This is a genomic window from Amycolatopsis sp. NPDC043887 (genome assembly GCF_056435665.1).
This window is the reverse complement of record NZ_JBWKEB010000001.1, coordinates 625,088-737,462: the sequence shown is the minus strand read 5'-3', so window position 1 is coordinate 737,462 and position 112,375 is coordinate 625,088. Positions and strand designations below refer to the sequence as shown.

The 112,375-nt window shown below is 69.0% G+C and carries 108 protein-coding genes and 1 tRNA gene (2 of these 109 cut by a window edge); 47 read left to right on the top strand and 62 right to left on the bottom strand.

Features of this window, described 5'->3' with window-relative positions:
- Together AC069H_RS03665 and AC069H_RS03660 are read right to left on the bottom strand one after the other, a co-directional pair.
- Positions 1-316, bottom strand: the 5' portion of a protein-coding gene (locus tag AC069H_RS03665; RefSeq protein WP_478231236.1) for a VOC family protein. 89 nt of this gene lie to the left of the window's left edge; only the first 316 of its 405 coding nucleotides appear in the window; the start codon lies at positions 314-316; its stop codon lies beyond the left edge, outside the window.
- Entirely contained in the window at positions 317-943 is a 627-nt protein-coding gene (locus tag AC069H_RS03660) for a GNAT family N-acetyltransferase (protein ID WP_478224429.1), read from the bottom strand.
- A gap of 74 nt (positions 944-1,017) precedes the next feature.
- On the opposite strand from AC069H_RS03660, the gene AC069H_RS03655 reads away from it, so the two are divergent.
- Both AC069H_RS03655 and AC069H_RS03650 read left to right on the top strand, forming a co-directional pair.
- Positions 1,018-1,710 (top strand): FadR/GntR family transcriptional regulator, encoded by a 693-nt coding sequence (locus AC069H_RS03655; protein WP_478223688.1) that lies wholly within the window; start codon positions 1,018-1,020, stop codon positions 1,708-1,710.
- A gap of 77 nt (positions 1,711-1,787) precedes the next feature.
- Positions 1,788-2,603, top strand: coding sequence for a class I SAM-dependent methyltransferase (locus AC069H_RS03650; protein WP_478231235.1), 816 nt, complete (start codon positions 1,788-1,790; stop codon positions 2,601-2,603).
- Between the two features lie 677 nt (positions 2,604-3,280).
- Here AC069H_RS03650 and AC069H_RS03645 read toward each other — a convergent pair.
- Positions 3,281-3,781: an FBP domain-containing protein gene (locus AC069H_RS03645; protein WP_478223690.1), complete on the bottom strand. Its 501-nt coding sequence runs from the start codon at positions 3,779-3,781 to the stop codon at positions 3,281-3,283.
- An 84-nt stretch (positions 3,782-3,865) separates the two neighbouring features.
- On the opposite strand from AC069H_RS03645, the gene AC069H_RS03640 reads away from it, so the two are divergent.
- Positions 3,866-5,350 carry an adenylate/guanylate cyclase domain-containing protein gene (locus tag AC069H_RS03640; RefSeq protein WP_478231415.1) on the top strand — a complete coding sequence of 495 codons (1,485 nt, stop codon included), beginning with the start codon at positions 3,866-3,868 and terminating at the stop codon, positions 5,348-5,350.
- Here AC069H_RS03640 and AC069H_RS03635 read toward each other — a convergent pair.
- Positions 5,337-6,335: a beta-ketoacyl-ACP synthase III gene (locus tag AC069H_RS03635; protein ID WP_478223691.1), complete on the bottom strand. Its 999-nt coding sequence runs from the start codon at positions 6,333-6,335 to the stop codon at positions 5,337-5,339. The two genes, AC069H_RS03640 and AC069H_RS03635, sit on opposite strands and share 14 nt — an antisense overlap.
- A gap of 224 nt (positions 6,336-6,559) precedes the next feature.
- Here AC069H_RS03635 and AC069H_RS03630 point away from each other — a divergent pair, with 224 nt between their 5' ends.
- Together AC069H_RS03630 and AC069H_RS03625 are read left to right on the top strand one after the other, a co-directional pair.
- Entirely contained in the window at positions 6,560-7,033 is a 474-nt protein-coding gene (locus AC069H_RS03630; RefSeq protein ID WP_478231234.1) for an Lrp/AsnC family transcriptional regulator, read from the top strand.
- A 314-nt stretch (positions 7,034-7,347) separates the two neighbouring features.
- Positions 7,348-7,752, top strand: a complete 405-nt coding sequence (locus tag AC069H_RS03625) for an SsgA family sporulation/cell division regulator (protein WP_478223692.1) — start codon at positions 7,348-7,350, stop codon at positions 7,750-7,752.
- 101 nt (positions 7,753-7,853) lie between these two features.
- Here AC069H_RS03625 and AC069H_RS03620 read toward each other — a convergent pair whose 3' ends face one another.
- Positions 7,854-8,948 (bottom strand): S1 family peptidase, encoded by a 1,095-nt coding sequence (locus AC069H_RS03620; RefSeq protein ID WP_478231233.1) that lies wholly within the window; start codon positions 8,946-8,948, stop codon positions 7,854-7,856.
- Positions 8,949-9,421: 473 nt separating this feature from the next.
- On the opposite strand from AC069H_RS03620, the gene AC069H_RS03615 reads away from it, so the two are divergent.
- The 7 genes from AC069H_RS03615 (at position 9,422) to AC069H_RS03585 (ending at position 22,064) form a co-directional block, all read left to right on the top strand.
- Positions 9,422-12,349 (top strand): helix-turn-helix transcriptional regulator, encoded by a 2,928-nt coding sequence (locus tag AC069H_RS03615; RefSeq protein WP_478231414.1) that lies wholly within the window; start codon positions 9,422-9,424, stop codon positions 12,347-12,349.
- 591 nt (positions 12,350-12,940) lie between these two features.
- A complete protein-coding gene (locus AC069H_RS03610; RefSeq protein WP_340686686.1) occupies positions 12,941-13,792 on the top strand; it encodes an ESX secretion-associated protein EspG in 852 nt (283 codons plus the stop codon).
- A gap of 31 nt (positions 13,793-13,823) precedes the next feature.
- On the top strand, positions 13,824-14,240 hold the full coding sequence (locus tag AC069H_RS03605) for a hypothetical protein (RefSeq protein WP_478231232.1): 417 nt from the start codon (positions 13,824-13,826) through the stop codon (positions 14,238-14,240).
- Positions 14,241-14,251: 11 nt separating this feature from the next.
- Positions 14,252-16,234: a WXG100 family type VII secretion target gene (locus AC069H_RS03600; protein WP_478231231.1), complete on the top strand. Its 1,983-nt coding sequence runs from the start codon at positions 14,252-14,254 to the stop codon at positions 16,232-16,234.
- Positions 16,231-16,560: a type VII secretion target gene (locus tag AC069H_RS03595; protein ID WP_478231230.1), complete on the top strand. Its 330-nt coding sequence runs from the start codon at positions 16,231-16,233 to the stop codon at positions 16,558-16,560. The genes AC069H_RS03600 and AC069H_RS03595 overlap by 4 nt, the downstream gene beginning before the upstream one ends.
- Positions 16,557-17,078 (top strand): YbaB/EbfC family nucleoid-associated protein, encoded by a 522-nt coding sequence (locus AC069H_RS03590; protein WP_478231229.1) that lies wholly within the window; start codon positions 16,557-16,559, stop codon positions 17,076-17,078. Before AC069H_RS03595 ends, AC069H_RS03590 begins: the two co-directional genes overlap by 4 nt.
- Positions 17,079-17,111: 33 nt before the next feature.
- Positions 17,112-22,064 carry an RHS repeat-associated core domain-containing protein gene (locus tag AC069H_RS03585; RefSeq protein ID WP_478231228.1) on the top strand — a complete coding sequence of 1,651 codons (4,953 nt, stop codon included), beginning with the start codon at positions 17,112-17,114 and terminating at the stop codon, positions 22,062-22,064.
- Positions 22,065-22,469: 405 nt separating this feature from the next.
- Here AC069H_RS03585 and AC069H_RS03580 read toward each other — a convergent pair whose 3' ends face one another.
- From AC069H_RS03580 to AC069H_RS03570, 3 genes are all read right to left on the bottom strand, one after another.
- The gene (locus AC069H_RS03580) at positions 22,470-23,645 is read right to left on the bottom strand and encodes a GGDEF domain-containing protein (protein ID WP_478231227.1); all 1,176 of its coding nucleotides are present in this window, start codon (positions 23,643-23,645) and stop codon (positions 22,470-22,472) included.
- Between the two features lie 254 nt (positions 23,646-23,899).
- Positions 23,900-25,162, bottom strand: a complete 1,263-nt coding sequence (locus AC069H_RS03575; RefSeq protein ID WP_478231226.1) for an MFS transporter — start codon at positions 25,160-25,162, stop codon at positions 23,900-23,902.
- Positions 25,163-25,234: 72 nt separating this feature from the next.
- Complete coding sequence (locus AC069H_RS03570) at positions 25,235-25,951, bottom strand: CTP synthase C-terminal region-related (seleno)protein (protein WP_478231225.1); 717 nt, start codon at positions 25,949-25,951, stop codon at positions 25,235-25,237.
- A gap of 76 nt (positions 25,952-26,027) precedes the next feature.
- Between AC069H_RS03570 and AC069H_RS03565 the strand changes: the two genes are divergently transcribed.
- Entirely contained in the window at positions 26,028-26,876 is an 849-nt protein-coding gene (locus AC069H_RS03565) for a LysR family transcriptional regulator (RefSeq protein WP_478231224.1), read from the top strand.
- On the opposite strand, the gene AC069H_RS03560 is transcribed toward AC069H_RS03565, so the two are convergent.
- Both AC069H_RS03560 and AC069H_RS03555 read right to left on the bottom strand, forming a co-directional pair.
- Positions 26,864-27,523, bottom strand: a complete 660-nt coding sequence (locus tag AC069H_RS03560) for a hypothetical protein (RefSeq protein WP_478231223.1) — start codon at positions 27,521-27,523, stop codon at positions 26,864-26,866. The two genes, AC069H_RS03565 and AC069H_RS03560, sit on opposite strands and share 13 nt — an antisense overlap.
- 96 nt (positions 27,524-27,619) lie before the next feature.
- Positions 27,620-28,444 carry an SDR family NAD(P)-dependent oxidoreductase gene (locus AC069H_RS03555; RefSeq protein WP_478231222.1) on the bottom strand — a complete coding sequence of 275 codons (825 nt, stop codon included), beginning with the start codon at positions 28,442-28,444 and terminating at the stop codon, positions 27,620-27,622.
- Between the two features lie 146 nt (positions 28,445-28,590).
- Between AC069H_RS03555 and AC069H_RS03550 the strand changes: the two genes are divergently transcribed.
- The gene (locus AC069H_RS03550) at positions 28,591-29,352 is read left to right on the top strand and encodes a trypsin-like serine peptidase (RefSeq protein ID WP_478231221.1); all 762 of its coding nucleotides are present in this window, start codon (positions 28,591-28,593) and stop codon (positions 29,350-29,352) included.
- 7 nt (positions 29,353-29,359) lie between these two features.
- Complete coding sequence (locus AC069H_RS03545) at positions 29,360-29,578, top strand: RNA-binding S4 domain-containing protein (protein WP_016330720.1); 219 nt, start codon at positions 29,360-29,362, stop codon at positions 29,576-29,578.
- 46 nt (positions 29,579-29,624) lie between these two features.
- On the opposite strand, the gene AC069H_RS03540 is transcribed toward AC069H_RS03545, so the two are convergent.
- Positions 29,625-30,569 (bottom strand): Ldh family oxidoreductase, encoded by a 945-nt coding sequence (locus tag AC069H_RS03540; RefSeq protein WP_478231220.1) that lies wholly within the window; start codon positions 30,567-30,569, stop codon positions 29,625-29,627.
- Positions 30,570-30,703: 134 nt separating this feature from the next.
- Here AC069H_RS03540 and AC069H_RS03535 point away from each other — a divergent pair, with 134 nt between their 5' ends.
- The 3 genes from AC069H_RS03535 to AC069H_RS03525 all read left to right on the top strand — a co-directional run bounded on the left by AC069H_RS03535 (position 30,704) and on the right by AC069H_RS03525 (position 31,537).
- Positions 30,704-30,991, top strand: coding sequence for a DUF2277 domain-containing protein (locus AC069H_RS03535; RefSeq protein WP_478223704.1), 288 nt, complete (start codon positions 30,704-30,706; stop codon positions 30,989-30,991).
- Between the two features lie 23 nt (positions 30,992-31,014).
- A complete protein-coding gene (locus AC069H_RS03530; protein ID WP_340686671.1) occupies positions 31,015-31,377 on the top strand; it encodes a DUF4190 domain-containing protein in 363 nt (120 codons plus the stop codon).
- Positions 31,378-31,448: 71 nt separating this feature from the next.
- Positions 31,449-31,537, top strand: a tRNA-Ser gene (locus tag AC069H_RS03525).
- Positions 31,538-31,586: 49 nt separating this feature from the next.
- On the opposite strand, the gene AC069H_RS03520 is transcribed toward AC069H_RS03525, so the two are convergent.
- Positions 31,587-33,362 carry an RICIN domain-containing protein gene (locus AC069H_RS03520; protein ID WP_478231219.1) on the bottom strand — a complete coding sequence of 592 codons (1,776 nt, stop codon included), beginning with the start codon at positions 33,360-33,362 and terminating at the stop codon, positions 31,587-31,589.
- A gap of 102 nt (positions 33,363-33,464) precedes the next feature.
- Here AC069H_RS03520 and AC069H_RS03515 point away from each other — a divergent pair, with 102 nt between their 5' ends.
- The gene (locus tag AC069H_RS03515; RefSeq protein WP_478231218.1) at positions 33,465-33,872 is read left to right on the top strand and encodes a YciI family protein; all 408 of its coding nucleotides are present in this window, start codon (positions 33,465-33,467) and stop codon (positions 33,870-33,872) included.
- An 8-nt stretch (positions 33,873-33,880) separates the two neighbouring features.
- Positions 33,881-35,023, top strand: coding sequence for an RNA polymerase sigma factor (locus AC069H_RS03510; RefSeq protein ID WP_478231413.1), 1,143 nt, complete (start codon positions 33,881-33,883; stop codon positions 35,021-35,023).
- Here the strand turns inward: AC069H_RS03510 and AC069H_RS03505 are convergent.
- Positions 35,013-35,516, bottom strand: a complete 504-nt coding sequence (locus AC069H_RS03505) for a MarR family winged helix-turn-helix transcriptional regulator (protein ID WP_478231217.1) — start codon at positions 35,514-35,516, stop codon at positions 35,013-35,015. The two genes, AC069H_RS03510 and AC069H_RS03505, sit on opposite strands and share 11 nt — an antisense overlap.
- A gap of 538 nt (positions 35,517-36,054) precedes the next feature.
- On the opposite strand from AC069H_RS03505, the gene ypfJ reads away from it, so the two are divergent.
- A complete protein-coding gene (gene ypfJ, locus AC069H_RS03500) occupies positions 36,055-36,972 on the top strand; it encodes a KPN_02809 family neutral zinc metallopeptidase (protein WP_478231216.1) in 918 nt (305 codons plus the stop codon).
- Positions 36,973-37,034: 62 nt separating this feature from the next.
- Here ypfJ and AC069H_RS03495 read toward each other — a convergent pair whose 3' ends face one another.
- Positions 37,035-38,576 (bottom strand): M28 family peptidase, encoded by a 1,542-nt coding sequence (locus AC069H_RS03495; protein WP_478231215.1) that lies wholly within the window; start codon positions 38,574-38,576, stop codon positions 37,035-37,037.
- Between the two features lie 80 nt (positions 38,577-38,656).
- Here AC069H_RS03495 and AC069H_RS03490 point away from each other — a divergent pair, with 80 nt between their 5' ends.
- Positions 38,657-39,634 (top strand): NAD(P)H-quinone oxidoreductase, encoded by a 978-nt coding sequence (locus AC069H_RS03490; protein WP_478231214.1) that lies wholly within the window; start codon positions 38,657-38,659, stop codon positions 39,632-39,634.
- Here AC069H_RS03490 and AC069H_RS03485 read toward each other — a convergent pair.
- Positions 39,631-40,830 (bottom strand): cysteine desulfurase-like protein, encoded by a 1,200-nt coding sequence (locus AC069H_RS03485; protein ID WP_340685860.1) that lies wholly within the window; start codon positions 40,828-40,830, stop codon positions 39,631-39,633. The genes AC069H_RS03490 and AC069H_RS03485 overlap by 4 nt on opposite strands.
- Positions 40,831-40,964: 134 nt before the next feature.
- Here AC069H_RS03485 and AC069H_RS03480 point away from each other — a divergent pair, with 134 nt between their 5' ends.
- Positions 40,965-41,567, top strand: a complete 603-nt coding sequence (locus AC069H_RS03480; RefSeq protein WP_478223710.1) for a bacterial proteasome activator family protein — start codon at positions 40,965-40,967, stop codon at positions 41,565-41,567.
- 67 nt (positions 41,568-41,634) lie between these two features.
- On the opposite strand, the gene AC069H_RS03475 is transcribed toward AC069H_RS03480, so the two are convergent.
- The 5 genes from AC069H_RS03475 to AC069H_RS03455 all read right to left on the bottom strand — a co-directional run bounded on the left by AC069H_RS03475 (position 41,635) and on the right by AC069H_RS03455 (position 46,393).
- Positions 41,635-42,795, bottom strand: coding sequence for an epoxide hydrolase family protein (locus AC069H_RS03475; protein WP_478231213.1), 1,161 nt, complete (start codon positions 42,793-42,795; stop codon positions 41,635-41,637).
- A 62-nt stretch (positions 42,796-42,857) separates the two neighbouring features.
- Positions 42,858-43,103 (bottom strand): hypothetical protein, encoded by a 246-nt coding sequence (locus tag AC069H_RS03470; RefSeq protein ID WP_478231212.1) that lies wholly within the window; start codon positions 43,101-43,103, stop codon positions 42,858-42,860.
- 4 nt (positions 43,104-43,107) lie between these two features.
- Positions 43,108-44,685, bottom strand: a complete 1,578-nt coding sequence (locus AC069H_RS03465) for a hypothetical protein (protein ID WP_478231211.1) — start codon at positions 44,683-44,685, stop codon at positions 43,108-43,110.
- Positions 44,682-45,650, bottom strand: coding sequence for a spore coat protein (locus tag AC069H_RS03460; RefSeq protein ID WP_478231210.1), 969 nt, complete (start codon positions 45,648-45,650; stop codon positions 44,682-44,684). Before AC069H_RS03460 ends, AC069H_RS03465 begins: the two co-directional genes overlap by 4 nt.
- Positions 45,647-46,393: a cytidylyltransferase domain-containing protein gene (locus tag AC069H_RS03455; protein WP_478231209.1), complete on the bottom strand. Its 747-nt coding sequence runs from the start codon at positions 46,391-46,393 to the stop codon at positions 45,647-45,649. Before AC069H_RS03455 ends, AC069H_RS03460 begins: the two co-directional genes overlap by 4 nt.
- A gap of 49 nt (positions 46,394-46,442) precedes the next feature.
- Here AC069H_RS03455 and pseB point away from each other — a divergent pair, with 49 nt between their 5' ends.
- Positions 46,443-47,426, top strand: coding sequence for a UDP-N-acetylglucosamine 4,6-dehydratase (inverting) (pseB, locus tag AC069H_RS03450; protein ID WP_478231208.1), 984 nt, complete (start codon positions 46,443-46,445; stop codon positions 47,424-47,426).
- Positions 47,419-48,591, top strand: coding sequence for a DegT/DnrJ/EryC1/StrS family aminotransferase (locus tag AC069H_RS03445; protein ID WP_478231207.1), 1,173 nt, complete (start codon positions 47,419-47,421; stop codon positions 48,589-48,591). The genes pseB and AC069H_RS03445 overlap by 8 nt, the downstream gene beginning before the upstream one ends.
- Here the strand turns inward: AC069H_RS03445 and pseI are convergent.
- Genes pseI through AC069H_RS03425 form a run of 4 tightly spaced genes read right to left on the bottom strand, consistent with a single transcriptional unit; the run spans position 48,588 to position 51,266 of the window.
- Positions 48,588-49,643: a pseudaminic acid synthase gene (pseI, locus tag AC069H_RS03440; protein ID WP_478231206.1), complete on the bottom strand. Its 1,056-nt coding sequence runs from the start codon at positions 49,641-49,643 to the stop codon at positions 48,588-48,590. The genes AC069H_RS03445 and pseI overlap by 4 nt on opposite strands.
- 10 nt (positions 49,644-49,653) lie before the next feature.
- Positions 49,654-50,172 carry a GNAT family N-acetyltransferase gene (locus AC069H_RS03435; RefSeq protein ID WP_478231205.1) on the bottom strand — a complete coding sequence of 173 codons (519 nt, stop codon included), beginning with the start codon at positions 50,170-50,172 and terminating at the stop codon, positions 49,654-49,656.
- On the bottom strand, positions 50,169-50,603 hold the full coding sequence (locus AC069H_RS03430; protein WP_478231204.1) for a hypothetical protein: 435 nt from the start codon (positions 50,601-50,603) through the stop codon (positions 50,169-50,171). The genes AC069H_RS03435 and AC069H_RS03430 overlap by 4 nt, the downstream gene beginning before the upstream one ends.
- Positions 50,604-50,636: 33 nt before the next feature.
- Positions 50,637-51,266 (bottom strand): hypothetical protein, encoded by a 630-nt coding sequence (locus AC069H_RS03425; RefSeq protein WP_478231412.1) that lies wholly within the window; start codon positions 51,264-51,266, stop codon positions 50,637-50,639.
- Between the two features lie 145 nt (positions 51,267-51,411).
- On the opposite strand from AC069H_RS03425, the gene wzm reads away from it, so the two are divergent.
- The 4 genes from wzm (at position 51,412) to AC069H_RS03405 (ending at position 55,156) form a co-directional block, all read left to right on the top strand.
- Positions 51,412-52,365 carry a galactan export ABC transporter permease subunit Wzm/RfbD gene (gene wzm, locus AC069H_RS03420; protein ID WP_478231203.1) on the top strand — a complete coding sequence of 318 codons (954 nt, stop codon included), beginning with the start codon at positions 51,412-51,414 and terminating at the stop codon, positions 52,363-52,365.
- A 3-nt stretch (positions 52,366-52,368) separates the two neighbouring features.
- Positions 52,369-53,193, top strand: coding sequence for a galactan export ABC transporter ATP-binding subunit Wzt/RfbE (gene wzt, locus AC069H_RS03415; protein WP_478231202.1), 825 nt, complete (start codon positions 52,369-52,371; stop codon positions 53,191-53,193).
- Positions 53,190-54,098: a galactofuranosyltransferase GlfT1 gene (gene glfT1, locus AC069H_RS03410; RefSeq protein ID WP_478231201.1), complete on the top strand. Its 909-nt coding sequence runs from the start codon at positions 53,190-53,192 to the stop codon at positions 54,096-54,098. Before wzt ends, glfT1 begins: the two co-directional genes overlap by 4 nt.
- A 497-nt stretch (positions 54,099-54,595) precedes the next feature.
- Complete coding sequence (locus AC069H_RS03405; RefSeq protein ID WP_478231200.1) at positions 54,596-55,156, top strand: arabinofuranosyltransferase AftB family protein; 561 nt, start codon at positions 54,596-54,598, stop codon at positions 55,154-55,156.
- A gap of 62 nt (positions 55,157-55,218) precedes the next feature.
- On the opposite strand, the gene AC069H_RS03400 is transcribed toward AC069H_RS03405, so the two are convergent.
- The 4 genes from AC069H_RS03400 to AC069H_RS03385 all read right to left on the bottom strand — a co-directional run bounded on the left by AC069H_RS03400 (position 55,219) and on the right by AC069H_RS03385 (position 58,638).
- Entirely contained in the window at positions 55,219-56,682 is a 1,464-nt protein-coding gene (locus AC069H_RS03400; protein WP_478223724.1) for a hypothetical protein, read from the bottom strand.
- Positions 56,683-56,694: 12 nt separating this feature from the next.
- Positions 56,695-57,246 carry a DUF3558 family protein gene (locus tag AC069H_RS03395; protein WP_478223725.1) on the bottom strand — a complete coding sequence of 184 codons (552 nt, stop codon included), beginning with the start codon at positions 57,244-57,246 and terminating at the stop codon, positions 56,695-56,697.
- 6 nt (positions 57,247-57,252) lie between these two features.
- Entirely contained in the window at positions 57,253-57,729 is a 477-nt protein-coding gene (locus AC069H_RS03390; RefSeq protein WP_340685876.1) for a hypothetical protein, read from the bottom strand.
- Between the two features lie 144 nt (positions 57,730-57,873).
- Positions 57,874-58,638, bottom strand: coding sequence for an ESX secretion-associated protein EspG (locus AC069H_RS03385; protein WP_340685877.1), 765 nt, complete (start codon positions 58,636-58,638; stop codon positions 57,874-57,876).
- Positions 58,639-58,752: 114 nt separating this feature from the next.
- On the opposite strand from AC069H_RS03385, the gene AC069H_RS03380 reads away from it, so the two are divergent.
- A complete protein-coding gene (locus AC069H_RS03380; RefSeq protein ID WP_478231199.1) occupies positions 58,753-58,995 on the top strand; it encodes a hypothetical protein in 243 nt (80 codons plus the stop codon).
- Between the two features lie 40 nt (positions 58,996-59,035).
- Here AC069H_RS03380 and AC069H_RS03375 read toward each other — a convergent pair whose 3' ends face one another.
- From AC069H_RS03375 to AC069H_RS03365, 3 genes are all read right to left on the bottom strand, one after another.
- On the bottom strand, positions 59,036-60,049 hold the full coding sequence (locus AC069H_RS03375; protein ID WP_478231198.1) for an acyl-CoA dehydrogenase family protein: 1,014 nt from the start codon (positions 60,047-60,049) through the stop codon (positions 59,036-59,038).
- Between the two features lie 180 nt (positions 60,050-60,229).
- Complete coding sequence (locus tag AC069H_RS03370; protein WP_478223728.1) at positions 60,230-62,155, bottom strand: glycosyltransferase; 1,926 nt, start codon at positions 62,153-62,155, stop codon at positions 60,230-60,232.
- A 6-nt stretch (positions 62,156-62,161) separates the two neighbouring features.
- Positions 62,162-62,644, bottom strand: coding sequence for a GtrA family protein (locus AC069H_RS03365; RefSeq protein ID WP_192747497.1), 483 nt, complete (start codon positions 62,642-62,644; stop codon positions 62,162-62,164).
- Between the two features lie 101 nt (positions 62,645-62,745).
- Here AC069H_RS03365 and AC069H_RS03360 point away from each other — a divergent pair, with 101 nt between their 5' ends.
- The 6 genes from AC069H_RS03360 (at position 62,746) to AC069H_RS03335 (ending at position 68,188) form a co-directional block, all read left to right on the top strand.
- The gene (locus tag AC069H_RS03360) at positions 62,746-64,116 is read left to right on the top strand and encodes an FAD-binding protein (protein WP_478231197.1); all 1,371 of its coding nucleotides are present in this window, start codon (positions 62,746-62,748) and stop codon (positions 64,114-64,116) included.
- Positions 64,113-64,868, top strand: coding sequence for a decaprenylphospho-beta-D-erythro-pentofuranosid-2-ulose 2-reductase (locus AC069H_RS03355; RefSeq protein WP_478231196.1), 756 nt, complete (start codon positions 64,113-64,115; stop codon positions 64,866-64,868). The genes AC069H_RS03360 and AC069H_RS03355 overlap by 4 nt, the downstream gene beginning before the upstream one ends.
- Positions 64,869-64,939: 71 nt before the next feature.
- Positions 64,940-65,425 (top strand): YbaB/EbfC family nucleoid-associated protein, encoded by a 486-nt coding sequence (locus AC069H_RS03350; RefSeq protein WP_478231195.1) that lies wholly within the window; start codon positions 64,940-64,942, stop codon positions 65,423-65,425.
- Positions 65,422-66,912, top strand: coding sequence for a WXG100 family type VII secretion target (locus tag AC069H_RS03345; protein ID WP_478231194.1), 1,491 nt, complete (start codon positions 65,422-65,424; stop codon positions 66,910-66,912). The genes AC069H_RS03350 and AC069H_RS03345 overlap by 4 nt, the downstream gene beginning before the upstream one ends.
- Positions 66,909-67,595 carry a hypothetical protein gene (locus AC069H_RS03340; protein WP_478231193.1) on the top strand — a complete coding sequence of 229 codons (687 nt, stop codon included), beginning with the start codon at positions 66,909-66,911 and terminating at the stop codon, positions 67,593-67,595. Before AC069H_RS03345 ends, AC069H_RS03340 begins: the two co-directional genes overlap by 4 nt.
- The gene (locus tag AC069H_RS03335) at positions 67,595-68,188 is read left to right on the top strand and encodes a hypothetical protein (protein WP_478231192.1); all 594 of its coding nucleotides are present in this window, start codon (positions 67,595-67,597) and stop codon (positions 68,186-68,188) included. The genes AC069H_RS03340 and AC069H_RS03335 overlap by 1 nt, the downstream gene beginning before the upstream one ends.
- A 76-nt stretch (positions 68,189-68,264) precedes the next feature.
- On the opposite strand, the gene AC069H_RS03330 is transcribed toward AC069H_RS03335, so the two are convergent.
- The 5 genes from AC069H_RS03330 to glf form a co-directional block, all read right to left on the bottom strand.
- Positions 68,265-69,770, bottom strand: coding sequence for a hypothetical protein (locus AC069H_RS03330; protein ID WP_478231191.1), 1,506 nt, complete (start codon positions 69,768-69,770; stop codon positions 68,265-68,267).
- A gap of 38 nt (positions 69,771-69,808) precedes the next feature.
- On the bottom strand, positions 69,809-70,180 hold the full coding sequence (locus AC069H_RS03325; RefSeq protein WP_478231190.1) for a hypothetical protein: 372 nt from the start codon (positions 70,178-70,180) through the stop codon (positions 69,809-69,811).
- Positions 70,181-70,279: 99 nt separating this feature from the next.
- Positions 70,280-71,245 (bottom strand): decaprenyl-phosphate phosphoribosyltransferase, encoded by a 966-nt coding sequence (locus AC069H_RS03320; RefSeq protein ID WP_478231189.1) that lies wholly within the window; start codon positions 71,243-71,245, stop codon positions 70,280-70,282.
- A complete protein-coding gene (locus AC069H_RS03315; protein ID WP_478223738.1) occupies positions 71,242-71,757 on the bottom strand; it encodes a phosphatase PAP2 family protein in 516 nt (171 codons plus the stop codon). The genes AC069H_RS03320 and AC069H_RS03315 overlap by 4 nt, the downstream gene beginning before the upstream one ends.
- Complete coding sequence (gene glf, locus AC069H_RS03310) at positions 71,750-72,976, bottom strand: UDP-galactopyranose mutase (protein ID WP_125686658.1); 1,227 nt, start codon at positions 72,974-72,976, stop codon at positions 71,750-71,752. The genes AC069H_RS03315 and glf overlap by 8 nt, the downstream gene beginning before the upstream one ends.
- Positions 72,977-73,057: 81 nt before the next feature.
- On the opposite strand from glf, the gene AC069H_RS03305 reads away from it, so the two are divergent.
- Positions 73,058-75,067 carry a DUF6541 family protein gene (locus tag AC069H_RS03305; protein WP_478231188.1) on the top strand — a complete coding sequence of 670 codons (2,010 nt, stop codon included), beginning with the start codon at positions 73,058-73,060 and terminating at the stop codon, positions 75,065-75,067.
- 242 nt (positions 75,068-75,309) lie between these two features.
- Here AC069H_RS03305 and AC069H_RS03300 read toward each other — a convergent pair whose 3' ends face one another.
- Positions 75,310-76,203 (bottom strand): LLM class flavin-dependent oxidoreductase, encoded by an 894-nt coding sequence (locus AC069H_RS03300; protein ID WP_478231187.1) that lies wholly within the window; start codon positions 76,201-76,203, stop codon positions 75,310-75,312.
- 127 nt (positions 76,204-76,330) lie between these two features.
- On the opposite strand from AC069H_RS03300, the gene AC069H_RS03295 reads away from it, so the two are divergent.
- The gene (locus AC069H_RS03295) at positions 76,331-77,140 is read left to right on the top strand and encodes an HAD family hydrolase (RefSeq protein WP_478231411.1); all 810 of its coding nucleotides are present in this window, start codon (positions 76,331-76,333) and stop codon (positions 77,138-77,140) included.
- Between the two features lie 80 nt (positions 77,141-77,220).
- Here AC069H_RS03295 and AC069H_RS03290 read toward each other — a convergent pair whose 3' ends face one another.
- Genes AC069H_RS03290 through AC069H_RS03280 form a run of 3 tightly spaced genes read right to left on the bottom strand, consistent with a single transcriptional unit; the run spans position 77,221 to position 81,061 of the window.
- Positions 77,221-77,955, bottom strand: coding sequence for a lysophospholipid acyltransferase family protein (locus AC069H_RS03290; RefSeq protein WP_478231186.1), 735 nt, complete (start codon positions 77,953-77,955; stop codon positions 77,221-77,223).
- 53 nt (positions 77,956-78,008) lie between these two features.
- On the bottom strand, positions 78,009-79,454 hold the full coding sequence (gene wsfD / locus AC069H_RS03285; RefSeq protein WP_478231185.1) for a glycan biosynthesis hexose transferase WsfD: 1,446 nt from the start codon (positions 79,452-79,454) through the stop codon (positions 78,009-78,011).
- Positions 79,451-81,061, bottom strand: coding sequence for a hypothetical protein (locus tag AC069H_RS03280; protein WP_478231184.1), 1,611 nt, complete (start codon positions 81,059-81,061; stop codon positions 79,451-79,453). Before AC069H_RS03280 ends, wsfD begins: the two co-directional genes overlap by 4 nt.
- A gap of 260 nt (positions 81,062-81,321) precedes the next feature.
- Between AC069H_RS03280 and AC069H_RS03275 the strand changes: the two genes are divergently transcribed.
- Entirely contained in the window at positions 81,322-83,259 is a 1,938-nt protein-coding gene (locus tag AC069H_RS03275) for a DUF6541 family protein (RefSeq protein WP_478231183.1), read from the top strand.
- A gap of 22 nt (positions 83,260-83,281) precedes the next feature.
- Here the strand turns inward: AC069H_RS03275 and AC069H_RS03270 are convergent, their stop codons facing one another.
- From AC069H_RS03270 to AC069H_RS03240, 7 genes are all read right to left on the bottom strand, one after another.
- Positions 83,282-84,256, bottom strand: coding sequence for a lysylphosphatidylglycerol synthase transmembrane domain-containing protein (locus AC069H_RS03270; RefSeq protein WP_478223745.1), 975 nt, complete (start codon positions 84,254-84,256; stop codon positions 83,282-83,284).
- A 37-nt stretch (positions 84,257-84,293) separates the two neighbouring features.
- Entirely contained in the window at positions 84,294-85,535 is a 1,242-nt protein-coding gene (locus AC069H_RS03265; protein WP_478231182.1) for an acyl-CoA reductase, read from the bottom strand.
- The gene (locus tag AC069H_RS03260; RefSeq protein ID WP_478231181.1) at positions 85,532-86,584 is read right to left on the bottom strand and encodes a LuxE/PaaK family acyltransferase; all 1,053 of its coding nucleotides are present in this window, start codon (positions 86,582-86,584) and stop codon (positions 85,532-85,534) included. Before AC069H_RS03260 ends, AC069H_RS03265 begins: the two co-directional genes overlap by 4 nt.
- A 73-nt stretch (positions 86,585-86,657) precedes the next feature.
- Positions 86,658-88,055, bottom strand: coding sequence for an AMP-binding protein (locus AC069H_RS03255; protein WP_478231180.1), 1,398 nt, complete (start codon positions 88,053-88,055; stop codon positions 86,658-86,660).
- Complete coding sequence (locus AC069H_RS03250; RefSeq protein ID WP_478231179.1) at positions 88,055-88,780, bottom strand: glucose 1-dehydrogenase; 726 nt, start codon at positions 88,778-88,780, stop codon at positions 88,055-88,057. Before AC069H_RS03250 ends, AC069H_RS03255 begins: the two co-directional genes overlap by 1 nt.
- Positions 88,780-89,019 (bottom strand): acyl carrier protein, encoded by a 240-nt coding sequence (locus tag AC069H_RS03245; protein ID WP_005149592.1) that lies wholly within the window; start codon positions 89,017-89,019, stop codon positions 88,780-88,782. Before AC069H_RS03245 ends, AC069H_RS03250 begins: the two co-directional genes overlap by 1 nt.
- A 10-nt stretch (positions 89,020-89,029) precedes the next feature.
- A complete protein-coding gene (locus tag AC069H_RS03240) occupies positions 89,030-89,761 on the bottom strand; it encodes a UDP-N-acetylglucosamine acyltransferase (RefSeq protein WP_478231178.1) in 732 nt (243 codons plus the stop codon).
- A gap of 158 nt (positions 89,762-89,919) precedes the next feature.
- Between AC069H_RS03240 and AC069H_RS03235 the strand changes: the two genes are divergently transcribed.
- Both AC069H_RS03235 and AC069H_RS03230 read left to right on the top strand, forming a co-directional pair.
- The gene (locus tag AC069H_RS03235; RefSeq protein ID WP_478231177.1) at positions 89,920-91,026 is read left to right on the top strand and encodes a DegT/DnrJ/EryC1/StrS family aminotransferase; all 1,107 of its coding nucleotides are present in this window, start codon (positions 89,920-89,922) and stop codon (positions 91,024-91,026) included.
- Positions 91,023-91,982 (top strand): Gfo/Idh/MocA family protein, encoded by a 960-nt coding sequence (locus AC069H_RS03230; RefSeq protein ID WP_478231176.1) that lies wholly within the window; start codon positions 91,023-91,025, stop codon positions 91,980-91,982. The genes AC069H_RS03235 and AC069H_RS03230 overlap by 4 nt, the downstream gene beginning before the upstream one ends.
- Before the next feature lie 69 nt (positions 91,983-92,051).
- On the opposite strand, the gene AC069H_RS03225 is transcribed toward AC069H_RS03230, so the two are convergent.
- The 5 genes from AC069H_RS03225 to AC069H_RS03205 all read right to left on the bottom strand — a co-directional run bounded on the left by AC069H_RS03225 (position 92,052) and on the right by AC069H_RS03205 (position 95,069).
- Complete coding sequence (locus AC069H_RS03225; protein ID WP_478231175.1) at positions 92,052-92,795, bottom strand: hypothetical protein; 744 nt, start codon at positions 92,793-92,795, stop codon at positions 92,052-92,054.
- Positions 92,792-93,301, bottom strand: coding sequence for a SigE family RNA polymerase sigma factor (locus AC069H_RS03220; RefSeq protein WP_125679130.1), 510 nt, complete (start codon positions 93,299-93,301; stop codon positions 92,792-92,794). Before AC069H_RS03220 ends, AC069H_RS03225 begins: the two co-directional genes overlap by 4 nt.
- A 54-nt stretch (positions 93,302-93,355) precedes the next feature.
- Positions 93,356-93,916, bottom strand: coding sequence for a copper resistance CopC family protein (locus AC069H_RS03215; protein ID WP_478231174.1), 561 nt, complete (start codon positions 93,914-93,916; stop codon positions 93,356-93,358).
- 124 nt (positions 93,917-94,040) lie between these two features.
- Positions 94,041-94,619 (bottom strand): Uma2 family endonuclease, encoded by a 579-nt coding sequence (locus AC069H_RS03210; RefSeq protein ID WP_478223754.1) that lies wholly within the window; start codon positions 94,617-94,619, stop codon positions 94,041-94,043.
- A gap of 258 nt (positions 94,620-94,877) precedes the next feature.
- On the bottom strand, positions 94,878-95,069 hold the full coding sequence (locus AC069H_RS03205; RefSeq protein ID WP_478223755.1) for a hypothetical protein: 192 nt from the start codon (positions 95,067-95,069) through the stop codon (positions 94,878-94,880).
- A 22-nt stretch (positions 95,070-95,091) separates the two neighbouring features.
- Between AC069H_RS03205 and AC069H_RS03200 the strand changes: the two genes are divergently transcribed.
- Positions 95,092-95,499: a hypothetical protein gene (locus AC069H_RS03200; protein WP_478223756.1), complete on the top strand. Its 408-nt coding sequence runs from the start codon at positions 95,092-95,094 to the stop codon at positions 95,497-95,499.
- Positions 95,500-95,510: 11 nt separating this feature from the next.
- Here the strand turns inward: AC069H_RS03200 and AC069H_RS03195 are convergent, their stop codons facing one another.
- The 4 genes from AC069H_RS03195 to AC069H_RS03180 are packed head-to-tail and all read right to left on the bottom strand — an operon-like array spanning position 95,511 to position 99,452.
- The gene (locus AC069H_RS03195; protein ID WP_478231173.1) at positions 95,511-96,137 is read right to left on the bottom strand and encodes an acyltransferase; all 627 of its coding nucleotides are present in this window, start codon (positions 96,135-96,137) and stop codon (positions 95,511-95,513) included.
- Positions 96,124-97,350, bottom strand: a complete 1,227-nt coding sequence (locus AC069H_RS03190; protein WP_478231172.1) for a glycosyltransferase family 4 protein — start codon at positions 97,348-97,350, stop codon at positions 96,124-96,126. The genes AC069H_RS03195 and AC069H_RS03190 overlap by 14 nt, the downstream gene beginning before the upstream one ends.
- A gap of 34 nt (positions 97,351-97,384) precedes the next feature.
- Entirely contained in the window at positions 97,385-98,314 is a 930-nt protein-coding gene (locus AC069H_RS03185) for an NAD-dependent epimerase/dehydratase family protein (protein WP_478231171.1), read from the bottom strand.
- A 7-nt stretch (positions 98,315-98,321) separates the two neighbouring features.
- Entirely contained in the window at positions 98,322-99,452 is a 1,131-nt protein-coding gene (locus AC069H_RS03180; RefSeq protein ID WP_257483685.1) for a DegT/DnrJ/EryC1/StrS family aminotransferase, read from the bottom strand.
- A 159-nt stretch (positions 99,453-99,611) separates the two neighbouring features.
- Between AC069H_RS03180 and AC069H_RS03175 the strand changes: the two genes are divergently transcribed.
- Positions 99,612-102,734: an AfsR/SARP family transcriptional regulator gene (locus AC069H_RS03175; RefSeq protein ID WP_478231170.1), complete on the top strand. Its 3,123-nt coding sequence runs from the start codon at positions 99,612-99,614 to the stop codon at positions 102,732-102,734.
- On the opposite strand, the gene AC069H_RS03170 is transcribed toward AC069H_RS03175, so the two are convergent.
- A complete protein-coding gene (locus AC069H_RS03170) occupies positions 102,731-103,399 on the bottom strand; it encodes a hypothetical protein (RefSeq protein ID WP_478223761.1) in 669 nt (222 codons plus the stop codon). The genes AC069H_RS03175 and AC069H_RS03170 overlap by 4 nt on opposite strands.
- The gene (locus tag AC069H_RS03165) at positions 103,396-103,620 is read right to left on the bottom strand and encodes a hypothetical protein (protein ID WP_478223762.1); all 225 of its coding nucleotides are present in this window, start codon (positions 103,618-103,620) and stop codon (positions 103,396-103,398) included. The genes AC069H_RS03170 and AC069H_RS03165 overlap by 4 nt, the downstream gene beginning before the upstream one ends.
- 120 nt (positions 103,621-103,740) lie before the next feature.
- Between AC069H_RS03165 and AC069H_RS03160 the strand changes: the two genes are divergently transcribed.
- Entirely contained in the window at positions 103,741-104,832 is a 1,092-nt protein-coding gene (locus AC069H_RS03160) for a C45 family autoproteolytic acyltransferase/hydolase (RefSeq protein WP_478231169.1), read from the top strand.
- On the top strand, positions 104,829-106,373 hold the full coding sequence (locus AC069H_RS03155; protein ID WP_478223764.1) for an MFS transporter: 1,545 nt from the start codon (positions 104,829-104,831) through the stop codon (positions 106,371-106,373). Before AC069H_RS03160 ends, AC069H_RS03155 begins: the two co-directional genes overlap by 4 nt.
- A gap of 104 nt (positions 106,374-106,477) precedes the next feature.
- On the opposite strand, the gene AC069H_RS03150 is transcribed toward AC069H_RS03155, so the two are convergent.
- Together AC069H_RS03150 and AC069H_RS03145 are read right to left on the bottom strand one after the other, a co-directional pair.
- Positions 106,478-106,993: a nuclear transport factor 2 family protein gene (locus tag AC069H_RS03150; protein ID WP_478231168.1), complete on the bottom strand. Its 516-nt coding sequence runs from the start codon at positions 106,991-106,993 to the stop codon at positions 106,478-106,480.
- The gene (locus AC069H_RS03145; protein ID WP_478231167.1) at positions 106,990-107,601 is read right to left on the bottom strand and encodes a TetR/AcrR family transcriptional regulator; all 612 of its coding nucleotides are present in this window, start codon (positions 107,599-107,601) and stop codon (positions 106,990-106,992) included. The genes AC069H_RS03150 and AC069H_RS03145 overlap by 4 nt, the downstream gene beginning before the upstream one ends.
- Between AC069H_RS03145 and lhgO the strand changes: the two genes are divergently transcribed.
- Entirely contained in the window at positions 107,595-108,848 is a 1,254-nt protein-coding gene (gene lhgO, locus AC069H_RS03140; protein ID WP_478224433.1) for an L-2-hydroxyglutarate oxidase, read from the top strand. The two genes, AC069H_RS03145 and lhgO, sit on opposite strands and share 7 nt — an antisense overlap.
- Here the strand turns inward: lhgO and AC069H_RS03135 are convergent.
- Positions 108,845-109,837 carry a DUF3558 family protein gene (locus AC069H_RS03135; protein WP_478231166.1) on the bottom strand — a complete coding sequence of 331 codons (993 nt, stop codon included), beginning with the start codon at positions 109,835-109,837 and terminating at the stop codon, positions 108,845-108,847. The two genes, lhgO and AC069H_RS03135, sit on opposite strands and share 4 nt — an antisense overlap.
- A 27-nt stretch (positions 109,838-109,864) precedes the next feature.
- Positions 109,865-111,133 carry a serine--tRNA ligase gene (gene serS / locus AC069H_RS03130; protein WP_478223768.1) on the bottom strand — a complete coding sequence of 423 codons (1,269 nt, stop codon included), beginning with the start codon at positions 111,131-111,133 and terminating at the stop codon, positions 109,865-109,867.
- A gap of 133 nt (positions 111,134-111,266) precedes the next feature.
- Here serS and AC069H_RS03125 point away from each other — a divergent pair, with 133 nt between their 5' ends.
- Positions 111,267-112,375 carry the 5' portion of an aspartate aminotransferase family protein gene (locus tag AC069H_RS03125; RefSeq protein WP_478231165.1) on the top strand. Its footprint extends 175 nt past the window's final position, so the window shows 1,109 of its 1,284 coding nt (coding positions 1-1,109); it begins with the start codon at positions 111,267-111,269; the stop codon falls past the right edge of the window.

The following is a 112,375-nucleotide window of genomic DNA, read 5'->3' as shown; positions in this document are numbered from 1 at the left end:
AACTCGTTGCCTCGGGGTCCTCGAGAACGTCCCACTCGACGTCTCCGCCCTTGGCGCGCACGAGCTTCGCCCCGGCGGCGACCAGCTCGGCCGCGGAGCCGAAGACGTCGATATGCATGCGGTTCTTCACGGTCTTCGCCTCGGGCACCGGGTTGATCCAGATCAGCGGGCCGCGACCGGCCGGATCCTCGATCGCCACCGGCCACTCCACCGGCCGCTGGTCGCGGCGGACGTACCCCATCGCGGCGCACCACCAGTCGGCGAGGAACTGGTGGTCGTTCGCGTCGAGGCAGATGTCCTCGAACACCGCCGTCATTCAGTTCTCCTCCGGTAGATGAGCCGCGGTGATCTCCGCGTCGACCGTCCAGCCGAGCGTCAGGTACAACGCGCGGCCCTCCTCCGTGGCGACCAGGACCGCTCGCTCCGCCCCGGCGGCGACCGCCACTTCGTCGAGCCTGCGCATGACGAACCTGCCCAGCCCTCGCCGCTGGTGCTCGGGCTCCGTCACGACCTGATCGATCACCGCCGTGCCGCCGGCTATCGCGACCCGGCCGGTTGCCGCGCATGAGCCGTCCGGCGCGCGCACCACCACGTCGGTGACCACGCCATCGCCGACCAGCTCCGCCCGGTACGGCTCGGGCGCGGCCATCACCGGCCGCAGCGCTATCGGGGCGCTCATCAGGTACTCCGGCGGGCCGACCTCCCATTCCGGCGGCACCGTCTTCGCCACCTCGTCACGCGAACCACTCACCTTCAGCCATGTTCCGGGCTCTGTCAGCGAACGCGCCCGGCGCGCGACCGATCCGGCGTCCGCCAGCACGTATCTCACGCGGTGCCCGGGACGCCCGACGTCGAGCCGGTAGCCGTCCGGTTCGGCAACCGGGACCCCGACGCCGCGCGAAAGCGCCCAGCCGTGCACCCATGCCTTGATCAGCCCTGCCACCCCAGTCATCTTCGGATGATGACACCCCGCACCGACAATTCCTGGCGTTCCGCCGAACCTGCGAGGATGGCACCGTGGCGGGCGACGAGCGCGAACAGGTGTGGAGTGCGACGGTCGACCATCTGCGCGCGATGATCGACTCGGGCAGGCTCCCCGCCGGATCGAGACTGCCCGCCGAGCGGGCGCTCTGCGAACAGCTCGGCATCAGCCGCGGTTCGCTGCGGCAGGCGTTGCGGGTGCTGGATTCCATCGGTTACGTGCAGGTGCGGCCGGGGTCGGGCACGTACGTTCGCGAGAAGCTCGACGAGCGACCCCTGCGCGGCTGGTTCTCCGAGCACGAGCACCTGGTCGAGAAGCTGTTCGACCTGCGGACCACCGTCGAGCCGACGCTGGCCGAGCGGCTCGCGCTCGACCACACGCCACGGGTGCTCGAGCGGCTGGAGGGCACCGTCGACGAGATGGACCGGGCCGCGGCCGACGGCGACATGCTGCGCGTGATCGCGGCCGACGCCGAATTCCACCGGGTGATCGCGGAGAACGCCGGCAACGACGACGTCACCGATCTGCTGCGTTCGGTGCTGTCGCTGGTCGGCGAGGAGCGGCGGGCGGCGTTGCGGCTTCCCGGGCAGATCCGGAAGGCCGTCGACGAGCATCGCGCGATCCTCGAGGCGATCCGCGGTTCGGACGCGGCGGCCGCGCGGGAGATCACCCTGCGGCATCTGCTCGACGCCAAGACCTACGTCCACGACTACACGACCCGGGATTGACGCTTCCTTGATGGCGTTCGCGGATCCGCGCGAGTAGAGTTTTCAGAAGATTGTGAAACTTCTGACGGGGGTGTGCGATGGAGAAGGTCCGGTTCAGCGAAGAGAAGGCGACGATGCTCGCCACGCTGTACGGCCGGGCACTCGACGCCCGCAGCGACCTGCCGATCCTCGGCGACAAAGCCGCCGACGAGGCCGTCAAGCAGATCGACTACGACTTCGCTTCGCTGGGCGTGAACGCCGACATGGGCTTGACCGTCGCGATGCGAGCCAAGCCGATGGACGACTGGGCGGCGGCGTTCCCGTGGGAGCACCCGGACGCGACCGTCGTCCAGCTCGGCTGCGGGATGGACAGCCGCGTGTACCGCGTCGACCCGCCGCCTTCGGTGCGGTGGTTCGACGTCGACTACCCGGAGGTCGTCGATCTACGCGCCCGGATCTACCCCGCGCGGGACGGCTACCGGACCATCGGCTCGTCCGTGACGGACTTCGGCCGGCTCGACGAGATCCCGTCGGACAAACCCGGTCTGGTGATCGCGGAGGGGCTGACGATGTACCTAAGGCCGTCCGAAGGCGAGGAACTGCTGCGGCGGCTGATCGCGCGTTTCCCGCAGGGCGGCGAAATGGTCTTCGACATCTTCAGCAGGCTGGGGATCAAGCTGCAGAAGCTGAATCCGGTGGTCCGCAAGGCCAAGGCGACGCTGTACTGGGGCATCGACGAGATCTCCGAACTGGAACGACTCGGCTTGACGCTGGTCTCGAAGCTCGACTCGACGGATTACGCGACGCCCGAAGTGAAGGCGCGGATTTCGCCGTCGATGCGGGCGCAGCTGTGGTTCGCGGGGCTGTTCCCGGCGTTCAAGAAGATGGGGCGGATCCTGCGGTTCCGGTTCTGAGGGCCTCCTTCCCCACTCTGAAGGTCAGGATCCCGGCGAAGTCGCATGAACGCCGGCCAGTGTCGCTCTTGGCGATTCGAACTGGACCTCCTGACAGACGATGTCCACAAAGGACACTTTTCGCTGACTCGATGTCCGAGTGATGCTCAGATGGGCGATGTCACGAGGGGGGTCGTGGGGGGGGGTGTTTGGGGGGGAAACCAAAAACCCCCCCCCACGACCCCCTCGCCGAACCGTGCAAATCACCCAAGTCGGACACTGTCACCGGGAAAAAGTCCGTAATGAACAGTTGGAAAGGCGCCTGGTCGGCGAGTCCCGCTCCCGCCGCCAACTCCGGAACACCACGTTTGCCTTACCCCTCTATAACCCTCTTTACCACTCACGACCCCTTCGCAAAACACCCGAATCGGGCACGGCCGCCCCGAAAGGGTCCCCTGTGGACGGTCGAGAAGATGCCAGGCCACCGTGACGAGCCCCTCCACCACCCATTTGACCAGCGGATAGACGACTTCGCCGGGACCCTGACTCTGAAGGTAGCGAAGGGGGGCCCTTCGCTACGCCGCCGACGGGGCTTTGGCGAGCCTCATGGTCTGGGCGTCTGTTGCGAAAGCATCTTTCGCAACGTTGAAGGTTGCTGTGGCTTTCGCAACGCCTGGCCGCTCGGTACCCCGGCGGCGTCAGCGTGACTCCAGCACCCGCTCGACGAATCGGCGCAGTTTGTCTTCCAGCCGGAAGACGCGTTCCTCCAGCGTCAGGGACTCGAACGGCTGCGGCACGTCCGACTGCAACTCGCCGCGGATGTACTGGCTGCACGCGAGGTTCGCGCACGCGTAGATGCCGAGCGTGTTCCCTTCCCTGCCGGATTTCCCGGCGCGGCGGCCGGAGAACAGCGCGATGTCCGACAGCGGATGTGTCGTTGTGCACAGGCCGCACATGTTGCTCAGCAGGACACGGCCCTTCGGCCGGGGAGCGGCCCGGAGGGACAGCCCGACGGTTTCCCCGCGGTACGGCAGCACGAGATACGCCCGGGAGGCGGCCTTCGGATCGCGCCAGCCGAGGAATTCCCTTTTCTCCCAGGGGATCTCTTCGGGCCGGGCGGGCAGCGTGACCCCCTTGGCCTCGCCTCGGGTGCAGTTCACGAAGGACGCTCTGATCTCGTCCTGGCCCAGCGGTTCCATACCCGCACGGTAACCAGCGCACCCGAGAACGGGCGAACCGTTTTCCGCCGGAGGTCATACGATCACCGGGTGCGCGGGAAGACGATGTCGAGCCGGTTCCGGCTGGTGCTCAGGACCAGTCTCGGTTTCGCCGCGCTCGGCGTCGGTTCCAGTGTGTGCGGTGCCGGTGTGGTCGCGTTGCTGCTGCTCCTGCAGGGCCTGCCGAGCGAGGTCGGCGATCGCGGCTGGATCCTCGGCGTCACCGCCGCCGGCATCGTCGCGCTGTCGCTGATCGTCGGTACCTTGTGGACGGCGTGGCTCCAGCGGCGCACGGCGGTCTGGTTCGTGTTCGGCCGCCCGCCGACGAAGGCCGAGGCCGAGCGGGCGCTCCGGCTCCCGGTCGACATGGGGATCGTCAGCGGGACACTCTGGCTGATCGGCACGATCGTGCTCGGCGCGCTCGCGCGGGTGCTCGGGTCCTGGATGGACGCGCTCGGGATGGCGCTGGTGATCGGGCTCGGCGGGCTGACCACGGTCGGCCTCACCTACCTCGCCGCCGAATGGGTCGCGCGGCCGGTGATGACGATCGCGCTCAAGGTGACCCCGCCGAAGGGGACGCTCAGGGTCACCGTGCGGACCAGGGTGGTCGTCACCTGGTCGCTGGCGAGCGGCGTGCCGTTCCTCGGGGTGCTGCTGGTGGCCGCCCCGCCGGACCTCGGCCAAGGCGACCACGTCGCGAGCCTGATCATGCTTTCGGCGATCGGCCTCGGTGTCGGCGCGATCGGGACGGGCCTGCTCGCGAAGGCCGTCGCGACACCACTGCACCGGCTGCGGGTGGCGCTCGACGAGATCGCGCGCGGCAACAAGGAGATCGTGGTCGAGGTCGACGACTCCAGCGAGATCGGCCTGCTCCAGACCTCGGTCAACGACTTGGCCGCCGGGCTCCGCGAGCAGGATCGGATGCGGGATCTCTTCGGCAGGCACGTCGGGGACGAGGTGGCGCGGCACGCGCTGGAGTACGGCGCCTCCCTTTCGGGTGACGTGCGCGAGGTGACGGCGCTGTTCGTCGACGTCGTCGATTCGACGGCCTTGGCGAGCCGCACCCCGCCAGAAGACCTCGTGAAGACGCTCAACCGGTTCTTCACCAGCGTGGTGCACGCGGTCGGGGCACGCGGCGGGCTGGTCAACAAGTTCCAGGGTGACGCCGCGCTCTGCGTCTTCGGCGCCCCGACCAGGCTGGCGGACGCGCCCACGGCGGCGCTTTCGGCCGCGCGGGCCATCCGGGACGCCGTCCAGGAGACCGGCGAGCTCGACCTCGGCATCGGCGTCGCGAGCGGGCGGGTCTTCGCCGGTCAGCTGGGGACCAGCAGCCGGTTCGAGTACACCGTCATCGGCGACGCGGTGAACGAGGCCGCGCGCCTGACCGAGGACGCGAAATCCGCCGACGGCCGGATCCTGGCGAGCGAAACGGTGCTCAAGGCCGCGTTGGAGAGCGAGCGCGCGCACTGGAAGCCGTACGCGGAACTCGAGCTGCGCGGGCGCCAGGAGCCGACGCACGCCTGGGAGGCGAGCGCGCTCAGCCCGGAATGACGTCCGGCCAGCGCAGCAGCGTCGAGCCCCAGGTCAGCCCGGCGCCGAAGGCCCCCATCACGACGCGGTGCCCCGGCTGGAGCGCGCCCTCCTTGGCCGCGTCGGCCAGCGCGATCGGGATCGACGCCGCGCTCGTGTTGCCCACCTTCTCGATGTTCGAGTACATCACGTCCTCCGCGAGCCCGAGCTGTTTCGCGCAGGTCTGCAGGATGCGGATGTTCGCCTGGTGCCCGATGAACCGGTCGATGTCGCCGACCGCCCAGCCGGCGGAGTCCAGCACCGCGCGCGCCGATTCGGCCATGCGGGCGCAGGCGTGCCGGAAGACGGTCTGGCCCTGCATCACCAGGTAATGGTCGCGCGGGTCGTCCGAGCGGCGGTTCTTCGCGCCGCCCGCCTCGACCCAGAGCAGTTCCGCGAGCGCGCCTTCGCTGTGCAGGTCGAACGGGCCGAGCGCGCCGAGCTCGTCCGGGTCGCCCGCGCGCAGCAGGACGGCGCCCGCGCCGTCACCGAAGATCGGCACCGTGCCGCGGTCTTCGGGGTCGACGAGCGAGGTGAAGACGTCGGCGCCGATCACCAGCACCCGCCGCGCGATCCCGGCGGCGATCAGCCCGGCGCCGGTGGCGAGCCCGTAGACGAACCCGCTGCACACGGCGTTGACGTCGAACGCGGCGACACCGTTCAGCCCGAGCTCGGTCGCGACCTGCGGCGCGCTGGCCGGGCACAGCTGGTCGGCCGTGGAGGTCGCGAGCACGACGGCGTCCGCCGCGGTCTCCCCCGCCGACGCCAGCGCCCGGCGTCCCGCCTCGACCGCGAGGTCCACAGTGGACGTTCCGGGATCGACGACCCGGCGTTCGGCGATGCCGGTCCGCGAGCGGATCCACTCATCGGAGGTGTCCAGCCGCTGGGCGATCTCCTCGTTGCCCACCACGCGCGGAGGCAGCCATGAGCCGAGACCGGCGAGAACGGCGGCCTGAGATGAGGGCACCAAGGAATCCTTTCGCGGGGAAATGAGAGGTCTGCCATTCACTTGTAAGCGCTACCATTCAGTAGACCCGCCAGTTGTGTTCCGGGTCACAATTCAAAGAATTCTCATCTTCTTCCCGGAGTGGCCAGGCGCACGGGCCGAACACCCGATCGGGTGACGCACACCGCGTCGAGGCGCGAGCAAAGAACAGGCGCCCTGGAGAGCCGTCCGGTTAGCCTGACCTGGTGCACACACCCGACCTCGACCGCATGGACGTCGCCATCCTCGCCTGCCTCCAGTCCGACGCCCGCACGATCGCCGAGCACATCGGCGCGAAGGTGGGCCTGTCGGCGGCCGCCGTGCAGCGGCGGATCAAGCGGCTGCGGGAGACCGGGGTGATCGAACGCGAGGTGGCGGTGCTGTCGCCGCGCGCGCTCGGGCTGTCGATGACGTTCGTGGTGATGGTCGAGATGGAACGCGAGAACCTCGCGGTCCTCGACGGGTTCCGGCATCAGGTGCTCGCGGACGACAACGTCCAGCAGTGTTACTACGTCACCGGCAACGCGGACTTCGTGCTCGTGGTGACCTGCCGGGACATGGCGGATTTCGAGACGTTCACGCGGCGGATGTTCTTCGACAACCCGAACGTGCGGCACTTCACGACGTCGGTGGCGATGGACCGGGTCAAGACCGGACTGACGCTGCCACTGGAGCCCTGAGGGCCGAAGGGGACGACGGCGTCAATTTCGACCGCTTCCAAAGAGGACAGTCCTCAGTGGACCCCGCGACGGGGAGGCCTCGCGAGAACAGCCCACTTCGCGAGTTGCGTCCTGCGCAACGCCGGCTCACGACCTCGTCACCACGGGTATCCACCCGAACGCAAGGGGTCTGTGCCCGGCGTTACACCACTATGGACATATGCAGCCGATAGCGTGAACGTCGTCGCAGTCGCGTCATCCGGCGCGTGTCCGGCCATCTCCTCCCCGAGACGAAAAGTTCGCGCCGCGCGAACCACGAGCACTTAGGAGTGGCCGTGCACACCGACGCAATTCACCAGAGCCAGTTCGTTCTGCTGAACAACAGCAGCACGCCCGTTCTTTCCCGCCTGTCCTTCCACACCGGCGAACCGTTCGCGGTCACCGTGTCGTTCCGGACGGAGCGCGGCCGGTGGGTCGAGTGGACCTTCGCGCGTGAGCTGCTCGTCACCGGCCTCACCGACCCCGCCGGGCTCGGCGACGTCCGCGTCCGCCCCGACCTCTCGGAGGACGAGGCGCTGCTGACGCTCGAAATCGAGTCACCCGACGGCTACGCGTCGTTCGAGCTCGAGCGTGAGGACGTCGAGTCGTTCCTCGAGTCCACCTACGAGCTCGTCCCGCTCGGCTCCGAGAGCGAGCACTTCGACGTCGAGGCGCTGATCGAGGAGATCAGCAACGTCTGAGACCTTCCCGCGGCACGAAGACGAAGGGCGGCCCGAGTGCGCTGGAGGCACTCGGTCCGCCCTTCGTCCTGTTCACGGTCCCCCGATGACCGGGGCTGAGGTCAGCCGAGGACCAGGGAGGTCCCGGTCGCGGACAACGCCGGCCGCACCGGGAAGAAGTACGTCACCGAGCTGTTGCCGCCGGACAACATGCCCTGTGCCTGGTTGCCCGCGATGAACGAGCCGCCGGAGTCGCCCGCCTGCGAGCGGACGTTGGTGGCGGTCATGCCGTAGACCGTGCCCTCGGCGTAGCGGACGGTCTGGTTCTTGGCGCCGACGGTGCCGCAGGTCCAGCCGGTGGTCGACCCCGACTTGCAGACCGACGCGCCGGTGGCCGCCTCGGTCGAACCGCTCACGCGGGTGCCGTTGTTGATGACCCCGCGCGGCACCCAGTTGCTGTTGACCCGGACGTGGCCGTAGTCGTTCCCGGGGAAGCTGGCGCGGGCGAACGAGCCCATCGCGACCCGGTTGTAACCGGTCACCGTGCCCGGACCGCAGTGCCCGGCGGTGAGGAAGCCGCCGTTGACCGAGAAGCCGATCGAACAGCGCGAAGAGCTGTTGATGTAGTACGCGTCGCCACCGCGGACGTCGTACTTCAGGGTCGGCACCGAAGTGGTCTCGACCACCGCGACGGCGGCCTTGTCCACCTTGGCCTTCTCCAGGTACGAGTCGACGACGCCGCTCTTGCCCGGCAGGACGTTCACCGTCACGCGGTTGGTCTTGGTGTCGACACCCCAGCCGGTGATCGCGCCGTCCGCCGTGCGCTCACTGGCGTTCAGTTTGTCCACAGTGGAATCCAGCTGGGCGGCCGAGAAGCGCACGAGTTCCGCTTCCGCGCCGCTGGCGAGGACCTGGCCCAGTTTCGCCGCGTCCGTGACGCCGACGCGGAGCTTGCCGGTGGCCTCGTTGTAGCTGGCGCCGCCGAAGCTGCCGGCGAGCGCCGAGGCGAGTGACTGTTCGAGAGCGCCGGCGGCCGTCTCGCTCTGGATCCGGGCGAGTGCCTGGCCGGCGGTCAGGCCGAGGTCCCGTTGCAGGGCGGGAACCATGTCTTGATTGAGCAGAGTGTCCGAGGACGCTGCCGCGGGGGTACCCGTGACGAGCGCGCCGGTGGCCAGTGCTGCCGTGGCGGCCACACCGAGGAGCTTCGTGATCTTCATGCTTCTCCCTCGTCATCACGCACGGCTCCGGTTCGCCATGCGATGGCCCTCCCCTGACGGGTGAGAATTCTGGACTCGGACGAAGGCCGCAATCCGGGTCGGCGCGGGATAGGTATACCCATTCTTCGGGAACCGAATCCCCTGCTCCACGAGCGGCCACCTAGTGCAGGCACCCGGACGGGCACGTCCGTAAGTAGGGTTTCGAAGCAAATACCTTGCGTAGTCATGGCCACCCCCTGAACGTGGGATGAATCGCCGAATCGGGTTTTTCGCCGACGTTTCGGGTGTCCGGTGATTTTCCAACCGACGATCCGTCAGCCAACCGGTGACGCTGCGTCCACGAACGGCCTCAGGGGGTGCCCGGGGTGTCCGTGTTGGGTGGTTTACGACCCGGTGGGCAGTGCTTAGGCTCCGCAGGACAACGCACGAGATCGTGTCGGGCTCAGCGGGAACTCCCCACCGAGGAGCGCATGATGTGGCTTGCCACCCCTCGCCCGACCTCGGTTTCGGTCCGCGCCGGATCGACGGCGCTCGTGGGCCGCGACGTCGAGGTCTCGGCGATCGTGAAGATCCTGCTGCGCCGTCCCGCCGCCGTGCTGATCGAAGGCGAACCCGGGATGGGCCGCAGCAGGCTGCTCGCAGAGCTGGCCGGACGCCGTGAGTTCGCGGCGGGCCGGGTGCTCTCGGGAGCCTGCCAGCCGATGCGCGAGCCGTTCCCGTTCGGACCGGTGCTCGAAGCGCTGCGTTCGGCGGGCGACCGGCCGCTCGGTCCACTCAGCCCGGTGGCCGGGGTGCTGAGACCCTTGTTGCCCGAACTGGCGGAAAGCCTTCCGCCCCAACCGGAACCACTCGCCGACCCGTGCGCCGAACGGCACCGCCAGTTCCGCGCCGTCCGCGAGGTCCTGATCGCCTGCGGGCCCGCGCTCGTCCTGATCGACGACCTCCAGTGGGCCGACGAAGGCACCCGTGACCTCATGCGGTTCCTCGCCGCGGCCATGCCCCCCGAACTGGCCGTCGTCGCGGCGTACCGGACCGGCTCGCCGTCGGGACACGGAAGCGCGGGGATCCCGTTCCGCACCCCGCCGAACGTCCAGACCGCCCGCGTGACGCTGGGCCCGCTCGACGTCGAAGCCGTCGGGAAGCTGGCCGAGGAACTGCTGGACCTGCCGCGGGTCTCCGCGCCGTTCACCGCGAAGCTCCACGAAAGCACCGCCGGGATCCCGTTCGTGGTCGAGGAGACCCTGCGGGCGCTGCGCGACGCGGCCGGCCGCCTGCCGATCGGGGAGGTGCTGAGCGACCGGCTGCTGGAAAGCCTCGAGGTCCCGGTCTCCCTGCGCGAGGCCATCACCGAACGGCTCGAAGCGCTGCCCGAGCCCGCCGTCCGGCTGGCCCGCGCGGCGGCGGTGCTCGCCGTCCCGTCCGAGCCCGCGGTGATCGGCGAACTCGCCTGCCTCGACGGCGACGCGCTCCGCGCGGCCCTTTTGTCCACTTTGGATGGCGGTGTCCTCGGCGAACTCGGCGGCGACCGCTACGGCTTCCGGCATCCGTTGTCCCGCAAGGCCGTTTACGACACGGTGAGCGGCCCGGAGCGCACCCTGCTGCATTCGCGCGCCATCCAGGTGCTCGCCGGTCAGCCGGTCCCGCCGCTCACCCTGCTGGCGAACCACTCGCGCGCGGCGGGGCGGGCCGAACAGTGGCGCCACTACGCCGAAGCCGCCGCCGACGAGGCCATCGCCCACGGCGACACGTCACGGGCCATCGACCTGCTCCAGTCCGTGCTCGCCGAGGCGGGGCTCGGCGAGGACGACATCGCCCGGCTGGCCACGAAGCTCAGCCAGGTCGCGCTGCGCGGGTTCCGCCCGGACGTCATCGAGACACTGGAGCGAATCCTCGAAGACCTCACCGGCCTGCGCCCGAGCGTGCGCGGGACGATCCGGCTCAGCCTCGGGATGCTGCTGGTCCGCACGATCGGGCGCCTCGGCCGCGGCCGGGTCGAGGTGGAGAAGGCGATCACCGAACTGGTCGACGAGCCGGAGCTGGCCGCCCGCGGGATCAACCTGCTCGCCCAGCCGATCGACGGGCTGACCCCGTTGTCCTGGCACGAGGTCTGGATGGAGCGGGCACGCGAGGTCTTCGGCCGGATCGAAGACCCGGAACTGCGGCTCGCACTCCTCGGCGACCGGATCTCCACCCAGGCGCATATCGGCGACGGGTCGGCCTGGACCGAGTTCACCGAGCTGCCGGACCAGGGCAGCGGGGTCGCCGAGCGGGTCCAGCTGGCGCGGCTGTGGTGCAACCTCGCCGACGCGCAGTCCTGGGCAGGCCATCTGGCCAGAGCGGAAAAACTGGTCTCGGAAGGGATCCGCCGCGCGACCGACGCCGGCGCGCTCTACGCCGCCGGGCTCGCGCAGGGCACCCGCGTCCGGCTCGACTGGGTGCGCGGCGACTGGTCCGGCCTCGCGGAGGCCACCGAACAGCTGCGCGACGCCTATCCCGACCTCGGCCCGATCGTCATGGAGTGCTCGCTCGTCCTCGGCGGGTTGTCCGCCGTTCGCGGGGAATTCGCCGCCGCGCAACGACATCTGGCCGCGGCGGGCGTCCACGCCCCGGAACACGGGCCCATCCCCGTCGTCCTCTCGGCCGCGGGGGTCCTGATCAGGGTGCTCCTCGCGACGGACGACGTCGACGGCGCGTGCGCGGCGGCCGACAACGCCGTCGCGGCGGCCCGGCGCAAGGGTGTCTGGGTGTGGGCGGCGGCGCTGGTCCCCGCCGCGGCCGAGGCCTACACGCGGGCGGGGCGCTGGTCGGAGGCGGACGCCGTGGTCGAGGAATTCGCCCGCGGGATCGACGGCAAGGACTCGCCGGTCTCCCGGGTCGCGCTGCTCGCCGGCCAGGCGATCCTGCTCGACGCGCGCGGCAAACATCCCGCCGCGGCAACGGTTTTCGACGAGGCGGCGGCGGGCTACGAGGCGCTGCCGATGCCGTATCAGGCGATCGGCGCCCGGGAGCGGGCGGCCCTGTCCCGGCTCAACGCGGGTCGTCACACCGCGGGCGACCGCAAGGCGATCGAGGAGCTCGCGGCGGCCGCGGAGGCCTACGAGCGGCTCGGCGCGACCAGGGACGCCGGCCGCTGCCGCCACCAGCTGCGGGAACACGGCGCGTGGGCCCCCTCACAGCGCGGACGGCGCGGCTACGGCCAGGAGCTCTCACCCCGCGAACTCGAGGTCGCGCGAATGCTTTCCGACGGACGGACGAACCGGGAGATAGCGGACGGGTTGTTCCTTTCGCCGCGTACGGTCGAACAGCACGTCGCCAAAGTCCTGAGGAAACTCGGGGCTCGCTCGCGGACGGACGTGGCCCGCCGGATGACGACCTACGCGCCCGCTTCGGCGGACCGGTAGCCAGGGTCTTGCTCTCCGCCTGAGGTACATGAAGGCCCCCTTCCTGTACCTAGGCGCAAGGAAGGAGCCTTCATGTGCTGGGCAGGGTGTGAAGGCCGAGTTTCTTCGGCTGAGCCGAGGGAAGGGGGCCTTCACGCGCGGCCGTTGTGCCTGTTGATGCAGGTGGGGCGCGCGTGGCGGTCGCCAAGGTGGCGAAGGCCTCCATCCCTACCTTCAAGGTAACGAAGGAGGCCTTCACGGACCGACCGGCCCGGAAATGTCCCTTGTGGACAGTCGAGAAGCGTCATGCCACTGTGACGAGGCCCCGGGGGTGTCGCGAAAGCCACTTTCGGGGCATCAGACGTCGCGAAAGCGGCCTTCGCGGCACCCCCGGCCCGTACGAGCCCACACCCGCCGGGCGACCAGCTGAGCAGGCCGGTCACCGGGACCGTTATTCCTTTAGGGGCAAGAAAAGTGCCCGATCGGGCACGGTGATCCATTCCATCGGGTTCAGCGGTGTGCGTATGGTTCCGTAGGTTCATGCGCTGTGCTAGTTTGTTTTGGCCATTAACAAAGTCGGGGCCCGACCCCGTGAGGGAGTAGCGCAGAAGCATGGCTGAGCGAGCCGATTTCGCGCTGGGGACGGTCGAGGCGACAGTGGTCGGGCGGGCGCTTGGCGTCGATGCCCGCTTGTTTCCCTTGCGCGTCCAGAACACTTCGATCGACCCGGAGCGGTACGCCGCGATCGTCCGGAAGGTCTACACCGATCTCGAACGGCGCCGCCTGTCGATCGACGGCGAGCTGAACCAGGCCGTCCGCACCGCGTTCGCGCTGCTCGGGAACCACCGGATCACCGTTTCGATCAACGGTATCGACGGTATCGGCCAGGACATCGCCGTCCTCGCGCTCACCGATGGCAGGCAGGCGCTCGGCATCACGCAGGCCCACGGCGAAGACCTCCTGCAGTTCGCGCTCTTCTCCGACGAAGAGCTGGTCGAGGTCCTCTCCGGGGTGCTGCCGCGGATGCGCCCCGCGTCGACCGGCCGCCGCACGATCGTGCAGAAGGAGGAGCGCGCCGTCTCCGCGATGGCCGCGCGCCGCCAGGCCGAAGCCGAGTTCGACGAGGAAGAGACCGACGCGTTCGGCAACCTCCAGTTCACCGGCGTCGTCCGCGCCCGGCCGGAGGCCCCGGCACCGCGCAGCGACGAGAGCGACGTCGAGGTCTTGGAGAAGGTGCTGTCCGGGACCCGCCTCGGCGGCGGGTACATCATCGTGAGCGGTATCGGCCGCCGCGGCGAACGGCTCCGGTCGACACCGTTGAGCTGGCTCGACACCGAAGACGGCCGGTACCTGGTCTGGACCGAGACCGACGAAGCCTCCGGCGCCGTGATCGGTCACTACGACCCGGCCAGTCAGTCGGGCGTGGCGAACGCGATCCGGGACGCCATCGCGGACATCTACTGACCCCTCCTGAACCCGGCGAGAGGACCCTCCGTTGACCGAGGAAGCACAAGAACTGAAGCCGGCGGCGGCGTTTGCCCCCGCGCAGGTCGCGCTCTCGGGCACGCAGCTGAAGCGCATGGCGGTGCAAGGTGGCTTCGCCGTCGACGAGACCACCGGCCAGGAGATGATCCGTTCACTCCAGGGCGTGATCGACAGCCTCGAAGAGCGCTGGAGCGCGCTGACCAAACTTCAGAAGTCGCCGCCGATGAGCTCCACCGCGACCGCCCGCTGGGTGTCCGAGCACATGCACGGCACCGCGACCGACGCTCAAGGTCTGCTCACCCAGCTCCAGGCCGCTCGCGCCGAGTTCCCGACTTACATCGAGGCGATCGAACTCGCCCAGCGGAACTACCGGGAACGCGACACCCAGAACCAGCGCGACCTGAAGCAGATCGACACCGAGATCTGAAGGAGAGACCCGTGACCGAATCCGAGGAGAAGACGGCGAAGGTCTCCGACCCGAACTCGCCCGACTACAACAAGCTCGACTCGCACTACGACCCGACCGCCGACTCGTCGTCCGACTACTACGTCGGGCCGCTGGCGGACAAGGCCGCCTCCGGCGACGAGATCCGGGCCGGGGCCTCGGCCGGGACGGACCTTCTCTTCAACATCCTCGGCTGGGGTGACAAGGCGCTCAACGGCTTCAAGGACATGTTCACGCAGAAGATGTACGAGGGGCAGCTGGAGAAGGCGCGCGAGGGTCTCGACAAGAACCTGGACATCCGCAAACCCGGCGAGCCGCCGTCCACGATCTGGGCGAACGCCACCCACGAACAGATGCAGACCGCGATCGCGGACAACGCGGATCCGGCCGCGGTGGCCGAGACCTCCGAGGAGTGGATCCGGGCGGGCAACGACCTGGCCTCGCATCAGCGCAACCTGGCGAAGGCGATCAGCGCGAGCACGGCCAACTGGGAGGGCGAGGGCGGCGACGCGGCCCGCGAGCACCTCGCCGGTGTCGGCAAATGGCTCGGCTCGACCGCGAACGGCGCGACGCTGGCCGGACGGCAGCAGCAGATCCACTCGCAGACGCTCAACGAGACGCAGAAGCAGATGGCGGCGAACCCGCCGGTGGCGTTCAACGTGCAGGAGGCCAACGCCAACCTGCAGAAGATCACCGACCCGTACGTGTACATGGCACAGCTCGGGAAGGACCTCACCACCTTCAAGAAGCAGCAGGACGCGCGGGACCAGGCCGCGAAGGTGATGACCGAGTTCGACACCACGGTCGGCTCGGCGATCGCCACCCCGGCGTTCCCCGCCCCGCCGAAGCTGGCGACGGCGACCAGACAGCTCCAAGGCAGCCCCGCCGGCGGTGGCGCGGGTTCGCCCGCCGGCACGCTTCGCGACCGGATGTCGCCCGAAGGCGCCGACGGGCAGCTCAGCCCCTTCAACGCCGCCTCGGACCGTACGCGCCCGGACGGCCTCGTCGCTTCGATGGACGGCACGCCGCAGGGCGGGGCCGGTGGTCCTGGCGGCGTGTCGCCGTTCAGCTCGCCGAACGGCGGACCGGGCGGCGGCCCCGGTGGTGGTCCGGGCGGAGGCCCCGGTGGCTTCCCCGGCGGTGGCGGTCCCGGTAGCGGCGGCCCCGGCTCCAGCCCGACCATGCCCAACATCGGCATCCCGAACGGGCCGACCGGCGGCGAGACCTACAAGCCCGCGGCGTCGACGAGCCCCCACCTCCCGGACATGCCCAAGATCGACGACGGCACGCGGACCACGGGCTACACCCCGCCGTCCGTCACCCCGCCGTCGTTCACCCCGCCGAACATCCCCATCCCGGAGAGCGGCGGCCCGCGGCCCGGTGGCGGTCTTCCGTTCACGCCGCCGAACATCCCCGTCCCGAACGGGCCCAACAGCGGCGGGCCGAGGCCGGTCATGCCGAACATCCCGCCGATGCCGCGTCCCGGCGGTATCGGCGAACGGCTCACCGGCCCCTCGTTCCCGGACGGCAACTCCTACAAGGGCACGCCGTACAACGCGCCCAAGCTCGGCATGCCGAACATCCCCGGCGGTGGCGGCACCGGTGGCACCAGCAGCTTCGGCGGTGGCGGTGGCGGTGCCGGCACGGGCGGTGCCGGTGGCGCGGGCGGCGGAGGTCTCGGCGGGGCCGGACGGGCGACGGGCTCGCTCGGCATGGGCGGCGCCGTCGGCGCGGGCGCGATGGACGCCGAGGCGGCCGCGGCCCGTGCGGCGGGCTCCGGTGGCAAGCCGGGTACGCCCGGCGGCATGGCCCCGATGGGCGGCATGGCCCCCGGTGCCGGCAAGGGACAGGGCCAGGAGGACAAGGAGCACAAGGTCGCCGACTACGTCGAGTCCGACGACCCGTCCTTCTTCGCCGCCGACGAGGTCGTGGCGCCGCCGGTGATCGGCGACTGGAAGAACAAGGACTGGAAGTGACCGCCTCGTTCGAGGTCGATCCGGACGACCTGACCGCGCACGCGAGCCATCTCGAAGGGCTCGTCGACCGGCTGAACACCGCGCACGGCGCGACCGGTTCGGCGATGTCTTCGGACGCGTACGGCCTGCTGTGCGCGTTCCTGCCGCCGATCGTCAACCCGGCGGGCGAACGCGCGGCGGAGACGATCAAGGCGGCCGCCGAAGGCATCCAGTCCACGGCGAACAACGTCCGCACCGCGGCCAAGTCCTATGTAGACGGTGACAAGACCAACGCGGAACCGTTCAAGGCGGACTTCAAGGCCTTGGACATCGGAGGAAAGCAGTGACCGGCGGGAACGAGCTCGGCGAGCTCATGCTGGACCCCGACGAGGCCCAGCGCAAAATGGACCGATGGGCCGCGGGGCTGGAAGAGAAGGCCCAGCGTTACGCGGCCGCGCAGGAGCGGACGGAGCAGCTGCGGCTGACCGCGTCCAGCTCCGACGGCGCCGTCAAGATCACCGTCGGGGCCGACGGCGGCGTGACGGACATCGAGTTCGGGAACAAGGCCAGGACCTATCCGCTGGAGGAACTGTCGCGGCAGATCCTCCAGACCATGCACAAGGCGCAGTCCGGGATCGCGGGCCAGGTCGCCGAGGTCATGCAGGAATCGCTCGGCGACGAGGACCAGGAGACCAGGGCGCTGATGATCGGCACCCTGCGCAGCCGCTTCCCCGAGATCGAAGAGGAAGAGTCTTCGGACCCGCCCGCTCCCCCGGCGTCGTCCGCCGACACGCCGCCCCCGCCGCAAGCGCCTCGCGAGAAGCGTCACGAAGCGCCGGACGACGAGGAAAACTCGCCCTGGTGAGGTCCTCGTCCTTGAAACACGAGGAAGGTCGCCGTGGGTAACCCGCTTGTCGCCGACGTAAAGGACTCGACGAAGGCGTACACCGGCTCGTCACTGCTGGAGTCGGCGTTCGAGCTGAAATCGGCCATCGAAAGCGGCGACTGGGCGTCGGTGGCGCTGGGCGCGGTCGGGACCGCGCTCGACGCGCTGTCGATGGCCATGGACCCTTTCGGCGCGATCCTCGCGAACGGCGTCGGCTGGCTGATGGAGCACGTCGGCCCGCTCAAGGAAGCGCTCGACGCGCTCACCGGCAACGCCGACGAGATCGCCGCGAACGCCGAGACCTGGATGAACATCGCGACCGAACTCGGTGACGTCGGCGCGGATCTGGCCGGGATGGTCTCCGCCGATCTGCAGAGCTGGACCGGGGTCTCGGCCGACGCCTACCGTGCCCAGGCCAAGGACACGGTCACGCTGCTGGAGTCGGCGAAGGCGGGGTGCGAAGGCGCCTCCAGCGGGGTGAAGACGGCGGGTGAGGTCGTCGCCGCCATCCGCGCGCTGGTGCGCGACATCATCGCCGAGCTGATCGGGCATCTGATCAGCTGGGCGCTCCAGGTGCTGTTCACACTCGGCATCGGCCTGACCTGGGTGGTCCCGCAGGTGGTCAACGCCGTGGCGAAGACCGCGAGCAAGATCGCGAACCTGACGAAGAAGACCGTCAAGGCGCTCCAGGCACTGATGCCGCTGCTGAAGCGAGCGGACGACCTGTTCGACAGCGCGGCGAAGGCGCTGAGGAAGCTCCAGCCGGGCAAGGGCGCGCCCGCGCCGAAGCCGAACAAGCTGGACGAGGGCACGACGCCCAAGAGCAGCCCCGACGGCGACGGCACGACACCGTCCGGCGCGCCGCCGAAGAGCGATCCACCGCCGGTGAAGTCGGATCCGCCGCCTCCGCCGAAGAACGAGACCCCGGACGGATCGACCACGCCGTCCGGCTCGCCGCCTCCGCCGCCCAAGGACCGCGGCGCCCCGAAACCCGAGACGAACAACCGGATCAAGGACAACGAAACCACCCCGGGGGACCGCGTCCCGCCCAAGGACCGCGGCGGCTGCGGCGACCCGATCGACGTCGCGACCGGCTCGATGATGCTGACGCAGGACGACGTCGTGTTCGCCGGCGTCCTCCCGCTGACCGTGTCGCGGACGCATCTCTCGTCGTACCGTCTCGGCCGGTTCTTCGGCTCATCCTGGGCGTCCACTGTGGACCAGCGGATCGAGATCGAGGACGACGGCCTGCACCTCGCGCTCGCCGACGGGACGCTTCTTTCTTACCCCGTACCGCTTTCCGGCCGCCCTGTCCTCCCGGAATCCGGGCAGCGGCTCCCCTTGTCCAAAGTGGACGATGGCTACGGAGTGACCACTCCGGACGGAATGCTGTTCTTCTCCGGCCCCGGGGACAGCCTTCCCCTGCGCGCGATCGTGGACGGCGACGGTCACCGGATCTCCGTGCACTACGACGACAACGGCGTCCCCCGCGAGCTGGAACACTCCGCGGGCTACCGCCTGCTCGTCGAGTCGAAGGACGGACTCGTCACGGCCCTTCGGCTGCCCGGCGCGGAAACCGCGCTGCGGAGCTACCGGTACGACGAGCGGCGCCGCCTGGTCGAGATCGCCGACGTCACCGGTCAGCCCCTGCGGTTCACCTACGACGCCGAAGGCCGGATCGTGCGCTGGGAGGACGTCAACGGGCGTTGGTACGGATACGGCTTCGACTCCGAAGGCCGCGTCGTGCGAGCGCAGGGCACCGGCGGCTTCCTCGACGTCGACATCGAGTACGACCGGGAAAACCTGGTCACCTCGGTCACGAACTCGCTCGGGCACGTCACCCGGTATCAGCTCGACGATCTGCACCGGATCGTCGCGGAGACCGATCCGCTGGGCAACACCACGCGGTCCGAAATCGACCGCTTCGGCAAGCTGCTCAGCCGCACCGACGCCTTGGGCCGCACCACGCGGTGGGAGATGGACGATGACGGGAACGTCGTCACCGTGCTGCAGCCGGACGGCGGCCGCGCGCTCGCCGAGTACTCCGCGCCGGGCCGCTGGACCAGCAGGACCGGGCCGGACGGCGCCGTCTGGCGCCGCGAGTACGACGAGCGGGGAAAGCTCGTGCTTGCCACGGATCCGACCGGCGCCACCACCACCTACGGCTACGACGACGCGGGCAACGTCGCGGTCGTGACCGACGCGCTCGGTGGCGTCACCCTGATCGAGTCGAACGCGGCGGGCCTGCCGGTCTCCGTCACCGACCCGCTCGGCGCGGTCACGCGGTACACCTACGACGAGTTCGGGCAGACCACCTCGGTCACCGACCCGCTCGGCGGCGTCACCCGGACGAAGTGGGACGGCTTCGGCGAGATCGCCGAGCAGATCGACCCCGACGGCTCCGTCTGGCGCTGGAACCGCACCACGGCGGGTTCGGCCGACGAAGCCGTGGACGCCCGCGGGCTCGCGGTGCGCACCGAGTACTCGCAGTTCGACCTGCCCACCGCCGAAATCGGCCCGGACGGCGATCGACTGTCCTATGTGTACGACACCGAGCTGCGACTGGTGTCGGTCACCAACGAACACGGTCTCGTCTGGCGCTACGACTACGACCCGGCCGGGAACCTGGTCGGCGAGACCGATTTCAACGGTCGCACCACCCGCTACGGCTACGACGCCGCCGGGCGGATGGTGTCGCGTACCAACAGTCTCGGCCAGACGGTCGTCATCGAACGCGACGCGCTCGGCCGGGTCGTCGCCCGCCGGGCGGGCGACGACGTCGCCACGTTCACCTACGACGGCGCCGACCGGATGACCTCGGCACGCAACGCGCATTCCGAAGTCACCATCACCTACGACGCGCTGGGCCGGATCGTCTCGGAAACCCTCAACGGCCGGGCAGTCCGCTCGGAATACGACGCCATCGGCCGTCGCGTCGCGCGGCGCACCCCTTCGGGCGCCGAGTCGTTCTTCGCCTACGACGCGGCAAGCCGCCCCGTCGCGCTGCGGACCGCCGGGCGCACCATGTGGTTCGAGTACGACCCGGCAGGCCGGGAAGTGTCGCGGCGGCTGGAGGGCACGCCGGTCGAGCTGCGCCAAGGCTGGGACGCCGCCGACAGGCTGACCTCCCAGACCGTCTCCACCGGCAGGGGTGTCGTCCAGCACCGCGAGTACGGCTACCTGCTGGACGGGCTCGTCTCGTCGATCTCGGATTCGCTGTCCGGGCCGCGGTCGCTGCGAGTCGACCGGGCGGGCCGCGTGGTCGACGTCCAGGGTCAGGGCTGGCGGGAGAGTTACGGCTACAACCTCGCGGGCGCGATCACGCAGGCGGGCTGGCCGGGTGCGGATCCGGCCGTCGGACCGCGGCGTTACCAGGGCACCCTGATGACCGGCGCCGGGGCGACGTCGTACCTGCACGACACCGAAGGCCGTACGATCGCGCGCCGCGAACCCGGCCGTGCCTGGACGTACCAGTGGAATTCCGACGACCGGCTGACCGGCGTGGTCACCCCCGAAGGCGAGCGCTGGCTCTACCACTACGACGCGCTCGGACGGCGGATCGCCAAGCAGCACCTCGACGTCCAAGGCCGGATCCTCGAACAGATCGACTTCACTTGGGACGGTTCGAAGCTCGCCGAAGAGATCCGCGGCGGCACCGCCGTCGTCTGGGACCTGGAGCCGGGCACGGACCGGCCGATCACGCAGATCGAACGGATCCCCGGACAGGACGCCCGGTTCCACGCCGTCGTCACCGACCTCGTCGGATCACCGAGCGAACTGCTCGACGAATCCGGCGATGTCGCCTGGCATCTGCACACCTCGCTGTGGGGCAAGGTGCTCTCGCCGCCGGGGCGGGCGTACACGCCATTGCGGTTCCCCGGCCAGTACCACGACCCGGAAACCGGGCTGCACTACAACTTCAAGCGCTACTACGACCCGGCCACCGGGCGGTACCTCTCGCACGACCCGCTCGGCCTCGAACCGGCGTCGGATTCGCTGGCCTACGTCGGCAACCCGACGGACATGATCGACCCGCTCGGCCTGGCGCCGACGAAACCGAAAACGGGCACCTGCGGCAAGGGGACCCGCGGTGGCGGCGGCAAGACGAAATCGCCGGGCAACCGGGTCACCAAGCCGAAGCCGACGCCTGGGCCGAAGAAGCCGCGGCGTCCGCCGCAGAGCTACCTCGACGGCACGCACGGCGCGAAGAACCGTGAGCAGAACCGGCTCACGGCGAAGTACGACAACGAACTCAAGGCCGACGGCCGGGAGAAGGTCTCCGGGCAGTCCCACGAGTCCGAGCACCCGATCCCCTACGAGGCGATCGGCCGCGGCAGTGGCGGCGCGCGGGGTTCGAGCCACGACCAGAAGGACCTGGAAAACCACGCTTGGGCGTATCAGGAGGCCAAACCCGCGCACAAGTCGCATATCGGTACCGGTAACAAGGGCGACCAGGACCTGACGGAAGGTTCGGCGAACCCGAGCGGCTTCAAGAACAGCCAGGAGTACCGCGACTCCGAGCGCAACGCACTGGAAGGCGGCGACCCGAACACCGCGATCCAGCTCAACCAGCTCGACTACGCCTTCCGGGACGGGTTCAAGAACACCGACGGCACCCTCGACGGCAAGATCGCGGACGACTCCTACCACAAGATGATCGACGACGCGCACGCCAGCGGCAAGGGCCTCACCTACTCGACCGGCCCCGGTACGACCGCGACCACCCCGCCGCTGTCCAGCCACGACGTCAAGGAACTGCACATGACCCGGGACACCATCCGGGACGGGGACTGGCCCGAGGAGATGAAGCGGCAGAACCGCGAGACCTACGAGCAGGAAGTCGATCGGATCCACGAAGAGACGTACAAGAAGCCGACCAAGGAAGACTGGGAAAAGCTCGACGCCGGCGGCTTCGGACCGCTCGACACCGGCAAGAAGGACCCGAACGCGATGGACGTGGACTGACGTCCCGGTTTTCGCGTAACTGGATGGCGAGGCAAGGGTGTCGTGGTGGAGCGACTGCCGGATGGCCTTCTTCGTACCCGATGTGTCCACAGAGGACACTTCCTGGCGACTTGATGCCCGATTGATGCCCTTACGTACGATTTTCCAGGGGTCGTGAGTGGCAAGGAGGGTTAGAACCCTCTTTATCACTCACGACCCGGCCCCAAAGCCGCGCAAAGCACCTAAATCGGGCATCTTGATCTCCACTAGCGTCCTTTATGGACAGTGCCTTACCCGGCAAATCGCGCATATAGGCATCAGACAGACATTTAGGGCGTTGTCGATTTCCTCGTGTCAGCCCTCGAAGCCGACGAAGAAGGTAGTTGCACGCGCAAGGACCGCATCCAGAGGACTGAATGCGGGTCGTCAGGCGGCGGCGAGCGCGACGACGCGGTTCCGCCCGCTGTTCTTCGCCTGGTAGAGCGCGGAGTCGGCGACGTGCAGCAGCCGTTCCAGCACGGTCCCGCCGGACGGGTAGACCGCGGCGCCGATCGACACCGAAAGCCCCCGCACGACGCGCGGCCCCGAAGCGGTCGCGACCTCGACCTCGAGCGCCATCACCGCCCGCCGCACGCGCTCGGCCACGGGGAGCACGTCGGTCTCCGTCGCGCCGGGAAGCAGCACGACGAACTCCTCGCCACCGAAGCGGCCGACGGAGTCGTAGTCGCGTACGTGCTCAGAGATCGTCTTCGCGACGGCCTTGAGCACGACGTCGCCGGCGAGATGCCCGTAGACGTCGTTGACCTGCTTGAAATGGTCGAGATCGAGCATCAGCACGCCGAATTTGCTCTTCGCCCTGGCCGCCGACATGAGTTCCCGCTCGCTCAGCGCGTGCCACGCGTGCGCGTTCAGGACGCCGGTCTTGCCGTCGATGTTCGCCGCGATCTCCAGCTGCCGCACCAGCACACTGCGGTGCAGCACCAGCACCGGCAGCAGGACGAACGGGACGAGCGCCGGCGCGTGCACGATGCCCAGCGCGGTCGAGGTGCCGAGCACCAGGGTGGTGATCTCCAGCAGGTTGTCGTCGCCCGTGCCGAACAGCGCACGCGGGGCCCTTGCCCCGGTGTGCAGGTACACCGAGAGCGCCACGATGAAGGCGTTGACCACGGTGAACACGGCCGCCGCCTCGACGATCTTCAGCGAGCCGGCGAACCCGACGGGCAGGCCGTTCCGCCCGGAGACGATGGCACCCGACGCCAGGCAGGAGATCACGATGGCCGCCGCGCAGTACACCACGCGGTACGCCGGGCGGTGGCTCATCCCCCGCCACACCCGGAACCAAAGATGCAGGTAGATGAGCAGTCCGAGGGCCAGCGCGAGCCCCTGCGGCAGGACGAGCACCCCCGCGAACGTCCACACCGAAGTCATGTTGATATGCGGCCGGTCACAAAGCGTGCGCCGTAACCGTTCCACCGAACGCGAAAGCTCGGCCTGCAGGATGGCGAGGCCGAGCAGTGATCCAAATCGGACGAATTCCGTAGTCTCGTAGTTCGATCGGAGCAGGACGATTACGGCGACTGCCGCCGCGAGTCCTTCCACCACAAGAAAAACCGCGGGAACACCGCGTGGTCCGGACCATAAGTCCCAGTGCCGGACCCAGGCTCTCAGACGTGTACCGGCCCCTTCTCCGGCGAGTTCCGTATCCCCCATAATCATCGTCACCGGTCCCCCTTCCGTACATAATTCAATGTATCCGAGGTAGTACTGAGGGTGGCTCGAGTCAATTCCGGAACACACAGATGGAGCAGTGGGAGGGAGGACCATCATGAACGGTCGCGAGGACTGATCCCACCAATTCAGCCGGTCCGGCTCCCGGCAGGGAGCCACACATCGGGTCCGGTGGCGATGGCGCGTTTCCAGGCCATCGCCATCGGCCCCGCCGAGGCCACGGCCACCGTCGCGGCCACCCCGACGGCCACGAACGGACCGGTCAACTGGGCGAGACCGCCCGCGAGCATGATCCCGATTCCTTGCACGGTCACCAAACTCGTCGAGGTCAGGCCCATCACCTGTGCCCGGACACCGTCGGGCACCGCGCGGGCCATCAACGCGACGGCCTGCAGGTGGTACGGCGCCGCGAAGGCGCCGCTGAGCCCGATCAACCCCAGGCACACCGGCAGCGACGGGCGAAAGAAGAGAAAGACCAAAGGAACGACGGATGCGATGGCGAGAATGCCGACAATTCGCGTTTTCCGTCGCGCCGGAACCCATTTCGTGAAGATCCACGACCCGATTACCGAACCCACCGGATCAGCCGCGAGAATAAGCCCGACCGCGAAAGTCCCCGCGCCGAGACCGACTGCGAGCGGCGCCGCGAGCCCTTCCGGCGCGATGGCGAACCCGGCGAGCATCTTCAGCCCGAAGAGCACCCGGATTCCCTTGCCCTGCCACAGTTCTCGGGCACCTTCACCACTGAAAGCCCGTGCCACCCGGCTTTTCACCGAAGATTCCGTGGCGACGGGCTTCCGGCGGCGAACCCCTGTGGACACCAGCAGCGCAGAGACCACAAAGGTCACCGCGTCGATCACCAGGCCCCAGTAGGGCGTCACGAACCCGATCACCAGCCCGCCAGCACCGAATCCGGCGAGCTGTGCCGTTTGGATGGTGATCGTGCGGACCGCGAGCCCGGCGACGTACCGGTCGCCTTCGAGGACGTCCGGAAGCAACGCGAGCTGCGCCGCCCGGAAGGGACCGCCCGCCATCGTCAGGATCACGAGCAGTCCGGCCAGCACCGAGAGCGGCATTCCCGGTACGGCCATCAGCGCCGCGATCACCGCGCGCAGCAGGTCGCAGACGATCATCACCGTCCGCCGCGGATACCGGTCCGCCAAACCGGCGAACAGGGTGCCCCCGATCAGCGTCGGCAGGTACGTCAGGCCGTAGGTGAGCCCGGTCAGCCCCGCCGACGCCGTTCTTTCCCAGACCAGCACCGACAACGCGACCCTTGCCAGCTGGTCACCGGCCTGCGAAAGCCCCTCGGCCGCCCACAACACACGGAACTCGCCGACCGCGAAAGCGGCCTTGAACGCGGTGCTCCGAGCGGAATCCCCCTTCTCCATGAGCCCCTCCCCTTGGCTCACGGTAGTCGATCACTTCCGCAGTGTCAGCGGCCATCCGGACCACGACGTCCGTCAGTGTCCACTGTGGACAGACAGTTTCGCGTGTTCCACGGCGGCGCGGGCGAAGGCCTGGACGAGCGGATGCGGCCGGGTTCCGTCACCGGCGAGTTCCGGCTGGAACAGCGTCGCCAGGAAGAACGGATGCTCCGGAAGTTCCGCGATCCGCGCGTCGCCCTCGCCGTCGAATCCACTGAAGACAACCCCGTTCGCCGCCAAGGTGTCCAGATGCCGGGCGTCGAGGCCGTACGAACAGTGGTACCGCTCAACGGAACGTTCCGCCCTGAGGATCCGCGCCGCCAGGGTGTCCGGCGTGACGTGGACGGCACCCTCGTGCCCGACGAGCGAACACGCCAGCGGGACGATCAGCCGCTCGGCCGACTCCGGCGCGTTCTCCGCGTGCCCGATCCCGCCGAGACCGCAGACGTTCCGCGCGAATTCCAGCAGCGCGTGCTGGAAGCCGGCGCAGGTGCCGAGGAACGGGATGCCGTTCTCGCGGGCGGCGCGCACGGCGTCCACCGCGCCGGCTTCGGACCGGTAGGGGCTGCCGGGCACCAGCCAGACGCCGTCGAAACCGGCGAGGTCGCCGACGGCGTCCGTCGGGAGCCAGTAGGCGTCGAGTTCGATGCCGTCACGCTCGGCGAGACGGGCGAAGAGCATCGGGATCCGGACGTGGGAGCGGACGCCGTCCGAACGGTCACCGACCAGGGCGACCCGGGCTTTCTCTGTCATGCGACCATCCTGACCCGCGAACCGAGTTCAGCGCCAACGATGATCCATGCTGGATCGATAAGCGATACTGATGACCATGGAGACCCACTTGCTCCGCACCTTCGTGGCGGTGGCGCGCGGCGGCTCGTTCTCGCGCGCCGCCCGCGACCTCGGCTACACGCAGTCCGCGATTTCCCAGCACATCGCCACGCTCGAACAGGATCTCGGCACCACACTGCTGACCCGGCGGCCCGTCGCGCCGACCCGCGCCGGGGAACGTCTCCTCGAACACGCCGGTCCGTTGCTGACGCGGCTCGACGCCGCCCGCGCGGATCTCGCCAGGCTCACCGCGGCGCCCACCGGCCGGGTCGTCCTCGGGCTGACCCCGCTGTCGCTCACCGCCGAAGTCGCCGCCGCCGTGCCGCGCGGCACCGACGTGCGCGTCCTGGGCAGCGAAGACGTGCTGACTGAGGTCGCGGCGGGCGCACTGGACCTCGGTCTCGTCGACGGGATGACCGCGCCGAGCGATCCGCTGCCGCTGCCGGACGTCGGCCCGCTCAGCACCACCGTCGTCGGCGAACGCCCGCTCGCGGTCGCGGTACCCGCCGACCATCCGATGACGGGACGGACCGTCCGGCTGGCCGAACTCGCCGACGCGGGCTGGATCGACGCACCGGACACCGCGATTCCCTTGGAGCGCTTGAGGAAGGCCGCCTCGACCGACGGGTTCCGGGGTCGGCTGCGGTACACCGGGACCGACGTCCGCGGGCTGCTCGGCCTGGTCACCGCCGGTCAGGGATTGGCGCTGCTCCCGGCGGACGTGCTCACCGGCGTGAGCACGCTTTCCTTGTCCTCGCCGCGCGTGGTGCACCGCACCGAACTCGTGCACGGCGACCCCCGCGAGGGCTCCGCGCTGGCCGCCGCGCTGACGGGTCAGCGGCCGTAACTCATCATCCCTTGCGCCATCTCCATCGCCAGCGAACTCGCCACGACGGGATCCATCATGCTCCGGAGACCGTCCGCCGCCTTGTCCCGCGATCCGATGTCGGAACGCGGCTGCTCCGGCGGTTTGGTCTCGGCGGGCGGCAGGGCGACGACCTGCTCCTTGGCGGGCTTCTTCTTCGTCACGGGCGCTTGCTGTTTCACGGTGACCGGGACGTAGACGGTCACCGGGGCGGCCTGCGGCGCGGGCGGCGCGGGCGGCGGCGCCTGCTGCGTCGCCACGGCGGGCAGCGGCTGCTCGGGCAAGGCGGTGTCGTCGACCGGCTCGACGGTGAAGGTGCCGGCGAACCAGCCGATCGCGAGCAGCGCCACCCCCGCCCCGCCGACCAGCCACGAGCGGGCGCGACGGTGGATGACGACGGCCTTGGGCCGCAGATCCTTGTCCACGACCGGTTCGCAGACCGGGGGACGCACCGGCATCGGCTCTGGCTCGGGTTCGTTCTCCGGGCTGCGCCGCCGCTTCGGCAGGCTCGCCGCGATGATCCCCGTCCGGTCCAGGAGTTCGACGGTTTCGACAGGCGCCGAGAAAGCGTCGGTCGACGGACGGCGCTGGGCGGCGCGCGGCATGGGGACCTCCGGAAGCGGAATCACGAACTTGAGCATTGTGGTGCATTTCCGACGCCGCCGTAAGTAACGCACCCCGATCGAGTTATCCCGAGCCGTCCGGACCACGGAGGGTTACTCCATTCAGAGCCGTTTCATTCCCAAGCGCCCCAACAGGGCGAGCGGCCGCTGGTAAAAGGAGCCGAGCACGCGGGGAATCACGTCGATGGCGTACGCGTCCGGACCGATCAGGATGCGCGCCGTCCCCCGTTCGATACCGCGCACGATGGTCTGCGCGGCCTTCTCCGGCGTCGTCCTCGCGATCTTTTCGAATCCTTCGGCGGCTTTGTCGATGTCCCGCTCGACGCCGCCCCGCGCGTCACGGGCGATATTCGTCTTGATGCCACCGGGATGCACGCAGCTGACCTTGACCGGATGCCGGGCGATCAACATTTCCTGCCGCAGCGCCTCGGTGAACCCCCGCACCCCGAATTTCGCCGCGTTGTAAGCGCTCTGCGTGGGCACGCCGATGAAGCCGAACACGCTCGAAAGGTTGACGATATGCCCGTCACCCGAAGCGATCACCTGCGGCAGAAAGGCTTTCGTGCCGTTGACCACGCCGCCGAGATTGATCCCCATCAGCCAGTCGTAGTCGTCCCAGGTCATTTCCTCGACCGTGGCCCCGAGCGCGACCCCGGCGTTGTTCACCACGACGTTGGCGCCCCCGAAATCGACGGCGACCTCCTCGGCGTGCGCGAGGACGGCGTCACGATCGGCGACGTCGAGTGCGTACGCCTTCGCGGTCGCGCCGGCCTTCTCGCACTCCGCCACGGTGCCCACCGCACGGACGGCGTCGACATCGGAGAGCGCCAGCCTGGCGCCCCGCCCCGCCAGTTCGATCGCGAGCGCCTTGCCGATCCCCGAGCCCGCGCCCGTGATCACCACGACCTTGTCCGTGAACGACTTCATACCCGCTCCAACCCGCTCGACTGTTACCGGAGGTAACACATACTACGGCTGTGAGCTTGCTGTGCGTTGATCGATTCGGGCTGTGTTCGCATACCACTTATGGTGATCTGGAACCCGGACGGCCGTGGACGAGCGAAAGGAAGGCGATGCGCCGCGCCCTGTTGCTCGTGCTCTGTGTCGTTCTGTCCGGTTGCTCCGCCGTGCCGGATCCTGCCGCGACCGAAGGCGACGGCGCCGGCGCGACGGTGGCGGCCACGCCCGCCGCGCCGCGGACCAATCCGGCGATCGGCGCGCTCTTCGTCGACGGAACGCATTTCTGCACGGCCAGCGTCGTCCACAGCGCCCCCGGCGACCTCCTGCTCACGGCGGCGCATTGCCTCCACGACGGCGAAGGCGGCCAGTACGCGACGGGGATCTCGTTCGCGCCCGGCTATCACGACGGTGTCGCGCCCTACGGCTATTGGGACGTCTCGGATCCGCAGGTTCCCGACGGCTGGGCCGAGTCCTCCGATCCGGACCTCGACGTCGGCTTCGCGACCGCCCACCAGGCGGGCACCACGAAGCCCCTCGAAAGCATCACAGGCGCCAACACGCTGCTGACCGGCGGCGGCTTCGCCCATGCGATCACCCTGACCGGTTATCCCGACGAACGAGAGGCGCCGGTCGTCTGCCACGGCTCCAGCGCACAGGCCGACACCTACCAGATGCGCGTCGCGTGCCCCGGCTTCACGACCGGTACCAGCGGCGGCCCGTGGGTGGTCGGCACCGACCCGGCGACCGAACTCGGCACCGTCGTCGGCGTGATCGGCGGCTACCTGTACGGCGGGGACGATCCGGACACGTCCTACAGCAGCTACTTCGACACCGACGTCGCCACCTTGTACCGGAAGATGGACGCACGGGGATGATCTCCCCATGAGCATCCACGACGTCCCGATCACCGGCGAGCCGATCCGCCTCGGTCAGTTCCTCAAACTGGCCAACCTGGCCGAAGACGGCTCGCACGCCAAAGACCTCCTCGACGCCGAAGAGGTCACGGTCAACGGCGAGGTGGAGGTCAGGCGCGGCCGTCAGCTGACGAACGGCGACGTCGTGGAGGTCGGCGGCGAAGGCGGCCGCGTCGTCCTGGGCTAGCTGCGCGTGCCCTCGATCGCCGTGTCGTCCGTCTGATCACGCGAAACTAGCGACCCTGCAACGGAGCCAGGCGCAACGCCCTCGCGAGTTCTTCGAGCTCGCGGTGCACCGGCTCGTTCAGCGGGACACCCAGCGCCTGGCACTGTTCGAGGTACTGCGCCTCGCGCCAGCCCGGGTAGCGGACCGGCGTGCCGCCCTCCCAGCCGAGCAGGCTGCCGAACAGCGCGCTGGCGGCTTTGTAGAACCCGTCGGCGCTGCGGAGCGTCGTCGGCGCGATGGCCATCACCATCAGGCCGGTGTCGTGATCGTGGTCGCCGACGCCCGAAAGCACCCCGGCGAAGATCTCCACCAGCAGGGCGAAGCCGGCGACGGCGGCGCTGTCGACATCCGCCAGGGTGTCGAGGTCGAGGACGAACTCCGGGTACGCGCCCGCGGGGGCGGCCATCCCGAGCGGGTTCGCGGCCCTCCCGAGCTCACCGCCCGCCGCCATGACGAGCCCGATCATGGTGTGCGGCAACGCCCTCGCCGCATGGTGCCCGGCACGGCCGAACGGACCGACGCCGCGGACCGACATGAGCCCGACGCCGTATCGGCCCGCCCGGGACACCGCCCGGTCCATCGCGTCGCCGACGGCCCACAGCCCGGGCGCGCGGCGGTAGTCGATCAGGGCCGCGGCGCCGCGGTCGGCGATCATCAGCGGTTCGGCCCTCGGCCGCACCGTGCCGTCGACCAACATCGGCAGGTGCAGCCGGGTCAGCTCGGCGACGCCGGACTCCGGCGTTCCGGTGAGATCGCCATGGCACAACGCCTCGGCGGCCATCCTGGCGCGCGACCACGGCAGATCGTGCGCGGTGAAGACCTCGGTGACCAGGTCGATCAGGGCGTCGATCGGGACACGCTGCCAGACCTGTTCCGGAATCGGGGAGGGTTCGGCCGGTTCGGGGATCGGCTCGACGGGCGCACGGCGAAGAGAGCGGGGTCTGAGGGGCACTCCGCCGAGGGTGCCCAACCGCGTTTTTCGGCGTCAACGAACCAGGGCAGCTTCTAACCGACTGTGTGATCGAAGCACTCGGAAACGTGATCTGCTCACTCGGAAACGTCGGTGGGCGGACGTACCATCGGGCCATGTGCCGGAACATCACGACGCTTCGAGGGCTTGAGCCGGCGGCGACGCCGGACGAGATCGAGGCCGCCGCCCGCCAGTACGTCCGCAAGGTGTCCGGGGTGCAGAGCCTGTCCGACGCCACCCGCGAGCCCTTCGAGGCCGCCGTCGCCGAGGTCACCGAGATCACCCGGCGGCTGCTGGCCGAACTGCCCGCACGCCGTCAGCCGCCGACGACGGTGCCACCGTTGCGCCGCCCCGAAGTCCAGGCGCGAATCGCGGCGAAGGCCGCGAAGAGCCAAGCTTCCTGAACTCCGGCGGTTACGGTGAGCGGGTGACATACCCGCAAGACCCCTACGGTCACCAGCAGCCCTACGGCCAGCAACCCCCGTACGGGCAGCCGTACCAGCAACCGGGCTATGGGTACGGCCCGCCGCAACCGCCGCAGGAACAGGGCCTGGCCATCGCGGCACTCGTCGTGTCGATCGCCAGCCTGGTCGCCTGCAGCGGGCTGCCGTCGATCGCGGGCGTCATCATGGGGCATATCGCGCATTCCAAGGCCAAACGCGGGGAAGCCGGCGGCCAGGGAATGGCGCTCGCGGCGATCATCATCGGCTACATCGGCGTCGCCATCGTCGTCCTGCTCTTGGCGGGCTTCATCTTCGTGGGGATCCTGACCGACTGGGACTTCGACTAGTCCAACGGAAAGCCGCGCTTCGACTGGATCCGAAGCATTCCGAGTACAAGCCGTCGGATACCCTCGACAGCGGTAGCGTGTCCGAGCGGCCGAAGGAACATGTCTTGAAAACATGCGAGGGCTCTGTCCTCCGTGGGTTCGAATCCCACCGCTACCGCCATTCTTGAAACCGACGCTCCCCAGGTCCACAGACCTGGGGAGCGTCGCGTTTACGCGGGTACGAGAGCCCAGACGGTCTCGTCGCCGCGGCCGCCGTGGAAGGGCCGCTGCTCCAGCAGCGAAGCCGTCCCGTTGTTGACCTGCCGCACCGCCAGCTTGCTCGCCCGGTTCACCAGCCCGTAGCGCATGTCGGCGCTGCGGAGCAGCTTCCACTGCTGGTCGGTGGCCGAGCCGCAGTGCGTCTGTTCCAGGAGCGCGCCCTCCGCGGTGCTGCCGGAGACCGGCCGCAGGCACTGACCGCTGCGCTCGTTGGAGATCTTCCAGTACCCGCCGCCCGCGTCGGTGAGCCGCCACTTCTGGCCGTTGTCGTTCTGCCGCGCGACGTTGGTGATCTTCGCGCCCGCCGACGACGAACCGTCCACGACCGCCGCGCTGTTGCCGTTGGTGGCGACCGTCAGGTAGTACTTCTTGCCCGCCTTCGGGCCGGGGTCGGTGACGGGGTTCAGCGTCCACTGCTGGTCGGCCGCCCCGGTGTAGGGCCGCTGGACCAACGGCGCCGGGTACGCGCCGCCGTCGGTGATCGCGTAGCCGGTCAGGTAGTTGAAGATCGCCACCTTGCCGTTGCCGAGCGGCTGGAACGCCCACCGCATGCCGTTCTGGCCGTTGCAGTTGTACTGGAGGATCGGCGTGCCGGGCGCCGTCCCGCTCTGCGCGCTGTCGGCGCACAGCTGGCTGTTGGCGTTGACCAGCTGCAATCCGGTGTTGTACCCGAGGATCCACTTCTGGCTCATGGAGTCGTTGCGCGGCCGGTGGCTGAGGTCGGCGAGGCCGCCGGTCGACGAACCCACGACGTCGATGGCGTCGCCGTTCGCACCGGTGATGACGTAGGTCTTCCCGCCCCGGGCGTGCCCGTCGTCGTTGTCGGGGGCGTCCTTCTTGATCAGGAAGGCGCTGTTCGCGACGTTCCAGTGGGTCGCGAGCCAGCTGCCCGGCGTGGGGTTCGTGCTGAAGTAGTCGTCGTTGCCGCAGTCCAGCAGCCGATCGAAGTCGCGTTCCGTGCAGTCGAAGGACTGCGTGTCGCCGTAACACATCAGATCCCATTCCTGGGAGCAGTGCCCGCCGCCCTGGTAGTGCGGGGCGCCCGGCAGGACGGCGCCGAGCATGTGGCCCAGTTCGTGGGCGGCGGCGTTGACACCCCAGCAGGGGACGGCGATCTCCGTGTAGTGCCTGCCGTTGTTGAAGGCGTTGGCGGGACCGGGCTGGTCGTCGCTGTCGCCCCAGGTTCCCGCGCAGGTGTGCGGGTTGTCGGAGAACAGCATGTAATCGCGGTCCGCGTTGAAGAAACCGGCCTGGATGGCGCGGTCGCGGATGGCGCCGGACAGGTACGTGCCGTCGGGCACCACGAGGTTCGCGACGGCGACCTGGCAGCCCGCGCCCGCGGTCGTCACGTACCGGAGGTGCCTGCTGCCGCCTGTCGCGGCGGCGCTGTCGTTGAACGCGTCGTCGACCCCGGACGCGTAGGCGCGCAGAGACGGCACGACGGTCGCGTACCGGTCGGGCTGACCGGCCTCGCGGACGTAGACCAGCTCGACGCGTTTGCCGGAAACCCCGTCGCCCTCGCAGACCACCGGATTGGCGGCGACCTGCGCCTGAGCGACGGCGGGAGCGAGCGGGGCCACGGGGGCCGCGCCGGGTGGCAGCGGATGGCTGTGGTCCTTGGCCACGGAAACCGCGAATGCAGCGAATTTATCGGAGGCCGCGGCCTCACCGACGAGCAAACCACCGAGGAGACCGACCAGGACCAGCAGCCGTTTCGCCTTCGACAAGGGCTCTTCCTTTCGCGAGGGAGGAACGCGACAAGGACGCTAGAGGTCGGAGGTATAGACCACCAGGCAGAAAACCCGGCAGACTGCCACTATCCTTCCGGCATGCCCAAATACCTGCTGCTCAAGCACTACCGCGGCGCTCCGGCGGCGGTCAACGACGTGCCGATGGACCACTGGGCCCCGGACGAGATCACGGCGCATATGAACTACATGAAGGACTTCGCCGCCCGTCTCGTGGAGACCGGCGAGTTCGTCCAGGAGCAGGCTCTCGCCCCCGAAGGCACCTTCGTCCGGTACGACGGCGAGGGCAAGCCGCCGGTCACCGACGGCCCTTTCGCCGAGACCAAGGACCTCATCGCCGGCTTCATGGTGATCGACGTCGACAGCTACGAGCGAGCGCTCGGCCTGGCGGCCGAGCTGTCGGCCGCACCGGGAGCCGGCGGGAAGCCGATCCACGAGTGGCTCGAACTGCGTCCGCTCCTGAGCGAGCAGCTCGTCATCACGGAGTGAACACCGAGCTGGACGAGGCCCTGCTCCGGAGCCTCGCACCGAACGTCCTCGGAATCCTCTGCCGCCGCGGCGCCGGCTTCGCGGAGGCGGAGGACGCCGTGCAGGAAGCGCTGATCGAAGCCGTCCGCGTCTGGCCCGGCGACCGGCCGAAGGACCCGAAAGGCTGGCTCGTCACCGTCGCGTGGCGCAAGTTCCTCGACATGGCCCGGTCGGACGCCGCCCGTCGCCGGCGCGAGGATCTCGTCGACGAGGAGCCCGCCTCCGGTCCTGTGCCCGAGGTGGACGACACGCTGCAGCTCTACTTCCTGTGCGCCCACCCATCGCTGACGCCGTCTTCGGCGGTCGCTCTCACCCTGCGCGCCGTCGGCGGGCTGACCACCCGCCAGATCGCCGAGGCGTACCTGGTGCCCGAAGCGACCATGGCGCAGCGCATCAGCCGGGCCAAACGCACCGTCTCCGGAGTGCGTTTCGACCAGGCCGGCGACGTCGCCACCGTGCTCCGCGTGCTCTACCTGGTGTTCAACGAGGGCTACTCCGGCGACGTCAACCTCGCCGCCGAAGCCATCCTGCTCACCCGCCGTCTCTCGGCCTCGATCGACCATCCCGAGGTCGCGGGCCTGCTCGCCCTCATGCTGCTCCACCACGCCCGGCGCGCCGCGCGGACGGCTCCCGGCGGCGAGCTGGTGCCGCTCGCCGAACAGGACCGCGGCAAATGGGACACGCGCCTGATCGCCGAGGGCGTCGAGATCCTGCGGGCCGCGCTGGCCCGCGACCGGCTGGGCGAGTTCCAGGCACAGGCCGCCATCGCGGCGCTCCACGCCGACGCGCCCACCGCCGGGGAGACCGACTGGGTGCAGATCGTCGAGTGGTACGACGAGCTCGCGCGACTGACCGGCAGCCCGGTCGTCCGGCTCAACCGCGCGGTGGCCGTCGGCGAGGCGGACAGACCGCGCGCGGGCCTGGCCGCGCTCGCGGAACTGGACGACTCGCTGCCCCGGTACGCGGCGGTGGCGGCGTACCTGCACGAGCGCGACGGCGACCTGGCGACGGCGGCGCGGCTGTACGGCGAGGCGGCCGGCAAGGCGGCCAACCTGGCCGAGCGCGCGCACCTGACCCGTCAGGCCGCGCGGCTCAACACCCTCAAGAAGTGATCGGCGGCAGGCGCGGAAGGCCGTCGATCTCCGACAGGTGATCCAGCACCCGCCCGAAAGCCTGCCCCAGCACCCGCTGCTCTTCGGGGCTCAGCAGGTCGATCAGATGCTCCCGGACCCCCTCGACGTGCGTCGGCGCGGCACCCTCCAGCAGTTCCGCGCCGCGTTCCGTCATCTCCGCGACGACACCGCGTTTGTCCGCCGGGTCACGCGTGCGGCGGATGAGCCCGTCGGCCTCCAGCCGGACCATCTGGTGCGAAAGCCTGCTCTTGGTCGAGCCGAGCATGCTCGCCAGCTCCGTCATCCGCATCCGCCGGTCGGGCTGGAGCGAAAGACAGACCAGGACCTCGTAGTCGGCGAGGGTGACGCCATGGCGCTCGGAGAGCTCGCGATGCAGGCGCTGCCGCAGCCGCATGGTGGCGACGATGTACGAGCGCCAAGCGACCATCTCGGACTCGGACAGCCAGCGCACTTCCTTCTGCTTCACCGCCATCCACGCAGAGTAGAGCGTTGATCGCACAAGGCGCATACCCACCGGTCACTTTTCGGCCCGTGAAAAACCCGGTGGGACATTCGCCCGAAGGAGGGTTACGAAAAGGTTGAGACTCGGCGCGAAAAGGCGCATTCTGCTTGTCAGCGGATGGTCGGGCAAGTAACGGGCGATCTCCTCGAAGGATCGCCGGACCTGCTCCCCAGCCGGGAAGGGTCAGGTGGTGGTATGGCGGGTGATTCTCGCGGTTGACCGCCTGCTGTGTCCCCGCGACCGGAACGGAAAGGACCGGGTCGGTCGCGACTGAGAACAGCGATGAGCGCGGGCATCTCAAGATGCGCTCGACAATTCTCGCGCATTCGGCGTCACTCCGGCCTGTTTCGGGTTCGCGGCCTCTTCGACCGCCTCGGCAGTGCCCGGCGCCGGCCCGGTGATCGCGGCCAACCGGCGATCGGAACAAGACAACCTCGGTAGTCCTGGGTGCGGCCGCTCCGGTGGCCGCACCCAGGCATATCCGGGGTCTTCCGGCTACGCTTTCCCGGTGCGATTCGACGAAGGCGCGGGACTGGACACCTCCGAGGTCGAGGACCTGCGCGGCGGTGGTGGCGGCGGTGGTATCGGCGGCCGGGTGGCCCTCGGCGGCGGCGGGCTCAGCGTGGTCGGCCTCGTCATCTACTTCCTCATCTCCCAGTTCGGCGGCGTGAGCCTGAACCCGTCTTCGGGCAGTCTCGGCGGCGTGGGCTCCGGGCAGCAGATGGACAACACGTCGCTGTCGCAGGAGTGCAGGACCGGCGCGGACGCGAACCGGAACCACGACTGCGCGATCGTCGCCGTCATCAACTCGATCCAGGACTACTGGGCGCAGGAGTTCCAGCGGTCCGGGTCGACCTACCGCAAGGCCGTCACCAACTTCTTCAACGGCGGCGTGAACACCGCCTGCGGCAACGCGACTTCGGACGTCGGGCCGTTCTACTGCCCTGGCGACTCCGAGGTCTACATCGACCTCGGCTTCTTCAACGAACTCCGCACCCGGTTCGGCGCACAGGGCGGGCCGTTCGCGGAGGCGTACGTGCTGGCCCACGAATACGGACACCACGTACAGAACCTCACCGGAGTGTCCAAAAAGGGCACCGGGAGCGGGCCGGCGTCCGGCTCGGTGCGGCTCGAACTGCAGGCCGACTGCTACGCCGGCGTCTGGGCGAACCACGCCACCACCACCCCGACCGAATCCGGGCGGCCGCTGATCACCGAGGTCAGCCAGGGGGACATCGACTCCGCGCTGGACACCGCTTCGCGGATCGGTGACGACTACATCCAGTCGAAGCTCGGCGGCGGCCGGGTCGACGAGTCGAAGTTCAGCCACGGCACTTCGGCGCAGCGGAAGAAGTGGTTCACCACCGGCTTCCAGACCGGCGAGCCGGCACGGTGCGACACCTTCGCGACCAACAGCCTGGGCTGAAAGCCTCGTGAGTGGTAAGGACGGTTCTAACCGTCCTTACCACTCACGAGGCATCTTGTGGATCAGGCGGCGACGTGGTGGTCGTCAGCGTGGACCGAAGCCGTCAGGCTTCGCTGCTGCGACCGCTCGGCCGCGCGCAGTGCCTGCACCTTCGTGGCCTTGGCACCCGAGACACCGTTGATGTTCTCCGTGCTGATCGCGTACACGCCCAGCGCCCAGGCGACGGCGTCCGAGTTGCGCTCGAGCGCGACGCGGTCGACGTTGCCGAGGTTGTCGCACGCCTGGTGGTAGCACTTGTCGTAAGGAACGTTGGCGCTACCGCCCCACTTGGCGGCCTGTGCGGCGGTCTTCACGCCTTCGGCACCGGTGAACAGGCCACCGGCCGGGATACCGGCGCGGATGAAGCCCTGGTAATCCGAGCGGCCGGTGAAGTCCGTGCCCTCGACCGGGACGCCCTTGCCGAGCTGCAGGTAGTCGACCAAGGTCTTTTCGAGCTGACCCGAGCCGTACGGGCCCGCGCCCTCGCCGACACCGTCGGAGTTGTCACCGTCGTACGCGAAGTACGCCGCGTTCGGCGAACCGATCATGTCGTAGTTGTAGTAGAGCGCGATGTCGAGCTGCTGCTCGAAGGTCAGCGAGTTGACGTAGTGCGTCGAGCCGACGAGCCCGAACTCCTCGGCGCTCCACCAGCCGAAGCGGACGGCGTTGTTGGCCTTGGGTTTGCTGCCCAGCTGCAGCGCGGTCTCCAGCAGCGCGGCGGAACCGGTGCCGTTGTCGTTGATGCCGGGGCCCTCGGTGACGCTGTCGAGGTGGGCGCCGAGCATCACGACGTTGTCCTTGCGGCCGCTCTTGGTCTCGGCGAGGACGTTGTAGCTGGTCCGCTCCTCCTGGAAGGCACGCAGGTCGAGGGTGACCGAGGAGCCGGCCTTGGTGGCGAGCGCCTGGCCGTCGGCCTGGGTGATGCCACCGGTCGGGATCTTGCCCGCGGCCGGGTCGCCCAGGGTGCCGTTGACCGGGCCAGGGACGTTGTTGTAGACGATCGCGCCGAGGGCGCCCGCCTCGGCGGCCGTCGCCTGCTTCTGCGCGAAGGAGCAGCCACCGCGCTGGATCAGCGCGATCTTGCCGGCGACCCCGCCGGCGTAGTCGGCCGCCTCGCAGCCGCTGGTGTCGTCGACCGGGACCACCGCGAGCGGCGCGGTGATTCCGCCCGCGGGCGTCGACGGGCTGTAGGCCATGATGATGACCGGGACGTCGGCGCCCGCGACCGTCAGTTCCTCCGCGAGGGTCTCCGCGTAGGTGAAGGGGAACTCCTGCCGGGTGACCGCGAAGCCCGCCTGCTCCAGCTTGGTGGCGATGTACTCCGCGGATCTCTTGTGGCCCTCGGTGCTGGCGGCGCGACGGCCACCGGTGGCGTCCGAGATCCGCTGGAACGCGACCAGGTGCCGATTGACGTTGTTCACGTTCACCTTGTTGACGAGCTGCTTCGCCAGTGCGGGACCGTCGATCCCCGTGGCGGCTGTCGCAGCGGGAGCCATTCCGACCGTGAGCGCGGCGGTGGCCGCCACCACGATCGAGGGAACAATGCTTCTTCGCGAATATGACATGGGCGTCACCTTTGTGTGGTTTGCACCACAGGTCAACCGACGTTCGGCGGACTTTATGACACCGGGATAGGGTCGTTCGTATGTACGCGATCACCATCCGTGAGCCTGGCGATCCCGATGTTCTCGAATGGACCGAGGTCCCCGATCCCGTGGCCGGTGAAGGCGAAGTCGTCATCGAGGTCGCCGCGAGCGCCGTCAACCGGGCTGACCTGCTGCAGCGCCAGGGGAACTATCCGCCTCCGCCGGGGGCGAGCGAAATCATCGGACTCGAATGTTCGGGCACGATCGCCGAAATCGGCGAAGGCGTCGAAGGATGGCGAATCGGCGATGAAGTTTGTGCTTTGCTCGCCGGTGGTGGCTATGGGGAAAAGGTCGCCGTCCCGGCCGGACAACTGCTTCCGCTGCCCGCCGAAGTCGAATTGCTCGCGGCCGCCGGACTGCCCGAAGTCGCGTGCACGGTTTGGGCGAATGTGGTGATGCACGCCGGCCTGTCCGAGGGTGAGGTCCTGCTCGTCCACGGCGGCGCGGGTGGCATCGGCACGCACGCGATCCAGGTCGCCAAGGCACTCGGCGCGACGGTCGCGGTGACAGCGGGCTCCGAAGACCGGCTGGAGAGCTGCCGCCAGCTCGGCGCCGACATCGCGATCAACTACAAGGAGCAGGACTTCGTCGAGGTCCTGCGCGCCGAGACCGGCGGCGCGAACGTCATCCTCGACAACATGGGCGCCAAGTACCTCGGCCGCAACATCGACGCGCTGGCCATGGACGGCAGGCTCGTGATCATCGGCATGCAGGGCGGGGTCAAGGGCGAGCTCAACATCGGCAAGGTGATGGGCAAACGCGCGAGCCTCTATGGCGCGGGCCTGCGGTCGCGGCCGCTGGAGCAGAAGGCGGCGATCGTCGCCGACGTCCGCGAGCGGCTGTGGCCGTTGGTGGCGCAGGGGTCGGTGAAGCCGATCGTCGGACAGGTCGTCCCGATGGCCGAAGCCGCCGCCGCGCACCGCGCGCTCGAAGAAGGCACGGTTTTCGGCAAGGTCCTGCTGGCGGCGAAGTCCTAACGGATCTCTTCCAGCACCCGGACGAGCTGATTGACCTCGAAGACGTTCGAGTAGTGCGCGAGTCCGATGCGGACGGCGCCGCCGACTTCGGCGGCGCCGAGCGACCCGAAGACACCGCTCGTACCGTCGTCGGCGAAGGCGCAGAGTCCCTGGGACGCCAGGTATTCGGCGACCTCGGGCGCCTTCTTCCCCGCGACGGCGAACGCGAGCGCGGGGATCCTGCGCATGGCGTCACCGATGACCATGACGTGCCGCAGCGAACGCAGTTCCGTGGACAGCTGCGCCAGAAGTCCCGCGTGGTACGACTTCGCCGAACCCAGCGACGTCACCAGCTTCTCGCGCCGCGAGCCCATCGCGGCGTCGTCCAAACCGGCCAGATAGTCGATCGACGCGATCAGACCGGCCAGCAACGGGTACGCGTGCGGCCCCAGCTCCATCCGGGCCGGACCGCGCGCGGCCGGATCGAGCGACACCGACGGCAGGCGTTCGAGCAGCTCGGGATCGCGGAAGACCAGCGCCCCCACCGACGGCCCGCCCCAGGCCTGCGCCGAAACCACCATCACGTCGGCGCCGAGCTCGTTGAGATCGAGCGGCACGAACGGCGCCGCGTACGTCGCGTCGACGACCACCAGCGCGCCGACCCGTTTGGCGAACTCGATCACCGTCGGGACATCGGGCCGGGTGCCGACCGAACCGGAGGCAAGCGTCACCGCGACGGCCTTGGTGCGCGCGGAAACGAGGTTCTCGTACTGCCAGGCGGGCAGCTCGCAGGTCTCGATGTCGATCTCGCCCCAGCGCACGACCGCGCCGACGCGTTTCGCCGCGCGGCGCCACGGCGCGAGGTTGGCCTCCTCGTCGAGCCGGGAGACGACGACCTCGTCGCCGATCGTCCAGCGATCGGCCATCGCGTCGACGAGACGGCGGATGAGATCGGGCGCGTTGGGGCCGAGCACGACCCCGGCCGGATCGGCGCCGACCAGGTCGGCGACCGCCCGGCGAGCGGCCGTGACAATGCTTTCCGCACGCTGGGAGGCCGGAAACGCTCCACCCGGCCCGGACACCGGAGCGCGCATGGCCGTGGATACGGCCGAAGCGACCTGTTCAGGTACGAGCATTCCGGCGGCGCCGTCGAAGTGAATCCAGCCGTCACCCAGCGCGGGAAACAACCCACGGATACGAGCGACGTCGAACGCCATGGGGACACCGTACGGACGTGCGGTTTGGCGCTTTACCCGGGGTTGGCTGCCTGACCACGGGGTGCGACGATTCCCGCTACGCTCGGAGACGGCACCGAAAACCACACTGCGCTTCGTGCCCGACGTAGGCCAGGATGGAGCACATGACCGACCCAGTTTCCCGCGAATCGACCACCCCCGGTGACGGCGGCGGAGACTCCCCACACCATGTGGTGGTCGTCGGTCCCGACGGCACCCCGGTCGGCACCGCACGCATCGCCTCCCCCGGCTCCGACGACGAGACGTCACAGGAGGAGTCGCTCGGCGACCTCGTCGAAGAGCCCGCCAAGGTGATGCGCATCGGCACGATGATCAAACAGCTGCTGGAGGAGGTCCGCGCCGCGCCGCTGGACGACGCCAGCCGCACGCGCGTGCGCGAGATCCACCAGACCTCCATCCGCGAACTGGAGCAGGCGCTTGCGCCGGAACTGCAGGACGAGCTGGAGCGGCTGGTGCGGCCGTTCACCGAGGACTCGACGCCGTCCGATGCCGAACTGCGGATCGCGCAGGCGCAGCTGGTCGGCTGGCTGGAAGGGCTGTTCAGCGGCATCCAGACCGCGCTGTTCGCGCAGCAGATGGCCGCGCGGGTGCAGCTGGAGCAGATGCGGCGCGGGCTCCCGGCCGGGCCGTCCGCGGGCGGCGCCCTCGGCGGGCACGGGGCAGGCGGCGAGTCGCACGGGCCGGGCCAGTACCTCTGACACGCGCCATGAAAGGTCCTTTCCTTGCGAAATTTGCAAGGAAAGGACCTTTCATGGCAGCCGGGAGTCAGCGCAGCGGCCGGAAGAACGTCCGCAGGTCGTCGATGAGCAGGTCCGGCACCTCCAGCCCGGGGAAGTGACCCCCGCGGTCCGGAGTGGACCAGTGCACGATGTCGTCGGTGCGCTCGGCGAGGTGCCGGATCGGCAGGCCGGTGTCCTTCGGGAACACGGCCACCCCGGTGGGCACTGTGGACTTCGCAGGCCCCTCGCCCCAAGCCGGACCCAGCGCGGCGTAAATCCGCGAAGACGAGTTCGCCGTGCCGGTGAGCCAGTAGAGCATCACATTGGTGAGCAGATCGTCGCGATCGATCGCGTCTTCCGGGACGTCCCGCGAGTCCGAATAGGACTTGAACTTCTCCACCAGCCAGCCGAGCTGCCCGGCCGGTGAGTCGGTGAGCCCGTAGGCAAGCGTTTGCGGTTTGGTCGCCTGGATCATCGCGTAGCCCAGCTCCCCGGTCTGGAACTCCCGCCCACGCGCCAGCGCCGCCTCTCCCCGCGCGAGTTCGTCACCGGTGAGCCCCGCGAGATCGGCCTCGGATTCCGGCACCGCGTGCGGCAACATCGTCAGATGCGCGCCGATCACCCGCTCCGGGCACCGGACGCCCACGTCGCGCGAAACGATCGCGCCCCAGTCGCCGCCGTGCAGCCCGAACCGCTCGTACCCGAGCCGCGACATCAGCACCGCCCAGGCGTCCGCGATCCGGCCGGTGCCCCAGTCGACCTCGGTCGTCGGCCCGGAGAAGCCGAACCCCGGCAGCGACGGCACGATGACGTGGAACGCGTCCCCCGGGTCGCCGCCGTACGCGCGCGGGTCGGAGAGCGGGCCGACGACGTCGAGGAATTCCACAATGGACCCCGGCCAGCCATGCGTCAGCACCAGCGGGATCGCGTCCGGCTCCGGTGACCGCGCGTGCAGGAAGTGGACGTTCGCGCCGTCGATGTTCGTCAGGTAACCCGGGAACCCGTTGAGGCGCTCCTCGTGGGCGCGCCAGTCGTAGCGGAGCCGCCAGTACTCGGCGAGCTCCTGTAGGTACCCGAGCGGCGTCCCGAGCCCCCAGCCGACGCCGTCGATCTCGTCCGGCCAGCGGGTGTTCGCCAGGCGGGCGGCGAGGTCGTCGAGGTCGCGCTGGGGGACGGCGATCGTGAACGGCGTGATCTCATCGGTCATGCGGCCGACGGTAGGGAGGATCGAGGACAGTATTGGTCCTCGATCCGGGGCCGGTTCCGCCGCTACAGGCGATGTTCCGGTGGAACCCAGTCCGACATCAGATCCGCGACATCCTCGACTCGCTCTTCTTCGGCCTCCCGGCCCTGCGCGCGGAGAAACAAGATCGTGTCGAGCAGTTCCTGATACAGCTTCTCCCGCGAGACACCCCGATCGAGCTCCGCGGCGAGCAGGGGCCGGATCTCGAAAATGGTCAGCCTCGCGGCGACAGCCTCCAGGAGCCTCGCCCGGAAATCCCCGTTCCCCTGCATGTCCTCAGCCTCCCGGCAGTTGGGCACGCAGCCGGTCGAGCCAACGGTCGATGGTGTCTTCGTACCGGCCGGGGTCGTTGCGGCGCTGGGCCTCGTCGACGGACGCGGTGACGGCGGCCTTGACTTCGGCCGCGTACTCGGGCAGGACGAAGATCTCCTGGAAATACCCCTCGCGCATCTGGACGTCCACGACGAAGTCGTAGTCCTTCGTCACTTCGGGCACGCTCATGCCGTACACGACGCCAGGGGTCGCCCTCGGACCGTGGGCGGTGACCACGATGACCGTCGGACGCGCGGCCTTCACGACGTCGGTCGGCCGGGCGCCTTGCGCGATCGCCTCGTCGTTGAGGCCGATGTAGTCGATCGCGTTCCAGCCGCTGTAGTACGGGATGGCCCCCGCGTCGGAGACCGCCAGACGGCGCGCCGTCTCGGGCACCCGCGCGGCGGCGAGGCCCTTGCCGATGGCGACATGTGCCCGCTGCAGGTCGGGGCCGTAGTTGGCGGCCACCGGCAGCTCCGCGGACGCCACACCGGCGACCGCCACCCAGCCGACCGCGACGATGCCCGCCGTCGCCGCGATCACCCGGCGGCCGAGGTGCGCCGTCGCCAGCCCCGCGCCGAGGCACAGCACCGGGAAAGCGTGGAAGGCGAAGCGGTACAGGTAGTCCATGCTCGGCCCGGACACCGCATAGGTCATCCCGGTCAGGAGGACGACCGAGCACAGCACCAGCCCCGTTCCCCTGCTCGCCTTCCTGATCAGGAGTGCGGCGGTGAGCACCAGCAACGGCAGGAAGAGCAGCGCCGTCGTCTCGAGCCACGCCGAACCGGCATCGAGGTTTCCGAACTTGACGTAGAAGGTGTTCGGGAACAGGTGCCCGAAGTAGGACCATCGCCAGACGAAGTAACCGCCGCCCACGACCACGACTGCGGCGACCAGCGCCCATGTCCGGCCTTGTCGACGGCGAAGCCAGCACCAGACCAGGAAGCCCGGCAGTGTCGCGAGCACGCCTTCCGGCCGGATCATCCCGGCGAGCAGCAGCAACAGCGGCGGTTCCCAGTCCCGTACGGCACGGCCCTGGACGAGCTCGGCACCGACGATCGCCGCGCGCAGGACGACGGCGGCGAACGCGATGGTTTCCAGACCCGCGGTGACATGGAAGTACGTCGGCACGAACAGCACCAGCGCACCGGCCGCCACGAGCGCCCCGAGCACGCCGGCGGCGCGACTCCCGGCGCGGACGAGCATCACGAGGATCCCCGCGCCCAGGACGACGGAGGTCACCTTCGCGACGGTTTCGAGCGGGAGACCGGCGAGGGCGAACGGGACGTGCCACAGCATCCAGAGGAAGTTGGTGAAACCTTCGATCGGATCCTCGCCCACGTTCCACACCGGACCGTGGCCGTCGGCCATGTTCGCCGAGTACCGGAAGGTGATGAAGGCGTCGTCGATGGTGAAGAACCACGCCGCCCAGCAGCCGACGAGGAACAGCGCGCCGAAGCCCGCGACGACGGCGAGGAGTCCCCTGCGCGACTTCGATTCCTGACCGGCAGGAGTTCCGGCGTACTCCGTCGTGGACTTCATTCCGTCGTCCCCATTGTCTCGATTCGGTCCAGCACGCGGTCCACCCCATGGCCGTCCACAACGGACGACGCCGTCTCCGAGAAACGCCTCCGCGTCTCCCCGTCCAGCAACAAGGTCCGTAGCGTCTCCACGGCGTCGTCGTCCAGCGCCGCCGCACTCCCCAGCCCGGCCGCCAGCCCGAGATCCAGCGCTCCCCGGTACCCGGTCTCCTGGTTGTCGACCAGCTTCACGACGCCGGTCGGCACCCCGAGGCAGCACAACTCCAGCAGCGTGACCCCGGCCGCGCTCACCGCCACGTCGGTCTCCACCACCAGGTCGAGCAGGCCAGGACCGGGCGGCTGGACGCGGAACTCCTGCCCCGGTAGCGCCTCCGGCACGACGGGTTCACCGCGCACGAGTACGTCGGCGACGAAGGGCAGTCCCGTGTCACGCAACGCGTGCAGGAGCGCGCTGACCGTTCCGGCCCATTCCGTCCCGCCGCCGAGCACCACGGTCACATGGGCCCGCTCGGCGGCTTCGCGACCACGGCGCTTCTCCCTGGCGTCCCGGACGACGTCCCGCATCGGCGCGTAAGCCACGCCTCTGAGCAGCGCCCCGGAACCGTCGTCGGGCCTCGGCGCCGGGTCGAACCCGCAATCGACGACGAGGTCCGCCGCACGCCTGCCGAACACGTCGTCCTCGATGGACACCAGGAGCGCGCCCGCGGCGTTGACCTCTTCACGCAGCTCGCCGAGGCCGTAGTGATCGACGACCACCGCGTCGAAGCCATCGAACGGCACTGACGGCACCACCGGAACCGACAACTCGCCGAACCGGGCGGCCAGCCATTCGGCGTTGTCCACCTGGCCCGAGAACACGACCTCCCAGCCGCGCGCGACCGCGCGTTCGGCATAGGCGACCATGCGTGAGACGTGGCCGGCGCCGATCGTCCCGGAGGCGTCGGCTCGCAACAGGAGCCTCGTCACCTGGCCACCTTCTTCTGCTCGACATGCTGGTTGAGCCGCGCGAGATCGGGCCGTGAGCGCAGTACCGCGACCACCTCACGCCAGTCACCGACACGGTCTCCCAGCTCCGCCACGACACCGTCGATGACTGCCCAGTCCTCGCCGGTGTCCAAGGTCACGCGCAGGTCGTCGGCGGGCGGGCTGACCACGACACCGGAGCACGAATATGTCTCTGGGCGTGAGTAGATACCCGAAGTCACGTGCTCCCGATCGGCGCCGGAGGCGGTCTCGACCTGCTCGGCCAGCACTCCCGTGCGCACGAGTTCCGCGTCGAACCCCCGAGGCAGCGTTCGCACGAGGGTGGTGCTCAGGTAGTCCAGCGACGGCCGCGCCCGCCACAACGTGACGAGCTGCCCGATCAGCTCGGGATCCAGCAGCGGGCAGTCCGCCGTAAGCCGCACCACCGCATCGGCCGGGTACGACTCGACAGCGATCGCGAAGCGCGCGAGGACGTCGTCGAGCGGCCCTCTCGCGACCAGGGCGCCGTGCCGGGCGGCCTCCTCGGCCACCGCGTCGTCATCGGCCTCCGTCGAGGTCGCGACCACGACGTTGTCGATCCCCGGCGATGCCGCCGCGGCACGGATGACCCAGCCGAGCACACTCCGGCCCGCCAGCGGGCGGAGGACTTTGCCAGGTAGCCGGGTGGACGACGCTCGAGCCTGGATGACGGCGTTGACCACGTGGGCCCCGGGGTCTGGATCCATGGGTGACATGATGTCCTGCGGCAGTAGCACCGAAACGCGGAGGTCAACGATGTCCGAGCTGGATGGCTCCAGCATCCTGCTCACCGGCGGGACCGGTTCGTTCGGCAAGGCGTTCATCACCTACGCCCTGGCCGAGCTGAACCCGCGACGGCTGGTCGTGCTCTCCCGCGACGAGCTCAAGCAGTACGAAGCGCGCCAGCAGTTCGACAACGACCCGCGGCTGCGCTGGTTCATCGGCGACATCCGGGACCGCCGCCGCCTCGAGCGCGCGATGCACGGCGTCGATTACGTGGTGCACGCGGCCGCGCTCAAGCAGGTCGACACGGGTGAGTACAACCCGTTCGAATTCGTGCAGACCAACGTTGTCGGCTCGCAGCACGTCATCGAGGCCGCGATCGACACGGGCGTGAAGAAGGTCGTCGCGCTGTCGACGGACAAGGCGTCCAGCCCGATCAACCTGTACGGCGCCACGAAGCTGTGCGCCGACCGGATGTTCATCAGCGCGAACCACTACGCCGCGACGCATCCGACCAGGTTCTCCGTGGTCCGCTACGGCAACGTCATGGGTTCGCGCGGCAGCGTGATCCCGTTCTTCCGCGCGCTCGCGGCCAAGGGCGAGTCACTGCCGATCACGCACAAGGAGATGACCCGCTTCTGGATCACGCTCCCGCAGGCCGTGCAGTTCGTGGTCGACTCGTTCGACCAAATGAACGGCGGCGAGCTGTACGTGCCGCGCATCCCGAGCATGCGGCTGGTCGAGCTCGCGCAGGCGATCGCGCCCGGTTCGCCGATGCACGAGGTCGGCATCCGGCCCGGCGAGAAGTTGCACGAAGAGATGATCGCCCCCGACGACGCTCGCCGGACGGTGCAGCTGAGCGACCGTTACGTAGTGCAGCCGCACATCGCGGGCTGGGGTTACGAGCCTCCGTCGAACGGCAAGGCAGTGCCGGAGAACTTCGCGTACCGCTCGGACACCAACGACCTGTGGCTCGATGCCGAGGAACTGCGCGACCTGGTCGAGCAGTATGGCTGAGTCCGATGCCGTCTCCGCGGGGAAGAGCACGTCGACGGACTTCCTCCCCTACGGCCGCCAGTCCGTTTCGGACGAGGACATCGCCGCCGTCACCGAGGTGCTGCGCGGCGACTGGCTGACCACCGGCCCCGCCGTCACGCGCTTCGAAGCTGACCTCGCGGAGCACACCGGCGGCACGCCCGCCGTGGCCGTCACCTCGGGCACGGCAGCACTGCACGTCGCTTACGCGGCCGCCGGGGTCGGCTCTGGCGACGAGGTCGTCACCTCGCCGATGACCTTCGTCGCCACCGCCGCGACAGCGGCTCTGCTCGGCGGCAAGGTCGTGTTCGCCGATGTCGAAGCGGACACCGGCAACCTCGACCCGGCGGCGGTTTCCGCCGCCATGACCTCGCGGACCAAGGTCGTCGCGGCCGTGGACTACGCCGGCCACCCGGCGGAAGTGGACGAACTCGGCCGCATCGCCCGCGACAACGGCGCGCTGCTGCTGGAGGACGCCGCGCATTCCGTCGGCGGGAGCTCCCACGGCAGGCCGGTCGGCTCGCTCGCCGACCTCACCACGTTCTCCTTCTTCCCCACCAAGAACCTCACCACGGCAGAAGGCGGCGCCGTCGTCGCCGCTTCGGAAGACCTGCTCGCGCGTGCCCGAGGCTTCCGCAATCACGGCCTGGTGCGGGACAAGGCGGCACAGCGTTATCCGGATGAGGGCGCGTGGCACCAAGAAGTGCACGAGTTCGGCCTCAACTACCGGCTGCCGGATGTGTTGTGCGCCTTGGGAAGCAGCCAGCTCCGGCGGCTCACCGAGTTCAAGAAGCGCCGAGCGGAGATCCATGCTCGGTACACCACCGCACTATCCTCATTGGACGGAGTGCTGACGCCCGCGGTGCGTGAAGGCGCGGACCCGGTGTGGCATCTGTACCCGCTGCGAGTCCTCGAAGGACGCCGCCGCGCACTGTTCGATCACTTGCGCGGCAAGGGAATCGGCGTGCAGGTCAACTACATCCCCGCGTACTGGCACCCGGTGTTCGAGGACCTCGGGTACCAGCGCGGGATGTGCCCGAACGCGGAGCTGTACTACAGCCAGGAGCTCTCGCTGCCGCTGTTCCCCGCGTTGACCGACGCCGATGTGGACCGCGTCATCGACGAGGTCCACGGCTTCTTCGGCTAGATCAGACCCCAGGTGAGCGCGGTGCCCTTCGGGACATCGCAAGAGAAGGTGCGGCCGAGCACGTTCACGATCTCGGCGGGCGCCAGCCCACCGGCGGGCCGGATCGAGCGGACGTTCTCCCTCGTCACCGTGTCCCCGGCACGCACGTCCTCGACGACGTAGAGGGAACGCCGGAACCGGAGACCTTCCTTCTCGCTCTCACGCGGCCCGATCACCGCCGCGCCCAGCGCCTCCCAGGCACGGTGTGACTCGGTGACCAACGCGGCCAGCTCGGCGGGCTCCAGCGAGAACTCCGAGTCGACGCCGCCGTCGTTCCTCGCCAGCGTCACGTGCTTCTCGATGGCGACCGCGCCGAGTGCGACGGCCGCCAGCGGGGCACCGATACCGGGTGTGTGGTCCGACAGGCCGACGAGGGTCCCGGTCACGCCTGCCAGGAGGGGCAGGCCACGGAGGTTGCTCTCGGCGGGCGACGCCGGGTAGCTGGCGGTGCAGCCGAGCACGACCAGCTGGTCGTTGCCCGCCTCACGCGCGGTCCGCACCGCCGCATCGATCTCGGCGACGCTGGCCATCCCGGTCGAGATGATCAACGGTTTACCGGTCTTCGCGCACAGTTCGATCAGCGGCAGGTCGACGATCTCCGAGGACGCGATCTTGTACGCGGGCGCGTCCAGTGATTCGAGCAGGTCGACCGCGGTGGGGTCGAACGGGCTGGAGAAGATCTCGAGACCGTGGGCGCGGGCGCGCTCGAACAGCGGCTCGTGCCATTCCCACGGCGTGTGGGCACGCTCGTAGAGCTTGTAGAGGTTCTCTCCACCCCACAGCGAATGCGAGTCGCCGATCCGGAAGTCCGGCGTGTCCACGTCGATGGTGATCGTGTCCGGCCGGTAGGTCTGCAGCTTGACCGCCTGCGCGCCGGTTTCGGCGATCGCGTCGACGATCTCCAGCGCCCGGCCGAGGTCACCGTTGTGGTTACCGGACATTTCGGCTATCACGAACGGCGGACGCGCCGTCGAGAGAACATGTGCGCCGATGCGCACCTCGCTGGCGGTCATCGGAGTAGGACTACCTCTTCTTCCTGGTCCGGCGGTCGGCGGCACGCAGTTCGGTCCAGACGACCTCACGCGGCTCACCGTCGACCTCTCGAACATACCTGCGTGTTTCGGTGAAGCCGAATCGCTTGTGCAGTTGCAGGACCTGCCGGTTGTCCGCGAGCGTCGCACCGCCCAGCAGTTTCAGGCCGAGTACGTCGAAGCCATAGTCGATGGCGGCGCTCTCCAGCGTCAACCAAGCCGGGAGGATTTCCCGGCCGAGGCCCTCGACGTCCAGGTAGAAGTGCCATTCCGCGCTTCCGGCCTCGGTATCGATTTCGCTGAACAGCACGACACCGACGGGCACTCCGGCGTGCCGGTAGACGAGGACACGACGGCTCGGGTCCTCGCGGACCGCCTCGAACCAGCCGCGGTGCTCTTCGACACCGATCTCGTGTGTGGTGAAGCTGACCCGCCGGACCGACGGGTGGTTGCGCCACCGCCGGATCCGGTCCAGGTCGTCTTCCCCGGCTTCGACCAGCAAGCCGGTCATTCGCCTGCCGGGACGGTGATGGTGTCCTCGATCCGGCGCAGCCGGTCCTCGTACCGCGCGATTCCGGCGAGCCGCACGCGGATCTGGGCGTGCTGGCGCTGGATCTCCTGGATCAGGCTGCGCGCCTCGGCCAACTCGGGTTTGTCGGCGTGCACCGGCAGCGACAGCGACTCGCGCAGATCCTCCAGCTGGGCCTCCTGGGCCGCGACGCTCGGGATCAGGCGATCCAGCTCGGCACGGGTCCAGCGCAGGTCGCCCCGCGCGTGCTCAAGGCCGCTCTCGGCGCTGTCGAGCCGGCGGCGGTGGTCCGCGGTGGCGTGTTCGAGGTCGTTGACGCGCCCGTTGAGGTCGCGGAGCCGCTCGTCGATCCGGAAGTCGATGAGCCGGGCGATCCGGCCGATCACGCCGCTACGGAGTTTCTGCACTGCCATGGTGGTTCCTTCTCGGAGTGGGCTGGCTGTGGTTCAGCGCAGGAGTTCGGTTTCGCCGGTCTTCGTCCACGAGTCCAGCAGCCTGCCCTCGGCGGCGATCCGGTGCTCGGGGCCGACGATGCAGGAATCGCCCGCAGCGTGCTCCCAGTGTGTCTGGTTCGGGTCGTCGATGAACGAGAACCCGGACAGGAGCAGGTTGGCGTGCGGGAACGACGTGCGCGCGATCCAGGCGGCCAGTGTCCCGGTGGTCGACCACAGGCCCTGTTCGCGGCTCGGCAGGCCGAGCGCGTCCGAAAGGGGCAGGACGACTTCGCGGTTCGGCACCGGCACGTAACCGAGGTCACCGGGCCACCAGCCAGGGATGTCTTCGGGCTCCCAGTGCATCCGCCCCGGCTCGACCAGCAGGTAGAGCCGCTTGCGGTAGTCACGGAAGACGTGCTTGGTGGCGCGGACGGCGCGGTTGAACACCACGACGTGCACCCGGCTGCCGACCGTTTCGGGGCCACCCGGCTCGTCGACGACGAAGCCGTTGACGCGGATCACGAGGTCACACGCGTCGATGGCCTTCGCTCGCCGGGGGTCCGGCGGAAGCGGCTGATTCCCGACCACGGCCACCGAACGGGGCTCCGGCCGGTCGGCGTATGCGGCGAGCAGATTGACCATCAGGCTCGCGTCGCCGAGTGCAGCAGTCATGAGGGCAGAAAGTACCAGCACACGCACCGCGTTCGGGTTCGAATCCGACGGTAGCTTTCCGTGGTCGGGGCGGGGCGGCCCAGGCATCGACGGCTCCATCGGTACCCTCGTTCCCGTGCATGCCACCAGCACGGTTCACGCCGCCGACGGTGCTGCGCCGACCTCGGTTCCGCCGATTTCGGACAGCAAGACCTTTTCGCGCGCGTTCGCCGATATCAAGACCGGTTTCGCCGCCAAAGAGCTGTGGGGACACCTCGGCTGGCAGGACATCAAGCAGCGCTATCGCCGCTCGGTGATCGGCCCGTTCTGGATCACCATCAGCCAGGGTGTCATCGCGCTCGGCCTGGGGCTTCTGTACTCACAGTTGTTCGGCATGCCGACGTCGACGTTCCTGCCCTACATCAGCACGGGCTTCATCATCTGGGGCTTCATCAGCGGCTGCCTGTCCGAGGGCATGGAGACCTTCATCTCCAACGAGGGGCTGATCAAACAGCTCCCGGCGCCCCTGTCGGTCTACGTGCTGCGCACGGTGTGGCGCCAGACCCTGATGCTGATGCACAACCTGATCGTCTACGTCATCGTGGTCTCGATCTTCTTCACTTCGCTCAACCACCAGTACTCGCTGAACACCGGCAACTGCAACGAGGGCTTCTCCGGTATCTGCCACCCCGGTATCGGCTGGTACTCGCTCACCGCGATCCCCGGTTTCTTCATGCTCGCCTTGAACGCCGGCTGGGTCACCCTGCTGCTGGGCATCATCTCGACCCGCTACCGGGACATCCCGCAGGTGATCAGCTCGGTCATCCAGCTGTTGTTCTATCTCACGCCGATCGTGTGGCCGATCGACCAGCTGCTGGCGGGCGGCGCGCGTGCCTCCACCTCGTGGGCCCTGCCGTTCGTCCACGGCAACCCGTTGTTCCACTTCATCCAGATCGTGCGCGCACCACTGATCGGGCAGCAAGTCAGCATCAACAGCTGGTACGTGGTGCTCGGCATCACCGTCGTCGGCTGGGTCCTCGCGCTGGTCGCGATGCGCAATTACCGTTCCCGCGTCTCTTATTGGGTGTGACAGATGGTCAGCATTGATGTGCACAACGCCTACGTCGACTTCCCCATTTTCGACGCGAAGACCCGCTCCATGAAGAAGAAGGTGCTGGGCAAGGTCGGCGGCAAGATCGGCACCGAGACCAAGGTCCCGATCATCGAAGCCCTGCACGACGTGACGCTCCAGCTGCGGGAAGGCGACCGGGTCGGCCTCGTCGGCCACAACGGCGCCGGGAAGTCGACGCTGCTGCGGCTGCTGTCCGGCATCTACGAGCCCACCCGCGGTTCGGCGAAGATCTCCGGCAAGATCGCGCCGGTCTTCGACCTCGGCATCGGCATGGACCCGGAGATCTCCGGACTGGAGAACATCATCATCCGCGGTCTGTTCCTCGGGATGACCGCGAAGCAGATGGAAGCCCGCGTCGACGACATCGCGGAGTTCACCGAACTCGGCGACTACCTGCAGATGCCGCTGCGCACCTACTCGACCGGTATGCGGGTGCGCCTGGCGCTGGGCGTGGTCACCTCGATCGATCCGGAGATCCTGATCCTCGACGAGGGCATCGGCGCGGTCGACGCGGCGTTCCTCAACAAGGCGAAGGACCGGTTGAAGGCCCTGGTGAAGCGGTCGGGCATCCTGGTGTTCGCCAGCCACTCGGACGAGTTCCTCTTCGAGCTCTGCGACTCCGCCATCTGGATGGACGAGGGGCACGTCAAGCAGCGCGGTTCGCTGCGCGACGTGCTCACCGGCTACAAGGGGCGCGACCCGTTCGAGAACATGAGCAAGGAGACGCTGGAGCGGTTCGGTATCGAACCCGAGCCGGTGGCGACGACGAACGGTGGCCAAGGATGACCAGCGAGACCCGGCAGTTGCCCGAAGGCGCCGTCGTCGGCGTCGTCGTCACGCGCCATCGGCGGGAACTGCTCGCGGACTCGCTCAAGGTGATCGCCGCGCAGACGCGCCCGGTCGACCACCTCGTCGTGGTCGACAACGGGCCGGACAAGTCGGCGCGCGACATCGTCGAGGACTACCCGCTTCCGTTCACGTACCTGCCCTCGCACCGGAACCTCGGTGGCGCGGGCGGGTTCGCGCTCGGCATGCTGCACGCGCTCTCGATGGGCGCGGACTGGGTCTGGCTGGCCGACGACGACGGCCGTCCCGCCGACGAGAACGTCCTCGCGATCCTGCTGGACGAGGCCGAGAAGCGCGATCTGGCCGAGATCTCCCCGGTGGTCACCAACATCGACGCGCCGGACAAGCTCGCGTTCCCGTTGCGACGCGGGCTGACCTGGAAGCGTTCGTCGTCGGAGCTGGGCGTCGACTTCCTGCCCGGGATCGCCTCGCTGATGAACGGCGCGTTGTTCCGCGCGTCCACTTTGGACGTCGTCGGCGTGCCGGATCTGCGGCTGTTCTTCCGCGGCGACGAGGTCGAACTGCACCGGCGCCTGGTGCGTTCCGGACTGCCGTTCGGCACCTCGCTCAAGACCGCGTACCTGCACCCGGACGGCTCGGACGAGTTCAAGCCTATGCTGGGCGGCCGGTTCCACGCGCAGGACCCGGAGAACGAGGTCAAGCGCTACTACACCTACCGCAACCGCGGGTACCTGCTGTCCCAGCCGGGAATGCGCAAGATCGGCGCGCTCGAAGTGGTGCGTTTCGGTCTGTACTTCGTCGGCGTGAAGCGGGACCCGAAGGCTTTCCTGCAGTGGCTCAAGCTCGTACGCCAGGGCCGCAGGGAGAAGTTCTACCGCTACTGAGATACACGGGAAAATCACAGTGGCCACCCGTGCCGGCGAGGGAACTCGGCGGCACGGGTGGCTGCTGTCGCTCAGGGAGCCGTACGGAACCGGAGCTGTCCGCCGGACATCCGGTGGACAGGCAACCTGTGTCCGGCTCCGGTCGTGAACACAGAGCACCAGCCTCGAAGACCCGCTGGAACCGGGCTTTTACTACATCGTCGACCTGCTCGACCCGTACCTGCTGGTGATCCCGCTGCTCACCCTGGTGGTCGTCGCGGCGTTGGCGCTCCGGAAGCTGACACGTGCGACGACCATCGTCGTTCTGATGCCCGTCGTCGCAGCGCTCGGCCTGCTCTTCTACGTCACCCGCGTCGGCGGTGACTACATGCACGGCCGCATGCTGCTTCCGTCGCTCTTGCTGCTTCTTCTCCCCGTGCTCGCCGTACCACTCAGCAAGTGGACCGCGGTGCCCCTGCTGGTGCTCGGCATCTGGGCCGTGGTGAGCGGGGGGCTGGTTGCGGGCACCCTCGGCGATCACGCACAAGATCGGCGCCAACGCCATCACCGATTCCCGCGTCTTCTGGGCCGACACCACGGGCAAGTCCCATCCGATCCTGGCCGAGGACGCCGCTCAGGTCCCCGGCTACCTGCCGGATCTGGCCAAGGCCATGGAGGGCAAGCAAGGGCCTGTCGTCGCGGTGTCGGTCGGCCACCGGTGGTTCGTCGTACCGGCGCGGGAGCAGACCGTGGTCTCTTCTCCCGGCGCGCTCGGCTTCCCCGGCATGCTGCCCTACGACACCAAGGTGGTCGACGACCTCGGGCTGGCAGGCCCGCTGGCGTCGCACTCGCTCTCGGTCCGAGGCTGGCCGATGGGGCACGACAAGCTGCTCTCGGTCGCCTGGACTATCGCGGACGCCGGCCGGGGCACTCCGGAAGAGCTGTCCTCGGCGACCGAGGGCGTGGTGCCCGCGGAGGAGATCGCGTCCGCGAGGCGTTCCCTCGCCAGGCCCGAGATCCAGGAAATGCCGGCTTCCGTGCGAGCGCCGCTGACCGGAGACTACCAACCGAACGTGTGACCCATCGGCAGCGGAAAGGCCCTTCCTCGCGCGTGGCGCGAGGAAGGGCCTTTCTGTCACGTCTACTCGCCGATGACCGGCGGAGCGGTGCGCATGTCGGTCCCGAAGACCTCGTCCGGGTCACCCTCGACGAGATACGTCGGACGCTGGTGCTCGGTGTCCTCGTCCCCGTCCGCGTGCTGACCGCGGCCGCCCATGCCGCCACCCATACCCGGTCCGCCGCGCCCGGCGGCGCCACCGCCGAGACCGCCCATACCGCGGCCTGCCGCCGCTTCGGCGGCACCGATACCACCGGGGCGGGCCGCGCCGGACGCGGAGCCCGAGCCGGGCGTGGAGCCGCCCGCACCGCTGCCGGGACCGAACCCGCTTCCGCCTCCACCACGGCCGGTGCGGCTGTTGTAGTCCGAGTCGCCCATGCCGCCACCCATCATGGGCGCCATCGGCATGGGGCTCACCGGCATCGCGGTGTTGTTGTTGGGGCCGGGAGTGCTGATCGGCGCCGGCCCGTTCTGGAAGCCGGACGGCGTCGTCCCCGACGGGATGCTGCCGGAGCCGGTGCTGCTGCCGGGGCCGGGGAGGTTGGGCGAGCCGTAACCGCCACCACCGCCACCACCGCCGCCGCTACCCCCGCCGCCACTGCCGGGCGGGATGTAGGTGTTGCCGCCACCAGGCTGTTCGTCCCAGGGCATTTTCGACCCGGGCGGGAGTTCGTAGATGCCGGGCTTGCCTGTCCCCTCGCCACCGCCTTCGCCGAACTTCGGCGGCTCGGCGAAGGCCGGCTGCTTCGACGCGGCGTCGTACAGCGCCTTGTCGTAGCTGTGCATGGCGGAGGCCGCCTCGGTGTGCGCCTCCTGGCTGTCCTTCTGCTTCTGGATGGACTTGTCGATGTTCTCGCCGAGGTTGAACGGGTTCGACGTCATCCACCCCCCGACCTCTTCCTTCCAGCTGAAGGGGATCGGTTTGGGCATCGTGTTCTTCACGGTGGACGCCGCGGTGCCCTGGTCGTAGATCGTCTCGGACGCGAGCTTGGCGTTCTGGGAGTTCGTCTCGGACCACTTGCTGAGGCTCTTGAAGTACCCCTGCGCGTTGCCCGCCGCGTCGCCTTCCCAAGTGCCCTGCGACGCGGTGACGGCCTGGTCCATCGTCTTCGCGAAGGTGTCGAAGGCTTTGTGGATCTCGTGGTAGGCGGTCGAGACGTCGGAGACCTGTTCGACGTTCAGGTTGCTGTTGACGAACTGTTCGAGCTTCTCGTGGTCGTAGCCCTGGTAGTCCGCGTTCGACGGCTCCAGGCCCTCGACGTACTGGACGTCCTTGTTCTTGGTCAGCTGGTCGACATTCTTGTCGCCGACCTCCTGCGACTGCTGGTGGGCCCTGCCGGAGGCGATGAACTGATTGACCGCGCCGAACAGCCAGCCGTCACTGGGGTCGACGCCCTCCTGTGCCTTCTGCTGGAAGTACGCGTCGCGAGCCGCCGGCGAAAGGTCGGAGACCTGCTGCTCGGTCAGGTTCGGTGTCTTGGTGGTCATCCTGGTTCCCCCTTAGCCCTTCGGAAGCTTCGGTTCGACGGTGTCGGCGACCTTCTCGGCGACCTCACAGGCCTGCTTCGGGTCGGTGGCGTCCACGAGGACATCGGCCCGCGCCGAAGCGGTGAGTTCGAGTGCCATCAAGCAGCCGGACGGCGGTTTCGGCACGAGCACCGCTTTGCGCCCGTTCACGTTCCCGGTGGTCTTGCCGTTCCCGCCGTCGTTGACGCTGTCGATGTTCTGCGTGTCCCGGAGGTCGACGGAGACGGTCAGGCTGTCCGAGGCGCTCGCCGCCTCCTTGGAGAACTGGCAGGCGCGGGCTCCGCCTTCGTTCAGCGTCACCGGATCCTTGAACGCCCCGTAGGACGAGAGGTCGGCCGCGCTGAGCAGAGAGCACGGATCGATCGACTTGGTGTCACCACCGCCGGTGGCGGGCGCCGAACTGGATCCACCGGTCTGGGCGGGCGGCGCCGACGGTGCCGGGCTCGCGCTCCCCGGCTTCTCGCTGGAGCACGCGGCCAACACCAGGGCGGCCGCGGCGAGCGGCAGCACGCAGAGTTTCTTCATCGTCCCTCAGGCCTGAATCTTCTTGGTGGCGTCGATCGCGCGGTCTTCGACACCCTTGTACAGCCCCGCGGCCCTGGCCAGCGCTTCGTCTGCGTCCCGGACGACCTGCTTGAACTGTTCGAGCACCGCGCTCGCGGAGTTGCTCGCCTGCGCGGCGCCCTTGTGGTCGTGGGCCGCGACGGCCTTGCCGTACGGGTGGTCGCCGAGCTGGGGTGCCTCGGAAAGCCGCGTCGTCCGGTTACCGAGTGCGCTGAGCTCTTCCGACATGTTCGCGAGCGCCTCACGCAGCGGCTTGACGCCTTCGGCGGTGATCTTGAAGCCGCCGCTCTTGGCGGCCGAAACCAGCTTCTGGGTCTCGGCGCTCACCTTGGCGATCGCGGCCTGGTTCAGGCCACCCGCCTCCACGTACTTGGCCGCCGCCCCCATGGCGGAGCCGATCGAGAAGTCCGGTGCCGCCTGTCCGCCGTCCGCTTCGAAAGCCATCGCCCGCCCCACTGCATCGTCTGCTCGCCCGTGCGTTCGCCCGGAAGTCTACTAGCCGGGCACTCAGCGCAACGGTGATTCCCCGATCACCGGAGATCCCGCCGGAACTGTGACGAAACGGGCGTCACGCCGGTTCCCGAAGGTTCAGAACTGGCCTTCGAGCTGGGCGTACAGCTGCTGCGCGATCCTCGCGTTGTCCGCGGGAGCGTAGGTCAGCCAGCTTTGCCCGTCGGTCGCCTGGCGCGAAGTCATCATGAACCGGCCCGCTTCGGTGTCGAACCACGCCAACGGCGGGAAGACCTGGCCACCGCGGATGAACACGCTGAACTGGCCCACTCGCTTCATCGGCTTCTCGAAGATCCGTTCCACCTGCCGCTGCTGCGGGTTCGATCCGTGGGACCGGGGCCCGCTGACCTGCGCAAAGGGGTCGTACGCGTCGTCGTTCCGGGGGCGCTTCGGCGCGCTCACCGGCTTCGCGATGGTGACCGACTGGCCGGGGCCCGCCGGGGTGAGGGGCAGGAGATCGACGATCGACGCGACGATCGCGGTCGGCCGGGTCTCCTCGAACACGAGCAGGTTCTCGTCCTGGCGCACCAGCACCGCGAACTGCCCGTTCGTCGCCGCCCGCGCGAACAGCTGCTTGTCCTTGTCCATCTGCGCGACCGCCCAGACCGCGAGCTGCGGGGTGACGAACGTGGCGAGCGCGAGTTCGACGTCGGCGTCGAGCCTGCCGCCGCGCATCATGCCGCGGCCTTCGAGGTCGCGGAAGACGGCCTCGCGCACCATCGCGCGCTGATCGGTCGTCGTGCCGATGTGCGGGACCTCGAACGGGACGGGCGCCGGACCGAACCGGCCGTGTTCGAGCAGGATGTCCACCGCCGCCAGCGACAGCGAGAACGAATGCGGCATCGCCATTTCCCCCCGCGGGTGTCTTGTTCGTCGGGATGAACGTAGTCCACGCACCCGATACGCCCGCAGCGAACCCGCTTGCCCGGCCGTGATCAACGCTGGTGCCATGGATTCATGACAGACCGGAAACCCGCGCTCGTCCTCCATCTCGCCGCCGGCGGCGAGCCGCTGCTCTTCGCGCTCACGGCGGAAGAAACCGAACGGCTGACCAAGGATCTCTCGCATTTCGTCCGCACCGGCGCGGTACAGACGATCCGGACGAGAGACGATTCCGAGGTGGCGATCAACTTCTCCCACGTCGCCGCCGCCTACATCGACGACCTGAACCGCAAGACTCGCGTGTTCGGCCTCCACTAGATCACGTGGCGGCGCCGCACTCGCGCTTTCGCCCAGGCGGTCAGCTCCGGGAGAAGAGCTCCAGCAGACCGGTTTTGATCTCCGGGCGGCTGGCGGCGACCATCAGGAAGACGGCTTCCCGGACGAGCCGCTGGGGGTGTCGTCCGACGAGTACCGACGTGCTGCCGTTGGCCGCGACCAGCGCGCCCGCGGCCCGGAACGCGAGTTCCGCGCCCGCCGCCCTGGCCGCGGGCAGCGACGGCGGATCGGCGAGCGCCGCGTCGAGCCTGCCGCGGACGACGTCGATCTCGGCCCGGATCCCGGCGGCGACGTCGGCCTTCCCGAGGTCCTCGATGAGCCGAGCGGCGCGGGCGGCCAGGCCGAGCGGCGCGCAGCCGTTGAGGCGGGAGGCGAAGGTGTTGCCCGCGACGAAGTCCGCGTGCGGGGTCTTCCCGTAGACGCGGTCGTCGGCGAGGAAGTAGCGGGTGAAGCCGAGGTGCACGGTGGACGTGCCCTGCGCCGCGACGAGGTCGAGCGGCTGGACCTCCAGCCGCTCCCCCGCGACCGGATCGATGATCGCGCCGATGACGGTGTCGCCGTCGCGGGCGCAAAGCTGAAGCAGGTCGATGACGCCCCACCCGCTGACGAAGGGGGCCTCGCCGTCGAGGAGGTAGCCGCCGTCGACGCGTTCCGCACGCAGCCTGGGCGGAGTCGGGATCACCGCGGCGAACGCGGCGCCGGCCTTGAGTTCCCCGCTGATCAGCGACGGGAGGTAGCGATCACGCAGTTCGGTGTCGACGGCGCCGGTCAGTGCCGTGACCAGGCCGTGGTGCTGGATCCAGGTGAACATCGTGCTGAGGCAGCCGCCCGCCAGTGCCTCGAGAACCTGGACGATCTCCGGGAGTTCTGCGCCCGGACCGCCGGCTTCCTTGGGCGCCGCGAGGCCGTAGAAGCCTTCGGCTGCGAGGGCGTCGAAGTGACTTGAAGGCACTTCGCCCTTGAGGTCGACTTCGGTGGCCGCGGGGAAGAGGAGATCATCGGCGAGGGCGTGGGCTCGAGCGACCAGATCCGTCATGAGAGTAAGGCTACCCTTACTTGACCTGTTGTGAGTCTAGCGCCGCTAGGAAAGCTAGCGTTACTAAAGGTCCCTTGCTCCCCTTTTGGCCCCCAGATAGCAGTGTCCCCAATGTCGCATTGGAGACACTGAGCGTCTCTAATGCGACATTGGGGACATCGAAGCCGCGCGAAGCGGGTGCTACAGCTTGTAGAGGCGCTTCCAGTTGTCCCGCGAGGTCAGCTCGGGCATGGCGCGCTTGTACTGCTCCTGCACCGCCGCGCCTTCCTTGCGGAGCCGCTGGATCACCTTCGCGCCCCGGCGCGCCAGGTCGAACATCTTCGCGCGGTCGTACGAGCGGACCCGCACGCCTTCCTGCGAAGCGTCGGTGACGACGGCGGTGTCGAAGGTCGCGACGTGCCACCAGTGGGCCTCGTCGATCGGGATCGCGCCGAGCGAGTGGCGGCTGCGGCCGAGCACCCGGTCGAGGATCCGCTTGATCAGCACCAGGCGCTGCATGCTGGGCCGCGGCGCGCTGTTGATGATGCCGATGTCGTTCGACGCGATACCCGGGACGTCGGTGGCCTTGTGCCGTTTGGTCTCGGGGTACTCGTCGCGGATCCGGCGGATCTCCTTCATCGCGGCGACGCCGCCGTCACGCAGGACCTCCGGCCCCTCGAGGAAGTCCTCGACGGCCTTGATCAGCGTGGCGGACAGGCCGTACTGCATGCCGAGCAGGTACCGGACCAGCTGCGCGATGAGCACGCGCGAGAGCAGGTTCAGGTTGAACGGCGAGTGCAGCGCGGCGGTGATGATCGAGTTCCGCAGGTTGAAGTAGCGGTGCCACTCGTCCCAGTCCTTCCAGTGGAAGTCGGCGTGCCAGACGCCGGCGCCCGGAAGGGTGACCGTCGGGAAGCCGTGCGCGCGGGCACGGTAGCTGTACTCCGCGTCGTCCCACTGGAAGAAGAAGGGCAGCGGGTAGCCCGTGGCCTTGACGACCTCGTACGGGATCAGGCACGACCACCAGCCGTTGTACCCGGCGTCGAGGCGGCGTTCCTGGCGGTTCGGCTTGAGGGTCTCCTCGTCGACGCCGAGCAGGTCGGCGGTCGAGAGCGAGTGCTGCACCGGCTGGCCGGGCTCCAGCGTGTTCAGCCGGGCGTATTCGGCGCCGACGTGCAGCTGGTTCGGGTGCAGCAGGTTCAGCATCTGCCCGCCGACGATGACCGGATTGACCGTGCGGTTGGAGAACGCGGTCATCCGGATCACCAGATCCGGCTCCAGCAGCACGTCGTCGTCCATGAACAGGACGTTCGCGTGCTCGGTCTCGGTGTGCCCGGCGACCTCGTAGAGGCCGCGGGTGAACCCGCCGGCGCCGCCGAGGTTCGGCTGCTTGATGTAGTGCAGCTTGTCGCCGAGGTCCTTCGCGACCTGCTCGAAGCCGTCACGCGACTCGACGAGGTCGGTGCCCTGGTCGGCGACGTAGATCGCGTCGAGCGTCTCCAGCGAGGAGACGTCGGCGGCGAGCGCCTGCAGGTTCGACAGGCAGTCGTCGGCGCGGTTCATCGTGCAGATGGTCACCGCGGTCGGGCGGATCTTCTCCGGCGCTTCGACCGTCCAGCGGACCTTCTCGACACGCAGCGACTGGCCGCCCTCGGTCTCGAGGTCGAGCCAGAGCGCGCCGCCGTCGTAGAACTTGTCGAGCTTCGCGGTGAGCGTCACCTTCCGCTGCTTCGCACCCGCGACGACTTCGGCCGCGACCACACGCGAGTCGCCCTCGATGTCGGAGGCGCCGACGGACAGCTGGCCGTCACCGGTGACGACGGCCTCGACCTGGACCTCGGTCACGTCGGTCCAGCGCTGCCAGTAGCTCGCGGGGAAACGGCCGAAATACGTGTTGCCGGACACCTTCGACGCCGGCTCGATGGAGATGCCCGCGCGCTCGCGCACGGCGGTGCCCCATTCGAGTTCGGCGTAGAGGTCCTTGCTGACGATGGGGGCCGGGCCGGCATAGAGCCCGCGCTGCGCGGTGAGACGGCCCTGCGGGGTGCGTTCCGCGAAGCGGGTGTCGTCGACAGTGCTCACCATGGCGCTCGGGGCCTCTCCGGTGACGGCGGCTTTACCGGGCATGAATCCTCAGTTCTCCTCTTTGCTGGTGGCGATGGCGCGGGGCTCACGGAAGACGACCCACTTGAGCATGACGAAATTGATCATGGTCGCGGTTGCCTGCGAAACGACCCAACCGAAGGTGGCCTTCCAGGCCGACTCCGGCAGGACGTGCAGCATCGTGCGGTTGACGCCGACGGCGACGAGGAACGTCACGGCGTACAGGAGTACGAAGCTACCGATCTGACGCGCGCCCTCCTGGCGTCCACCGGCGAAGGTGAACTTGCGGTTCAGGAAGAAGGCGGTCGTGGTGCCCACGATGAAGCTGAGCGCGCGGGCGATGTCCACCCACGGTGTCGCGTCCATTCCGAGGGCGCGAAGCCCCTGGTAGACACCGAAATCGACCAGGGCGCAGAAGCCGCCGATGAGGCCGAAGCGGATGAGCTGCCCGAGCAGCCCAGGAGAGGACGGCGCTGCTGCCGTCACGCCGGCTTTCGGGTCGGTCGCCACCACTGCTCTACCTCATAAACTGCTGGGGCTGATGCGCAAAGTGTAGAAGCGAGCACTTCAGGGTCACGTTCCGGGCATTGTTCGGCGTGGTTACCCTGGTCGGCGTGACCCGAGCACCCAAGACACAGCGGCAGTCGCTCATGGGCTGGGCGAGGACGTCGCCGAGTATCGCGGACGTCCTGAGCACCCCCGATGTGGAAGCCATCGCCCGTGCGGTGACGCGGGCCGGGGAACGCGGGGTCATCGCGCGCGGTCTCGGCCGGTCCTACGGCGACCCGGCGCAGAACGCGGGCGGCCTGGTCGTCGACATGACCGCGCTGGACCGCATCCACTCGATCGACCCGGATTCCGGCATCGTCGACCTCGACGCGGGCGTCAGCCTCGACAAGCTGATGCGCGAGGGCCTGCCCTACGGGCTGTGGGTGCCGGTGCTGCCGGGGACGCGCCAGGTCACCATCGGCGGCGCTATCGCCAACGACATCCACGGCAAGAACCACCACTCGGCGGGCAGCTTCGGCAACCACGTGGTGTCGATGGACCTGATCACCGCCGACGGGCAGGTGCGCACGCTCACGCCGGACGGCCCCGACGCGGAGCTGTTCTGGGCGACCGTGGCCGGTATCGGCCTGACGGGCATCATCGTCCGCGCCAAGATCCGGATGACGAAGACCGAGACGGCCTACTTCAAGGCCGACATCCAGCGCACGGCGAACCTCGACGAGACCCTGGCGCTGGTCACCGACGGCTCCGAGGCCAACTACACGTACTCGTCCGGCTGGTTCGACTCGATCTCCCGGGGCGCGAAGCTCGGCCGCGCCGCCTTCCAGCGCGGCTCGCTCGCCAAGCTGGACGAACTGCCGCCGAAACTGCGGGCCGATCCGCTCAAGTTCAACCCGGGCACGCTGGCCACCCTGCCGGACATCTTTCCGAACGGGCTGGCTAACAAGCTGTCGTTCACCGCGATCGGCGAGCTGTATTACCGCAAGACCGCGAAGAACGCGCGCGACCAGATCCAGAGCCTGACCGCCTTCTACCACCCGCTGGATCTCTTCGGCGAGTGGAACCGCGCGTATGGCACCAAGGGTTTCCTGCAGTACCAGTTCAGCACGCCGCTGAACGCGCACGAGCCACTGCGCCGGATCATCCAGAAGGTCGCGGATTCCGGGCACGTGTCGTTCCTCAACGTGTTCAAGCAGATGGGCGAGGGCAACGCGGCGCCGCTGTCGTTCCCGCATCCCGGCTGGATGGTCTGCCTCGACTTCCCGATCAAGGACGGGCTGAGCCGGTTCTGCCAGGAACTCGACGAGGACGTGCTCGCGCTCGGCGGCCGTCTGTACACGGCGAAGGACTCGCGCACCTCGGCGGAGAACTTCGCGAAGATGTACCCGCGGCTCGAAGAGTGGCGCAAGGTCCGCGCTTCCGTTGACCCCGAAGGCGTTTTCGCCTCTGACATGTCCCGAAGGTTGGAACTGTGATCGACGCTGTGGGCAACCCCCAGTCCCTGCTGCTGCTCGGCGGAACCTCCGACATCGCGCTCGCGATCGCGGAGAAGTACCTGTCCGAGAAGCCCCTCCGGGTCGTGCTGGCCGGACGCCAGTCGCCGCGGCTCGACGCGGCCGCGCAGCGCCTGAAGGACAAGGGCGCCGAGGTGTCCACTGTGGACTTCGACGCCAAGGCCACGGACACCCACCCCGCCGTGCTGGACAAGGCGTTCGAGGGTGGCGACATCGACGTCACCGTCGTGGCGTTCGGCCTGCTCGGCGACCAGGAAGAGCTGTGGCAGGACCACGCGAAGGCCGTCGAGGCGGCCACCGTGAACTACTCGGCCGCGGTTTCGGTGGGTGTCGCGCTGTCGAACAAGCTCAAGAAGCAGGGCCACGGCAAGGTCATCGCGCTGTCGTCGGTCGCCGGTGAGCGGGTCCGCCGGTCGAACTTCGTCTACGGCTCCTCCAAGGCCGGTTTCGACGGCTTCTACCTGGGCCTCGGCGAGGCCCTGTCCGAGTTCGGCGTGCGGATCACCGTCGTCCGCTCCGGCCAGGTCCGGACCAAGATGACCGAAGGCCTCAAGGACGCCCCGCTGACGGTGGACGCCGAGCAGGTCGCGGAGACCGCGGTCGCCGCCTCGCGCGCCGGCAAGGAACTGGTGTGGTCGCCCGCGCCGTTCCGCCTGGTCATGTCGGCCCTGCGGCACATCCCCCGGCCGATCTTCCGCAAACTTCCGATCTAGGGAACGAGCGCGTTACTCCATTCGTCTCACCCGGGCACGGACTCCCTCCGTCCCCGGGTTGAGAGGAATCGATGGCTGACCAGGAAGCCAGGCTCGACGCGGCCATCCGGTCGTTTCAGGAGCAGGCCGCCAAAGCCGCGGAACTGAAGGACAAGATCGCCGGGCTGCGCGGATCCGCGCGCAACGCCGACGGCTCGGTGACGGTGACCGTCGCCCCGTCCGGCGCCCTGCTGGGACTCCAGCTGTCCCCCAAGGCGATGAACCGCACGCACACCGCACTGCGGCAGGAGATCCTCACCGCGGTCAGAGAAGCGACCCAGCAGGCGGCGGCCGCGATGCAGCAGACCGTCCAGCCGATCCTCGGCGACCGCGCGGACCAGTTCAAAGAGGCGTTCAACGCCCACGTCGAACCGCTCGGGCCCAGCGCTCCCCCGCCCGCGGAATCCCTCGCCGGGCCCGCTCTCCAGCAGCCCGTCCGCACGTCTCGTCCGACACGCCCCGCTCGCGCCGACGATGACGACTTCGGCGGCCCGATCCTGCGGAGGGACTCGTTTTGACCGGCTTCGGCGTACAGACGGAAGCGCTCACCGCGCACGCGACGGGGTCCAAAGAGGCCTCGGGGAATTTCGGCAGCCTCGCCGGCCTGCTGGAGCAGGCCAGGGTCTCGGACGACTGCTTCGGCCCGCTCGGCGAACTGATGGCCTTCAAGTACTTCGAGGGGCTGCAGGAGTGCCAGGACCTCGCCGAGCAGGCGAAGTCCTTCATGGACCAGATCGCCGACAAGACCACCACCGCGGCGAAGACCTATCTCGACCACAACCAGGGCACCGCCGAGGTCATCACCGGCCTCGGCGCCGGGCTGGACGACGGCGGCAGCGGCCCCGGCAGCCTGAGCGACCTCAACAGCGCCGGCGACTCCGGCCGCAAGGGGTTCTGGGAGCAGAACGGTGGCTACGGCAGTTCGTGGATCAGCACCTCCTCGGAGGTCGCCAGGGCGAGCAGCCCGCCGGACGTCGCGATCGCGACGGTGCACGCTCGGATGGAACAACTCCAGCTCGTGACGAGCCCCGGGCAGTCCTTTGTGGACAACGGGCTGGGTTTCCTGATCGGGATCGTGATCAGCCCGCTGGTCGAGCTGGTGCTGGAGCCCGCGATCGGTGACCCCGAGCAGATGCGCAGCACCGCCAAGGGCTGGGAGCAGACGGCGAAGTGGCTCGACGGCGTCGCCGAGCACGAGCAGAAGCGCGCCGATGGCACCAAGGAGGCTTGGAAAGGCCAGGCGGGCGACGCGTTCCGCGGCCAGATGACCGAGTTCTCGGGCGGCGCCAAGGCGTTCGCGAACGACGTCCGCGGGTTGCGGCAGATCCTGGAGATCGCGGCCGACCTGTTCGACGCGTTCGTCGAGATCGTCATCGACATCATCCAGGAACTGGTGATGGGCCTGATCATCGAGTGGCTGGCCGCGCTGGCCGCCTCGTGGATCACGGCGGGCGCCTCGGTCGGCGCGGCGGGCGCGGCCACGGCCGGTCAGGTCGCGGTGACCGGCGGACGGCTCGGGATGAAGGTCAAGCAGCTGCTCGGCAAGCTCAAGCCGTTGATCGACAAGCTCGAAGACATCCTGAAGGCGCTCCGCAACGGGCCGCTGAAGAAGGTCGTCGAGCGCACCGAAGGGCTGCGCGACGGCAACTGGCTGCAGAAGCGGCTCGCCGACCAGATCGACAAGAACCCACTGGCCAAGATCGTCACGAAGGCCAACCCTGCGACCGGCGCCTCCAAGACGGCCAACAGGTTCGCGGACCGGTACGGCGTCGGCGGCGAGGGCTCGGACGCGCTCACCACGAACCTCACCGAGGCCGGGTTGCGGGCGATGGGCATGAGCGGCACGACCAGCGTCGGCAAGGCCGCCTTCCGCGGCAGTGCCGGTAACCTGGCCGAACTGGGCGTCGAGCAGGGCGTCAAGGCGGGCTACCACGAGTCACAGGACACGTCGTCCGAGGAAGAGCGCCGCGCGGCGACCGACAGAGGGTTCACGATCGAAGAATGAATCTCGGCTACCCGCTCGGGGCCGCGTCGCAGGCCCTGCCTTCGCTGTACCCGGGCGAACGGTTGCTGTGGGCCGCGTACGGCCGGACGGTGAACTACGACGTGCGGGGCCTCGATCCCTGGGGTGTGCCGAAGAAGAGCGTGCTGGGCAAGATCGGCTCCGGCGCGGCGAACTTCGCGGGCGACGTGGTCGGCGCGGCGCTGGGCGGGGGTGACGACGGCGGCAAGTCGAATCCGCCATCGCCGCAGGTAGTCGTGCTCGGCGAACAGGGCGGCCTCGCGCACGCGGCGGTGCGGGAGCTGCCCACCAGCGGCTCGCTTTCGCGGCTTTGGGCGCTGACCAGCGCGCGGCTGCTGGTGCTGGAGAAGTTCGTCGCTCCGGAGAAGCCCTCGAAGAAGTCGTTCATGTCGAAGGCGATCGGGTTCGGCAAGGACATCGCGGCGATCATGACCACGAAGACCTACGGCGAGAACGCCGAGGGCGTCCCGATCGCGCGGCACGAGATGGTGCCGTGTGCCGAGATCCCCCGCGACCGGATCGCCGGTTTCGCGGTCGCCGAGCACGGCAAGAAGCGGCGCCCGTGTCTTCGCGCGTCCTTTGTGGACGGATCTGGGATGGATTTCCTTTTCGACTGCGACGATCCCCGGCAGTTCGCCTGGCTGTACTCGGTGACGGTGAGCTGATGGAGAACACGCCACTGACCGCGAAGACCGTCGACGAGATCGTCGAACGGGAACTGCACCAGTTCTGGCTCGCGCCCGGCGAGCGCCTGATCATCGGCTGCCCGCCCGCGCACGGGTACGTCGGCCTGGTGCTCGACGGCAAGCTCACGCTGCCCTATTCGCCGTCTCGGGAAACCCCTGCGGTGACGGGGAAACCGCGGTGGCCGCTGCCCGCTCCCGATGTGCTCGAAGCCGACTGGACCGACGACCCGACGATCGCCTACTGGGCCGTCGCGCGGACCGCGGACCAGACCGCCGCGCGGCTCGCGGACCACCTCGCCGGCGGGAAGGGCGAGGCGCGGCTGACGCTGTCCGACCGGCGACTGGCCGTCGTGTACCCGGCGCGGATGCTGGAGGGCGAGGATCCCGCGCAGCCGTTCCGGACCTTCGAGGAGATGCCGCCGGGAGTGGTGCGTTCGGTGTCCGCGCTCTACCTGGGGCGGAGTTTCCCGGCGCGGCCGGTGCTTCAGTTCGTCTTCGCCGACGGGTCCGTGGTCTACCAGCGCGACATGCTGGCCGTCACGAAAGCCGACCGGGCCCGTTCCCGCCGCTGACCCCCTCGCGTTTCGTCCTCTGAATGCGGTAGTTGGCATCGCGAACTACCGCATTCAGAGGACGAAATGCGGGAGGTCAGCGGGCCGGGAGGAGGTACAGGCTTTGGGTGCCCATCCAGGGCGAGCTGATCGTCCAGGTCGCCAGTGCGTTCGGCGGCGGCGCCTTGCGGGTGGTGGCCAGCACGAGATCCGGGGTCGCGGGCGGGACGCTGTGGTCGAAGAACCGGAAATTCGCCGCCAGCAGGGCCTTGCCCAGATCGCTGCTGCGGTTCTTCGTCTCGACGATCGCCGGGTCGACGGAGCCGCGGTCGGAGAACTGGTCGACGATGTCGCAATCGCAGGAGTACGCGAGCGCGCCGACCTCGCCCGCGCTCTCCACCTTGCGCCCCTTGGTCAGTTCACCCAGTTGCGCGCCGATCGCGCGGTACTCGTCGGACGCGGCGTGGTTGCTGGTGATGGGCGCGAACCGGCGCGGCAGCTCAGGAGCCGCGTAGGCGACGGCGCTCACGAGGACGAACGCGCCCGCGAGGATCCCCGCGCCGAGCCGCGCCCGGCCGGGCAGAGCGCAGGCTCCGGCGGCGAGGAGGACCGTCGCGCCGATGATGCTGGGCGCGTAATACCAGTGGTACGGCGGGACGTTCAGCCAGCAATAGGCCAGGTAATGCGCCGCACCGGCGATGGCGAGCGTGGCGAACGGCAGCAGCCGCTTCGCCCGCTCCGAACCGCGCCGGAAGTGGAATGTCCATAGTAGACCGACGAGCGCGCCGATCACGAGCGGCAGGAAGGAAAGAGTCGCCGCCAGCGGGAAGTTGCGCAGGTACAGCAGCGGGCCGTTGGTGAAACTGAACGGCCCCCACGAGCGCTGCATGATCTTGATGACCAGCGTGTCCGGCACCGCCGAACCCAGCACCAGCCAGCTGAACAGGAACCACGGCAGCATCACCCCCAGCGCGGCGAACGTCATCCGCCAGATGCCCACCCAGAATTCGCGGCGCCCGAGGAACAGGACGAAGGCGATCAGCAGCAGGTCGATCCGGATCAGCGCGATCAGGCCGATCACCGCGCCCGCGGCGGCGGGACGGCGTTCGTGCAGGAACACCATCGACCAGACGACGGCGGTCGCGCCGAGGGCGACTTCCAGCCCGACCGACGACAGCAGCAGCGGATTCACCAGCAGCATGCCCAGCGCCAGCGGGGCGAACCAGCCGGAGAGACCGGTCGCGGCGCCGATCCGGCGCAGGCCGAGGACGAGCGCCACCTGGCTCGCGACGAAGACGACCCCCGCGGCGAAGACGGCGTCCCGCACGATGAAGGTGACGAGCGCCAGCACGAGGACGTTCAGCGGCGACGTCGCGGTGTTGGCGGTGCCTTCTTCGATCAGGCCCCAGTGGCCGTGGAAGGCGAGGTTCTTCGCGTACGAGAGCGTGATGTACGTGTCGTCGATCAAATGCCCGCTGACCAGCACGAACACCAGAGCCGAAGCGACCGCCGCCCCGGCCGGGAGCACCCAGGTGCGGGTAAGGACGGCGGCTCCCGGCAGCGCACCGGGAGCCTGGGGCAGATCGGCGGAGGCGCTTCGCATCACGGACACCGTACACGGCGGCGTGATGATTCCGTTATCTACCCGCCGTGGGACTCGTCACGCCGGCCGCGGTCGCCATGGCCGTCACGGAAGTCCCTGTGCATGCCGGGACCGCCCGGACCTCGGTGTTCGCGGGAGATACCGGGCCGCCGATCACCGTCGCGGGAGGCCAGGCCGACGGCGGTGCCGATGATGCCGCCGCCGAGGAGGAAGCCGAGGGCGCCGACCGCGACCAGCTGCGTCGCACGATGCCCGGCGAACCGGCGGAATCCGCCCTTCCGGGGCGGGACCTGCTGCACCGGCGGAGGCGCGGCCGAAGCCTCGGCGGGCTTCTTCGGGTTCTCGTCCGCCACGGAGGGCTGCTCGACCGTCTTGTCCTCGTCATCGGACGGCCGCTGCGGGTCGCTCATCTCTTCGCTCCTCAAGTCGATGAGGGCGGGCTGTGTGCCCACCCCCCACCACCGAGGATGCGTGCGCATCCTGTGGATGCGCTGTGTCCGAGCTGTCGATCAGAGATAGAACGACAGGAACAGCGTGATGACCCAGCTCGCGCCGAGCACCTGGAGCACGCGGTCCTTGAGCGCGATCTCCTCCGGCTCACCCGCGTTGCCGCCGTCGACGTCGACGGCGTACCGCAGGACGGCCACCACGAACGGGACCATCGAGACGACCGCCCAGACCGAGTCGTGCTCGACCTGGCGGATCTCGAACGCCCAGAGGCAGTACGACATGATCAGGATCGCCGCGGACGTCGCCCAGACGAACCGCAGGTAGCTCGCCGAGTACTTCTTGAGCGAAGACCGGATCTTCGCGCCCGTGCGCTCGAAGAGCATGATCTCGGCGTAGCGCTTGCCCGCCACCATGAACAGCGAGCCGAACGCCGTGACCAGCAGGAACCACTGCGAAAGCGCGATACCCGCGGCGACACCACCGGCGATCGACCGCATCAGGAAGCCCGAGCCGACGATGGCCAGGTCGACCACGGGCTGGTGCTTGAGCCCGAAGCAGTAGCCGAGCTGGACGGCCTCGTAGACCGCCAGCACGACCGCGAGCTGCCAGCTGGCGAGGAACGAGATGCCGAGGCCCGCCGCGAAGAACACGGCCGCCGCGACGAACGCCACCGGTACCGGCACGATCCCGGCCGCGATGGGCCGGTTCCGCTTGGTCGGATGCGCCCGGTCCGCCTCGACGTCGATCGCGTCGTTGATGAGATAGACCGAGGAGGCCACCAGCGAGAACGCCGCGAAGGCGATCAGCGCGGCGATCAGCAGGCCGGTCCGGTCCGTCGACTTCGAAAAGGCGAAGAACGGTGCGGCGAACACCAGCACGTTCTTCACCCACTGGCGCGGGCGTGCCGTCTTGATGATGCCGCCGACGAGACCGCCGGCGACCTTCTTCGGTTCGACGGCCTCTGTCGCGGCCACGGGTTCTACGTCGTCAGGCTTGGAATCGGCCTTCTCGGTCGTTTCACTCATCGTCGCTTCAGCTTCCTACGTATCAGGCCGCCGACTACGCCCCCTAGGGCCGCTCCGGCCAGAACGTCGGTCGGGTAGTGGACGCCGAGCACGAGCCGGGAGGCCAGCATCGGCGGTACCAGGGCCGGGACCAGGTTACGCCCGGTCAATCCGGAGTAGAGCACCGCCGCCGCCGTAGTCGAGGTCGCGTGCGAGGACGGGAAGCTCAGCTTGCTCGGCGTGGAGACCAGGACCTCCACGCTCGGGTGGTCCGGGCGGGGCCGCCTGACCACGCGTTTCACCGCGATGGACGCGGCGTGCGCGCCGACGACGCCCGCCGCCGCGACCAGCCAGTCCTTGCGGCGCTTCTTGTCGACCGCCGCCCCGACGAGCCCCAGCGCGAACCATCCCGCACTGTGCTCGCCGAAGTGCGAAAGACCGCGTGCCGCCTTCACCGTGACGTCGCTCTTCAGGACGCCCTGAGCCTTAGCGAGAACAGCCACCTCGCCGGTGGGAGCGCCCCTCTCAAGCATCGAGGGACCCGTCCAGAGGCGCGCCATCGGTCAGGTGCGGCGCGATCTTGTTGTCGAACACGGACAGCGCCGAGCCGATGGCCATGTGCATGTCGAGGTACTTGTAGGTACCGAGACGGCCGCCGAACAGCACGTTCTTGTTCTTGGCCTCGGCCTTCGCCAGCTCGCGGTAGGCCTCGAGCTTCTCGCGGTTCTCCGGGGTGTTGATCGGATAGTACGGCTCGTCGGCCTCGCCGGCGAAGCGGGAGTACTCGCGGAACACGACCGTCTTGTCGTTCGGGTAGTGCTTGCGCTCCGGGTGGAAGTGCCGGAACTCGATGATCCGGGTGTAGGGCACTTCTTCGTCGTTGTAGTTGACGACCGAGGCTCCCTGGAAGTCACCCGTCTCGACGACCTCGGATTCGAAGTCCACGGTGCGCCAGGTGAAGCGGCCCGCGGAGTAGTCGAAGTAGCGGTCCAGCGGCCCGGTGTAGACGGTCGGGGTGCCGGCGGGGATGTGCTCGCGGACGTCGAAGTAGTCGACGTTCAGCCGCACCTCGATGTTCTCGTGCTCCGCCATCTTCTCGAGCCACGCGGTGTAGCCGTTGACCGGCAGACCCTCGTAGGTGTCGTTGAAGTAGCGGTTGTCGAAGGTGTACCGGACCGGGAGCCGGGTGATGATGTCGGCGCCGAGGTTCTTCGGGTCGTTCTCCCACTGCTTGGCCGTGTAGCCGCGGATGAACGCCTCGTAGAGCGGACGGCCGATCAGCGAGATCGCCTTCTCTTCGAGGTTCTGCGCGTTCGCGGTCTCGAACTCCGACGCCTGCTTGGCGATCAGCTCGCGGGCCTCGTCCGGCGTGTGCGACTTGCCGAAGAACTGGTTGATCAGCGCCAGGTTCATCGGCAGCGGGTAGACCTGACCCTGGTACTTGCCGAACACGCGGTGCTGGTAGTTCGTGAACTCGGTGAAGCGGTTGACGTACTCCCACACACGCTTGTTGGAGGTGTGGAACAGGTGCGCACCGTAACGGTGCACCTCGATCCCGGTCTCGGGCTCGGCCTCGGAGTAGGCGTTGCCACCGATGTGGTGACGCCGTTCCAGCACGAGGACCTTCTTGCCGAGCTCGGCCGCGGCCCGTTCGGCGACGGTCAGCCCGAAGAATCCGGACCCGACCACGATGAGGTCGTAGCCGGTGAAATCGGCTTCAGTAATCTTGTCGGGGTTCGTGTGCGCGCTCACGGGCGTCGAGGGTACGCACGTCGACTCCGTGCCCTGCAGCGAGCACCGGTTTTCACCTTCGACAGACACATTTAGGAAGCAGTGCCTACTCCGGACACCTTCTGGTCGTATTTCGGTGCGACCCTCACCTACCTGGCCGTCCTCGCGGTCCCCGGCGGGCTCGTCGGCCGGGCCGCCGGCCTGCGTGGCTGGGCCCTGGCGGGGCTGGCTCCGCTGCTGTCCTACACGGTAACCGGACTGGCCGGTCCGTGGCTGGCACTCGCGGGCGTGTCGTACAACCCCCTGACCGTGGCGGCCGTCACGGCCGTGCTCGCCGGGATCGGCTTCAGCCTGCGCAAGCTGGGACAGAGCCGCGGCTGGATCAAGCCGGGCGCCGAGGAGCCGCCGACGAAGTGGCACCCGCGCGCGCACTACGCCGTCGCGGCCTGCGTCGCGCTGGCCGTGGGGATCTCGATCCTCGTGGTGCTCTCGGCCCGCGGCGGCACGACGGCGGTGTTCCAGCGCTGGGACACCGTGTTCCACGCGAACGGCATCCGCTACATCGCCGAGACCGGCGACGGCTCCCTGACCGGCATGGGCACCATCAACTGGTACCCGGACGGCTCGTTCTATCCGAACGCGTATCACCTGGTCGGCTCGCTCGTGTACTCGATCTCGGGTACGACGATCCCGGTCACGCTGAACGCCATCACGATGCCGGTGGCCGGCGTCTTCGCGCTGTCGATGGTCGCGCTGATCCGCCAGCTCGGCGGGCGGGCGGTGTTCGCGGGCTGCACGGCGCTGGTGGCCGCGGCGGCCACCACCGGCGCGTACGAGTCGGTGTCCAGCGGGCTGCTGCCGTTCGCGCTGGGGATCGTGCTGACGCCGCTGGCCGTCGTCGCGCTGGCCCGGTTCCTCGCGCGGCCCGGCCTCGACACCGGCTACGTGCTCGCGCTGACCGCGGTCGGGCTGCTGGCCGCGCACTCGTCGGCGCTGTTCGGCGCGCTGCTGTTCGCCTTCCCGCTGGTGGTGCAGCGCTGGTACCGCGCGCTGCGGCACAAACCGCTCGACGGGGTGCCCGAAGGCCGTGGCGGCCGGCGGGTGATCGGCGGCGACGTCGTCAAGATGGTGCCGGTGATGGTGGGCAGCGGGTTGCTCGCGGCCCCGCATATTCTCGGCGCCCTGAAATTCACTTCGGGTTCATACCCTTATTACGCGTGGGGCTCCGACCTGCCGGTCGTGAAGTCGCTCGGGCTGCTGGTGACTTTCCGGCAGGTGCTGAGCGCCCCGCAGGTGTGGCTGACGGTACTGCTGGTGATCGGCGTGCTCAGCCTGTTCCGGCTCGGCCGGATGCGCTGGGTGGGTCTTTCGGCGATCGGTTTTTCGGCGCTGTTCGTGCTGGTCGCGTCGTTCGGCGCCGAACCGTGGGTGATCTCGCTCTCGCGGCCGTGGTGGAACGACCGGTACCGCCTGATGGCGCTCGCCGCGATCCCGCTGTGCCTGCTGGCCGGGCACGGGATGGCGGAGCTGCAGCGCTGGTTCGCGAAATGGGCGAGCGGGCGCTCGTGGGTGAAGAGCCGTCCCGCGCTGCCCGCCCGGCTGGGCCTGGCGACCGCCGTGTTCGTCGTGGCCGCTTCGGCCGTGCTGACCAAGGGTTTCTACACCGAGTCGAACGCGCACGCGGTGTCGTTCCTGTACTACAACGGGCCCGAGGGCGAGGTCACGCCGCCGGTCAGCGCCGACGAGCTCGCCGCGATGAACGAGCTGGCCAAGATGAACATCGGACCGGACGAGAAGGTGCTCAACGAGCGCTTCGACGGGACGGCCTGGCTGTACGCGATCACCGGTATCCACCCGGTCGCCGGGCACTACGACCCGGGCGTGCCGCCGCCGGACGCGAAGTACCTGGCGCTGCACTTCCGGGAGTACGACACCGACCCCGAGGTGCGGGCCGCGGTGCGGCGGCTGAACATCAAGCACGTGCTGATCGGGAGCACGCCGATCAAGATCGGCGAGCCGCCGGCGCCGGGGCTGCGGGATCTGGACGGGCTGGGCTTCCTGCGGAAGGACTTCTCCAACGCGGGGGCTTCGATCTACACACTGACCCGCTGACGGCCGCCCTTCACGAATGACCCTTTCATGACATCCGGACCGGTGCCGGGGCGGAAAAGATAAAGGCTCGCGTGGTCGCGGACTGCCCCTGCCGCGACCACGCGAGCCTCAGTCCCCCATTCACCCCCGGGGTGACCCATGAGGGGCAGCCGTCGCCGGCCGCGCCCACTCGCAGTACTTGTCTGTCAGACGACCATTAGGCGGAAGTGGTTTACCCGACCCGCCAACGTCACCCGATCGGCCTAAGAAGTTCTTCCCTGCAGTACCGGGAGTACGTCGCTCGCGACCTCTTCGAGAGTCGACTCACGGCCGACGTAGTAGTCCCCGGACCGCGGCCAGTGGGTGACGATGTCGGTGAATCCGAGCTCCCCGGCCCGCCCGGCGGCGTCGGTGAACGCGCCCACGCTGGAGAGCGAGAAGACCGGCGCCGAGTCGAGGCTCAGGAACCGCTGCACGCTCGCCTTGTCCCTGCCCACGACGTCGAGCCGCTCGTCGAAAATCTTCACGAGTTCCGCGACACCCTTCCACCACTCGTCCTGGGTGTCCGCCTTGATACCGGTGGTGGCCCAGCCCGCGCCGAACCGCGCGGCGAGCGTCATCGTGCGCGGACCGTTCGCGGCCACCAGGAACGGCAGCCGCGGCCGCTGCACGCAGCCCGGCTGGTTCCGCGCGCCCTTGGCCCGGTAGTACTCGCCCTCGAAGTCGAAGCCGTCGGTCATCAGCAGCCCGTCGAGCGCCTCGACGAACTCGGCGAAGCGGTCCGTGCGCTGTTTGACCGACAGCTCGGGGCCGTCGAGGACGACGGCGTCGTAGCTGGTGTTCGTGACCCCGGCGCCCGCGCCGAGGATGAAGCGGCCGTCGGAGATGTCGTCGAGGGTGGTCAGCTCGCGGGTGAACGGCACGGGGTGCCGCGCGACCGGTGAGGCGACGAAGGTGCCCAGTCTGATCCGCGACGTCACCATCGCGGCCGCCGTCAACGTCGGCATCGCACTGAACCACGGGCCGTCGACGAGACTCCGCCAGCCGAGGTGGTCGTACGTCCAAGCGTGGTCGAAGCCGTATTCCTCGGCGGCCCGCCATTTCGGCTCGGCCGCCCACCAACGATCTTCCGGAAGGATCACGATGCCTACGCGCACACCGCGAAAGTAACAGCGGAGCGAAGCTCCTCCGTCGAGGGTGGCGGAGGGGAGGAAGGCGGAGGTACTGGTCCAGACCGACACTTCGCCCGATGGGCGGATCTTCGGGGATGATGTGCCGGTGGAAATGCCTCTCTTGATCGCCTCCGATGTCGACGGCACCCTGCTCGGCCCGTTGGAGGTCCTGTCCGAACGCACGATCGACGTCGTCCGGCGCGTCGCCGCGGCCGGAGTGCCGTTCGTGCTGGCCAGCGGCCGTCCGCCGCGCTGGATCGCGCCGATCGCGAACCCGCTGGGCCTCACCGGGTACGCGGTCTGCGCGAACGGCGCGGTGCTGTACGAGATCGGGACGGACCGGATCGCGGCGGTCCACGGCCTGCTGGAACCGCAGCTGCTGCACGACACGGTGAGTGCTCTTGATCACGCTCTCCCCGGCTGCCGGTTCGCCGCGGAGCGGGTCGGCGAGTCCGCGCTCGACCCCGAGATGCGCAACTTCGTGATCGAGCCGGACTACCACAATCCGTGGGGCAACCACGAGGGCACGGAGGCGCCGCGGGCCGAGGTGCTCGGGCATCCGGCGATCAAACTGCTGATCAGCAGGCGCGGGATGAACTCCGACGAGATGGCGCGGGCGGCACGCGAGGTGCTCGACGGCTCGGTCGACATCACTTACTCGACCAACACCGGCCTGATCGAGGTCGCCGCGCACGGCATCACGAAGGCGATCGGGCTGGCCGAGGTCGCCGAGCGGCTGGATGTCCCGCCCGAACGCGTGATCGCGTTCGGGGACATGCCGAACGACGTCGAGATGCTCGGCTGGGCCGGGCACGGCGTCGCGATGGCCAACGGGCACCGCTCCGTGCTGGACGTCGCCGACGAGATCACCGCGCCGAACTCGGAGGACGGTGTCGCGCAGGTGCTCGAACGCTGGTTCTAGGAAGTGATCGGTCACCGTGGCCGTGAGTGGCGTTTCGGGTTCTGACCCGAAACGCCACTCACGACCCACAGCAAGGCGGTCTAGCGGCCTTCGCGATCGAGTTTCGCGGCCTCTTCCGGCGTCGGCGCGGTGCCGCCGAGGTGCGCGGGCAGCCACCAGCGCTCGTCGTCGGACGACGGCTTCTCCGGGTAGCCGGCCTGGACGCGGTCCACGAGCGCCGACATCCGCACGCGAAGGTCCTTCGAGAGGACTTCGGCGTCCTCGTCGGCCTTCGGGTGCATCGGCTCGCCGACGAGGATCGAGATCGGGACGTGGCGTCTGGTGAGGTCCTTCGGGCGCCCCTTGGTCCACAGCCGCTGCGTGCCCCACAGCGCCATCGGCACGACCGGGACACCCGCCTCGGCGGCCATCCGGACCGCGCCGGACTTGATGTCCTTCACGGTGAACGACCGGCTGATCGTGGCCTCGGGGAACACGCCGACGATCTCTCCGGCCTTCAGGCGCTCGACGGCTTCGCGGTACGAAGCGAGACCCGCGCCGCGATCGACAGAGATGTGGTGCATACCGCGCATGAGCGGCCCGGCCACACGGTTGCTGAAGATCTCCTTCTTCGCCATGAACCTGACCAGGCGCTTCGCGGGCTGCGCGCCGAGCCCGCAGAAGATGAAGTCCAAGTAGCTCACGTGGTTGCAGGCGATGACCGCCCCGCCCGTCGACGGGATGTGCTCGGTCCCCTCCACCCGGATGCGGTTGTCCAGCACCCGGAACATCAACTTCGCCGCCATGATGACGGGCGGGTAAACGAGCTCAGCCATTCGTTCAGGTTACGCTACCGTAGGGTAACCAACCTACGGTAGCGTAGGTCACATCACTCCGAGCGTTCCTGCCGCGCGAAGGTCACCAGTGCCAGAGCGACGCCGAGCACCGTGCAGTACAGCGCGATCACCTGATGCTTGACGTTCTCCAAGCCGTCGCCCAGCGCGGCCAGGACGAACTGCCCGGCGGCGACGGCGAGCAGGAGGCCCAGCGCGACACCCAGCGCGGCGCGCCGGGTCTTCCAGCCACGCCAGGCGATCAGGGCCCATATCGGCAGCAGGGCGAAGAAACCCAGCGGTGCCAGCAGTTTCGTCACGATCGAAACGACCGGGACGCGGTATTCCTGCGCCTCCGGGGCGAAGCCGGCCGAACGGTCGAAACTGCCGAGGTAGGGCGGCCGCGCGGTGAGCAGATCGCCCGCCGCGCGGTCCAGGATCTCGACGGTGCGCCAGGGGTGCGTCGCGAAGTACCCGACGACGTTGCGCCTGCTGATCTGTTCGCGGTACTTCGGGTACTCGGGATCCTGCGTCGCGGGCTTCGGATGCCACCAGCCGTTGCCCGCGTACTGGCCGAACGAGGCGGGCAGCCCCAGCGCGGCGAGATCGGCCCCGGTGTCGTGCCGACCGTCCACAATGGTCAGGAAGATCGTGTTGAACATGTTGATCTCCCGCGAATCGTCGCCCGGCCGCGCGGCGAGCGAGCCGTCGGGCAGCTTCGCCGGTTCGACGGTCTGCTGCGCGTAGGCCGTGCCCCCGGCGAGCGCGCCGATGACGAACACCACGGGAAGCCAGCGCTTCAGGCCGCGGACTCCCGCCGGACGGACGAGCAGCGCGGCCAGCGCGAGCAACGGCAGGATCATCAGCGTCTGGACCTTGGCGTTCACCGCGATCAGGCCGCCGAAGAGCAGCACGGCGAGACCCGCGTAGCGCCACCAGCCAGGCCGCGCGGCGACCAGCAAGCCGCCGACGGCGAGCAGGAGGCCGAGGAAGGCGGCCCCCTCGCCGAGCACCGAGGCGAAGTAGCCGAAGAACGCGGAGTCCGCGACGACCAGCAGCAGTCCCACGGCCGCGAAACCGCGGACACGGCGCGAATACGGCAGTCCGGCGACGATCAGTGCGACCGCCGCGGCGGCGAGGACGCTGGTGAGCACGCCGAGGACGACCAGACTGAGCGTCGATTCGAGGCCGAGCAACCCGCCGATCGACCGCGCGATCCGCGCGAACCAGCTTTGGGTCAGGAGATAGGTGGCGTCGCATTCGCCTGCCGGGACGGTGTAGGCGAGGTGGACGAATCCCTCCGGTTCACCCTTCCACGGGATGCCCGCGCCGCAGAGCACGCGGAAACCGTCGCCGTTGTCGGACATCGCGATCGGCCGCGGCACGAGGAAGCGGACCAGGAGCACGGTGAGCGCGGCGGCGAACACACCGAGGCCGAACAGGCGCGAACGAGCCTCGAGCGCTGCCGGTCTGCTGGGGGAAACGCGTTCGTCGACACTCACGAGAGGCACGGTACGTGGCGGAAATCGGGCGAGCGGTCGAGGGCCGACGTGACCGCCCGCTCGACGTCCGCCCGGATGAAGACGGTGATCCACGACGAAGTTCCTTCGCGCGCGAAGGTCGCGACGCGGTACCTCGCCGCGTACGCCGGGTCGATCACGCAGGTCTGCTTCGCCGAGTAGCCACTGTCGGTGATGACGGCGATCGTCGGACGCCGCCGGGAGACGACGGCCTCGCCCGCTTCCTCGGTCTGGCCCCGGACGCCGACGATCTGCAGTTGCGTCCCGGCGTGGTACGAGAGCACGCCGGGCGCGGAGGTGCTCACGACCGAACCGGGCGGCAGATAGGCGTCGAGCCAGCGGCCGATCTCCTCCATCTGCGCGCCGTGGTCGTGCCAGGCGCGCACGCGGGCGAGCATCTCCGGGCTGAACACCGACACCAGCACCGCGAGCCCGGACAACGCCACCGCGGCGGCGGGCATCAGCCGCTGGACCGGCGGACGCGGCCACGGGCTCGGCTTCGCGCCCGAGACGAGCACGCCGTAGATCGACACCGCCGCCATCGACAGCAGCGGCGGGATCGGCGCCAGCAGTCGCCAAGCGGGCCCGGCGTCGCCGCCGAAGAAGACCACGAAAGCGGTGAGCGCGACGGCGGTGGCCAGCATCAGCCAGGTCAGCGACCTGGCCTCGGCCTCGTGCGGCGTCCGGCCGGTGCGGCGCAGTGGCAGGGCCACCACCGAGATCAGGCCGAGCAGCAGGAATCCCTGGTGGACCAGCGAGAAACCCGACAGATACCGCCACCCGCCGTCGATCCGGGCGGCGAGTTCGAGGTCGAAGGGGATGATGACCGACGTCGGCAGGACATGGTCGTAGTAGGTCACCCGCCAGGCGATCCACGGCGCCGCGAAGACGAACCCGCCGAGCAGCGACCCCACCGGCGACCACCAGGTGTAGCGGCCGCGCAGGGCCGCGACGACCAGCCAGATCCCGACCAGCACAGCGAGCAGGAACCCCGCTGGGCGCGTCATCATCGCGAAGGCGACGAGCACACCCGCGACCACCGGCCGCCGGGCCGCGAGCGCGGCGAAGACACCGAACACGAGCAGCACGAACAACGGCGTCTCGGTACCCGATCCGCCGTACGCGGCGAGGCCTCCGGCGCCCGCGACCAGCACCGCGGCGGCCACGCCATAGGCAGGGCGCGCCTCACCGGCCGCCCGCGCGACCACGCGGTTCACCGTCACGTGGGCGAGCAGGACCGCGCCGAGCGTGGCGAGAACGCCGAGAACGATCGCGGAATTCTCGATGTCGGCACCGAAAGCGGCCTTCGGCAACGCGATCACGATCATCCAGAGGAAATTCGCGTAACCCTCGATCCGCTCGCCGGGGTTGAACACCGGGCCATTGCCGTCGGCGATGTTCTGGGCGTAACGGAAAGTGATGTACGCGTCCTCCGAGATGGTCGAAAACATCAACTGGTGCACCAGGGAGAAAACGAGGGTCAGCATCAGCGCGACGGCGCGCCACGCCTTGTCCGCGCCGATTCTGGCCCAGGCCACCAGGACGAAGACCGCGACCACGAACCAGGCGACGACAAGCGCGATCACCACCTGATCCCCCACCCTCCCGGGCCGGCCACTCCCCTGACGAAAGACTACGGTCAAGTATCGATCACCGCGCCGGTGTGTTTCTTTCGGCGCAGTCATTTGACACGAATGGTCCAGCAAGTGTGCACAAAGTAGGCAACGGCCCACCGTTTTGCCTGTCAGGATGTGACTCCTTCGGGTAACGGTCCCCGGCGGTTAATCTGGCTTCCCATTCCGTTCCGCACCTCGGGGGTTCTGTGCGGATTCCCCACCCGAGGTAGCCCGTGCCCACCCAGACCTCCCTGTCCGCCGACGTCGTCTCGCTGTGCGTCGCGCTGCTCGTCATCGGCCTCCCCGGTCTGCTCACCGGGCTCGCCGCCGGCCTGCGCGGCTGGGTGCTCGCGGGGATGACGCCGTTGCTGAGTTACGCCATCGGTGGCCTCGCCGGGCCGTGGGCGGCCGCGCTCGGACTCCCGTTCAACCCGGTGACGTACGCGGTGGCGACGGCCTTGTTCGCCGGACTCGCGTACGGCCTGCGGCGGCTCACCCTGCGCCGTTGGCCGCCCGAGCCCGACGAACCGCTGTGGGGACGGTCCGGTCATCTCGCGGTCGGGGCGTGCCTGCTGCTCGCGGCGGCCGTCGGGATGTACGCGGTGGTGCGCGGGATGGGCAGGCTGGACGCCATCCCGCAGGGGTTCGACGCCGTCTATCACGCCAACGGGGTCCGGCAGATCGCCGAAACCGGGGACGGCAGCCTGTTCGGCACCGGCGAGGTCAACTGGTACGGCGACGCGGCACCGGTGTTCTACCCGAACGCGTACCACCTGCTCGCGTCCGTGGTGTACCTGCTCAGCCCGGCGAGCATCCCGCTGACGCTGGACGTGAACACCGCGCTGCTGCCCGCGCTGCTGGCGTTGTCGCTGGTCACCATGGTGCGCGTGTTCCGGGGGCGCGCGGTGTTCGCGGGCGCGGCCGCCCTCGTCTCCATCGCGCCGGTGATGGGCCTGTACGAATCGATGAGCAGGGGGCCTTTGCTCCCGTTCCTGCTCGGCCTGGCGCTGACCCCGCTGGCCGCCGTCGCGGTGAAGCGCTACCTCGACCGGCCCGCTCCCGACACCGGTTTCGTGCTGCTGGCCGCCGCTGTCGGGCTGCTGTGCGTGCACTCGTCCGCGTTGTTCGGCTCGATCCTGTTCGCCGGGCCGCTGCTGCTGCAACGCTGGATCGCGCCCGGCGAACGGTGGCGGCGGATCGGCCGGGACCTGCGCGCGCTGGCGATCGTCGGAGTCGTCGCGATCCTGGTGGCGTGGTTGCAGCTGTTCGGCGCGATCGGGCTCGCGAACGGCGAGGTGCCCTACCGCAGCTGGCCGGTCGAATGGCGGGCGACGACGGCACTCGGCGCGCTGCTGGGCTTCCAGCACCACGAGCCGTATCCGCAGGTCTGGCTTTCGGCCGCGTTGCTGCTGGGCTTCATCTTCTTCTCGCGGCTGGGCGGGCTGCGCTGGATCGGCGTGACGGCGTTGATCACCGGGCTCGCCTACATCGCGGTGACGTCGTCCGAGCAGCCGCTCGTGCTGGCGCTGTCACGGCCGTGGTGGAACGACCCGTACCGGTTCATGTCGATGGCGGCGATCCCGCTGGCGATCATCGCGGCACACGGCCTCGCCGAAACGCAGGCGTGGCTCCGGGACAACGTGGCGCACCGGAAGGTGCCCGCGTTCGCCGTCGCGGTGGTGGTCTTCGGCGCGTTCGCCTTCCTGAGCAACGGTTTCTACGCGCCGTCCAACGCGGACAAGGTCGCGCCCGGCTACGCGAACACGCCCGGCGTCGACCCGCACAAGCTGCCGGTGAGCCCGGACGAGGTCGTCGCGATGGAGAAGCTCGCCGAGTTCGTGAAACCCGGCGAGCGCGCGCTGAACGACCGGCTGGACGGGACGGTGTGGACCTACGCGCTCTCCGGCGTCCGCACGACCTCCGGGCATTTCGACGAGACGCTGTCGCCGTCGGACGCGCGGCTGCTGGAGTGGCATTTCCGCGAGTACCCGTCGAACGCCCAGGTGCGGGCGGCGGTGGCGCGGCTGAACGTGCGGTGGGTGATCCTCGGGCAATACGGCTACCCGACGGGTGCCCCGCGCCAGGCCGGGCTGCGCGATCTGGACGGGCTGAACTTCGTGACCGAGGTGTACCGCAACGCCGACGCCGTCATCTACCGGCTGAACCCCTGACGCAGCCCCCGCAATTAGTCGACTAATTGCGGGGGCTGGTCACGAGGCGGGCAGAGAGGGCGGCGCCGCCGGCGGTGATCAGGTCCGCGACGGTGAACATGACCCGGGAGGCGATGGCGAACGCCGTCGCCTGGACGACGGTGAGGCCCGACGCGGTCAGCACGGCGACCTGCGCGACCTCGCGGACGCCGACCCCGCTGGGCAGGATGAACGCGAACGTCCCGACGGTCATCGCGACGGCCATCGCGCCGACGCACAGCACGAACCCGCTGAACCCGGGCGTCCCGACGGAGTTCGCCAGCAGCCACAGGTGCACGCCCTGAAGCGCCCAGGCCGCGGTCGACGAGCCGAAGACCTTCCCGACGACCGACCAGCTCAGCCGGTGGTCCAGCGGCGGACGGCGCAGGATGCGCAGCACCAGCGACGTACCCCAGGTGAGCACGCGCGGGTGCAGCATCGCCAGGCCGACCGGAATCAGCACGAACAGCCACAGCGCCCGCGGGCTGTTGCTGAACACCGCGGGAGCCGCGAGCAGCGAGACGACCAGCGCGGACACCACGCCGACGCCGAGCTGGATCAGCGAGCCGGTGAAGATCCGCGCCCTGGCGAGCCCGGCCTTGCGCCCCAGCTCCATCTGCAGCAAGTACGCCCACACCGAACCCGGCACGTACTTGCCGAGCGAGCCGACGAGGCAGATCTGCGCGCCGCGGGCGTAGCCGATCGGCTTGCCGAGGTCGTCGACCATGACCTGCCAGCCGTAGGTCGACACCATGATCGCGGCGATGAGCGCGAGCAGGCTCAAGGTGGAGGATTCCCACGCGACCTCGGACAAGGTCCGCCAGAATTCACCCCAATTGGTGACCAAGGTCTTGGCCGCGAAACCGACGACCAGCAGGATGGCGACCCAGCGGACGACGTCGAGGATCTTCGCCTTCGTGGATTTCGGCTGTTTTAGAGCTACCGAAGTGTCCTCTTCGGGCGTTTCGACGGTCGTCACTGAACCTCCTCCTCTGCTGCTACCTCGTCACCGCAGGTCAGGCCTGTACGGTCACCAAGCGGCTGAACTCGGTCAGCAGATCGTAGCCGTCCCAAATCGCGGAGAACGTCAGGGCCGAGCCGAACGGAACGACCCGGTCGACGCCGCGGCCCGCCAATTCCGTCACGAATTCCGCCAATTCTTCTTTGGTGAAGCCGAATTGACCGACGGTTTGATCTTTGCGGAGCACGATCGGGACGAGGTCGGAAAGCGTGTCGACCCGCGCGTTGGCGAAAGTGCCCGCGCCGAGCCATTCGCGCGGCAGGACTGCGGGGTCAGCCAGTTCGAGTGTCGCGATGCCGTTGCCCTGGAATTCGATGCCGTTGACGAGCCCGTCGACGGCCGCGCCGTACGCGGACACCCGCTTCTGCACGGCCATGGCGGGCTCGGTGACGTGCTGTTTCGTCGCCAGTACCTCGGCGAGCAGCTTCCGGAACTCCTGACCCGCTTCCCGGGCGCCGTCTTCGTCGCCGACCCAGAACACCGCGCGCGGCGACGAGCAGGCGGCCTGGTCGAACCAGTACGAGTCGTTGTAGAAGCCCTCGGCCGCGCCACGGCGCTCGGCCTCGGAGGCGTTCTGCCAGCCGCGCACCGACGCGACCGCGAACGACGACCGGTCCGGGAAGGTCAGGTCACGCGCGTGCGGGGCGAGCGGGTACTTGCGCAGCGCGGCGACCGAGGCGTCGCCGCCCCAGATGACCCGCAGATCCGCGGCGACCGACAGCGCGCCGCTGATCGCGTCGCTGCGGTCGTAGGTGACCATGCGCTGCGTCGCGGTGATCGCGGCGGCCGTGTCGGCGTCTACTTCGGACAGTGCGGCGTTCAGTGCCTCCAGCACCGTTTCCGCCGCACCGGCCGAACGCGACGACACCCGGACGACGTTGTGGTTACCCGCGAGCGCGGAAAGCGCCCACGAGTACACGAAGATCGTGTCGACGTTGGCGGGCGGCACGTGGAAGACGAGGCCACGCGGGAAGCGCCGCGCGTCACCGGAAGTCTCCAAAGTGGACAGTGCTTTGGCGATTTCTCCCTTGCGCAGGAAGAAACCGAGCGACGCCAGCTCCGGGAAGCGGCGGGCCGTCGCGGGGGCGAGCAGCTTGCGCGCGAACTTCGTCAGGAACTCGACGACACGCGGATCACCCACGCGAAGCCGTCCGCCGACCGGCTCGGCCCGCAGCTCTTCGACGAGCTTGCCGACCTCGATCGCGTCCGCGAGCGGAAAACGCTGGTTCAGGCTCATGCCGCCGCTCCCTGGAAGGTGTCCGAGCAGCCGCGGGCCTCGGCCTTGGGCAGCCTGCCCATGACCGAGAAGTGCTTGCCCGGCCAGTCACCGTCGTCGATTCCGTTGTAGACACCGAGGTCTTCGGTGAGCAGGACGTGCCCCGGGTACGAGCGCGGCAGCGTGCTGACGACCTCGATCACGCCGGGCTCGCCGACCGGCTGCTCTTCCCAGGTCTCCGGGTTCCGGATCACCACATCGGCGAAATCGGGGCAGTACAACGAGTTCCCGGACGGTCCTTCGAGGAACACGGTGCCGATCTGCTCGATCATCCCGTAGTAGTTGTGGATCCGGGTGAGCCCGGTGTCCTCTTTGAAGCGACGGCGGAACTCGGTGTTGTCCACCGCGCGGTCGATCAGCTTCTTCCAGCCGCCGGAGTGGATCAGGATCCCGTTCGACAGGTCCAGCTTGTGCTCACGCGCGACTTCGTAGAGGTACTGCCACACCATGAAGGTGAAGCCGAAGATCAGGAAGGGCTTGTCGCCGTACGTCGCCAGGAACGTCTTGACCGCCTCGACGTCCGGCTGGTCGTTCTCGTCGAGGACGTAGGTGTGCTTGCGGCCGAAGTTCGCCATGCCCAGCACGCCCGCGCCGCGTGCGGAGAACGAACGGCGGTTCTTGATGATGCCGATGGTGTCGACCATCAGCATCGGCAGCCGCTCGCCGCCGAGGACCTCCTGCAGCGTGGCGCCGAGCTGCTTGGTCTGCGCGCCCGCGGCGGCCTTGTCGAGGTAGATCCGCGACGCGCCCGCGCCGGTGGTACCCGACGAGGTCAGCGTCTTGAAGATCTCGGACTCGGGGATGCTGCGCAGGTCGTGCGTCTTGAACATCCGCACCGGCAGCCACGGCAGGTCCGCGATGGAGCCGAACGACGCGTCCCGCGCGATGCCGAGCGACGAGAGGATGCGCTCGTACCCCTCGGAGTTCTCGCGGTGGTGCGCGGTCAATTCGGCGAGCTGCGGAAGCAAATGCTTCTCGCGCTCAGCCTGCGAAAGCGTGAACACACTCATACTGTTTCCTCCGCGAGCTCGCGCGTACCTGTGCACGAGTGCGCTCTGTGGTCGGCTCGTGTGCCGCGGCTACTCATACCTGGGCCTCCAGCGACCGGTAGTCGATCTTGCCGCTGGCCAGCAGCGGCACGGTGTCGCATGCGCGGACGTCGAACCCGCTCGTGTGCAGGTGCAGCCGCTCGGACAGCGCCTTCGCGGCGTCCTTGCAGATGTCCTTGTCGGCGCCTTCGGCGAACAGGACGACCTTGTCCCCGGCCGGGACGGCGGCCACGACGTCGATCCCCACCGCGGCGGAACGCACGGCGTGCTCGAGATCATCCAGGCTGACGCGGTTGCCGAAGACCTTGCCGATCCGCTTGAGGCGGCCGGTGATGTAGAGGAACCCGTCCTCGTCGAGGTACCCGAGGTCGCCGGTGGCCAGGACGCCACCGTATTCGTCGCCCGCGGCCAGCCCCGCCTCGTCCTCGGCGTAGCCCATCATCACGTTGGGCCCGCGGTAGACGACCTCGCCGACGATCTTCGGATGCGTGGTCTCGGAACCGTCCTCGCGCCGGATCGCGAAGGAGCCGCCGGGCAGCGCGGGCCCTGCCGAGCCGAGCTTCTCCGCGAGCCGTTCCGCCGGGACGGTGGTCATCCGCGGGGCGGCCTCGGTCTGCCCGTACATCACGAACATCCGCCCGCCGACCTCGCGGATCTTGTCGTTTAACTGGGCGACCAGGTCGTCGCGGAGCTTGCCGCCCGCCTGGGTCAGCGTGCGCAGCGTCGGGTACTTCGCCGGGTCGAACTTCAGGCGACGCAGCATCTCGTAGTGGTACGGCACGCCCGCGAGCGAGGTGACCTTGTGCTCGTTGACCGCGTCCCAGAACCCGCGCCCCAGCACGCCGGAGGGCTCGATGACCACGGTCGCGCCGCGGACGAGGTGCGAGTTCAGCACGGACAGGCCGTAGCTGTAGTGCAGCGGGAGGCTGGTCGGCGCGATCTCGTGGCGGTCGATGCCGAGCACCTCGGCGATCGCGTCGGCGTTGGCGAAGATCGCGCCGCGCGAGAGCCGGACCAGCTTCGGGTTGCCGGTGGAACCGCTGGTCGGCAACAGGACCGCGAGATGCGGATGCGGCTCGACGCCCTCGGGGGACTTCCGGACCCAGTGGCCGTCGGAAACGCCGTACCCCTCGGGTGCGGGTGCGTCCGGCGCGGACAGCACGGCGGCCGGGCGGAAACGCTCGATGAGCCCCACCAGGACGTCGGCGTCCAGCGCCGGGTCGATCAACGCGATCGCGCGGCCCGCCTCGAACGCGCCGAGGTAGTTCAGGACGCTTTCGAGGTCCACCGACATCCGCGCGAACAGCGCGCCCGGCGGCAGCAGCGACAACGCGGCACCCACGCGGGTGACCTCGGTGTCGAGTTCCTCGCCCTCGAGCGTCCTGCCGCTCGTGACGTCGATCAGTCGCGCACCCACACCCAGAAGGGTCATTACAGAACAAGTCCTCCGTCGATGCCCAGCACCTGCCCGGTGATGAACGAAGCGTCATCACTGACGAGGAACCGGATCGCGTTCGCCACGTCTTCGGGCGCGCCGAGCCGCCCGAGCGGGGTCTTGCCGATGTTCTCGGCCTTGGCGTCCTCGGTCAGGCCCGAGGTCAGGTCGGTGTCGATGACGCCGGGCGCCACCGCGTTGACCCGGATCCCGGAACGGCCGAGCTCCTTCGCGGCCGAACGCGCGATGTTCGCCACCGCCGCCTTCGAGGCCGCGTACACCGTCTGACCTGCGCTTCCGTACTCACCGACGATCGAGGCCAGCACGACGATGGCACCGGTCTTCTTGCGCATCATCGCCCGGGCCGCGGCCTGGACGGTGTGCAGTGTGCCGGCGACGTTCGTGCTCAGCGTGGTGTCGACCAGTTCCTCGCGGATCATGCCGAGGAGCGCGTCCTCCATGATCCCGGCGTTGGCGACCACGATGTCGAGCTTGCCGTGCTCCTTGGCCACCCCGCGGACCAGCGTCGACACGGCCTTGGCGTCGGTGACGTCCAGGGCGAGCCCGCTCGCGGCCCCCGCCGCGGCCGCCGCTTCCTTGGCCTTCGCCTCGTCGCGGCCGGTCAGCACGACGGTGGCGCCCGCCTCGGCGAGCGCCCGCGCGGTCGCGAGCCCGATGCCCCGGGTACCCCCGGTGACCAGGGCGACCTTGCCGTCCAGCATCACTTGGACTGGAGGTCGGTCACCATGTCGACGGCGACCTTGAAGCTGGACATGTCGATCACCTGGTCGGTGTCGAACTCCACATCGAACTCGTCCTCGATGGCCGCGACCAGCGCCATGTGACCGACCGAGTCCCAGGCCTCGATGTCGCGGTACTTCAGGTTCTCGACATCGACCTCGCCATCGAGGTCCAGCGCCTCGACGAAGACCTCACGCAGCTTGCCGGCGACTTCCGCCATGTCCGTACTCCTAATGATCGTCGCGTGGACGGGCGTCCCACGCCTTCACCAAGGTAGAGAGGTCGCCGGGCAGCCGGTCGGCCAGCCCGTCCTCGGGGAGACCGGCCTTACCCTTCAACCACGGTCCCAGCGCCTCGATGGCGGCCTCGTCCAGGCCTCGGCGGGACAGGCCCACGGTGTTGACGCCAGTCACCCGTGCGGGGTTGCCCACGGCGATGGTGAACGCGCCCACCTCCTTGCGGACCGCGGAGCTCATCCCGACCATCGCGCCGGGGCCCACCACGACCCGCTGGTGCAGGATCGCGCCCATGCCCAGGTTCGCCCCGGACCAGATGTGGCAGTGGCCGCCGGTGATGACGTTCGAAGCGACCGTGACGGCGTCTTCGACGATGCAGTCGTGGGCGATGTGGCTGCCGCGGAGGAAGTAGCCGCCGTCACCGATGCTGGTGGTGCGCCAGGTGCCCTGGTGGACGCTGACGTACTCGCGGATCCGGTTCCGGCTGCCGATGACGACGCCGTGGCCGTCGTGATCGGGATCACCGTCCGGCGCGGCCTCCCAGGCGGCGGGGTGTTCGCGGCCGCGATCCTCACCCGGGGTACCGATGGTCACGTGCGGGCCGATCCAGTTGCCGTCCCCGATCCGGGTGGGGCCCACGATGACCGTGAACGGTCCGATGACGTTGTCCTCGCCGAACTCGACACCCTCGCCGATGACTGCTGTCGGGTGGATGCGGTTCACCACGTGAAGATCCGTTCGTCGTGGCCGGAGACAGCCTGGGGTATTGGGCGCTTCGGCGGTCCCGGTAGCGTGTGGCCCGCGCCAGAGAGGGCGGCCGGGCGCAGAACCGGCGGCTCACTGTACCGGACGCACCAGAACGCCCAGTCGAGAGAGACTTGCAGATGATCCCCATTACCGTGGTCGACGTCCGTGACGCGGAGGACCTCGTCGTCGAGGTGCTGCGATCCGGCGCCATCGCACAGGGACCGATGGTCAAGCGCTTCGAGGGCGCGTTCGCGAGCGTTTCCGGCACGAAGCACGCGATCGCCGTCAACAACGGCACCACCGCGCTGGTCGCCGCCATCCAGGCGCTCGACCTTCAGCCGGGCGACGAGGTCGTCACCTCGCCGTTCACCTTCGTGGCGACGCTGAACGCGATCCTGGAAGCCGGCGCGACCGTCCGCTTCGCCGACATCCGGCGCGACGACTTCGCGATCGACCCGGACGCCGTCGCCGCCGCGATCACCGACCGCACCAAGGTCCTCATGCCCGTGCACCTCTACGGGCAGACGGCGGACATGGGCAAGCTCGCGCCGCTGGCCGCCGAGCACGGTCTCAAGGTCATCGAGGACTCGGCGCAGGCCGTCGGCGCGTCGTTCCAGGGCAAGCCGTCGGGCTCGTTCGGGATCGGCTGCTTCTCCTTGTACGCCACCAAGAACGTCACCACCGCCGAGGGCGGCGTGATCACCACGGACGACGACAAGCTGGCCGACGCGCTGCGGGTGCTGCGCAACCAGGGTATGCGTGCCCGGTACCAGTACGAGGTCGCCGGGCACAACTACCGGATGACCGACCTGCACGCCGCCGTCGGCATCCCACAGCTGGAGAAGCTGGACCAGCTCACGGCCGCCCGCCAGGCCAACGCGAAGCGCCTCACCGAAGGCCTCGCCGGCACCCCGGGCCTCGACCTCCCGCAGGTCCTGCCGGGCCGCGAGCACGTGTGGCACCAGTACACCGTGCTGGTCGGCCCGCACGCCTTCCTCTCGCGTGACGAACTCGCCGCCGCGCTCACCGAACGCGGTATCGGCAACGGGATCTACTACCCGAAGATCGTCTTCGACTACGACTGCTACCGGGACAACCCGCTGATCCCCGACGCGAAGTTCGAGGACTTCCCGGTGGCCGCCTCCGTCGCCGCGCAGGCGCTTTCCCTGCCGGTGCACCCGCACCTTTCCGAGTCCGACCTGGACACCATCATCGAAACGGTTCGCGAGCTACTCGGCGCATGACCACCCACAAGATCGCCCTCATCGGCACCGGGAACATGGGTTCGCTGCACGCCCGTGTCCTCGCCGCGAACGAGCGCGTGGACCTCGTCCGCGTGATCGACCCGCGCGAAGAGGCGGGCCGCAAGGTCGCCGAACGCTACGAAACCCAGTGGACGCCCGAAATCGGCTCACTGTCCGATGTGGACGCCGTCGTGCTCGCTTCGGCCACCGAGGCGCATTACGAGCTGGCGCAGGAGATCCTTGGCCAGGGCAAGCCGATGCTGGTCGAGAAGCCGGTGTGCAACAGCTTCGAATTCTCCCAGGAGATCGTCGGGCTGTCGGCGAAGAAGGACGTCCCGCTGATGTGCGGGCTCCTGGAGCGCTACAACCCGGCCGTGATGACCGCGCGGGCGCTGGTCAACGAGCCGATCCACCTGATGGCCCGCCGCCACGGCCCGTACGCGCCGCGGATCAAGACCGGTGTCGCGTGGGACCTGCTGGTGCACGACGTCGACCTGGCGATCCAGTTCTTCGGCGGCGCGACCCCGCAGCGGGTCGCCTCCGGTGCGGGCTACTTCCACCCGAGCTCGGTCGAAGGCGCCGAAGACACCATCGAGACGGTGCTGTCGTTCGAATCCGGGCTCGCCACGGTCTCCGCGTCCCGCCTCGGCCAGCGCAAGGTCCGCTCGCTCTGGGTGTCCGAACTGGACCGCATGATCGAGATCGACCTGCTCCGCCGCGACGTCACCATCTACCGCCACGTCTCGCACGACTCGGTCACCGAGGACGGCCTCGGCTACCGCCAGCAGACCGTCATCGAGATCCCGGAACTGGTGACCGCGCGCGAGCCGCTCGCGACCCAGCTGGACCGGTTCGTCGACCTGCTCGAAGGCACGATCGACGCCGACACCGAGCGGGACCTGATCCTGCCGTCGCACGCCGTCGTCGACCAGGTGCTGACGCAGGCCGCGGCCTGATCTCTCGCATTTAGTCCTCTGGATGCGGTAGTTGCGTGGGCAACTACCACATCCAGAGGACTAAATGCGTTATTTGGTGAGGCGCTGGCCCCTCGCGTCGTACGCGACGAGGGGGGTCAGCACGTACGGCGACTCCACCTGGCCTGGGTCGAACCAGAAGATGACGACCGACGGGTCCTCGCTCCAGGGGATGGCCCTGGCCTCGACCGGTTTCCCGCGGACGGTGCTGGTGATCCGCACCGCCGGACCCGAGAAGTAGCCGAACACGGGCACGAACGTGCCCCGGATCAGGTCGCCGCCGTCCACGGCGTGGAAGCCGAACGACCGATCGGATCCCTTGAATTCGTTGGCGGCCAGGAGCGCGTCGTAGTCGCCCGCGCCGTCCCGGTACGCGACCTGAAGACCGAACCGGACGTCCGGCATCGACGGCTCGTCGATCTCGGACGCGTAGATCACCAGCTCGCGGCCACCTTCACCCTTGAACCCGAGCGGGATCACGTCACCGAGCGGGGAGGGCGACGGGGCCGCCGTGATCGACGGGCTCGCCGGTGCCGGGGTCGGGACGGGCGCGGCCGGCGCGCTCGCGGCGGGCGGAAGCGGCTGCTGTTCGGACGAAGAGCCTTTGAGCGCGACCGCGCCGACGATGACCAGCACCGTCACCACGGTGGCGGCGACCCCGCCCGCGCCGGTCGCGAGACGGCGGCGACGGCGGATACGCCTGCCCTTGGTCATGATCGCGCCGAGGTCGGGTTCGGCGAACCCTTCGGCGGGCGGCTCCCGCAAGGCCGAACGCAGCGTCTCGAGGTCGGTCATCGTCCCAGCCCCCCGATCAGTTCCGTTCCGTCCTCCGCGGTGATCCGCAGCTTGGTCAGGGCGCGGGAATTGGTGCTCTTCACGGTGCCGATCGAGACACCCAGTTCGCCGGCCACGTCGGATTCCTTCAAGTCGAAGAAGTGCCTGAGCACCACGACGGCTCTCTCCCGGTCTGTGAGCGTACGCAACGCGTCAAGCAGCCATTTCCGCTGGACGACGGCACCGGCGACGTCCAGGCCGCTCGGCTGCTCGGGGATGTCCTCCGTGGCGTTCTCGCGGATCGGACGCCGCCAGCCGTCGATCACATGGTTGACGAGGACCTGTCGCGCGTACGCGTAGGCGTCCTTACGGCGTACGCGCGACCAGGCCGCATACGTTTTCGCGAGCGCCGTCTGGGTGGCGTCCTCGGCCTGATGACGATCGCTGGTGAGCAGGTAGGCGGCGTGCTGAAGACGCGTCGCCGAGTTCCGCACGAACTCGACGAACTCGTCATCGCCGCGAGCCACCCTGGTCCTCATCTCCGTTCGACGGTTGACCACCTGAAAGGTTGCTTTGACCGCTTAGTCCTTCCGACGAGTGAACCGGAGCGCGACGACGATCCCCGCCACGACCACGGCCACCGCGAGGACGATCCACACCCAGGCCGGTACCAGATCTTCGGGGGTGGTCTCGCCGGCCGGAGGCGCCGGGGACGCGCTGCCGGCCGGGGCCTGGCTGCTCGTCGGGGCCTGGCTCGTCGGGCTTGGTACCGGCGCGCTGAGGTTGAACTTCACCGAGCCACTCGCGGCGTGCGTGTCCTCGAAGGTGACCTTGTAGCGGAGCGTGTACTCGCCCGCGGGGCCGACGGCCTGGACCGGCGCCGTGACGACCGCTCCGGCGACCTCCGCGCGGCCGACCGTCCACGACGCGTTCTCCGGGCCGGTGATCTGGATCGGGTTGTCGTCGGCGAGGGTGACCGGGCCCGAGAAGGTCAGCTTGATCTGCGTCGGAGGCGTCGCCAGCGAAGCGCCCCTCGCCGGGTCACTGCTCTTCAGCTCCGAGTGGGCCAGCACCGGGGACGCGGTGCCCAGCAGGGCCAACCCGGTGACCAGCAACGACGCACCGAACCGCTTGAACCTCATCTGACACCCTTCTCACCGGGGAACTCCCCCGCCGAGCCTAGTAGTCGGGTCGAGCGGGGGGTGGTGGTTCCCGGTCGTGAGTGGCTAGGACGGTTCTAACCGTCCTAGCCACTCACGAGGGCGATCACGGGCGCTGCGCGTGGCGGGTGGTCAGTGCGTCGAGGTCGAGAGTGAGCGGAGTGCCGTCGAAGTCGAGGCTCACCTTGCCGGTGTGCTCGCCGAAGTTCTCGTACTCGCCGTCGATCAGGCGGTAGGTGGTCATGCTCGCCGGATCGTCGAGGTCGACGATCCAGTAGTGCTCGATGCCGACTTCCGCGTATTCGGAGAACTTCGTGACCCGGTCGGTGCGGACGGTGCCCTCGGACAGGACCTCGATGACCAGCCGCACGTCTTCCTCGGCGGAGACTCTCGCCGGGTTTTCGTCGGCCACGAGGGCGGAGGTGACCAGCACATCGGGAACTCGGACCGTCAGCGGCGCGGTGGCGACGACCATTTCGGCCTCACCCATCGCGCTGTACTCCGGCGACGTCTGTTCGTCGAGCCAATATGTCAGGCGATTGACCGCACGCTGATGGAAAAACAACGGACGGGGTGACACGACCAGCACTCCTTCGACGACTTCCGCGCGGTGTTCCGGGTCTTCCGGCAACGCGGCCCAGTCGTCAAGCGTCAGGAATCGGTGAGGCCACTCCACGACACTCATCGAACTCCTCCTTCGCCGGTGATCACCAGACCATCTTCCCACGGTTTCCCCGAGAACGTATCAGCACGGAAAGTAGTGAATCATTACGGTGAGGAGTTGCGCGGAAGCAAGGCCCGCATCGGGGTGCACCATCGTGCTCCCTGCGTTTCCGCAGGTCGTCTTCCTTTCGAGAAACGAAGAACCCTGGAGGTTCTTGACTGTCGGTGCATTCTCTGACCGGACGGAAAGAAACGCCTGGTCACGACCGCCCCACATTGGCTACGTTCCCGGCGTGCACAGATCGAGGGGAATCCTCACCACCGTATGCCTGCTGCTCGCCGTCACGGCTTGCTCGAGCGGCACCGCGACCGAGCCCGCGCCGATGTCGTCGACACCGTCGTCGAGCAAACCGGCCAGTCGCGCGACACCCAGCCCGGCCACGACGCCACCGGCGCCTCTCACCAAGATCACCGCGGCCTGCCCCGTACTGGGCGTGACCGAATTCCTTCAAGTGATCGGGAGATCAGACGATCTGGTCGCCAACGAAGGCGAGTCCGAACGGGTCGGCGCAGGCAAGGCCTACCGGTGCGCCTACGAAGACCCGAAAGGAAAGTACGGGAAATCGGCGGAGCTCTTCGTCGCGGCCATCCCCGGAAACCAGCCGCCCCGCGCGACGATCGACAAGCTCGCGAAGGAATGCGAAAAACCGGCCACCCAGCTACCCGGGATCGGCGAGCAGGCCCTGTGGTGCGAGATCCCCACCGACGGCCCGGACCTCGACATCCTGGTGAGCGTCGGGAAACGCGGCCATGGCGAAACAAGGGTGGCGACGCTGTACCTGTACAAGACCAGGTCCGACGTCTACGCCACGCTGGCGAAACTGTTCGCCGACAGGCTGTGATCAGGGCCGGGCTACTCCGTGAAGTCGCCCGCCGGCGCGCCCCAAGAACCAGCGGCGTCCCCACGTTCCTCCGCCAGCGCGCGCCGCCGCGCGTTCTCGGCGCGTACACGCTCCACTTCGGACTGGATGTACTCGTCGTCGTACTTCTGGAACACGCGCGCGGGGTTGCCCGCCACCAGGCTGCGCGGCGGGACGTCCTTGGCGACCACGGAATTGGGCTGCACGGTGGCGAAATCGCCGATCGTGACCCCGGCCACGATCACCACGAGGCCGCCGATGAAGCAGCCTTTGCCGATCTTCACGGGTTTGCGCTCGATGAGGTCGCTGCCGGAGTGGTTCTGCAGCGTCATGTTCGCGAGCCAGCTGGAATGCGTGAAGATCAGCGTGTTGAGCCCGATGCTGGTGTGCTCGCCGATCTCCAGCCCGCCGCTCGCGTCGAGCGCGGCGCCTTCGCCGATCCAGCAGTGTTCGCCGATCTTCAGGTTCTCCGGGCTGATGATCTTGACCCGTTCGCGGACCCTCGTCGTCTCCGGCAGTCCGTAGAACCGGGCGCGTTCGGCGTCGTTCATGTACTGCGAGACGAGTTCGGTCAGGATCTGCGGGCGCAGGCGGTTGCTGCGCTCGTCATCGAAGAACATCGGCCTCGGTCACCAGTTTCTCGAAGGTACGCAGGTGTTCTTCGGCGACGACGTCGAGGCCGAAGTTGGCCCGCACCATCGCGCTTTCCCGCTGTGCCACCAAAGCCCGCTTCTCCGGGTCGTCGAGCAGGTCGATGACGGTGTTCGCCACCGCCTCGCTGTCGTCCGGCCGCACCAGCAGGATGTTCTCGCCGTTGCGCAATTCGATACCCGGGTAGTTGTCCTCGGTGACCGACGCGATGGTCGCGGTGCCCGAGAGCATCGCCTCCAGCGACGCGGTACCGCAGCCGCCGTTGAGGTCGTGCGTCACGATGTCGGCGGCGGCGAAGTACGCGGGGACGTCGGCCTTCGGCACGGCGCCGGTGACGATGATGGCGTCCGCGACGCCCAGTTCTTCCGCCCGCTTCAGGAAGACGTCGTGGTAGACGCGGCCGACGACGACCACCTTCACGCCAGGGTGCTTGTCCAAAATGGACGGCAGCGCCTCGACGAGGGGGAGCCGGTTGCGCAGCGGGATCACGTGCCCGAGCGAGACGATCACCGGACCGTCGCCGAGCCCGTGCTCCGCCCGGACATCGAGCGTCAAAGGCTTCTCGAAGTTCCCTGTGTCGACGGCGATCGGGAAGTAGTCCGAGTTCGCGTCGCTCGTGCCGTAGCGCTCGACGCAGTAGTCGACCCCGAGCTTGTCGAGGATGACGTAGCGCGGCTTGAGGTAGCGCAGGATCGGGTTCACCAGCACGCTGTCCAGGAACCGGAACACACCGCCGTACAGCTTGTTGTCGCTGATCAGCAGGGTGTGGATGGTCAGCAGCATCGGCAGCTTGTGCCGCCGCGCGTACAGGCCGGCCAGCCACGAGAGGTCGAAGAACTGCCCGTGCAGGTGGACGGCGTCCGGTTTGAACTCGTCCAGCAGCTTCCACAGCCGCCGCCAGTTCCCCGGCCGCAGCGAGGCGAAGCTCATGTCGAAGTCGATCGACAGGCCCAGCTGCGGCATCTTCACCGCGGGCAGGCGGACGACGCGGTAGCCGTCCTTCGTCTCGTCGGCCGGGGCGTCGGCGTAGGCGGCGGTGATCGCGAGCACCTCGTGCCCGCGCGCCGCGTACTGCCCGGCCAGGGAGGCCGCCATGTGCGCGCTTCCGCCCACCCGCGGCGGGAAGAAGTTGTTCACCACGGCGATACGAAGAGGACGGCTTTCCCCCGGCGCCATCACCATGCCGTCTCCGCGGAAAAGAGTGCGTCGACGGAACTCACTCGGAGGCCTTCACCAGTTCGTACATGCCCTCTTCCACGGAGATCTTCGGCTCCCAGCCGAGGACCTCGCGGGCACGGGTGATGTCCGCGGCGCGGCGCGAGACCAGCACGTCGCGCTCGTTGAACAGCGGCTCGACGTTGACGCCGACGGCGTCGATGAGGATCGTCGCCAGCGTCGCGATGGAGGTGTCGATCCCGGTGCCGATGTTGATCGGCAGGTTCGCCTTCTCCGACTCGAGCGCCGCGACGACGGCCCGGGCCAGGTCCGTGACGTGCACGAAGTCCATCGACTGGTCGCCGCGGCCGTCGATGATCGGCGGCTGACCGGCGCGCAGGCGCTGGATGAAGTGGTTGATCACCGACGTGTAGTAGGCCTCGATCTTCTGGCCGGGGCCGTACACGTTGAAGAACCGCAGCGCGTTCCAGGACAGGCCCTTGGTGCGCTCGTAGAAGCCGAGCATGTCCTCGCCCGCGCGCTTCGAGATGCAGTACGGCGTGAGCGGCTTGAGCTCGTCGTCCTCGTGCATCGGCAGCCGCTCCGGGTCGCCGTAGACGGACGCGGTCGAGGCGAACACGAGCCGCTCGACACCCTCGTCCGCCGCGGCGGCGAAGACGTTGTGGTTACCGACCATGTTGATGTCGATGGACTCGTGCGGGTCCGCGACCGACTTGTTGATCGACACGGTGGCGAAGTGGATGACGTGCGTGCAGCCGCGCATGGCCTCGCGCACGGCACCGCCGTAGCGGACGTCCTTCTCGACCAGTTCGACCTTGCCGGTGGCGACGAACTCGTTGATCCGGGCGCGGTCGCCGCGGGTCATGTTGTCGAAGACGCGGACGGTGTACCCGCCCTCGATCAGCATCGGGATGACGTGCGCGGCGATGAAACCGCCGCCCCCGGTGAAGAGGACCTTCTTGTCGGGCATTTCTCTCCTAGCTCGGCAGTGCGGCGCTGACGGTCCCGATGACCCGGTCGACCTGGGCATCGGTGAGGTTGGCGTGCATCGGGATGGCGAGATGACGGGCGAAGAGGTCCGCCGATACCGGCAAGGTCTGCTTCTTGCCGTAGATGGGCTGGAGGTGCGAGGCGTACGTGCCGAAGTTGCACTGCACGCCCTGCTCGCGGATCCGCAACGCGAGCGCGTCGCGGTCGATCTCCGGGGCCACGGTGAGGATGTAGGCCTGCCACGGGTGCTCGCGGTCCGGCAGTTCCACCGGGACGTCGAGACCGGGCAGGTTCTCGAACGCCTCGTGGTAGCGCTTGGCCACCGAACGGCGGGCCGAGAGCAGGTCCGGGAGCCGGTCCAGCTGCACGTTCATGATCGCGGCCTGCACGTCCGAGAGCCGGAAGTTGTAGCCCAGCTCGTGGAACTCCGGGATCGGCAGCGCGCCGGAACCTTCGCGGGTGATGGCTGGCTCGATGCCGTAGGTGTGCAGCTTGCGCGCGTGCGCGATGAGGTCTTCGCGGTCCGAGACCAGCGCGCCGCCCTCGCCCGCGGTGATGCCCTTGCGGCCGTGGAAGGAGAACGCGGCCAGGTCGGCGAGGCTGCCCGCCGGCCGGGTCTTGTAGGTCGCGCCCGCGGCGCAGGCGGCGTCCTCGAACAGCCACAGGCCGTGCTTGTCGGCGATGGCGCGGTACTCGTCGAAGTCACCGGGCTGACCGGCGACGTCGACGGCGAGGATGCCGACCGTGCGCGGGGTGATCAGCGCTTCGATCGACGCCGGGTCGGCGCTCCAGACGTCGGGGCGGATGTCCGCGAACACCGGCGTCGCGCCGGCCTGGAGCACGGCGTGGCCGGTGGCGGGGAAGGTGTAGTCGCCGACGATGACCTCGTCGCCCGGCTTCACGCCGAGCACACGCAGCCCGAGGAAGAGTGCCGACCCACAGTTGCTGGTGGTCAGGGCGTGCGCGGTGCCGACGGTCTTCGCGAAGCGTTCCTCGAAACGACGGCACGCGGGGCCGGCTCCGGCCAGCCAGCCGGACCGGAAGACCTCCGCCACCGCGGCGAGTTCTTCGTCGCCGACGGTCGGCTGACCCAGAACGACGGGTTCCTGCTCAGACATACCTCTCCCATTGCGTGGGGACCCGGCGAAGTGTATAGACGCCATTCGGCCGATCTCGGGCGGGCTGGATCCGCCCAGGTCAACGACGCCCTAGTCCATCCATGCCCCCGCCACCGCCCTCAATGGAGAAGCTGCGCTTCCATCCCTAACCTCTAACTCATGCGATTCGGCGTTCTGGGGGCGACGGAGGTGCGCCGCGGGGACGGCACCGCCGTTCCGATCGGCGGGCCCAGGGTCCGCACGCTGTTCGCGTTGCTCGCGCTGGAGGCCGGCCGGATCGTCCCGGCGGAGCGTCTCATCGACGGCCTCTACGGCGAACAGCCACCCGAAGGCGTGGCGAACGCGCTGCAATCGCAGGTCTCGCGGCTGCGTGGCGCGCTGAAGGAGCTCGCGCCCGTCGAGTTCAGCCCGGCGGGTTACCGGCTCGCCGTGGACCCCGGCGACGTCGACGTGCATCGGTTCGAGCGGCTCGCCGCCGAGGGACGGCGCTCTCTCGCGGCTGGGGACGCCGCGAAGGCGGCGGAACTGCTTCGCGACGCTCTCGGGCTCTGGCGTGGCCCGGCCTTCGCGGACATCACCGACGCGCCGTTCCGCGATCCGCAGGTCACCAGGCTGAACGAGCTGAAGACGTCGGCGATCGAGGACCGCGCCGAGGCCGAGCTCAAGCTGGGAAGACACGAAGACGTCCTTGCCGAGCTTCGCGAGGTCATCGACGAGCAGCCGCTACGGGAACGGACCCGCGCGCTGCTGATCCGCGCGCTGCACGCCGCGGGACGTCAGGCCGACGCGCTCACCGCGTTCGAGGACGCCCGCCGCGTCCTCGCCGACGAACTCGGCATGGACCCCGGGCCGCAACTCGCCGCCGCGCATCTGGCCGTGCTTCGCGGGGAGACGCCGCCGGTCAAGACAGCGCCCCTCGAGACCGCGGCGCTCCCCGCGCAGCTCACCAGCTTCATCGGCCGTGAGGGCGATCTCCGGCACGTGCTCGGCAGCCTGGAGAGCTCGCGGCTGGTGACGCTGACCGGACCGGGCGGGGCGGGCAAGACCCGGCTGGCCATCGAGACCGCGGCCGCGATGGACCTCCCGGCGGTCTTCGTCGAGCTGGCGCCGTACACCGAAGACGCCGACGTCGCGCACGCCGTGCTGACCGCGCTCGGCCTGCGGACGGTCCCGCTCGGAACGGTCACCGCACCGGTGGAGAACGCGCCGCTGGAGCGGCTGATCGACGCGCTGGCCGAACGGGCGGTCCTGCTGGTGCTCGACAACTGCGAGCACCTGGTCGAGGCCGCCGCGAAACTGGCCGCCCGGCTGCTCGGCGCGGCTCCCGCGCTGCGGGTGCTCGCCACCAGCCGCGAACCGCTGGGCATCACCGGCGAGGTCGTCTCCCCCGTGCCGCGGCTCGCCGTGCCGCCGCCGGGCACGCCTCCCGCCCGCTCGCTGGAGTTCGCCGCGGTCCGCCTGTTCGCCGACCGGGCCCAGGCGAGTGATCCGGGCTTCGTGGTCGACGACGAGACCGCGGGCGACGTCCAGCGGATCTGCGCCGCGCTCGACGGGCTGCCGCTGGCCATCGAGCTCGCAGCCGCGCGGGTGCGGACCCTGCCGGTCGGCGAGATCGCCGCCCGGCTGGACGACCGGTTCGGACTGCTTTCGCGGGGCAGCCGGGTCGCCGAGAGCCGTCATCGCACCCTGCGCGCCGTCGTCGAGTGGAGCTGGGATCTGCTCGACGAGGACGAACGCCTGCTCGCCAGGCGGCTGACCGTGTTCGCGGGCGGCACGACCCTGGCCGACGCCGAAGCGGTCTGCGCCGTGCCGGATATCGCGGAGCTGCTTCCGTCCCTTGTGGACAGATCGCTGGTCGAGCGCACCGGGGACCGGTATCGGATGCTCGAAACCATCCGGGCCTTCTTCGCCGGAAAACTCGCCGAAGCGGGCGAAACCGAGCGCTCGCGGCGCGCGCACGCCGAGCATTTCCTCGCCCTCGCCGAGGAAGCCGATCCGTTGCTGCGCACCGGCGACCAACTGGTCTGGCTCGATCGGCTCGACGCCGCCTACGACGATCTCCTCGCCGCGTTGCGCTGGGCCGCCGAGTCCGACGTGCGGATCGCGCTCCGGCTTTCGGCTTCGCTGGTGCTGTACTGGTGGATGCGCGGCCGCCGGTTCGAAGGCTCGACGCTGAGCTTGGAAGTGGTCAAACGGCTCGGCGAACGGGCGCCGGACGGTCTCGAAGAGGAGTACCAGCTCTGCGTGCTCACCGCCGCCGCGGGACTGCGGGGCCACGAGGCGCTCGACCGGCATTTGCCGCTGGTGGACGGCCTCATGCTGAATCTCACCAAGGCGCCCCGGAACCCGGCACTGCTGCTGTTGATGGGCGTCGTGTCCGGCCCGCCCGGTGACGACGACGCGCTGATCAAACGCAGCCGGGTGCTGCTGGCGAACAGCGAGGCCTGGAGTCTCGCCCTCGCGCCGACCGGTTACGGCCTTCGCGCGCTGTTGCAGGGCGAACTCGACACGGCGGAAGAGTTCCTGCTCGAAGGGGCCCAGGCGTTCCGCTCGATCGGGGAACGCTGGGGCCTTTCGATGGCCCTCGACCATCTGTCCCAGATCCTGATCTGGACGAACCGGCAGGCCGAAGCCCTCGAAACGATGAACGAGGCCCTGCGGCTGATGCGGGAACTCGGCGCGTCCGACGACAACGCGGACCTGCTGTGCCGTCGCGGCGGCAGCAAGCTGCTCCACGGCGACGCGGCGGGCGCGCGGGCGGATTTCGAACTCGCCATCGAGATCGCGCGCCGCGCCGGGATGCCCGAAAGCCGGGCGGCCGGGTACGTCGGGCTGTCGTTCCTCGCCCGGCACGAGGGCGATCTGGCGGCGGCTCGCGCGCTGAGCGAACGCGCGCTCGCGGAGTGCTCCGGAGGTTCGTTCGCGGCCGAAGGGGTGCGCGCCGGGGCGAAGATCTCTCTCGGCTGGGTCCTTGCCGCCGAGGGTGACCTCGACGGGGCCGAGGAACTGCACCGGCTGGCGCTGGTGGCGGCGGACCGCTGGCACGACAGCACCACCATGGCCTGCGCCGCCGAGGGTCTCGCCGGGGTCGCGCTGGTGCGGGGCGACGCCGAGCGGGCGGCGGTCCTGATCGGCGCGGCGGTGACCATCCGGGGCACCCCGTTCGCCGTCGATCTGGACGCCGCCCTGCTCAGGACGACCGTGCGGGAGCGGCTCGGTGACGACTTCGACCGGGCCTACCGCCGCGGGCTCGGCCTGCGGGGCGCCACTCAGCTGGCCTAGGCGCGGGTCAGCTGCGTGCCCTGCGGCGCGAAGCGGCCGACGGCCTCGGCGAGGAGCCGCTGGTCGAGCTCGGTGTCCTCGACCGCGACGTACAGCGGCGCCGCGTTGACCGGCACCGCGCCGAGGCGGGTCATCCCCGGGCCGACCGGGTCGATGGTGAGCCGGGTGACGTCCCGCCACGGCACGACCGTCCGCTCGATCCGGACGCCCACCGCGTCCAGTTCGAAGAGCACCCACTGCTGGTCGTGCAGCGACTTCACGTAGCCGATGGCCGCGCAGCCGACGGCGATCGCGATGATCCGCAGCACCCCGGGGCCTTCGATCGCGCCGACCAGTCCGATGAACGCGAGGACGGCCACGACCATCCCGGTCAGTTTCGCGGCGCCGACCAGGCCCGCGTTCGGTTTGTGCACCCGGAACCGCACGGCGCGCATCAGGTGTTTGGTGAGCAGCCCGCCGCCGATCGCGGCGGCCAGCGCGAGCATCGTCACCACCAGCGAAACCGGGGAGAAGTCCGCGAAGACCTGGTAGCCGGCGACCAGCGTGACGAAGCCGCCCGCGACGGTCAGGAGCAGTGCGAGCTTGCCCTTGCGCACGTCCTGTTCGCGGCGCTGAAGCGAGGCCTGGTCGGGTGTGGCGAGGAAGCCGCCGTCGATGTTCCTCATCGGGCGTCACGCTGCGCTGCGTCGTTGGCTGCGGCGCGGCGCTCACGCTGGCGGCGGTCGAGGACGTACAGCAGCGCGCCGGCGCCGGCGCTCACGGCGGCGTAGAGCAGGTCCTGGAGGCCGTCGTCGGGGTAGCCGGTGGAGAACTCGACCATCGCGAGCGCGAGGAAGAGGACGCTGATGACCGCCCCGCCGATGATGTACACCTTGTTGCTGAGCATGGTTTCCCTCGTTCGTCGTTGCCTGGTGGGACCACTTTCGCTCGGGGCACATGACATTCGGATGACACGCTGCCAGCGTTCGGTGCGTGGACGGTCAGCGGCGGCGGACACCCTCCGGACATGACCTACGTAGCCGGATCTCCAGAAGACTTCCTCGCCGTGCGGCATCTGACCCTGCGCGGCTCCCAGGCCGAAATCGGCCATGCCCTCGGCGCCGAGGTGAAGGCGCGCTCGGACTGGTCGCCGTCGCCGCTCGACCCGGCCGTGGCCAAGGCGCGGCGTACCTGGTTCGCGCGGAACTGGCCGCAGTACGCGGCGCGCACCGCCGGGTTCGCCGAGGCCCACGGATTCCCCGCCGACGCGGCCGTCTCCTTCGACGACGCGAGTGCCCTGCCCGCCGGATCGGGCTGTTCGGCGCTGTGGACGGGGAGCGAACTCGGCCGCAACTACGACTTCTTCACCATGAGCTGGACTCAGCTGGGCGCGGTGCTGGCCGGGGAGGAGCCCGTCGACGACGGGACCGTGCCGATGGCGTCACGGCCCTACGTCCTGACGACGATCCCCGACGACGGCATCGCCTCGACGTCCCTCACGATGTCCACAATGGACGGAGGAACGGAGGGGGTCAACGAGGCGGGGCTCGTCGTCGCGCTGCTGATGGCCGAGGTCGAGACCGCCATGCCGCTGGAGCACGGCCCGCAGGCGGGCCTGTCGGTACTGCAGGTGTGCCGGTATCTGCTGGACACCTGCGAAACCGTCGGCGAAGCCAAGGAAGCGCTGATGCTCGCCAAGCAGTACGCGCACGGCGCGCCCTGCCACTACATCGTCGCCGACGCCTCCGGCCGCGGCTTCGTCTACGAACGCGGAGCGCACGACGTCGAGTACTTCGTCGAGGTGGCCGACGGGCCGCTGTGCGTCACGAACCACCTGCTGCACCGTCATCCGGATCTCGGCGCGCTGCCCGAGGACACCCCGGAGACCATGCGCACCTACGAGCGGCTTCGCACCGTCACCAAGGAAGCGGACGCCGGGCCGCGCGACGCGCTCGACGCGGTGTCCTTCACGGTCGAGCCCGGCGCGCCGTGGCGGACGTTGTGGCGCAGCGTCCTCGACCCGGCGGCCCGCACCCTGAGCACCCGGTTCTACCTGGGTGACGGCGAGAACGGCACCGCGCGGCACACGCCGGAACTCACGTTCGGGGTCTCGCGGTGACCATCGGCAAGGGCCGCAAGATCGGCACCGTCGCGGTCTGCGTGCTGGCGCAGCTGCTGATCGCGATCGACCTGACCGTGCTGCACCTGGTGCTGCCGTCGCTTTCGGAGCAGATGCACCCGTCGACGACGGAACTGCTGTGGATCGCCGACGCGTACGGTTTCGCGCTCGCCGGGCTGCTGATCACGATGGGGAACATCGGCGACCGGGTCGGGCGGAAGAAGCTGCTGCTGATCGGGGCGTCGCTGTTCGGTGTCGCTTCGGTGATCACGGCGTACGCGCCGACGGCGGAGCTCCTGATCGCCGCCCGCGCGCTGCTCGGGATCGCCGCCGCGACACTGATGCCGTCGACGCTGTCGATCGTGCGGAACGTGTTCACCGGCAAGGAACGCGCGGCCGTGATCGGGGTTTCGAGCGGGCTGACGATCCTCGGTTTCGGCATGGGGCCGCTCGTCGGCGGTTTCCTGCTCGAGCACTTCTGGTGGGGTTCGGTGTTCCTGGTCAACGTGCCGGTGGTGGTGGTCATGGTGATCGCGGGCGCGCTGATCCTGCCCGAATCGAAGAACCCGGTGTCCCATCGCATCGACGTGCCCAGCGTGCTGCTTTCGCTCGTCGGCATGGTCGGGATCGTCTACACGATCAAGGAAGTCGCGTACAAGGGCTGGGGGCACTGGGACGTCGCGGTCGCCGCCGTGCTCGGCCTCGGCTGCCTGCTGGCGTTCATCCTGCGGCAGCCGCGGCTGGCCGAACCGCTGATGGACCTGAAGCTGTTCGCTCAGCGGGCGTTCTCGGCGACCGTCGGCACCACGATCCTGGCGATGTTCGCGCAGCTCGCGGTCTCGCTGATGTTCGCGCAGTACCTGCAGCTGGTGGCGGGCTGGTCGCCGCTGAAGGCCGGGCTCGCCGGGCTGCCCGGGATGGGCGGCGCGATCCTCGGCGGCATGCTCACGCCACTGGCGATCAAGGCCTTCGGCCGCGCTGTCACCATCGGGCTCGGCTGTGCCCTGTCGGCGACCGGGTTCGCGCTGTACGCGGGGGTCGGCGTGACGATCGTCTACACCGACCTGCTCGCCGCGATGATCATCTTCGGCGTCGGGCTGTCGCTGATCCTCTCCGTCGCGACGGACACGGTGCTCGGCGTCGTGCCGAAGGCCAGGGCGGGCGCGGCGTCGGCGATCTCCGAGACGGCGACCGAACTCGGTGGTGCGCTGGGGATCGCCGTCCTCGGCAGTGCGCTCGGCGCGCTGTACCGGAGCGAACTCGTCATCCCGGCGGGCGTACCGCCGGAGACTTCGGCGGCGATTTCGGACACCCTGGGCGGCGCCGTCCAGGTCGCGGCACAGTTGCCGCCCGAGCAGGGCGCGCTGGTCCTGGCCAGTGCGAAGTCGGCGTTCGTCGACGGGTTGCAGGTGACGATGGTGTGCTCTGCGGGGCTGATGGCGTTGCTGGCGGTCAGCGCGTTGTTCACGCTGCGCGGGGTGCCGAAGGTCCTCGAAGATCCCGAAGAGGAGCCCGCTCCGGTTCCGACCCCGGTGGGCTGAAGGGGACCAGGCGCTATGCGCGGTTCCGCGGGGGGGTCGTGAGTGATAATGACGGTTAGAACGACCCTTGCCACTCACGACCCCACGGGCACCAAGGGGACGCCTCATCGCCGTAAAGTGTCCCTTGTGGACACTCGGGGCCCGGCCAACGGGACCGCGCGTTTGTCGCCCGACCGGACCATGGCCAGCAAGGGTTTCGCGGCCACCTTCAGCAGCCGGGCCGCGAACGTGCGGCCGTTGCGGCGCGCGATGTCCGGGCCGAAGGCGTCCATGAGCGCGACGAGCCCCGGCAGCGGCCGCACGAACAGCGTCACTTCGGCGATGAGCCCGTCTTCGCCGAGCTTCAGCACCGCCGCCTCTTCGATCTCCTCGCCGCCGATGCGCGCGGTGTAGACGACGACCCGCGTGGCCTCGTCGCCGGTGTCGGTGTGGAACCGGACGTCGCGCAGATGCGAGTACGCGACCTCCAGCAGCGGCCTGAGTTCCGCGTGCCCGGTGAACCGGACGCGGCTCGTCAACGGCGAGCGCACGACGGCGTCCGGCGCGAAGGCGCTCAGCGCGAGTTCGACGTCTCGGGTTTCGAGGGCCCGGCGGTACCGCTCGGCGGTTTCGGTGCTCATGCGTCCTCCTGGATCAGGTTCCCCAGCCCGCGCCACAACAGATCCGCCGTGAGCGCGACGACCTGTTCCCGCGGGATGTCGCGGTTGCTCCACCACCAGGTGGCGATGGCGTTCAGTGCGCTCTTCGCCGCTTCGGCGAGCGCTTCGTTCGCGCGGTCGCGCGGCAGGTCCGCGGTCAGCGCCAGGCCGGGGACGCGGGCGAACACCTCGGTCAGCTGCCCCGTGGCCCTGGCCTGTCCGCGCCGGTGCACCTCGGCGACCGCCTCGTCGGACGGCGTCTCGGCGAAGATCATCCGCCAGCCGCGTTCGTTCGTCTCCATCCAGGCGAAGATCGCCGCCACCCGGCCTCGCAGGAGCTCCTCGGCGGTGCCCGACGGCGGCAGCTCCGCCCAGCCGGCCAGCAGACTGTCCACTTCGGACTCCAGGAGCCCGGCGTACAGCGCGGCCTTGGACCGGAAATGGTCGTAGAGCACGGGCGTGCTGATGCCGGCGGCCGTCGCGACCTCGCGCATCCCGGCCGCGTCGTAGCCGGACGCGGCGAACACCCGCGCCGCCGCGGCGAGGATCCGCTCCCGGCGCTCTTCCCTGCCCAGTCGTTTACCTGACATCGGTCAGGTACGCTACCACCGAACCTGACAGCTGTCAGGTAGCGCTCCGGGTAACCTGGTCGATCGTGCGCACAGTCGTAGTCATCGGAGGCGGGATCGTCGGTCTCGCCACCGCCTGGGAGCTGACCAAACGAGGTCTGGACGTCACGGTGCTCGAGAAGGAGGACCACTGGGCGGCCCACCAGACCGGGCACAACTCGAACGTCGTGCACGCGGGGCTCTACTACAAGCCGGGTTCGTTCAAGGCCAGGATGGCGAGCGCGGGCAACCGGTCCATTGTGGACTTCGCGCGGCAGTACGGGGTGCCGGTCGAGGTCTGCGGCAAACTCGTCGTCGCCACCTCCGAAGCGGAGCTTCCGGCACTGAAGGTGCTCGCCGAACGCGCCGAGGCGAACGGTGTCCCGGCCAAGCTGATCACCCCGAGCGAAGCCCGCGAGTACGAACCCGAGGTCTCGTGCGTCGCCGCGCTGCGCGTGGAGTCCACCGGCATCATCGACTTCCCCGCCGTCTGCGCCGCCCTGGTGCGGCTGCTCGACGAATCCGACGCCGACCTGCGTCTCGGCACTCCCGCGCTGGGGATCCGCCCTGGCCGCTCCGGCGGTGTCGAGGTGGCGACCGGTGACGACGTGATCCACGCGGACGCCCTCGTCAACTGCGCGGGCCTGCACGCCGACCGCGTCGCGCGGCTCGCCGGGCTGACGCCGAGTGCGCGGATCGTGCCGTTCCGCGGCGAGTACTACGAGCTGAAGCCGGAACGCCGTCATCTGGTGCGCGGCCTGATCTACCCGGTCCCGGACGCTTCGCTGCCGTTCCTCGGCGTGCACCTGACCCGCATGCTCGACGGCAGCGTGCACGCCGGCCCCAACGCCGTGCTCGCGCTCCGCCGCGAGGGCTACACCTGGCGCGACATCTCGGCGAAGGACCTCGCCGAAGTCGCCCGCTTCCCCGGCGTCTGGCGGCTCGCGCGCAAGTACGCGTACCCGACCGGGCTCGACGAGGTCCGCCGGTCGTTCTCGCGCCGCCGCTTCGCCGCAAGCCTCGCGCGGCTCGTACCCGCCGTCACCGAGGACGACATCGTGCGGCACGGCTCCGGCGTCCGCGCGCAGGCGCTGCGCCCGGACGGCGCGCTCGTCGACGACTTCCTGATCGAGACCGCGCGGAACCAGGTGCACGTCCTCAACGCGCCCTCACCGGCGGCGACCAGCGCGCTGGAAATCGCGAAGCACATCTCCGACGAACTGGTCTAGAAGGCGGGCATGTTCCCGGTCACCAGCGGCATCACGGCTTGCGGGATTTCGCAGGCCTTGGCGTTGTCGCTGAGGTCACCGGTGTCGATCTTGACCGAGGAGGTCTCCGTGACCGGCAGCATCGCGACGCAGATCGGGCTGTCCGGGCTCGAGTAGACGAACCACTTCTTGCCCGCCACCATCTGCTCGACCGGGGTGCCGTCGAGACCGGGGACGTCCTCGAGTTTCGTCGCCGTGTAGAGCCACAGGTCGAGGGCCTTCTTGCCCTCGTCACCGTCGTTGTCGTCCCACTGGCAGCCGTTCTTCGGATCCCTCGACGAACCGTTCATCGGCCGCGCGGCCTGAAGGTTGAACGGCGTCACCTGGTCCGGTTTGAGCAGGGAGCACGGATCGACGGTCACGAGCGGTCCGGAAGCCTCGATCGGCTTCTGGCCGGGGGGCGCGGTGAGCGGCGGGCTCGGCTGTCCGCCGGGCAGGTGGGACGCGACCGCGGGAGCCGCGGCCTTCGCCAGGTCACAGGCCTTGGTGACGTCTTCGCCGGGGGCCTGGCTCGTGATCTCGACGAAGGTCTTCGGATCGAGTTCGGTCATCAGCGAGCAGTGGCTCGGGCCGAAGATGGACGCGTACCGGGTCCAGGTGAACCCGCCGATGCCGAACTTCTCCCCCGGAAGAGCACCGCTGACGTAGTCGACCAGCGAGAGGTCGAAGCTCTGCGACACCTCCAGCGCGACCCCGTCGGGCGCGTCCTCCAGCTCCGGGTACCGGCACGTCCCGGGGATCTTCCGTGCCTTGTCCGCCGGACGTTCCTTGCCGGGAAAGGTGACCCCGATGGCTTCCGCCTGCTCCTGCGAGAGCAATTTGCACGGCTCGGCCTTCGTGATGACCGGCCCCTGCCCCGGCACCGGCGAAGCCGTACCGCCGATGACCGACGTGCAGCCGCCGAGCGTCAGGACCGCCAGCCCGATCGCGAGCGAATTCCGATACCGCATGCGTCCTCTTCCCCTCACCGCCGACCGCTACTTGGATGTCGGCGTGAGCACCTCGGTTCCGCCGAGGAAGGGGCGAAGCGCCTCCGGCACCCGGACGGAACCGTCTTCGAGCTGGTGGTTCTCCAGGATCGCGACGATCCACCTGGTGGTGGCGAGCGTGCCGTTCAGCGTGGCGACGGTCTGCGGGCGGCCGTCGTCGTCACGGTAGCGGATGCCGAGGCGGCGGGCCTGGAAGGTCGTGCAGTTCGACGTCGAGGTCAGCTCGCGGTAGGTCTCCTGCGACGGCACCCACGCCTCGCAGTCGAACTTCCGGTACGCGGACGTGCCGAGGTCGCCGGTGGCGGTGTCGATCACCCGGTAGGGGACCTCGATCTTGGCGAGCATCTGCTCTTCCCAGTCCAGCAGGCGCGCGTGCTCGGCTTCGGCGTCCTCGGGACGCGTGTAGACGAACATCTCGACCTTGTCGAACTGGTGGACGCGGATGATGCCGCGGGTGTCCTTGCCGTACGACCCGGCCTCGCGGCGGTAGCAGGACGACCAGCCCGCGTACCGCTTCGGGCCGTCGTTCAGGTCGAGGATCTCGTCGGCGTGGTAGCCGGCGAGCGGGACCTCGGAGGTGCCGACGAGGTACAGGTCGTCGTCGCGCAGGCGGTAGACCTCCGACGAGTGCGCGCCCAGGAAGCCGGTGCCCGCCATGATCTCCGGCCGGACCAGGGTCGGGGTGATCATCGGGGTGAACCCGTTCGCGGTCGCCTGCGCGATCGCCATGTTCAGCAGGCCGAGCTGCAGCTGGGCGCCGATGCCGGTGAGGAAGTAGAACCGCGAGCCCGAGACCTTCGCGCCGCGCTCCATGTCGAGCGCGCCGAGGCCCTCGCAGAGTTCGAGGTGGTCCTTCGGCTTGAAGTCGAACTTGTTCGGCTCGCCGACGTGCTTGAGCACGACGTAGTCGTCCTCGCCGCCTTCGGGTGCCTCGGGGTGGACGAGGTTCGGCACCAGGCGGTGCAGCTGCTCGAACTCCTCCGACGCCTCGGTCTGCTCGATCTCGGCCGTCTTGACCTGGGCGGCGAGGTCCTTCGCCTTGGCGAGCAGCTCGGCCCGCTCGTCACCCTGTGCCTTGGGGATGAGCTTGCCCAGCGACTTCTGCTCGGCGCGCAGCTTGTCGGCGGCGGCGATGGACGAGCGGCGGCGGGAGTCGAGGGAGAGCAGCTTGTCGACCACTCCTTCGTCCTCGCCACGGGCGCGCTGCGAAGCGCGCACGACGTCCGGGTCATCGCGCAGAGTCCTGGGGTCAATCACGAGTGCTGAGAGTAGTCCGTGCGAGCCGCACAAAATGTGCGGGTCCACGCGGATAACCCGACAGTCTGATCGTTGCCGCCCGTTTCGGGCCGTCCCCATACTGAGATCTCCCTGCTGCGGACGGAGAAACCCGATGACCGATGCGGACCTGCTGGCGCGGCACAAGGCGGTACTGCCGTCGTGGCTGGCGCTCTACTACGACGAGCCGATCGAGATCGTGCACGCGCAGGACCGCCGGGTCATCGACTCGACCGGGCGCACCTACCTCGACTTCTTCGCGGGCATCCTGACGAATTCGATGGGCTACGACGTCTCGGCGATCAGCGACGCCGTGCGCAAGCAGCTCGACACCGGCATCCTGCACACGTCGACGCTGTACCTGATCCGGTCACAGGTCGAACTGGCCGAACGTATCGCGAAGCTCTCCGGCATCCCCGACGCGAAGGTGTTCTTCACCAACTCCGGGACCGAGGCCAACGACACCGCGCTCATGCTCGCCACCCAGTACCGGCGCAGCAATCAGGTGCTGGCGATGCGGAACTCGTACCACGGCCGGTCGTTCGCGACGGTCGGCATCACCGGCAACCGCGGCTGGTCGGCGTCGTCGCTCAGCCCGGTGAAGGTGAGCTACGTGCACGGCGGCTACCGGTACCGCAGCCCGTTCCGGGCGCTTTCGGACACGGAGTACATCGACGCTTGCGTCGCGGACCTGGTCGACGTCCTGGAGACGGGCACATCGGGCGACGTCGCGTGCATGATCGCCGAGCCGATTCAGGGCGTCGGCGGCTTCAGCTCACCGCCGGACGGCCTGTTCAAGGCGATGAAGGAGGTCCTCGACCAGTACGGAATCCTGTTCATCTCCGACGAGGTCCAGACCGGCTGGGGACGGACCGGGGAACACTACTGGGGGATCCAGGCGCACGACGTCGTCCCCGACGCGATGACCTTCGCGAAGGGCCTCGGCAACGGTCTCGCGATCGGCGGGCTCGTGGCGCGCGGCGACCTCGTCGACTGCCTCACCGCGAACTCGATCTCGACCTTCGGGGGCAACCCGGTCGCGATGGCGGGCGCGGCCGCCGTACTCGACCACATCGCCGACCACGACCTCCAGGCCAACGCGCTGGCCCGCGGCAACGAACTGCTCGACGGCCTGCGCGCGACGGGGAACCCGCTGATCGGGGACGTGCGCGGCAAGGGCCTGATGATCGGTGTCGAGCTGGTCGAGCCGGGCGGTATGACGCC

What these genes read in the sequence shown, in the direction of transcription:
- AC069H_RS03650 (WP_478231235.1), top strand. Translation starts at nt 1,788, where the DNA reads ATGGAGAAGGTCCGGTTCAGCGAAGAGAAGGCGACGATGCTCGCCACG.
- AC069H_RS03645 (WP_478223690.1), bottom strand. Translation starts at nt 3,781, where the DNA reads ATGGAACCGCTGGGCCAGGACGAGATCAGAGCGTCCTTCGTGAACTGC.
- AC069H_RS03640 (WP_478231415.1), top strand. Translation starts at nt 3,866, where the DNA reads ATGTCGAGCCGGTTCCGGCTGGTGCTCAGGACCAGTCTCGGTTTCGCC.
- AC069H_RS03620 (WP_478231233.1), bottom strand. Translation starts at nt 8,948, where the DNA reads ATGAAGATCACGAAGCTCCTCGGTGTGGCCGCCACGGCAGCACTGGCC.
- AC069H_RS03615 (WP_478231414.1), top strand. Translation starts at nt 9,422, where the DNA reads ATGTGGCTTGCCACCCCTCGCCCGACCTCGGTTTCGGTCCGCGCCGGA.
- AC069H_RS03610 (WP_340686686.1), top strand. Translation starts at nt 12,941, where the DNA reads ATGGCTGAGCGAGCCGATTTCGCGCTGGGGACGGTCGAGGCGACAGTG.
- AC069H_RS03575 (WP_478231226.1), bottom strand. Translation starts at nt 25,162, where the DNA reads ATGGAGAAGGGGGATTCCGCTCGGAGCACCGCGTTCAAGGCCGCTTTC.
- AC069H_RS03570 (WP_478231225.1), bottom strand. Translation starts at nt 25,951, where the DNA reads ATGACAGAGAAAGCCCGGGTCGCCCTGGTCGGTGACCGTTCGGACGGC.
- AC069H_RS03565 (WP_478231224.1), top strand. Translation starts at nt 26,028, where the DNA reads ATGGAGACCCACTTGCTCCGCACCTTCGTGGCGGTGGCGCGCGGCGGC.
- AC069H_RS03555 (WP_478231222.1), bottom strand. Translation starts at nt 28,444, where the DNA reads ATGAAGTCGTTCACGGACAAGGTCGTGGTGATCACGGGCGCGGGCTCG.
- AC069H_RS03550 (WP_478231221.1), top strand. Translation starts at nt 28,591, where the DNA reads ATGCGCCGCGCCCTGTTGCTCGTGCTCTGTGTCGTTCTGTCCGGTTGC.
- AC069H_RS03545 (WP_016330720.1), top strand. Translation starts at nt 29,360, where the DNA reads ATGAGCATCCACGACGTCCCGATCACCGGCGAGCCGATCCGCCTCGGT.
- AC069H_RS03535 (WP_478223704.1), top strand. Translation starts at nt 30,704, where the DNA reads ATGTGCCGGAACATCACGACGCTTCGAGGGCTTGAGCCGGCGGCGACG.
- AC069H_RS03515 (WP_478231218.1), top strand. Translation starts at nt 33,465, where the DNA reads ATGCCCAAATACCTGCTGCTCAAGCACTACCGCGGCGCTCCGGCGGCG.
- AC069H_RS03505 (WP_478231217.1), bottom strand. Translation starts at nt 35,516, where the DNA reads ATGGCGGTGAAGCAGAAGGAAGTGCGCTGGCTGTCCGAGTCCGAGATG.
- AC069H_RS03495 (WP_478231215.1), bottom strand. Translation starts at nt 38,576, where the DNA reads ATGTCATATTCGCGAAGAAGCATTGTTCCCTCGATCGTGGTGGCGGCC.
- AC069H_RS03490 (WP_478231214.1), top strand. Translation starts at nt 38,657, where the DNA reads ATGTACGCGATCACCATCCGTGAGCCTGGCGATCCCGATGTTCTCGAA.
- AC069H_RS03485 (WP_340685860.1), bottom strand. Translation starts at nt 40,830, where the DNA reads ATGGCGTTCGACGTCGCTCGTATCCGTGGGTTGTTTCCCGCGCTGGGT.
- AC069H_RS03480 (WP_478223710.1), top strand. Translation starts at nt 40,965, where the DNA reads ATGGAGCACATGACCGACCCAGTTTCCCGCGAATCGACCACCCCCGGT.
- AC069H_RS03475 (WP_478231213.1), bottom strand. Translation starts at nt 42,795, where the DNA reads ATGACCGATGAGATCACGCCGTTCACGATCGCCGTCCCCCAGCGCGAC.
- AC069H_RS03470 (WP_478231212.1), bottom strand. Translation starts at nt 43,103, where the DNA reads ATGCAGGGGAACGGGGATTTCCGGGCGAGGCTCCTGGAGGCTGTCGCC.
- AC069H_RS03465 (WP_478231211.1), bottom strand. Translation starts at nt 44,685, where the DNA reads ATGAAGTCCACGACGGAGTACGCCGGAACTCCTGCCGGTCAGGAATCG.
- AC069H_RS03455 (WP_478231209.1), bottom strand. Translation starts at nt 46,393, where the DNA reads ATGGATCCAGACCCCGGGGCCCACGTGGTCAACGCCGTCATCCAGGCT.
- pseB (WP_478231208.1), top strand. Translation starts at nt 46,443, where the DNA reads ATGTCCGAGCTGGATGGCTCCAGCATCCTGCTCACCGGCGGGACCGGT.
- AC069H_RS03445 (WP_478231207.1), top strand. Translation starts at nt 47,419, where the DNA reads ATGGCTGAGTCCGATGCCGTCTCCGCGGGGAAGAGCACGTCGACGGAC.
- pseI (WP_478231206.1), bottom strand. Translation starts at nt 49,643, where the DNA reads ATGACCGCCAGCGAGGTGCGCATCGGCGCACATGTTCTCTCGACGGCG.
- AC069H_RS03435 (WP_478231205.1), bottom strand. Translation starts at nt 50,172, where the DNA reads ATGACCGGCTTGCTGGTCGAAGCCGGGGAAGACGACCTGGACCGGATC.
- AC069H_RS03430 (WP_478231204.1), bottom strand. Translation starts at nt 50,603, where the DNA reads ATGGCAGTGCAGAAACTCCGTAGCGGCGTGATCGGCCGGATCGCCCGG.
- AC069H_RS03425 (WP_478231412.1), bottom strand. Translation starts at nt 51,266, where the DNA reads ATGGTCAATCTGCTCGCCGCATACGCCGACCGGCCGGAGCCCCGTTCG.
- wzt (WP_478231202.1), top strand. Translation starts at nt 52,369, where the DNA reads ATGGTCAGCATTGATGTGCACAACGCCTACGTCGACTTCCCCATTTTC.
- glfT1 (WP_478231201.1), top strand. Translation starts at nt 53,190, where the DNA reads ATGACCAGCGAGACCCGGCAGTTGCCCGAAGGCGCCGTCGTCGGCGTC.
- AC069H_RS03400 (WP_478223724.1), bottom strand. Translation starts at nt 56,682, where the DNA reads ATGACCACCAAGACACCGAACCTGACCGAGCAGCAGGTCTCCGACCTT.
- AC069H_RS03395 (WP_478223725.1), bottom strand. Translation starts at nt 57,246, where the DNA reads ATGAAGAAACTCTGCGTGCTGCCGCTCGCCGCGGCCGCCCTGGTGTTG.
- AC069H_RS03390 (WP_340685876.1), bottom strand. Translation starts at nt 57,729, where the DNA reads ATGGCTTTCGAAGCGGACGGCGGACAGGCGGCACCGGACTTCTCGATC.
- AC069H_RS03385 (WP_340685877.1), bottom strand. Translation starts at nt 58,638, where the DNA reads ATGCCGCATTCGTTCTCGCTGTCGCTGGCGGCGGTGGACATCCTGCTC.
- AC069H_RS03380 (WP_478231199.1), top strand. Translation starts at nt 58,753, where the DNA reads ATGACAGACCGGAAACCCGCGCTCGTCCTCCATCTCGCCGCCGGCGGC.
- AC069H_RS03375 (WP_478231198.1), bottom strand. Translation starts at nt 60,049, where the DNA reads ATGACGGATCTGGTCGCTCGAGCCCACGCCCTCGCCGATGATCTCCTC.
- AC069H_RS03370 (WP_478223728.1), bottom strand. Translation starts at nt 62,155, where the DNA reads ATGCCCGGTAAAGCCGCCGTCACCGGAGAGGCCCCGAGCGCCATGGTG.
- AC069H_RS03350 (WP_478231195.1), top strand. Translation starts at nt 64,940, where the DNA reads ATGGCTGACCAGGAAGCCAGGCTCGACGCGGCCATCCGGTCGTTTCAG.
- AC069H_RS03340 (WP_478231193.1), top strand. Translation starts at nt 66,909, where the DNA reads ATGAATCTCGGCTACCCGCTCGGGGCCGCGTCGCAGGCCCTGCCTTCG.
- AC069H_RS03335 (WP_478231192.1), top strand. Translation starts at nt 67,595, where the DNA reads ATGGAGAACACGCCACTGACCGCGAAGACCGTCGACGAGATCGTCGAA.
- AC069H_RS03330 (WP_478231191.1), bottom strand. Translation starts at nt 69,770, where the DNA reads ATGCGAAGCGCCTCCGCCGATCTGCCCCAGGCTCCCGGTGCGCTGCCG.
- AC069H_RS03325 (WP_478231190.1), bottom strand. Translation starts at nt 70,180, where the DNA reads ATGAGCGACCCGCAGCGGCCGTCCGATGACGAGGACAAGACGGTCGAG.
- AC069H_RS03320 (WP_478231189.1), bottom strand. Translation starts at nt 71,245, where the DNA reads ATGAGTGAAACGACCGAGAAGGCCGATTCCAAGCCTGACGACGTAGAA.
- AC069H_RS03315 (WP_478223738.1), bottom strand. Translation starts at nt 71,757, where the DNA reads ATGCTTGAGAGGGGCGCTCCCACCGGCGAGGTGGCTGTTCTCGCTAAG.
- AC069H_RS03295 (WP_478231411.1), top strand. Translation starts at nt 76,331, where the DNA reads ATGCCTCTCTTGATCGCCTCCGATGTCGACGGCACCCTGCTCGGCCCG.
- AC069H_RS03290 (WP_478231186.1), bottom strand. Translation starts at nt 77,955, where the DNA reads ATGGCTGAGCTCGTTTACCCGCCCGTCATCATGGCGGCGAAGTTGATG.
- AC069H_RS03265 (WP_478231182.1), bottom strand. Translation starts at nt 85,535, where the DNA reads ATGAGCCTGAACCAGCGTTTTCCGCTCGCGGACGCGATCGAGGTCGGC.
- AC069H_RS03260 (WP_478231181.1), bottom strand. Translation starts at nt 86,584, where the DNA reads ATGAGTGTGTTCACGCTTTCGCAGGCTGAGCGCGAGAAGCATTTGCTT.
- AC069H_RS03255 (WP_478231180.1), bottom strand. Translation starts at nt 88,055, where the DNA reads ATGACCCTTCTGGGTGTGGGTGCGCGACTGATCGACGTCACGAGCGGC.
- AC069H_RS03250 (WP_478231179.1), bottom strand. Translation starts at nt 88,780, where the DNA reads ATGCTGGACGGCAAGGTCGCCCTGGTCACCGGGGGTACCCGGGGCATC.
- AC069H_RS03245 (WP_005149592.1), bottom strand. Translation starts at nt 89,019, where the DNA reads ATGGCGGAAGTCGCCGGCAAGCTGCGTGAGGTCTTCGTCGAGGCGCTG.
- AC069H_RS03235 (WP_478231177.1), top strand. Translation starts at nt 89,920, where the DNA reads ATGATCCCCATTACCGTGGTCGACGTCCGTGACGCGGAGGACCTCGTC.
- AC069H_RS03230 (WP_478231176.1), top strand. Translation starts at nt 91,023, where the DNA reads ATGACCACCCACAAGATCGCCCTCATCGGCACCGGGAACATGGGTTCG.
- AC069H_RS03225 (WP_478231175.1), bottom strand. Translation starts at nt 92,795, where the DNA reads ATGACCGACCTCGAGACGCTGCGTTCGGCCTTGCGGGAGCCGCCCGCC.
- AC069H_RS03215 (WP_478231174.1), bottom strand. Translation starts at nt 93,916, where the DNA reads ATGAGGTTCAAGCGGTTCGGTGCGTCGTTGCTGGTCACCGGGTTGGCC.
- AC069H_RS03210 (WP_478223754.1), bottom strand. Translation starts at nt 94,619, where the DNA reads ATGAGTGTCGTGGAGTGGCCTCACCGATTCCTGACGCTTGACGACTGG.
- AC069H_RS03195 (WP_478231173.1), bottom strand. Translation starts at nt 96,137, where the DNA reads ATGTTCTTCGATGACGAGCGCAGCAACCGCCTGCGCCCGCAGATCCTG.
- AC069H_RS03190 (WP_478231172.1), bottom strand. Translation starts at nt 97,350, where the DNA reads ATGGTGATGGCGCCGGGGGAAAGCCGTCCTCTTCGTATCGCCGTGGTG.
- AC069H_RS03185 (WP_478231171.1), bottom strand. Translation starts at nt 98,314, where the DNA reads ATGCCCGACAAGAAGGTCCTCTTCACCGGGGGCGGCGGTTTCATCGCC.
- AC069H_RS03180 (WP_257483685.1), bottom strand. Translation starts at nt 99,452, where the DNA reads ATGTCTGAGCAGGAACCCGTCGTTCTGGGTCAGCCGACCGTCGGCGAC.
- AC069H_RS03175 (WP_478231170.1), top strand. Translation starts at nt 99,612, where the DNA reads ATGCGATTCGGCGTTCTGGGGGCGACGGAGGTGCGCCGCGGGGACGGC.
- AC069H_RS03170 (WP_478223761.1), bottom strand. Translation starts at nt 103,399, where the DNA reads ATGAGGAACATCGACGGCGGCTTCCTCGCCACACCCGACCAGGCCTCG.
- AC069H_RS03165 (WP_478223762.1), bottom strand. Translation starts at nt 103,620, where the DNA reads ATGCTCAGCAACAAGGTGTACATCATCGGCGGGGCGGTCATCAGCGTC.
- AC069H_RS03160 (WP_478231169.1), top strand. Translation starts at nt 103,741, where the DNA reads ATGACCTACGTAGCCGGATCTCCAGAAGACTTCCTCGCCGTGCGGCAT.
- AC069H_RS03150 (WP_478231168.1), bottom strand. Translation starts at nt 106,993, where the DNA reads ATGAGCACCGAAACCGCCGAGCGGTACCGCCGGGCCCTCGAAACCCGA.
- AC069H_RS03145 (WP_478231167.1), bottom strand. Translation starts at nt 107,601, where the DNA reads ATGTCAGGTAAACGACTGGGCAGGGAAGAGCGCCGGGAGCGGATCCTC.
- AC069H_RS03135 (WP_478231166.1), bottom strand. Translation starts at nt 109,837, where the DNA reads ATGCGGTATCGGAATTCGCTCGCGATCGGGCTGGCGGTCCTGACGCTC.